Annotated in this window: 94 protein-coding genes, 3 pseudogenes and 1 other annotated feature; of the genes and pseudogenes, 23 read left to right on the forward strand and 74 right to left on the reverse strand. The window is 36.9% G+C overall.

Going from position 1 to position 94930, the window contains the following annotated elements:
- The 11 genes from ACVWXS_RS12195 to ACVWXS_RS12245 form a co-directional block, all read right to left on the reverse strand.
- Positions 1–856, reverse strand: an 856-nt coding sequence (locus ACVWXS_RS12195; RefSeq protein WP_456958401.1) for a hypothetical protein, incomplete at its 3' end; no start/stop codon positions are given.
- A 679-nt stretch (positions 857–1535) separates the two neighbouring features.
- A complete protein-coding gene (locus tag ACVWXS_RS12200) occupies positions 1536–2333 on the reverse strand; it encodes a CsxC family protein (RefSeq protein WP_456958402.1) in 798 nt (265 codons plus the stop codon).
- Between the two features lie 698 nt (positions 2334–3031).
- Positions 3032–3769, reverse strand: a complete 738-nt coding sequence (locus ACVWXS_RS12205) for a 16S rRNA (uracil(1498)-N(3))-methyltransferase (RefSeq protein WP_402990096.1) — start codon at positions 3767–3769, stop codon at positions 3032–3034.
- 81 nt (positions 3770–3850) lie between these two features.
- Positions 3851–4792 (reverse strand): 50S ribosomal protein L11 methyltransferase, encoded by a 942-nt coding sequence (prmA, locus tag ACVWXS_RS12210; protein ID WP_368635899.1) that lies wholly within the window; start codon positions 4790–4792, stop codon positions 3851–3853.
- 21 nt (positions 4793–4813) lie between these two features.
- Positions 4814–5932 (reverse strand): molecular chaperone DnaJ, encoded by a 1119-nt coding sequence (gene dnaJ / locus ACVWXS_RS12215; protein ID WP_374965885.1) that lies wholly within the window; start codon positions 5930–5932, stop codon positions 4814–4816.
- Between the two features lie 236 nt (positions 5933–6168).
- Entirely contained in the window at positions 6169–8007 is a 1839-nt protein-coding gene (gene dnaK / locus ACVWXS_RS12220; protein WP_368635897.1) for a molecular chaperone DnaK, read from the reverse strand.
- A 74-nt stretch (positions 8008–8081) separates the two neighbouring features.
- The gene (gene grpE / locus ACVWXS_RS12225) at positions 8082–8657 is read right to left on the reverse strand and encodes a nucleotide exchange factor GrpE (protein WP_368635896.1); all 576 of its coding nucleotides are present in this window, start codon (positions 8655–8657) and stop codon (positions 8082–8084) included.
- Between the two features lie 2 nt (positions 8658–8659).
- Complete coding sequence (gene hrcA / locus ACVWXS_RS12230) at positions 8660–9688, reverse strand: heat-inducible transcriptional repressor HrcA (protein WP_368635895.1); 1029 nt, start codon at positions 9686–9688, stop codon at positions 8660–8662.
- An 89-nt stretch (positions 9689–9777) separates the two neighbouring features.
- Positions 9778–10923, reverse strand: coding sequence for a radical SAM family heme chaperone HemW (hemW, locus tag ACVWXS_RS12235; RefSeq protein ID WP_456958403.1), 1146 nt, complete (start codon positions 10921–10923; stop codon positions 9778–9780).
- Between the two features lie 538 nt (positions 10924–11461).
- A complete protein-coding gene (chrA, locus tag ACVWXS_RS12240; RefSeq protein ID WP_456958404.1) occupies positions 11462–12622 on the reverse strand; it encodes a chromate efflux transporter in 1161 nt (386 codons plus the stop codon).
- A 265-nt stretch (positions 12623–12887) separates the two neighbouring features.
- The gene (locus ACVWXS_RS12245) at positions 12888–13730 is read right to left on the reverse strand and encodes a DUF4179 domain-containing protein (RefSeq protein ID WP_456958405.1); all 843 of its coding nucleotides are present in this window, start codon (positions 13728–13730) and stop codon (positions 12888–12890) included.
- A gap of 157 nt (positions 13731–13887) precedes the next feature.
- Here ACVWXS_RS12245 and ACVWXS_RS12250 point away from each other — a divergent pair, with 157 nt between their 5' ends.
- The gene (locus tag ACVWXS_RS12250) at positions 13888–14067 is read left to right on the forward strand and encodes a hypothetical protein (RefSeq protein WP_456958406.1); all 180 of its coding nucleotides are present in this window, start codon (positions 13888–13890) and stop codon (positions 14065–14067) included.
- A gap of 116 nt (positions 14068–14183) precedes the next feature.
- Here the strand turns inward: ACVWXS_RS12250 and ACVWXS_RS12255 are convergent, their stop codons facing one another.
- Positions 14184–15374: a DHH family phosphoesterase gene (locus ACVWXS_RS12255; protein WP_456958407.1), complete on the reverse strand. Its 1191-nt coding sequence runs from the start codon at positions 15372–15374 to the stop codon at positions 14184–14186.
- Positions 15375–15899: 525 nt separating this feature from the next.
- Here ACVWXS_RS12255 and ACVWXS_RS12260 point away from each other — a divergent pair.
- The gene (locus ACVWXS_RS12260) at positions 15900–17543 is read left to right on the forward strand and encodes a pyridoxal phosphate-dependent decarboxylase family protein (protein ID WP_374965878.1); all 1644 of its coding nucleotides are present in this window, start codon (positions 15900–15902) and stop codon (positions 17541–17543) included.
- Positions 17518–19224 carry a methyl-accepting chemotaxis protein gene (locus tag ACVWXS_RS12265; RefSeq protein ID WP_456958408.1) on the forward strand — a complete coding sequence of 569 codons (1707 nt, stop codon included), beginning with the start codon at positions 17518–17520 and terminating at the stop codon, positions 19222–19224. The genes ACVWXS_RS12260 and ACVWXS_RS12265 overlap by 26 nt, the downstream gene beginning before the upstream one ends.
- Positions 19225–19342: 118 nt before the next feature.
- Here ACVWXS_RS12265 and ACVWXS_RS12270 read toward each other — a convergent pair whose 3' ends face one another.
- The 4 genes and pseudogenes from ACVWXS_RS12270 to ACVWXS_RS12285 form a co-directional block, all read right to left on the reverse strand.
- Positions 19343–20008 carry an NAD-dependent epimerase/dehydratase family protein gene (locus ACVWXS_RS12270; RefSeq protein WP_456958409.1) on the reverse strand — a complete coding sequence of 222 codons (666 nt, stop codon included), beginning with the start codon at positions 20006–20008 and terminating at the stop codon, positions 19343–19345.
- A 471-nt stretch (positions 20009–20479) separates the two neighbouring features.
- Positions 20480–20908, reverse strand: a pseudogene (locus ACVWXS_RS12275) (RNA-guided endonuclease InsQ/TnpB family protein); the annotation flags it as partial.
- Positions 20909–21330: 422 nt separating this feature from the next.
- On the reverse strand, positions 21331–21759 hold the full coding sequence (locus ACVWXS_RS12280; protein ID WP_456958410.1) for a GatB/YqeY domain-containing protein: 429 nt from the start codon (positions 21757–21759) through the stop codon (positions 21331–21333).
- Between the two features lie 157 nt (positions 21760–21916).
- On the reverse strand, positions 21917–22252 hold the full coding sequence (locus ACVWXS_RS12285) for a hypothetical protein (protein ID WP_456958411.1): 336 nt from the start codon (positions 22250–22252) through the stop codon (positions 21917–21919).
- Positions 22253–22319: 67 nt separating this feature from the next.
- Here ACVWXS_RS12285 and ACVWXS_RS12290 point away from each other — a divergent pair, with 67 nt between their 5' ends.
- On the forward strand, positions 22320–22553 hold the full coding sequence (locus tag ACVWXS_RS12290; RefSeq protein ID WP_456958412.1) for a hypothetical protein: 234 nt from the start codon (positions 22320–22322) through the stop codon (positions 22551–22553).
- A 218-nt stretch (positions 22554–22771) separates the two neighbouring features.
- Here the strand turns inward: ACVWXS_RS12290 and ACVWXS_RS12295 are convergent, their stop codons facing one another.
- The 6 genes and pseudogenes from ACVWXS_RS12295 to ACVWXS_RS12320 all read right to left on the reverse strand — a co-directional run.
- The gene (locus ACVWXS_RS12295; protein ID WP_456958413.1) at positions 22772–23530 is read right to left on the reverse strand and encodes a formate/nitrite transporter family protein; all 759 of its coding nucleotides are present in this window, start codon (positions 23528–23530) and stop codon (positions 22772–22774) included.
- Between the two features lie 439 nt (positions 23531–23969).
- Entirely contained in the window at positions 23970–24971 is a 1002-nt protein-coding gene (locus ACVWXS_RS12300) for a zinc-dependent alcohol dehydrogenase family protein (protein WP_423473319.1), read from the reverse strand.
- 33 nt (positions 24972–25004) lie between these two features.
- Entirely contained in the window at positions 25005–25421 is a 417-nt protein-coding gene (locus ACVWXS_RS12305; protein WP_456958414.1) for a GNAT family N-acetyltransferase, read from the reverse strand.
- A 93-nt stretch (positions 25422–25514) separates the two neighbouring features.
- Positions 25515–26198, reverse strand: a complete 684-nt coding sequence (locus ACVWXS_RS12310) for a VOC family protein (RefSeq protein ID WP_456958415.1) — start codon at positions 26196–26198, stop codon at positions 25515–25517.
- Positions 26199–26320: 122 nt separating this feature from the next.
- Positions 26321–26659: a cupin domain-containing protein gene (locus ACVWXS_RS12315; protein ID WP_456958416.1), complete on the reverse strand. Its 339-nt coding sequence runs from the start codon at positions 26657–26659 to the stop codon at positions 26321–26323.
- A 288-nt stretch (positions 26660–26947) separates the two neighbouring features.
- Positions 26948–27028, reverse strand: a pseudogene (locus ACVWXS_RS12320) (YoaP domain-containing protein); the annotation flags it as partial.
- Positions 27029–27096: 68 nt separating this feature from the next.
- Between ACVWXS_RS12320 and ACVWXS_RS12325 the strand changes: the two are divergent.
- From ACVWXS_RS12325 to ACVWXS_RS12335, 3 genes are all read left to right on the forward strand, one after another.
- Positions 27097–27654 (forward strand): GNAT family N-acetyltransferase, encoded by a 558-nt coding sequence (locus ACVWXS_RS12325; protein ID WP_456958417.1) that lies wholly within the window; start codon positions 27097–27099, stop codon positions 27652–27654.
- Positions 27655–27657: 3 nt separating this feature from the next.
- Entirely contained in the window at positions 27658–28083 is a 426-nt protein-coding gene (locus ACVWXS_RS12330) for a GNAT family N-acetyltransferase (protein ID WP_427419612.1), read from the forward strand.
- Positions 28084–28447: 364 nt separating this feature from the next.
- Positions 28448–29482 (forward strand): ElyC/SanA/YdcF family protein, encoded by a 1035-nt coding sequence (locus ACVWXS_RS12335; RefSeq protein WP_456958418.1) that lies wholly within the window; start codon positions 28448–28450, stop codon positions 29480–29482.
- A 140-nt stretch (positions 29483–29622) separates the two neighbouring features.
- On the opposite strand, the gene ACVWXS_RS12340 is transcribed toward ACVWXS_RS12335, so the two are convergent.
- Complete coding sequence (locus tag ACVWXS_RS12340) at positions 29623–29901, reverse strand: hypothetical protein (RefSeq protein ID WP_456958419.1); 279 nt, start codon at positions 29899–29901, stop codon at positions 29623–29625.
- Between the two features lie 572 nt (positions 29902–30473).
- Here ACVWXS_RS12340 and ACVWXS_RS12345 point away from each other — a divergent pair.
- The 3 genes from ACVWXS_RS12345 (at position 30474) to ACVWXS_RS12355 (ending at position 31573) form a co-directional block, all read left to right on the forward strand.
- On the forward strand, positions 30474–30758 hold the full coding sequence (locus ACVWXS_RS12345) for a hypothetical protein (protein WP_368635880.1): 285 nt from the start codon (positions 30474–30476) through the stop codon (positions 30756–30758).
- Between the two features lie 165 nt (positions 30759–30923).
- Positions 30924–31076 carry a hypothetical protein gene (locus tag ACVWXS_RS12350; protein WP_456958420.1) on the forward strand — a complete coding sequence of 51 codons (153 nt, stop codon included), beginning with the start codon at positions 30924–30926 and terminating at the stop codon, positions 31074–31076.
- Complete coding sequence (locus ACVWXS_RS12355) at positions 31073–31573, forward strand: hypothetical protein (RefSeq protein ID WP_456958421.1); 501 nt, start codon at positions 31073–31075, stop codon at positions 31571–31573. Before ACVWXS_RS12350 ends, ACVWXS_RS12355 begins: the two co-directional genes overlap by 4 nt.
- A 588-nt stretch (positions 31574–32161) precedes the next feature.
- On the opposite strand, the gene ACVWXS_RS12360 is transcribed toward ACVWXS_RS12355, so the two are convergent.
- The gene (locus ACVWXS_RS12360; RefSeq protein ID WP_456958422.1) at positions 32162–32926 is read right to left on the reverse strand and encodes a hypothetical protein; all 765 of its coding nucleotides are present in this window, start codon (positions 32924–32926) and stop codon (positions 32162–32164) included.
- A gap of 362 nt (positions 32927–33288) precedes the next feature.
- Entirely contained in the window at positions 33289–33771 is a 483-nt protein-coding gene (locus ACVWXS_RS12365) for a hypothetical protein (RefSeq protein ID WP_456958423.1), read from the reverse strand.
- On the opposite strand from ACVWXS_RS12365, the gene ACVWXS_RS12370 reads away from it, so the two are divergent.
- Positions 33713–34216, forward strand: coding sequence for a tyrosine-type recombinase/integrase (locus ACVWXS_RS12370; RefSeq protein ID WP_456958454.1), 504 nt, complete (start codon positions 33713–33715; stop codon positions 34214–34216). The two genes, ACVWXS_RS12365 and ACVWXS_RS12370, sit on opposite strands and share 59 nt — an antisense overlap.
- A gap of 103 nt (positions 34217–34319) precedes the next feature.
- Here ACVWXS_RS12370 and lepA read toward each other — a convergent pair whose 3' ends face one another.
- The 5 genes from lepA to gpr form a co-directional block, all read right to left on the reverse strand.
- Positions 34320–36146, reverse strand: a complete 1827-nt coding sequence (lepA, locus tag ACVWXS_RS12375; RefSeq protein ID WP_368635878.1) for a translation elongation factor 4 — start codon at positions 36144–36146, stop codon at positions 34320–34322.
- 260 nt (positions 36147–36406) lie between these two features.
- Complete coding sequence (locus tag ACVWXS_RS12380) at positions 36407–38305, reverse strand: acyltransferase family protein (protein ID WP_456958424.1); 1899 nt, start codon at positions 38303–38305, stop codon at positions 36407–36409.
- Positions 38306–38340: 35 nt separating this feature from the next.
- Positions 38341–38505, reverse strand: coding sequence for a hypothetical protein (locus ACVWXS_RS12385; protein ID WP_456958425.1), 165 nt, complete (start codon positions 38503–38505; stop codon positions 38341–38343).
- Positions 38506–39238: 733 nt separating this feature from the next.
- Positions 39239–40087, reverse strand: coding sequence for a stage II sporulation protein P (gene spoIIP / locus ACVWXS_RS12390; RefSeq protein ID WP_402984825.1), 849 nt, complete (start codon positions 40085–40087; stop codon positions 39239–39241).
- Positions 40088–40140: 53 nt separating this feature from the next.
- Positions 40141–41157, reverse strand: coding sequence for a GPR endopeptidase (gene gpr / locus ACVWXS_RS12395; RefSeq protein WP_456958426.1), 1017 nt, complete (start codon positions 41155–41157; stop codon positions 40141–40143).
- 162 nt (positions 41158–41319) lie between these two features.
- On the opposite strand from gpr, the gene rpsT reads away from it, so the two are divergent.
- The gene (gene rpsT / locus ACVWXS_RS12400) at positions 41320–41568 is read left to right on the forward strand and encodes a 30S ribosomal protein S20 (protein ID WP_068983677.1); all 249 of its coding nucleotides are present in this window, start codon (positions 41320–41322) and stop codon (positions 41566–41568) included.
- 191 nt (positions 41569–41759) lie between these two features.
- Here the strand turns inward: rpsT and holA are convergent, their stop codons facing one another.
- Positions 41760–42770, reverse strand: coding sequence for a DNA polymerase III subunit delta (gene holA / locus ACVWXS_RS12405; protein WP_368635872.1), 1011 nt, complete (start codon positions 42768–42770; stop codon positions 41760–41762).
- Between the two features lie 164 nt (positions 42771–42934).
- Here holA and ACVWXS_RS12410 point away from each other — a divergent pair, with 164 nt between their 5' ends.
- On the forward strand, positions 42935–43072 hold the full coding sequence (locus ACVWXS_RS12410; RefSeq protein WP_368635871.1) for a YqzM family protein: 138 nt from the start codon (positions 42935–42937) through the stop codon (positions 43070–43072).
- Positions 43073–43102: 30 nt separating this feature from the next.
- Here ACVWXS_RS12410 and ACVWXS_RS12415 read toward each other — a convergent pair whose 3' ends face one another.
- From ACVWXS_RS12415 to ACVWXS_RS12425, 3 genes are all read right to left on the reverse strand, one after another.
- Positions 43103–45247 (reverse strand): DNA internalization-related competence protein ComEC/Rec2, encoded by a 2145-nt coding sequence (locus tag ACVWXS_RS12415; RefSeq protein WP_456958427.1) that lies wholly within the window; start codon positions 45245–45247, stop codon positions 43103–43105.
- Between the two features lie 143 nt (positions 45248–45390).
- Positions 45391–45960, reverse strand: coding sequence for a ComE operon protein 2 (locus tag ACVWXS_RS12420; RefSeq protein ID WP_402984818.1), 570 nt, complete (start codon positions 45958–45960; stop codon positions 45391–45393).
- A gap of 125 nt (positions 45961–46085) precedes the next feature.
- A complete protein-coding gene (locus tag ACVWXS_RS12425) occupies positions 46086–46733 on the reverse strand; it encodes a helix-hairpin-helix domain-containing protein (protein WP_456958428.1) in 648 nt (215 codons plus the stop codon).
- 336 nt (positions 46734–47069) lie between these two features.
- On the opposite strand from ACVWXS_RS12425, the gene ACVWXS_RS12430 reads away from it, so the two are divergent.
- Both ACVWXS_RS12430 and ACVWXS_RS12435 read left to right on the forward strand, forming a co-directional pair.
- Positions 47070–48365 (forward strand): methyltransferase domain-containing protein, encoded by a 1296-nt coding sequence (locus ACVWXS_RS12430; RefSeq protein ID WP_456958429.1) that lies wholly within the window; start codon positions 47070–47072, stop codon positions 48363–48365.
- Complete coding sequence (locus ACVWXS_RS12435) at positions 48362–50947, forward strand: polynucleotide kinase-phosphatase (protein WP_456958430.1); 2586 nt, start codon at positions 48362–48364, stop codon at positions 50945–50947. Before ACVWXS_RS12430 ends, ACVWXS_RS12435 begins: the two co-directional genes overlap by 4 nt.
- Positions 50948–51070: 123 nt before the next feature.
- Here the strand turns inward: ACVWXS_RS12435 and ACVWXS_RS12440 are convergent, their stop codons facing one another.
- From ACVWXS_RS12440 to ACVWXS_RS12480, 9 genes are read right to left on the reverse strand one after another with little or no spacing between them, the layout of a single operon-like run.
- Positions 51071–51811 (reverse strand): class I SAM-dependent DNA methyltransferase, encoded by a 741-nt coding sequence (locus ACVWXS_RS12440; RefSeq protein WP_456958431.1) that lies wholly within the window; start codon positions 51809–51811, stop codon positions 51071–51073.
- On the reverse strand, positions 51812–52156 hold the full coding sequence (gene rsfS / locus ACVWXS_RS12445; protein WP_368635863.1) for a ribosome silencing factor: 345 nt from the start codon (positions 52154–52156) through the stop codon (positions 51812–51814).
- Positions 52153–52725 (reverse strand): bis(5'-nucleosyl)-tetraphosphatase (symmetrical) YqeK, encoded by a 573-nt coding sequence (gene yqeK / locus ACVWXS_RS12450; RefSeq protein ID WP_456958432.1) that lies wholly within the window; start codon positions 52723–52725, stop codon positions 52153–52155. Before yqeK ends, rsfS begins: the two co-directional genes overlap by 4 nt.
- On the reverse strand, positions 52694–53284 hold the full coding sequence (locus ACVWXS_RS12455; RefSeq protein WP_427419837.1) for a nicotinate-nucleotide adenylyltransferase: 591 nt from the start codon (positions 53282–53284) through the stop codon (positions 52694–52696). The genes yqeK and ACVWXS_RS12455 overlap by 32 nt, the downstream gene beginning before the upstream one ends.
- Before the next feature lie 9 nt (positions 53285–53293).
- On the reverse strand, positions 53294–53596 hold the full coding sequence (yhbY, locus tag ACVWXS_RS12460; protein ID WP_456958433.1) for a ribosome assembly RNA-binding protein YhbY: 303 nt from the start codon (positions 53594–53596) through the stop codon (positions 53294–53296).
- Between the two features lie 5 nt (positions 53597–53601).
- On the reverse strand, positions 53602–54432 hold the full coding sequence (gene aroE / locus ACVWXS_RS12465; RefSeq protein WP_456958434.1) for a shikimate dehydrogenase: 831 nt from the start codon (positions 54430–54432) through the stop codon (positions 53602–53604).
- 28 nt (positions 54433–54460) lie between these two features.
- Entirely contained in the window at positions 54461–55564 is a 1104-nt protein-coding gene (gene yqeH, locus ACVWXS_RS12470; RefSeq protein ID WP_368635858.1) for a ribosome biogenesis GTPase YqeH, read from the reverse strand.
- Positions 55561–56085: a YqeG family HAD IIIA-type phosphatase gene (locus ACVWXS_RS12475; RefSeq protein ID WP_368635987.1), complete on the reverse strand. Its 525-nt coding sequence runs from the start codon at positions 56083–56085 to the stop codon at positions 55561–55563. Before ACVWXS_RS12475 ends, yqeH begins: the two co-directional genes overlap by 4 nt.
- Positions 56086–56118: 33 nt before the next feature.
- Positions 56119–56901, reverse strand: a complete 783-nt coding sequence (locus tag ACVWXS_RS12480) for a phosphatidylserine decarboxylase (RefSeq protein WP_423473239.1) — start codon at positions 56899–56901, stop codon at positions 56119–56121.
- Positions 56902–56995: 94 nt separating this feature from the next.
- Between ACVWXS_RS12480 and pssA the strand changes: the two genes are divergently transcribed.
- Together pssA and sigK are read left to right on the forward strand one after the other, a co-directional pair.
- Positions 56996–57538 (forward strand): CDP-diacylglycerol--serine O-phosphatidyltransferase, encoded by a 543-nt coding sequence (pssA, locus tag ACVWXS_RS12485; protein WP_083226923.1) that lies wholly within the window; start codon positions 56996–56998, stop codon positions 57536–57538.
- Between the two features lie 87 nt (positions 57539–57625).
- Positions 57626–58333 (forward strand): RNA polymerase sporulation sigma factor SigK, encoded by a 708-nt coding sequence (sigK, locus tag ACVWXS_RS12490; RefSeq protein ID WP_068983691.1) that lies wholly within the window; start codon positions 57626–57628, stop codon positions 58331–58333.
- A 60-nt stretch (positions 58334–58393) separates the two neighbouring features.
- Here the strand turns inward: sigK and ACVWXS_RS12495 are convergent, their stop codons facing one another.
- The 19 genes and pseudogenes from ACVWXS_RS12495 to hpaB form a co-directional block, all read right to left on the reverse strand.
- Positions 58394–58600: a hypothetical protein gene (locus ACVWXS_RS12495; RefSeq protein ID WP_456958435.1), complete on the reverse strand. Its 207-nt coding sequence runs from the start codon at positions 58598–58600 to the stop codon at positions 58394–58396.
- A gap of 587 nt (positions 58601–59187) precedes the next feature.
- A complete protein-coding gene (mtnN, locus tag ACVWXS_RS12500) occupies positions 59188–59880 on the reverse strand; it encodes a 5'-methylthioadenosine/S-adenosylhomocysteine nucleosidase (RefSeq protein WP_068983692.1) in 693 nt (230 codons plus the stop codon).
- Between the two features lie 61 nt (positions 59881–59941).
- A complete protein-coding gene (locus ACVWXS_RS12505) occupies positions 59942–60595 on the reverse strand; it encodes a YrrS family protein (RefSeq protein WP_374965842.1) in 654 nt (217 codons plus the stop codon).
- A gap of 213 nt (positions 60596–60808) precedes the next feature.
- Entirely contained in the window at positions 60809–61297 is a 489-nt protein-coding gene (gene greA, locus ACVWXS_RS12510) for a transcription elongation factor GreA (protein ID WP_068983694.1), read from the reverse strand.
- A gap of 186 nt (positions 61298–61483) precedes the next feature.
- Positions 61484–62122: a uridine kinase gene (udk, locus tag ACVWXS_RS12515; RefSeq protein ID WP_374965841.1), complete on the reverse strand. Its 639-nt coding sequence runs from the start codon at positions 62120–62122 to the stop codon at positions 61484–61486.
- Positions 62122–63402: a peptidase U32 family protein gene (locus ACVWXS_RS12520; RefSeq protein ID WP_423473235.1), complete on the reverse strand. Its 1281-nt coding sequence runs from the start codon at positions 63400–63402 to the stop codon at positions 62122–62124. The genes udk and ACVWXS_RS12520 overlap by 1 nt, the downstream gene beginning before the upstream one ends.
- A 14-nt stretch (positions 63403–63416) precedes the next feature.
- The gene (locus tag ACVWXS_RS12525; RefSeq protein ID WP_456958436.1) at positions 63417–64349 is read right to left on the reverse strand and encodes a peptidase U32 family protein; all 933 of its coding nucleotides are present in this window, start codon (positions 64347–64349) and stop codon (positions 63417–63419) included.
- A 5-nt stretch (positions 64350–64354) separates the two neighbouring features.
- Positions 64355–64987, reverse strand: a complete 633-nt coding sequence (locus ACVWXS_RS12530; protein ID WP_374965838.1) for an O-methyltransferase — start codon at positions 64985–64987, stop codon at positions 64355–64357.
- A 363-nt stretch (positions 64988–65350) separates the two neighbouring features.
- A complete protein-coding gene (locus ACVWXS_RS12535; RefSeq protein WP_456958437.1) occupies positions 65351–65533 on the reverse strand; it encodes a hypothetical protein in 183 nt (60 codons plus the stop codon).
- Between the two features lie 58 nt (positions 65534–65591).
- Complete coding sequence (gene mltG, locus ACVWXS_RS12540) at positions 65592–66719, reverse strand: endolytic transglycosylase MltG (RefSeq protein ID WP_374965837.1); 1128 nt, start codon at positions 66717–66719, stop codon at positions 65592–65594.
- A 127-nt stretch (positions 66720–66846) separates the two neighbouring features.
- Positions 66847–67167 carry a DUF1292 domain-containing protein gene (locus tag ACVWXS_RS12545; protein WP_456958438.1) on the reverse strand — a complete coding sequence of 107 codons (321 nt, stop codon included), beginning with the start codon at positions 67165–67167 and terminating at the stop codon, positions 66847–66849.
- Between the two features lie 437 nt (positions 67168–67604).
- Positions 67605–67718, reverse strand: a pseudogene (locus ACVWXS_RS12550) (zinc ribbon domain-containing protein); the annotation flags it as partial.
- 605 nt (positions 67719–68323) lie between these two features.
- Positions 68324–68578 carry a DUF1292 domain-containing protein gene (locus ACVWXS_RS12555; RefSeq protein ID WP_456958439.1) on the reverse strand — a complete coding sequence of 85 codons (255 nt, stop codon included), beginning with the start codon at positions 68576–68578 and terminating at the stop codon, positions 68324–68326.
- Positions 68579–68772: 194 nt separating this feature from the next.
- Positions 68773–69081 carry a DUF1292 domain-containing protein gene (locus tag ACVWXS_RS12560; RefSeq protein WP_368635849.1) on the reverse strand — a complete coding sequence of 103 codons (309 nt, stop codon included), beginning with the start codon at positions 69079–69081 and terminating at the stop codon, positions 68773–68775.
- 19 nt (positions 69082–69100) lie between these two features.
- The gene (ruvX, locus tag ACVWXS_RS12565; RefSeq protein WP_368635848.1) at positions 69101–69517 is read right to left on the reverse strand and encodes a Holliday junction resolvase RuvX; all 417 of its coding nucleotides are present in this window, start codon (positions 69515–69517) and stop codon (positions 69101–69103) included.
- Between the two features lie 2 nt (positions 69518–69519).
- Positions 69520–69786: an IreB family regulatory phosphoprotein gene (locus ACVWXS_RS12570; RefSeq protein ID WP_004226839.1), complete on the reverse strand. Its 267-nt coding sequence runs from the start codon at positions 69784–69786 to the stop codon at positions 69520–69522.
- A gap of 401 nt (positions 69787–70187) precedes the next feature.
- Positions 70188–72848, reverse strand: coding sequence for an alanine--tRNA ligase (gene alaS / locus ACVWXS_RS12575; protein WP_456958440.1), 2661 nt, complete (start codon positions 72846–72848; stop codon positions 70188–70190).
- A gap of 269 nt (positions 72849–73117) precedes the next feature.
- Positions 73118–73332: a binding site (T-box leader), on the reverse strand.
- A gap of 118 nt (positions 73333–73450) precedes the next feature.
- Positions 73451–73603, reverse strand: a complete 153-nt coding sequence (locus tag ACVWXS_RS12580; RefSeq protein ID WP_456958441.1) for a hypothetical protein — start codon at positions 73601–73603, stop codon at positions 73451–73453.
- Positions 73604–73928: 325 nt separating this feature from the next.
- A complete protein-coding gene (gene hpaB / locus ACVWXS_RS12585) occupies positions 73929–75365 on the reverse strand; it encodes a 4-hydroxyphenylacetate 3-monooxygenase, oxygenase component (protein ID WP_456958442.1) in 1437 nt (478 codons plus the stop codon).
- A gap of 346 nt (positions 75366–75711) precedes the next feature.
- On the opposite strand from hpaB, the gene ACVWXS_RS12590 reads away from it, so the two are divergent.
- The gene (locus tag ACVWXS_RS12590) at positions 75712–75900 is read left to right on the forward strand and encodes a hypothetical protein (RefSeq protein ID WP_368635844.1); all 189 of its coding nucleotides are present in this window, start codon (positions 75712–75714) and stop codon (positions 75898–75900) included.
- Between the two features lie 59 nt (positions 75901–75959).
- Here ACVWXS_RS12590 and ACVWXS_RS12595 read toward each other — a convergent pair whose 3' ends face one another.
- On the reverse strand, positions 75960–77657 hold the full coding sequence (locus tag ACVWXS_RS12595) for a polysaccharide deacetylase family protein (protein WP_456958443.1): 1698 nt from the start codon (positions 77655–77657) through the stop codon (positions 75960–75962).
- Positions 77658–77689: 32 nt separating this feature from the next.
- The gene (recD2, locus tag ACVWXS_RS12600) at positions 77690–80122 is read right to left on the reverse strand and encodes an SF1B family DNA helicase RecD2 (RefSeq protein ID WP_456958444.1); all 2433 of its coding nucleotides are present in this window, start codon (positions 80120–80122) and stop codon (positions 77690–77692) included.
- Between the two features lie 429 nt (positions 80123–80551).
- Here recD2 and hisA point away from each other — a divergent pair, with 429 nt between their 5' ends.
- From hisA to ACVWXS_RS12615, 3 genes are all read left to right on the forward strand, one after another.
- Complete coding sequence (gene hisA, locus ACVWXS_RS12605) at positions 80552–81319, forward strand: phosphoribosylformimino-5-aminoimidazole carboxamide ribotide isomerase (RefSeq protein ID WP_456958445.1); 768 nt, start codon at positions 80552–80554, stop codon at positions 81317–81319.
- A complete protein-coding gene (locus ACVWXS_RS12610; protein WP_456958446.1) occupies positions 81316–81603 on the forward strand; it encodes a hypothetical protein in 288 nt (95 codons plus the stop codon). Before hisA ends, ACVWXS_RS12610 begins: the two co-directional genes overlap by 4 nt.
- 163 nt (positions 81604–81766) lie before the next feature.
- Positions 81767–82507 (forward strand): GTP pyrophosphokinase family protein, encoded by a 741-nt coding sequence (locus tag ACVWXS_RS12615; RefSeq protein ID WP_368635839.1) that lies wholly within the window; start codon positions 81767–81769, stop codon positions 82505–82507.
- A 55-nt stretch (positions 82508–82562) separates the two neighbouring features.
- Here the strand turns inward: ACVWXS_RS12615 and ACVWXS_RS12620 are convergent, their stop codons facing one another.
- The 4 genes from ACVWXS_RS12620 to cymR all read right to left on the reverse strand — a co-directional run bounded on the left by ACVWXS_RS12620 (position 82563) and on the right by cymR (position 86147).
- Positions 82563–83222, reverse strand: a complete 660-nt coding sequence (locus tag ACVWXS_RS12620; protein ID WP_368635838.1) for a tetratricopeptide repeat protein — start codon at positions 83220–83222, stop codon at positions 82563–82565.
- 84 nt (positions 83223–83306) lie between these two features.
- Positions 83307–84431 carry a tRNA 2-thiouridine(34) synthase MnmA gene (gene mnmA, locus ACVWXS_RS12625; protein WP_456958447.1) on the reverse strand — a complete coding sequence of 375 codons (1125 nt, stop codon included), beginning with the start codon at positions 84429–84431 and terminating at the stop codon, positions 83307–83309.
- Between the two features lie 53 nt (positions 84432–84484).
- Complete coding sequence (locus tag ACVWXS_RS12630) at positions 84485–85633, reverse strand: cysteine desulfurase family protein (protein WP_456958448.1); 1149 nt, start codon at positions 85631–85633, stop codon at positions 84485–84487.
- A gap of 94 nt (positions 85634–85727) precedes the next feature.
- Positions 85728–86147, reverse strand: a complete 420-nt coding sequence (gene cymR / locus ACVWXS_RS12635; RefSeq protein ID WP_053484768.1) for a cysteine metabolism transcriptional regulator CymR — start codon at positions 86145–86147, stop codon at positions 85728–85730.
- Between the two features lie 194 nt (positions 86148–86341).
- On the opposite strand from cymR, the gene ACVWXS_RS12640 reads away from it, so the two are divergent.
- On the forward strand, positions 86342–87631 hold the full coding sequence (locus ACVWXS_RS12640) for a replication-associated recombination protein A (protein ID WP_223553583.1): 1290 nt from the start codon (positions 86342–86344) through the stop codon (positions 87629–87631).
- A gap of 272 nt (positions 87632–87903) precedes the next feature.
- Here ACVWXS_RS12640 and ACVWXS_RS12645 read toward each other — a convergent pair whose 3' ends face one another.
- The 5 genes from ACVWXS_RS12645 to ACVWXS_RS12665 all read right to left on the reverse strand — a co-directional run bounded on the left by ACVWXS_RS12645 (position 87904) and on the right by ACVWXS_RS12665 (position 92337).
- Positions 87904–88629, reverse strand: coding sequence for a hypothetical protein (locus tag ACVWXS_RS12645; RefSeq protein ID WP_456958449.1), 726 nt, complete (start codon positions 88627–88629; stop codon positions 87904–87906).
- Between the two features lie 311 nt (positions 88630–88940).
- On the reverse strand, positions 88941–89501 hold the full coding sequence (locus ACVWXS_RS12650) for a hypothetical protein (protein ID WP_423491156.1): 561 nt from the start codon (positions 89499–89501) through the stop codon (positions 88941–88943).
- Positions 89502–89673: 172 nt separating this feature from the next.
- Positions 89674–90060 carry a hypothetical protein gene (locus ACVWXS_RS12655; RefSeq protein ID WP_402984749.1) on the reverse strand — a complete coding sequence of 129 codons (387 nt, stop codon included), beginning with the start codon at positions 90058–90060 and terminating at the stop codon, positions 89674–89676.
- 342 nt (positions 90061–90402) lie between these two features.
- Positions 90403–91164, reverse strand: a complete 762-nt coding sequence (locus ACVWXS_RS12660; RefSeq protein ID WP_456958450.1) for a tRNA threonylcarbamoyladenosine dehydratase — start codon at positions 91162–91164, stop codon at positions 90403–90405.
- A gap of 294 nt (positions 91165–91458) precedes the next feature.
- Positions 91459–92337 carry a LysR family transcriptional regulator gene (locus ACVWXS_RS12665; RefSeq protein ID WP_456958451.1) on the reverse strand — a complete coding sequence of 293 codons (879 nt, stop codon included), beginning with the start codon at positions 92335–92337 and terminating at the stop codon, positions 91459–91461.
- 95 nt (positions 92338–92432) lie between these two features.
- Here ACVWXS_RS12665 and ACVWXS_RS12670 point away from each other — a divergent pair, with 95 nt between their 5' ends.
- Positions 92433–93593 (forward strand): MFS transporter, encoded by a 1161-nt coding sequence (locus ACVWXS_RS12670; protein WP_456958452.1) that lies wholly within the window; start codon positions 92433–92435, stop codon positions 93591–93593.
- Between the two features lie 81 nt (positions 93594–93674).
- Here ACVWXS_RS12670 and ACVWXS_RS12675 read toward each other — a convergent pair whose 3' ends face one another.
- Positions 93675–94676, reverse strand: a complete 1002-nt coding sequence (locus ACVWXS_RS12675; protein ID WP_456958453.1) for an N-acetylglucosamine kinase — start codon at positions 94674–94676, stop codon at positions 93675–93677.
- Positions 94677–94930: the final 254 nt, after the last annotated feature.

Genomic DNA, 94930 nt, shown 5'->3' on the forward strand with positions numbered 1-94930 from the left:
CTAAATCCTGTTCTTCTACAGGATTCGTTTCACCTACCTCTTCTGTTTTAAGAGGATCATTCATTCCATCCTCAATTTTATTTTCAGAGGCAATGGGCAGTTCACGAGTGGAATCTAGATGTGCTACTAAATCCTGTTCTTCTACAGGATTCGTTTCACCTACCTCTTCTGTTTTAAGAGGATCATTCATTCCATCCTCAATTTTATTTTCAGAGGCAATGAGCAGTTCACGAGTGAAATCTAGATGTGCTACTAAATCCTGTTCTTCTACAGGATTCGTTTCACCTACCTCTTCTGTTTTAAGAAGATCATCCATTTCATCCTCAATTTTAATTTCAGAAGGAAAGAGCAGTTCACGATTGGAATCTAGATGTGTTGCTAGACCCTGTTCTTCCATAGGATTGGTTCCTTCTGTCTCCTCTGTTTTAAGAAAATCATTCATTCCATCCTCAATTTTAATTTCAGAAGCAATGAACAGTTCTCGAGTGGAATCTAGATGTGTTGCTAGTTCCTGTTCTTCTACAGGATTCGTTCCTTCTGCCTCCTCTTTTTCAAGGAGATTATTCACTTCATCCTCAATTTTATTTTCAGAAGCAATGAGCAGTTCACGATTGGAATCTAGATGTACTGCAAGATTCGCTCCCTCTACAAGGCTGCTTTTATCTTCTTTTTCTATATCAAGGAGATCATTTACAAAATCGGAATCAGGAGAATTTAACATTTCACATGTAGAATTAAGTTCAGATGTATAATCTTGTCTTTTGGGAGGCTTAATTTGACTCTTACAAATGATGAAAACTTTTTGCTTAGAAGAAATTCCCTTCATCTCACTATAGTTAATCCATGGAGTTTTCATTAATTCACTCCTCGTAATAAAGTTTTAAGAAATAAAGTGCAACAGTTAATTCTTAAAATATTCCTACGCTTTTTTTCAACTAAGACATCTTCTTGATCGATTTTTCGTTTAGACTTTTGAGTTCTTCTAGGAAACATGATCAAAATTCGTTTTCTTCAAGAAAAACTCACATAATAACCCATTTTTATTGCTTTTACTAATGCCTAAAAACAAGCACTTTTCTATTTTTACCCGGAGATATGTAGATGTGTTTAGCTCATAAAGATGTCCATATTACGAATGTCAGCAAGTACAATTTAAACAACAAAATTATAAGCTACTTTTATTTTGAACTAAGTGTTGCACTTATCATTAAAACCATTTTATGCTTTACTTTTACTTTTGTCACAGAGCATTCCAAATCTTAGTAACAATTGAGAGGCACTGACATAGTAAAAAATTGTGCATTACTCCAAAATTCAGTCATCGAAAGAAAAGAAATTATTAGTAAGATTTTCAATATAAGAATATTATAATAAGGCAACGTGTAAGTGAATTCTAATCGTTATCTATAACAAAAAAGGCAGTTGAAAGTTCGATTCAACCGAGCTTTCAACTACCAAGTTAAATATTGAATTTTTTTCAGGGCCCCTTGAAATGCCCTTTTTTATCTCCGTTGCTCCTCTATAAAACTAAAGATTTAACAAGGATTAGAAGGAGGTTCAATAGATGGTGGAGTCAATCCTGAAAGATTAGGAGTTATTACAGAACCACCAGCATCAAGGCGGACTTGTTGAACTTGCACTACTTTCACAGTAAGATCTAGTACAATTTTTTCACGCAATGTGCAGAAAGTACCTTCAGGTCTTGCCATATTTGGTGAAAAATCAAGTTCAAAGAAGTTTGCAGCTACTAACTCGCCAAATGGTTGTTCATTGTATTTAACGAGATTTTGGAAGAATGCCTTATCCAATCGAGCATCCATTTGAGTTTTTTCATTTAGGAAGTTTACTTCGGCAAACTCGGAAATTCCTAAGATTGGAGTAGGGCCCCCAGGAGTTTCTGGGAAAGTAAGGTCTGCAAAACCGGAAAACGGAACATCGGCAATTCTATCTCGAAGTGCCCCATTACATTCTGCTGCAGCATACTCTATATTTTTGCGAATATGCCCTGCTACAAATAATTTAGCCCTTGTTACTCTAAAAAAGTCACTGTTATCAATACGTGCAAATCTAACCGGTACTAGTTTAATCTGATTTAGGAATACATTTTTTTTCACTCTTTTGATTTCAGTTGCTGCAGGAGTAAGCGTAATATCCGACTCCACAACTATTTGAAGTGTTGGTTCTGCAAGTACAACTGGTACTTTAATAATTGGACGCACAACTGGTGTAGCGACTACTCGAGTAACTTCACTAGTTAATGGTATTTGTTCAGTTGATCTTACTGGGCAAGGTAGGATTTGATCATTTGATTGATTATTTGATTGATTATTCAAAAAAAATCTCCTCATTTCATTTTGTATTTTTTGAGAGCTCTCCATACCAGAATATGCAGCAATTGAATCTATGAATAGACGTGTATACTAGTTTTTTATTTTTAAAAAAGGGATTTTTGAGCTGAGAGATAAAAATGAACACAAAATGCCAGGTACTCACCGTTGTCGGCACCTGGTCTAATTGTTACTATCAATTATTATAATTTTTTACTTGTGTTTTAAAGCTTTCCAATACTTGGTCCTTGCCTGATCGCTGGGACTTATCTTTTCCCATTTTATGCTTTTATTTATTTTCTCGTAGTGTAAAGACCGAATCCAAAACCTATACACAAAGCTATTATTGAAATTGTAATTGGTATTTTACCTATTTCAAACAAACGAATATTAGATATTTCAGGAAAAGAATTGGTATATAAGCCTGTAGCAATTAATGAAGATTTGAATCTATTCTACATTCACTAATTACACTTGTTATTAATTTATCCTATTCTAACTAGTTTTTTGTATTACAATGAAAAAGAGCCGATTCAAGTTTTTGAATCGGCTCACATTGTTAGGATTACTTATATTAGCAGTATTATGGTGATTTCTATCTCTTTAAAGCTTGTCACAACTGCATTTATACTCAATTATACTGACGTTTACTCTTGCACAGCTGAGTGTGTGAAAAGCCTCATTTGACAAGTTTAAAAGCTATCTCATTCAAATTCATAAGATATTGCAGACAGTGCATAAAGCGGCGCTGTTTCTGCTCGTAATATTCTGGGTCCTAAAGACATCGTTTGGGCACCAGCTTGAAGCAGAGCATCTGCTTCTTTCCTTGCTATGCCACCTTCTGGACCGAAGATAATAAGAATTGATTTCGACTTCTTCTCATGCACGTTTTTTAGCTTCTCCGCAAACCTTGTACGTAGTTCTGCTTTTGCATCCTCTTCATCTGCTATAAAAACTGCGTCGAAATTGCCCATTTGTTCTACTAGCTGTTTAAAAGAGATTGGTTCATAAATTTCAGGGATCTGTGTACGATGTGATTGTTCAGCTGCTTCTTTTGCAATTTTTTGCAAACGTTCTTGCTTTTTTGCGCCCTTCTTTTTATCCCATTTAACGATGGAACGCTCAGCTTCAAATGGCAGTAGGGCAAACATTCCAAGCTCTGTTGCCTTTTGTGTAATAAGCTCTAATTTATCGCCCTTGGGCAAACCACATGCCACGGTTACATGAACAGGTAACTCAGGAGAAGGAATCGTCTGTCCTATAGATTGGACAAGTACCTCTTCTTCTTCAAAGGCAGTAATTGTACAAATATGGGCGATATTTTGTGCAACTACCACGATTTTGTCGCCCTCTTTCATACGCATTACTCGTTCAATATGTCGTGCATCTTCTCCGCTAATACGCGCTTCCTCTATGGTCGTCTCAATAAAATAACGCTGCATGTTAAACACTCCTTTATAACAAGAAGAGAAAACGCCAAATCACAAGCACTCGGCTCACGATTTGGCGCTTCCTCAGTCAATTTATTGTGGACGACGGGCAATGATAGCTACCCAATCTTCCATTAGTAATACTTCTTCGATCACAAAGCCTGAAGCTTCTAGTGTTGCTTTTACATCATCACGTTTTGCGCCGATGATGCCTGAAGTGACATATAATCCGCCCGGTTTAACAATTGAAAATGCATCGTCAGTAAAGGACATAATAATTTCAGCTAAAATATTGGCTACAACGACATCTGCAGGTTCCTTTACTGTATCCAGTAAGTTCCCATGGAATACAGATACTTTATCATCAACTTTGTTTAACACAATATTTTCTTGCGCTGAACGTACAGCTACTTCATCTAAATCAAGCGCGTGTACGCTTTTAGCTCCTAATAAGGCTGCACCAATTGATAGAACACCTGACCCTGTTCCGATATCGATAACCGTATCTCCCTCTTTTACAACCTTCTCAAGCCCTTGTAAGCACATAACAGTTGTTGGGTGTGTTCCCGTACCAAAGGCCATACCAGGATCTAATTCAATTATTAATTCATCTGTTGATACTGGTGCATATTCTTCCCATGTTGGTACGATTGTAAAGCGTTCAGAAATTTTTACAGGATGATAGTATTGCTTCCACGCTGTTGCCCAGTCTTCTTCGTTTACTTCCACAATCGATACAACATTTTCACCAATATCGATATTGAAGTTCGTTAGATTTGTTATAGCCGCTTTAATTTCTTCGACTGTTTCATTTAAAAAACTAGATTCTGATAAGTAGGCCTTAACAATAACACCATCTTTCGGAAAATCCGCTTCATTTAGTGCATAAATCTCACCATATTGATCTTCACGTGGCTTAGCAAATTCAGCAGAATCCTCGATAACAACACCACTTGCCCCAGCTTCATGCAAAATATTTGAAATTGCTTCTACCGCTTCATTTTTTGTATGAATGGATAATTCTGACCACTTCACGTAGCTCTTCAGCTCCTCTAATTATTCACCTTGGAATTTTTTCTTAAATTTATCGAAAAGTGAGCTTCCTTGTTCTTCAGGAATATCGCCACTAATTTCCGCAAATTCACGTAGTATTTGTTTTTGTCTTTCTGTTAACTTTTCTGGCGTTACAACTTTTACTGTTACATATTGATTCCCTGTGCCATAGCCATGTACATTTTTGACACCTTTGTCTTTTAGACGGAATTGCGCACCTGACTGTGTCCCCGCTGGAATTCGTAATTTTACTTTCCCGTGAACAGTCGGAACTTCAATTTCATCACCAAGAGCTGCTTGAGGGAATGTCAGTCTCAGTTCGTAATAAATATCATCGCCATCACGTTCAAACTCTTGGTGTCCTTGAACGCGGAACATAATATATAAATCTCCTGCTGGCCCTCCATTTATACCTGGTTCACCTTGACCAGACACACGAATTTGCTGACCATCATCAACACCCGCTGGGATTGTTACTTTGATTTTCTTACGTTGTTGAACTTTTCCTTCGCCACGACAAGATGAACATTTTTCTTTAATGATTTTACCTGTACCTTGACATGTCGAACAAGCACGACGATTCATCATACGGCCGAATGGTGTATCCACTGCCTGATTCACTTGACCAGCACCTTTACATGTTGAACATGTTTCAGGGTTAGTTCCTGGTTTTGCACCAGAACCGTGGCAAGTATCACATACTTCATCTTTAGGAATTTCGATTTCTGTTTCTTTCCCGAAAATCGCTTCCTCAAATTTAATATTCATACGATATTGTAAGTCATCACCTTTGCGTGGTGCATTCGGGTCTTGTCGGCGACCGCCACCACCAAAGAACGAACTGAAAATATCCTCGAAGCCGCCAAAGCCGCCGCCTCCGAAGCCACCACCAAAGCCTGCATTTGGATCTTCGTGACCAAATTGATCATAGCGCGCCTTTTTTTGATCGTCACTTAATACTTCATAAGCTTCAGCGATTTCTTTGAATTTTTCATCTGCACCTGGCTCTTTATTAAGGTCAGGATGGTATTGTTTTGATAATTTACGGTAGGCTTTTTTAATTTCATCTTTAGAAGCCGATTTCGTTAAACCAAGCACCTCGTAGTAATCGCGTTTATCCATGATTCACACTCCGCTCTTTTTGCATAAAATCTATTGTATCATGCAGTTAAAAAAACTGCCTCTATTTTTATTGTTAAATATTCATTAAAAATGTTGCATATATGTTTTTTCACTTTTCTCGCAGTTAACATATGCAACTTAACGATTAAATGTTTGTAGGTTATACCTAATAATATAGAGAAAAGCCAAAGCCGCAAGCGGTCTTTGGCTTCTTCACTTAACTGTGTTACTTACTATTATTTATCGTCTTTTACTTCTTCAAAGTCAGCGTCAACGATATCGTCTTTTTTACCAGCGCCAGCATCTGCACCTGCATCGCCACCTTGAGCTGCTTGAGCAGCTGCTGCAGCTTGTTCATATACTTTCATTACTAATGGCTGTAATACGCCTTCTAGTTTTTCTTTAGCAGATTTAATGCCTTCTAATTCGCCAGCTTCTAACGCTTTTTTCAGTTCATCACGAGCATCTTCAACAGATTTTTTCTCGTCTTCTGAAATTTGTTCGCCTAAGTCAGCAATTGTTTTGTCAACTTGGAACACTAATTGGTCTGCTTCGTTGCGAAGATCAGCTTCTTCTTTACGTTTAGAATCTGCATCAGCATTTGCTTCAGCATCTTTTACCATACGTTCAATTTCTTCCTCTGATAAACCAGAATCAGACTGAATAACGATTGTTTGTTCTTTGTTAGTACCAAGGTCTTTCGCTTTAACAGATACGATACCATTTTTATCAATATCGAAAGTTACTTCGATTTGTGGTACACCACGTGGTGCTGGTGGAATATCCGATAATTGGAAGCGACCTAATGTTTTGTTGTCTGCTGCCATTGAACGTTCACCTTGCAGTACGTGAATATCTACTGCTGGTTGGTTGTCAGCTGCAGTTGAGAATACTTGTGATTTAGAAGTTGGGATCGTAGTGTTACGGTCAATTAATTTTGTGAATACGCCACCCATAGTTTCGATACCTAATGAAAGTGGAGTTACGTCAAGTAAAACTACGTCTTTTACATCACCAGTTAATACGCCGCCTTGAACAGCAGCACCCATTGCTACAACTTCGTCAGGGTTTACACCGCGGTGTGGCTCTTTATTAGTTTCTTTACGTACAGCTTCTTGTACAGCTGGAATACGAGTAGAACCACCAACTAAGATTACTTGGTCAAGTTCAGATGTTGATAGACCTGCATCAGATAATGCTTGACGTACTGGACCTACTGTACGGTTTACTAATGGTAATGTAATTTCGTCAAATTTTGCACGAGTTAAAGAAATTTCTAAGTGTAATGGACCCGCTTCACCAGCAGTGATGAATGGTAAAGAAATTTGAGTAGATGTTACACCAGATAAATCTTTTTTCGCTTTTTCAGCTGCATCTTTTAGACGTTGCATAGCCATTTTATCTTTTGAAAGGTCAATGCCATTTTCTTTTTTGAATTCTGCTACAAGATACTCGATGATAGCATCGTCGAAATCGTCCCCACCTAGTTTGTTATCACCAGCTGTTGCTAATACTTCAAATACTCCGTCACCTAATTCAAGAATAGATACGTCAAATGTACCACCACCAAGGTCAAATACTAATACTTTTTGATCTTGATCTTGTTTGTCTAAACCATAAGCAAGTGCAGCAGCTGTTGGTTCGTTGATAATACGCTCTACTTCTAGACCAGCGATTTTACCAGCGTCTTTTGTAGCTTGACGTTGAGCGTCATTGAAGTAAGCAGGTACTGTAATAACCGCTTTTGTTACTTTTTCACCTAAGTAATCTTCCGCATAACCTTTTAAGTATTGTAGAATCATTGCAGATACTTCTTGTGGAGTATATTCATTTTCTTCCACTTTAACTTTTTCAGATGTACCCATTTTAGATTTAATAGAAATAATTGTGTTAGGGTTTGTTACTGATTGACGTTTTGCTACTTCACCAACTTGACGTTCACCATTTTTAAATGCAACAACAGATGGTGTTGTACGGTTTCCTTCTGGGTTTGGAATTACTTTCGGTTCCCCACCTTCAAGTACAGAAACGCAAGAGTTTGTTGTTCCTAAGTCAATACCAATAATTTTGCTCATTAAAATTTCCTCCTATTAATTAAACGCAAAGGATGCGTTTTCTACTAAATGTAATTGACTAAATAGTGCTATGACTATTCGTTTACAGATACCATTGTTGGGCGTAATACACGATCCTTTAACATATAGCCTTTTTGAAGCTCGCGTAAGACAACACCCGTTTCTTTTTCACTATCTTGCTCCTGCATGACAGCTTGGTGAACATTTGGATCAAATTGCTCACCTTCTGCTTTAATAATTTGCAAGCCTTCCTTCTCAGTCGCTTCTATTAGAGAGCGGTACACCATTTCGATACCTTTTACGATAGAAGCAGTTTCTTCTGAAGTCGCTTCAACTTGTAAGGCACGCTCAAAATTATCGATAACCGGCAATAAATCTGAGAGTAAGCTCTGAGCACGGTACTTTTCAGCAGCCTCACGATCAAGTTGACTGCGACGACGTATATTATCGAAGTCAGCACGTAAGCGTAAATGACGATTTTCCTCATCGTCTAGCTTTGCTTGTAACTCAGCTAGCTTTGCTTCGTACTGTTCTTCGATTGTTAATTCAGTTTCTTGTCCTACTTCTACTTCATTTTCAGCATGTACATTCTTTTCTTCTTGTACAAGGTCTTTGTTTTCAGTTGTTTCCGTCACTTGAATCCTCCTCATTATCAATCACTACGGTTCTTCGTAAAGGCTAGTGTTAAATCCATGCGCATTACGTCTAGTAAAGCAACAACACGTTTATAATCCATACGTGTAGGACCAATAATTGCTATAGCTCCCTGCTGGTCTTCACCAATAGAATAAGTGGTCGTAATGACACTACAGTTTTCCATTTCTAACTGTTTATTTTCCGAGCCAATACGAATTTGAATGCCCGATTCATTGGGATGGAAGAGCGACTGCACTTGGCTAGTCGTTTCCATTAAGTCCAAAATCATTCGGACTTTATTTAAATCGTGGAATTCCGGTTGGTTGAACATATTTGTTTTACCACCATAGTAAATTTTACTTTCCGAATTATGCATCGTCGCTGTAACGAGAGCGTGAACAAAATCATCCGCTGATCGAACATGCTGCTGTAATACTGCTAGCACTTCAGCTTCGAGTTTTATATGAATATCCTCTAATGACACACCAACTAGGCGGTCATTTAAGATATTAACCATTTTCTCTAATTCAGAAGCGGTAAAATTAGGCGGTAAATTAAACATCCGATTTTCAACATGTCCGTTATTCGTTACGATAATCGCTACTGCTGTATCGCTAGAGAGTGGCACAATTGAAAATCGTTTAACACGATGTCGTTGAACATCAGGTCCTAAAAGAATCGATGTATACGATGTCAGCTCTGATAAAATATTGGCAGACTTTCGGATAATATGCTCCACTTCTACTAAACGATCGTTGAAAATTGATTGGATTTGCTGAATGTCCCTTGAATTAATGCCCTGTGGGTTCAACAAATGATCTACATAAAATCTATAACCCTTTTCCGAAGGCACTCGACCAGAGGAAGTGTGCGTTTTTTCTAAGAAGCCTAATTCCTCTAAATCCGCCATTTCATTTCGAATCGTGGCTGGACTAAATGTAATCTCTTGCTTTTTGGAGATTTGGCGAGAACCTACCGGCTGTGCAAACATAATAAAGTCGTCTACAATGGCTTGCAATATTTGTAATTGCCGATTTGTTAGCATGATTATCACCTCTGTTAGCACTCAATCAAGAGGAGTGCTAATACTATTAATAAGTTATCAAATCCCACATTTTATGTCAACGATATCGCTCAATCTTCTAGTAAAAATTGTTGAAATACTTCATTACCTACAAAACGACCTTTTCGCGTAAGACGAATTCCTTTTGGATCATCTTCCAAAAGACCTTCTGAAACTAGTTTTTCAATGACATGTCGGTAACGCACATGCATCGATTCCTTAAATTTTTCTTCATATATAGTGTGTGTAATTCCTTCTATTTTACGCAAACCTAAAAACATTTGCTCTTCTCGTTTCTCATTCTCAGTTACAACATGTTCATACATAATTGGTAGTTCCCCTGCATTCACTGTCTCCATATACTTTTTCAACGGTCCATGGTTTGAATAACGCACACCAGCTAGATATCCATGGGCACCAGCACCAAAGCCTGCATACTCATCGTTTTCCCAGTAAATTTTGTTATGTTTAGAACTGAAACCAGCTTGTGCAAAATTGCTAATTTCGTATTGTTGAAGTCCATGTGCCTCCATCTGGTTCATCAGCACATCATACATATCCGCTTCAAGATCTTCAGTCGGTAAATGTAGCTTACCTTTTGTGTATTGATTATAAAAAATCGTTTTTGGCTCCACGATTAGTGAATACGCTGAAAAATGTGGTAAATCAAGTGCAAATGCTTTTTCTAAGGTATCCTTCCATTGAGCCATCGTCTGCCCCGGCAAACCATACATTAAATCTAGACTAATATTTCTGAAACCAACCTTTTTAGCCAAGGCAATTGTTTCATAGACGTGCTTGTTGCTATGTGTACGACCAATTTTCTTTAACAACTCTTGATCAAAAGATTGCACACCCATACTTAAGCGATTTACACCACCATCAAACAATGCCCGCATTTTTGCCTCTGACAGCTCGTCCGGATTGGCCTCTGATGTAAATTCTGTCACACTGCTCATCGGAATATACGTACGAATAAGCTCAAGAAGTTTCACTAATTGTTGAGGCGATAAGGCTGTTGGTGTACCGCCTCCAAGAAATATCGTTTCGATTTGTTTAAAGCTCTCGGGATATTTTTTTGTAGCAAGCTCCATCTCCTTGCCCAGCGCTTCTATATATTCATCCACAGGTTGATTTTTAAAATAAAATTTATTGAAATCGCAATAGTTACAAATTTGATGACAAAAAGGAATATGAATGTAAACACCTCGTGCCATAGCTATCCCTTCTTTCTCGTTAAGTCTTTTTCCATTTCCTCATTATAAACAAACACTCAAGAGAACGCTATGAATCAAACCATTTAGAATGCCGAATCAATTATGCCTCGGCATAATTGCGTCCGGAATCGGCGGAGGCTTAACTCGTTACTAATGAGTAAATATGAACTTGATATTTAAATCAGCATAACTATAACCGTCGAGGAAATTACACTGAATTACGTAAAATAGATTCAAATGCACAAGTTTAACGAAGCGATAGCCCAATTACGCCAAGGTCACTGAATTTTTCGGCTATGTATTCCTTTGAAATTATTAATTTTTTTCAAATGAATAAGCGTATTCGATTGTTAAGGTCGAATACGCTTGTATGTTCGTTGGCAATAAGTTACTACTATCAAAGTGCTTTGATTGTGTAATAAAAATCTAATGTTTGAGACTGATTCATAATTTCAATAGCAAGCACTCGTGCACTAGTATCTCGACATTGAGCCTTTACGGAAGTAAGCTATTCGATGCAACTATAATTACATTGAGCTTAGTTAAAAATAACGCCTACTACAACACCTATTAGCACAAGTAAATAAGGTGGAATTCTCCAGCGTATTAAAAGCAATAAAAATACTGAAGCTATAAGTATGTCTAGTCCATTTTGAATTGTCTGCGTTACAATAGGATGAATAAAAGCAGCAGCTAAAATCCCAACAACCGCAGCATTTGCTCCAGCCATCGCCCCTCTTAATCCAACGATACGGTTAAGTGCAAGCCAAAAAGGCATTGCCCCCACTATTAGTAAAAAAGCCGGTAAAAAAATGGCTACTGTTGCTATGATGGCCCCTGGTACTCCAGCAATGACCATACCTATATAGGAGGCAAACGTAAATAATGGGCCAGGGACCGCCTGTGTCATTCCGTAGCCTGCTAAAAAATCCGAAGAACTCATTAATCCACTTTGAACAAACTGTGCCTCTAGTAAAGGCAACACGACATGACCTCCACCAAACACTAATGCACCTGATAGATAAAACTTTTCAATCATCGCAAACCATTCATATTGAATAAATGGGCTAGCAACTGGTAAACCAACAAGCAATATGACAAACAGCGCTAAAAAACATACACCAGTCGTTTTTGAAATAGGTATAACCGCTTCTTTTAAGCCATCCCTTTCAGCGGTTTTCTTAAAAAATTGATAGCCTATGACAGAAGCAACGAAAATAGCAGTTACCTGTGCAAGTGGATGCATCCATAAAAGCACCACTACAAGTGCTAACAAAGCGATTATAAAATGGCGAATACTAAGGATTAATTTTTTTGACATATCAAAAATAGCTTGTGCAACAATCGCAACCGCTACTAATTTTAAGCCGTGAACCCAACCCATCTCCAACTCAGTCCGTGTAGAAAAATAGGCAAATGCCATAAGCAGCAAAACTGACGGTAATGTAAAACCAAGAAATGACACAATACTACCAAAAATCCCGCCTCTTAATAAGCCGATACCCATCCCTACCTGGCTCGATGCTGGTCCGGGTAAAAATTGACTGAGTGCAACAAGCTGACTGTAGTCATGATCAGATAACCATTTACGCTTTTGAACATATTCATTTTGAAAATACCCTAAATGTGCAGTGGGACCCCCAAAGGATGTACAACCTAATTTAAGCGAAACTAAAAAAATTTCCCATAACCTACGCAATATCTTCAACTACTTTCCATATCATCTATATTTATATTACGCTGGGTAATCCTCCTCTTGGATTAAGATATTGTAAATTTTTTTAGGTATGTCGATTATCCATATTAATTAAAAGACTCTGATTTCTGCTACGGGCTACAATCAGTTAAAATAGGGATATATTAGCAAAATAGCAACAAAAAAATCCTTTTATCGCTCAATAGTAAACCTATTTTTTCCTAATCAACACGCCTGAAAGTTTTTAATTACGGTTAATCAAGGATAGTTATTTTTCCCTAATCTTAACAGCAGAACCGAGTTCACTTCCATCTACAGCAACAGGAATTAGCTCATAGCCCTTCCCCGTTAAATATACTGTATCGAGGCGAACACCCCACTTCGTATAATCTTCGTTTAAAGGATACGTAGTGTTAAAGTCCCAAGATTCCCCTGATGCTGATTGGATTTTAAAATGTATCGCTTCATTTAAAAGGCTATTCTCAGAATGAAAGTAAATCGTTGTTGATATTGGTGTAGAAATAACCTCCTCGATCGTTATCTCTTGACCATCTAATAGCTTCACTTTTTTCGCAACAGGGAAAGTCTTCCTATCTTCTTGTAATTGCTTTTGTGAAGCCTCCACTTGAAATTCCCACGGCTCGTCAATCTTTTTTTCTCCGTTCCAGTCGTTATAGCGAATATCTAAATTTAATATTTTGTCCTTTGGTAGTTCACTCAATTTCACACTACTATAGATAGTAAAAGTCTTATCGGATTGTGCGATGGACTGTCCTCCATTTCTAACCGTGAATTCTTTCCCATTCACAAAAACCTGTGGAAAGAGATAAATTTGATCATCAAAATGTACATCCTTTACTGGCTTAAAGGTAGCATTCAATAAGATCTGATTATCGTCAATTATTATTTCATTTAATGTTAAACGTCCGAGTTTATTTTCAGTAGTTTTACCAACAACTGTTTTGTAGGTTTCGAAATTCAATTCCTTATTAAACAAAAAATAAAAAACAAATACACAAGTAACTACCAATAAAAGCAAGACTACAATAAACCATGCTTTACGTCCTCGATTTTCCTTAGGCTGACCCTCGATTATCAAATCATTGGACATCATGTACACCTCATTTTAAGAAAGTATGTCTACACAAATGCTTTTTATTTATTGTAGTTTTCAGTTGAACATTATATAACCTCTAACAATGTCAAGGCATGACGGATTTCACTATGTATCTAAAGGAATAATTAATATTCCTTTAATGTGTTAACTCTTGGGCAAAAATGTCACTAGTGATAAAACAAAACTTCAACAAGATGTGTTTTTGCGCGAAAGCGAAGCGTCAGCAATAACATGCTTTTGTCTGTGCGAAAGCAACAACGCAAGCGAAGAAATCGGTTTGACGCTTGCTCACATGAAAGTATGGTCTGAAACAGAAATTACCCTCATTTAAAGTATTGCAACAACCACAAAGATTTCCTTGACCATTTTATTTTTCAACATGCTTTGTATGACATCTTAATAATTTCATTCACACAATAACACTATGAAAGGAATAATCTATATCCCTTACTCTTGATGTCGAATCTTTTTAGCCTCTTCCATTAAATAATCTACAAATACCTCATCTTTCACTAACCATGCTTGATAATTTCTTTTTAAAAACCATTCCGCTTCATAAAAGCTTGTAAAGATTTGATCTAATGGACGTTTATTTTTTTCAATTACCCAATCAAAATCACTTATTGAATATAGGAGGAAAATTTCTTCCTTGAGGTTTTTATACAATGTCCCAAAAGAAGAAAACCTTAAATTATAGCGATTTCGTTTCGCATCCTCTGGTATTGGTTCTATATGAAATGTTTGTGCCACGTACTGCTGATAAGCTTCATCTGTTAAAGAACAACCAGCCGCTTTTTGATGGCCGCCTCCTCCAAATTCTCCTGCAATTGCCGAAACATCTATATGATCATGAATCGTTCGAAAGGAAATCTTTTTGCCTCCCATATTTAAGATAGCTATAAAATCAAGGTGTGCATTTTCTTTTCCTAATTCATTACCAAGCTCGGAATGATAAGATTCTGCATAAACCACGCCTGTAAAGAACTCTCCCATAGCTGTTTGCACTAGTTCCCTTTTTTTCCGGCGGATGTAACGTTTTATTTTCTCTTCTTCCATGTTTAAAATTTTCTTTTCAAATTCATCAAAGTCAAACTGCTCACTTGATTTTAAACGTTCAAGCATTTTTTCTTCAAATTCCTCGATGGACACCAAATAAAAAAGAGTATTTAATCGATGTGCTTGGTGATTTTCATTCTTTTCCCATTCCCATGTATCGTATTGTCTAACTAACTCTACAAATTCTGTGATGGAATTCGTTTTTTCTATTAACCCCTGTGTGATAAGATACTGATAAAATAAGGATGTTGCTGATGTTAAATATCCGTTTTCATCTTCTACTAATACTTTACCCCATTCATACTCGTTCAAATGGTGAGCTGTTTTATGATGATCAAGCAGTTGAACATTGCCAGTTGCGTTATAATAATCATTCAATCTTTTTTCATTTTTCTCATTCGGAGATAAATCGGTAATAAATAAATAAGTATCTTGCTGGTTATTGTCTAAAAAGTACTCAATCTCTCGGTCAAGCGACGCAATTGAATTGTATCTTACTTTTACTTGATCATGAAAAGCTAGCTTGGCTAAAATTCCGCAACCTACGCCATCTAAATCATTATGTGATAGCAATTTATACATTTTTTCACCTCAATAAATAGTATGGTTTATCGTTGAAAAAATTATTGGTATGCGGAACAAGAAAAAACTTTATGTGATTTTGGAGAATGCTATTGCAATAATTCGAATAAAGCGACCATAGAACAGAATTTGCATCTATGCAGATTCTGTTTTGACTAAAGTAGTTCTCTCTCCAATAGTCATAAAGTATTAAAACTTTCACTTTATTGTTAAATCAAAAATTATTCAAGACATAGTATTTATCATTAAGTATTTATTTCTCCACAATGCTTAACAATCACTAATTTTTACAATAATTCTCTCATTATTGTCATAAAAACCCTCTTCAATACAACCTTTGTACAAATATCCTATTAGCAAACCTCCCTTTTCAATTAATTAGATTATTTAAAAATGTCGAAAATTAATTTTTCAAGAAAATATAAATTCATTTTCTGTTATAATATGTTATTATATTTTTAGCAAAACGACCTATTTTCACAAGATGAAAAATAGAGGAAATATGAACTATAAAGGATGATGAATATGAAAAAAATCCAACAATTATTCCAAAGCGAAGACGGAAATATCGAACAAAGAGAGAATTTTTTATCTCTGTTAGAGAAAATTGTTTCATCATTAGATGAGTTAAAGAATCCAAAAACAACAACTCTTGGACCGATGAAAGAGCGTTCTGACAATTTCTATAAAGAGCTAATGCAAGATAATCAAGTACCAACTTCAGGTGTAGGACTTGATCAGGTTGTGGATGGATTAACACAATTGATGCAAGGACATCCTTACCATACACGCAACTTTGTAACAAATGTTTTACCAATGGCCAGCATTCCTGGTATTTTAGGTCAATTTACAAGTGCCTTACTTAACGGTAACAATCTATGGGATGTATACGGACCAGCTGCCGCAGAATGTGAGGTAAAGGTTGTAGCAATGATGTCGAAGTTAGTTGGCTACGACTATACGCAAAGCTTTGGCTACACAACATGGGGAGGACAAGGGGCTGTTTTCAGTGGTCTACGTCTTGCTATCGCTAAACAATTCCCTAACGCAAAGGAAGATGGCGTACCAAATAATTTATATTGCTTCGCTTCAGAAAATGCGCATTACAGCTTATTAAAATCAATTGAAGCAGTGGGCATCGGTAGTAAACATTTAATTCGTGTTAAAGCTGGAAAAGATCATTCAATGGATATTGAAGACTTACAAGCTCGTATGACGGAGGTTATAGAAAACGGTGGCATCCCAGTGTATGTAGTTGCTACAACTGGTGCTACAGATCAATTTGCCATCGATGATGTACAAGCTATCAAAAACGTTACAACTAACCTTGAGCAAAAATATTCCTTAAAACCAATACATATTCATGCTGATTCAGCTTTAGGTGGTTTTTATGCCTTTTTCAATGATTATGATTTTAAGGCAAATCCACTTCAGTTCGAGTCTGATGTTTTACAAGGATTAGAACAAATTAAAGAACGTATGCAATATCTGCCTATTGCTGATAGCCTTTGCTTTGACTTCCAAAAGCTTGGTCAAACACCTTATTTGACTAGCTTATTCTTAATTAAAGAAGGGAAACATTTACAGCTGTTAGATATTGAGGACTTCGACACACCTTATGTAGGCAATCGAGGCTATGGTTCTTATCACACAGGCTATACATTAGAGTGCTCTCGTATGGGTAGTTCAATTGCTATTTACGCTGCATTACAGGCCTTTGGTAAAGAAGGCTACCAACAAATATTAGCGAATTATGTACGTGTGAATTTAGCGTTCCGTGCGCAATTAGCGGAAAAAACGCCTATGTTACAAGTAGTAAATGAATCTAATATCGGACCAGTCACAGCATTCCGTATGTATCCTGAAGGCTTTAATTGGAAATCTGAACAGTCTGGTAGCTATACACAAGATCAGATTGAGTATATTAATGGAATTAACGCTTCTTTATTTGAAATTATTGGTGAAGGTCGCGACGAAGTATTTTTCGGTGATACAACACGAGTTTGTACTGTTATCACTAGTGATACAAAACAACAAATGCCAGTCGCTGCTGCAAAATTCTTCTCTATTTCTCCTTATACTGAGACGGAGCATATTGGTGATATGATTCATTTCTTACAACAAAAGTTGAAAGTTTTGGAGGATGCTAAAGTTGAATATAGTAACTAAGCTAAAGAGTTCTTTACTCTATAAATATATTGCTAGCTTTACTATTCCAATTACTATTATTTCAATTTTATTTAGCGTCGTATTATTTATTGCGTCTAATCAAATTATCAATAATTTCGTTATTACACAATTTGAGTCATCTTTAGATGTTATTTCTAAAACTATTTTTGAAGATATAGACATAAACGACGTCAAAGCTGCAGATGACGGTGATAAGGATAAAAATGAAGAACTATTAAATCAATTAAATGAAACACTTAAAAAGTTTAATATTGAAAATGCCTACGTCCTTTCACGTGCAAATGGTAAGGAACATATTGTTGCATTAAGCAATGAAGATAATCAACAAGAGGACTATGTTTTTAGTAAAGAAATGCGTGAAGCGTTAGATTCTGAAACCGTTAAATTTAGTGGAATTTATAAAGATGAATACGGTATTCATAAATCGATTTTTATACCATTTAAAGATACTGATATGCTTTTTGGTATAGATATGGACGCTGCCTTCATTTCTAAACTTCAAACACAGGCTATTTGGATTTGTATCGTTATGACCTTAATTTTTGTGATATTTGGTGTTATCGTGGCTTATATCATTAGTAAAAGCATAATAAAACCAATTAAAAATATGACTGGTTATGTTAGTAAAGTGGCAAAAGGAGACTTAGCCGTGGAACCACTTCATATTCAGGGTTCTCATGAAATTGCACAGCTTTCTGAAGGCATTGAAAATATGACTGCAGACTTACGCTCGCTTATTCAGCAAATTGCTGAAAATGCTGAGCAAGTAGCTGCTATGTCTGAAGAGTTAACAGCAAGCTCTGAGCAAACAAGTGCATCTATTCAACAAATTACTTCTTCTATGCAAGAAGTAGCTGCGGGATCAGAAAAACAAACTTCCTCTATTGAAGAAGTAGAACATCATATTACAACAATCTCTACAAAGATGTCAGAAGTTGTAACGAGCGTTAATGATGTCACTACTAAGGCATTTAGTGCATCTTCTATTTCAGAGAAAGGTAATTCGACGATTCAAAATGCTACTGAAAAGATGGCTGTAACATCTGATGCAATTCAAGAAACTTCGGTAGTTGTGGAACGTTTAAGCACATACACAAATGAGATCGGTGACATCGTGACATTAATTAATGAAATTACTGATCAAACAAATTTACTTGCTTTAAATGCATCGATTGAAGCGGCTCGTGCTGGTGAGCATGGTAAAGGCTTCGCGGTTGTAGCTGATGAAGTTCGCAAACTCGCAGACCAATCGTTAGCAGCGACAAATAGTATTCGAACACGTATTGAAACGATTAAGGAAGAGTCTGCCCAAGCCGTAAAATCAATGGCAATAAGCAGTAATAATCTGGCTGAAAGCTCTACTACTTTTAATGCATCAGGTGAAGCTTTTAAAGAAATCAATGCACATATTACTGAACTCACTCAAGAAATGGATCAAGTTAATAACATCATTACTACAATGAACGAAGGCGTTAATAGCATTGCCATTTCTGTAGAGGAGGTTGGTGTAGTAGCCGTTCAAGCATCTGGAAACATTCAAAATGTAGCAGCTGCTTCTGAAGAACAATCAGCAAGTATTGAAGAGATTACTGCGTCGTCCAATAATTTAGCTGAGATGGCACAGCAACTTCGCAATATCATTCAAAAATTTCAGTTATAAGAAAAACTAAGCAATAATATTCTTCTTTCTGATCACAAAAATCCGCTATACTTTTTGTGGGTAAGTTTCTCCCAACAGAAGTCTATGCGGATTTTTGTTATGATTTTTAAAAGTACTTCTATTTTAATGCCCTCTTGTTCATCCATATAATCGTTTCTTCTAGCCCTACTCTATATGAAGTACGTGGTAACGTGCCTATTTCCTTTTCGTATTTTTCCCCGCTTAAAATGACCGGTTTTTCTGTTAAATACAATATTTCAACCACTTCTTTCATAGAAGGAGAAAATATTCCGATAAGACGAATCATCCCTTTAGAGACTGTACGAATACCTTTTTTGTAGCCTGTGATGTCACGTAAAATTTTTACTAGTTCTTCCCCTGTAATTGTATGAACAGCTGGCACGTTCCAATTCTGATTATATGTGTTATCTCGTAAAGCAAGCTCAACCATAGCCTTTGCCCCATCAACTGTATAAAGAAATTCCCTTTTCACCTGCATATTTCCTACAAAATTAGCTTTTTTACCTTGTGCAACGTTTTTTAACGTTTCATAGAGTATTGTATTCTCTGCATTCGGTCCATATAAATCAGGCAAATGAACGATTAACGATGGTATATTACTTTCCTTCAATTTATTTTCCATTGCTAAACGAATTTTCCCCTTCTTTGTCTGCGGTTCTTTTCTCGTCTCCTCTGTAATTCGGTTTGTGGATTGTCTTCCATATGCATAAATATTATCAACAAGCGCAATCTTTGCTCTTTGCTTTTCCGATACGAAAAACATATACATTTCTTAAAAAAATGTAGACATCTCTACTGTGACACAACTTATATCTTTTGACTTTCGTTTTTGTGTCTTCCTTATTCTCCGAGTCTGGTTTCGCCGAAGCTACTGCCATTTAGGTATGACTCTCCAAAGGCTTAAATTCCGCAGTATCGTTGCGTACACATCTAAGGCTTAGTTTCAGTTAAGTACCTTAGATTGAATAATTTTCCAAATTAATGGTTCTTCACCAAAACGTGTGGTTGATTTCCGTTCCGACTGGGCGCTTTGTTGCTGACGCTTCGCTTTCGCACAGAGCAGAGCTTCCTGGGGCGTCCGATGAGCCGCTTCACTCGCGTTGCTCGCTCCAGGGTCTCGGGCCTACACGATGTAGGTCACGAAGGCGTTATCACAGGACGTGATGCTCTTAGCCTTCGTTCCTCTTTCGCTGATCCCCAAGGAGTCACCCAGCCTCCACTCCAATCAACTTATTTACATAGTATATGTTTTAACAAATGTCATCCACAACTTTTGGTGATGAGCCAAATTAATGCTTACGTTCAAATCTCTATCCAGCTTTCATCAGCAAGAGCAGATATATAATCTGTCTTTCAATTTCAAATCGGTTTTGATTTGTCCACAACTAGAACAAGTTTTTGATGATGGAAACCATCTGTCGGCTTCAACAAATTCAATGCCATATTTTTCACACTTGGATTGAATTTGCCGTTTGTATTCATATAACTTTTGCCCAGCTACCGCCTTCGCCAGATGTTTATTTTTCATCATACCTTTTACATTTAAATGTTCCATTACAATACGAGATGGCTTGGTTTTCACAATCTCATTAGAACACTGGTGTAAATGACTTGTTCGAATGTCGTTAAGCCGCTTATAAAAATTACGGATTTCAGCGTTTAGCAATTTTTCCAATGGATATTAATTCCATGTGTACCACCTCTCTTTCACTAAGATAAAATACTTTACCCTATTTAGAGAGGTTGTTAACATTTTTATAGTTGTATATATTTTTCTTGTTCACACGAAGGCGCAACCCTTCATGCAGTCTTTCTCTCATGAGTAGACCTCTTATGCTTTCACATAAGCGCAGACTATATCTTCATCTTATCTTCTGATAAGAGCCACATTTTTCTTCCGCCATTCGCTTGCGGTTTTACTCTCCCTCAAGGAGATAGTCGTTGAACGTCTTCCTTGTCTCATTAGAGATTTAGCAATAGTTACTAAAAGAAAATTTACTTCTTGGATAATAGAAAGGTAAAAAGACGAATGTTAACTAAAACAATCGGATCACCTACATGGAAGGCGATCCGATTAAACTATAATTATGAAATTAAATTTTTCACAACTTTTGAGATAATAGCACCTTCTGCTTGACCAGTTAATAGAGGTTTTGCAATTTTCATCGCTTCCCCCATATTCATCCCTTTTACAACGCCAGCTGCCACAAGTTTTTCTACAATTTCTTCTTCAGATAATTGCTTTGGCAAAAATGATTTTAATAGTACTAATTTCGCTTCCTCTTTTTCAATTAAGTCAGCTCGTCCTGCATTTTGAGCACCCTCTAATGCCTGATTTGTTTGCTTAACCTCACGATTAACGATAGCAATTTCCTCTTCAGTCGATAAAGCTTCTCCCTTTTCCTTCTCAGCTAAATCTAGGGCAGATTTTAAAAGCGTTAGTACGCCTTTTGCTAATACGTCCTTTTCTTTCATTGCCTTTTTTAATTGTTCAAATACCTCTGTTTTTAACAATCTTTTCACTCCTTCTAGCCATTAATTTCAAATAATATTATACCATCAAATACACCTTAGCGTAATTGTGACTGTCGCTTTGCTTTCGCCACATAAGACATTTCTGAATAAAGAAAAAAACACCGTACCCCTATAGGGTACGGTAAGTTAACTTATACTATTTTGTTTGTTGAAGAACAGATACTTCCGCTTTTGTCTCTAATAAATCAAGTGATACAATTCCAACTTTTGAATCTAAAAAATCAATTTTTTTGCTTAAATTTTGTTCAACCTTATCTAACTTTACTTCCACTGCTTCGATTTTTTCATCTAATCTTCTTTCGACTGTATCGAGTTTCTCTTCTAATCTTCTTTCGACCGCTTCAATTTTCTCTTCTAAACTTCCTTTAACCTCTCCAATTTGTTGCTGAAGATCTAATTTCATTTCTTGCATTTGCTTAGAAAGCTCCAAAATTGCTTGAAGGATGGTATGTTGATTCACTTCTTGTTTCATGATCGTCTTCCTCCTCACTTTTATATAATCTATTAATCTATCTATTAAATTCACGAAATTAATTATATTGACATCCACCAGAGGCTTTAGGCCAACAGATGTTTTTTGTGCGAAAGCGAAGCGTCAGCAACATGGTTTTGTCTGTGCGAAAGCGAAGCGTCAGCAACATGACGTTGGTCACTCAGGCGTTTTCACAGGATGTGAAGCTCTTAGCTTAAGTACCTCTATTTCAGCGGATGTTTTTTGTACCGAAAGCGTAGCGACAGGTACAGATGTTTGGACATCTGCTGAAAGAAGTTAAAAAAGTAGAGTTACACATAAGTAACTCTACTTGTCATTCTATCTATGATTTATCTCAAAGTCAAAGTATTAATAGATGGGATTTGTCAAGTATCATCCGTTAATTTTACTTCAAATAATCTCATGATTTACCCTTTGTATGTAAAACTGCTATAACACATAATATGTTACTAATTCTCCTAATAAGTAAAGATACTAATTGCAAGAGTCATTCAAATATTACTCTTTTGCATTTACCCAATAGACAAAACCAATAACCGCTCCCCCAATAATATTACCTAGTGTTACAGGTAATAAATTTGAAAAGGCTCCAGCAAACGATACTAGTTCACCATGAGGTACTAAAAGAGCAAGTGAAAACAATGTCATATTTGCTATACAGTGCTCAAATCCGATTGTAACAAAAGGAAAAATACAGCAGAAAATCATCACTAATTTTCCAGTCTCTGTCTTTAATTTATAGGTACACCATACTGCCAAGCATACAAGTAAATTACATAAAATACCTCGACATAAAAGTTCAATGAAACTACCACTCATCTTAGCTGTAGCCAGTTTTTCAATGTAAGCTGCTGTGTCTCCTGCTGCTAGCCCCGAGTAAAAAAATAATGCGGCTGCTAAAAGAGAACCAAAGAAGTTTCCTATGTAACTAGACATCCAAATGCCTAACATTTCAAACGGAGATGATTTTTTTGATAGTGTACTAACCGTTAAAACTAAATTATCACCCGTAAATAAATTTGCCCCAGCCATCATGACCATACTAAGGGCCACACCAAATGCTAATCCTTGTACGATTTTCATACTTGGTACCCCAGCAGGACTCAATAAGCCTCCAATAGTAACGATGAGCAAAATGCCAAAGCCAATAAAAAGCCCTCCAAAAATTGCCTGCAGTAAATAATTCACAGGTCTATGCTTCATCATTCTAATTTTTGTTTCAGCTGTTAAACAAACAGTAGAAATTGTTTCTTTCATACTTTCATCTCCTAAAAAACATCAAACTAATTTATATCTCATTTTTAACGCTGATCACAAGTGGTCACCCGATTTTCACTCTAATCAACTTATAAACAAGAGTTTCATTTTATCAAATATTATCCCAAAATAATGGTTATTAGCAGATTTAAAGTAAATTGCATCAAATTAACATATATTCATGTATTTTAAAAGGGAGAGCGTACAAAAGTAGTAAGATATATAGTACGAAGGTTGTACTTTTTCAGATGTCCCAGAAATGGTAGCTACCTTTGAGGAAACAGATTGATAATAATGCCACCCAACTATTCATCAGCTAACAACTAGTCAAAACAAGTGCTAGAGATCGAATGACTACCCAAAGCTAAAAAAACGAAGGGTAAATTAGATTCCCCTTCGTTTCTCTATAGGCTATCAATAGCTTGATCCGTCCAAGGCTTTAACTTCTGCTGAAAGAAGTTAAAAAAATCTTCCCTTTAGTGGCTTTAGAAGATTCAACGACCGTTATCGCCTTTTTAATGTCTAACAAATCATAATAAGAATCAACTGCCATCATTTTTAACGCACCACTATTAACTAGATCGATTAAGTGATGAAATGTATCTTGCCATCTTTCAATCGAGACTTGCTTATTCCAATGACGTAAATGAAACATATTTGCCTTTACATTTGCCTCTTTAACGATACTTTGCCAATTCACTTGTACACCTGATAAAAGGCCAATTGCTAAAAAATTGCCTCCCGGTTTCAAACTGAAAGCAAGTTCATTGCCTGCTGCCCCTCCAACGGAATCAATAGCAGCATCAGCCCCTTTACCATTTGTTAGTTCCATTACTGTCTCATAGAGCGGTTCTATTGAGGTATTTATCACATAAGAAGCGCCAAGCTGAATTAAATCGTCAGTATGTCTATTATTTCTCGTGACCGCGATTAGTTGAAAACCTAACAATTTTGCAAGTTGAGCAAAAATATGTCCAATTGCGGACCCACAAGCATTCACTACTAATACATCATTTGGTCGCAATTGTAGTATGTCTGTACAAGTTACCCAAGCCGTCATTGGGTTAATATACATTTGGGCTGCGGTAAAATCATCTATTGAATCGGGAATGGGAATAGCAAATTCTGCGCTAGTCCTTACAATTTCCTGCCAAGTCCCTTCTCCTCGTAACGGTAATACACGCTTTCCAATAAGATTTTGAGAAACAAACGGGCCTACATCCTCTACAATCCCCACTCCTTCATAGCCAGGAATAGTTGGTAAAGAAATGCGATGAGCATACTTTCCCCATATTGGTATTAAATCAGAAGGATTAATAGGTCGTGCCAGCATTCGAACAAGAATTTCATGTTCTTGAGGAGGTTCAATCGTTTTATTTTCAAACTTCACAACGTCCTTAGGGCTTCCAAATTCATATAATTTAATGCATTTTGCTTTCAAACAACTGTAACTCCTTTATGATTAATAATATTTTTACAACTGCTCATAAAATAACATCATTCCTGGAGCATCGGGATCACGTACTTTGAATCCAAGTTTTTGATAAAAAGGTTGTTTACCCTTTGCACATGAAAGCTGAATCCATTTTATATTTTCTTTTTGACAATGCTCTAACAAGACCTCCATAACCATTGTGCCAACCCCTTTTCGTTGATAATCAGGGTGCACCATGACATCACAAATAAAGGTTTGATAAATGCCATCTGAAATAATTCTTCCATAGCCAATTAATGTCATATCATCATAAATAGAAGCGCTATACCAACTGTTAGAAATTGCTTGATATAGTTGATCATACGTATAAAGCCCTTTCGCATTCCAGCCTGTTGTTTGATGTAAAGTTTTATATGCCCCAATCGTTGGGTTTTCTTCACTAATTACGTACGTCATAAACATCACCCTTCCATTTTCGAATAAATATACAACAAACGTTTTTTTCATTCAATACAGAATCTATGATTTAATTAACTGATGACCATTTCTTTATAACTGCGAAATGGTAAAATCACCATTTTCCGTCATGCATAGCTGCAAGTTTTTATTGATTTCTATCTTAATAGGACTAACAATCGCTTTTTTATCAGAAAAATACCAAATACGTTCACTTGGTCCTAATAGCAAATTTGCACCATCCTCATAATTCCCCATAAACGTGAGAGCATCTGAACGAATTTCGTTATTATTCATTGGCGTTATACCGTATTCTTTTAAACTATTAGCTACTGAATCAATAGCATCTGACGTTAAATTCATTTCACCAATATTTAGTACATGTTCGGGTGAAAAAGAATCAGCATCTTGTTTTTGATTTACTTCCTGCCTTGAAATGAGCTCTATAATATTTCCTTCAGGATCATAAAAATAACATGAATGAGCCTTTAATCTGTCATAATATACTTCATCCTGTCCTTCTGAAAATAATAATTCCGCACGATCTTTTACCCATATTTTCCCTTGTTGAAATAAATTACATGGAATATTTAATGCAAAATGATATTGTTTTTTAACATAAGAAGGTATTTTTTCAAAAGTGATAATACTTTCACCAACAGCTATATCAACAAAATGATCCGTATTCGTTATTAATGTAAATCCTAAATGATTGCAGTAAAATTCCTTCATTTTATGAACATCATACGCGTATAGCTTCACTTTTGTAATCTTCATTGTATAGCATCTCCTTTACAATTTATTGTATTTACTATATCTACCAAAATAAATGAATACCTCATGCAAAAGAATGAAGATTATAATTTAAGCATTTCATCGAAAGAAAAACCGAAATTACTTTATGGTTGTAGACGATCGCCTCTACTATTTGGTTGTGAAATGACTAAAAACTCTACTTCTTCCTCTGAATCATTTCGCATTTGATGTGGTGTAAGATGCCGCACTTCAAGTCCTTCTTTCTTATGTAAGACAATGCGTTTTCCGTCAATATCAATTGTTGCTGTTCCAGATAGCGTAAAGAAAATTTGTTGTGCATGATGATGATAATGATTTACTTCTGCTGTTTTAGCGGGCATACGCTCATGAATGATACTGAGATCATTATTCTTAACTAAATGCCAACCATCACATTGATCTCCCCATATATAATGTTCAGTACACTGTTTGCTAATTTTCAAACCTAATGACCGCCTCCCCTCATTCTTCATTCATATGGATATTTACCCAACATTTGTATAAAATATAAATAAAGAATAGTAACTTTTAAAAATTTCACACAGTAAGGAGTGGGAACGATGAATATTAAAAAGCAATTGTTGGGCACTGCAATAGGCTATATGTTTGCAATATTAATCGCATACTTCTTTTTCGATTATTTTTCTTGGTCGTTTACTATAGGTTCTTTATTAGGTATTTGTTTATTTGCTCTAATTTTAAAGTCTTTGAAAAGGAGATAGATCCCCCACTCATAATGTATTCAATAACTTTTCAAACTTGTTTGCACTCATGATTTCATGTGTAATAAACTGACCATTGCAAAGCAGCCCAAAGGTAGTTCATAGGATAGGTGCATTCTGTGCTCATTCGTTGATAGGCATGAAAAGGAGGAAGACATTTGGAGAGAATTATTTTAAGACGCCCCCAACCAACAGACACTGAAGAGTTGCATACGTTTTTTTTACTCGTTATTGCCGATACATATGCAAAGGAAGGTCTTGCAGAGCTATATGACGAGCAAAAAAACGAATGGGAAATAAAAAAACATTATTTAAAATTAGATTGTGATAGCCAAGGTGAGGAACGATTTTTCTGGTTAGCCATTCATGCAGAAACAAAGAAAATTGTAGGAACAATAGAGTATGGTATCGCGAATGAATTGATTCAAAAAAACGTACAGGAAGATCTAACAGACTTTCCTGAGATTGGGACGGTTTTTGTGCACCCTAGCTATCAAAATCGAGGTATAGGAACGATGTTACTTCAACAAATGTTAACCACGCTAGAGAGTAAACATAGTAGAGGGTTTTGTTTAGATAGTGGTTATAAAAAGGCTCAATTGATTTGGCAGAAAAAATTTGGCAAGCCAGATTTTTTACTTGAGCATTATTGGGGTGAAAACAGTCACCATATGATTTGGAAGCAAACATTTCCAAATATAAAAGAGGAGGAATAATTTATGCAATACAAAATTTCACAAGCACTAGATGCAGGCAAAAAATCTTATATTAATAACAAGCTATATGAATATAATCTAAAGCATTTTCCAAATGATTTAAGGGGCAGATATCAAGAAATCAACTTATTTCTTATAGATGAAGAAGATCAAATCCGTGGTGGCATTCTGGGAGAAATTTGCTGGAATTGGTTAGAGATACATACACTTATGATTGATGAGAATCTTCGTGGATTAGGGTATGGGTCTAAATTATTGTTAGAAATTGAACAAATTGCTATAAATAACGATTGTGATTTCATAAAGGTAGATACTTTAAGTTTTCAGGCTTTAGATTTTTATCAAAATCACGGATATGAAATCTATGGTACATTGGACAATGTCGGAAGAGATTATAAGCATTACTATTTAAAAAAGGATCTTTCATAGGATTAGCAAATGTCCTCTATGCTTTGAACAAAAAATCAAGCTCTCGTCATGGTGCATGTAGCTATCCAAGTACTATGAAAACCTTATATAGATAAAAAATGCTATGTTAGGACAATTATTATCATTTAATTCTCTTACTATTCATCTTTCTATTTCCATAATTATTAATATTGTACCCTCACTGACTGAGTAAGTTAACATTCCACATATTTGTGGTCGAATTTTTCAACACATGTACTATTAACAATATTTTTTAAGAATTATGTAAGGTTTAAGTAAAAAGGACGTCATGTCACTAATTTAAGCTAACATGTAGGAGCTAAATCGAACAAACAATAATATATAGTCGAGGTGCATGACTTTTATGTATTTTGGAATCATTCCACTTATTCTATTTATTATTTTTCTTTTTTCTTACTTGAAAGATCCTAGAAAAATAATAAATGGCTTTTTATTTAATGCCTTTTTCTGTTCATTTCTTTTATTTTGTACGATTGCATCTTTAGCATCTGAAAATAATTATTTAAAACTCATAGTTCTTATTCCAATGATCGCTCTTTTCTTTATCATCCCTTTTGGAATCGTAGCTTTAATGTTTGGTCTATTTCTTAATGCAAGAGTTTTAATGAAAAGAGAAGGAAGAAGCTTTGCAAATTCTTTAACTTTAATTGTAGCTATCATGATTTTATTATTTATCCTAACCCCTATCATAAATCCAGCAAGTGTTTTATCTAATATGTTCCAACCTATATTTGGTGGAATATCGCTTATTATTTTTTATTTTTCGATCCATTTATCAAACTTCCTAACTGCTTATTTCCTATATCAATTTAATAGACCAAAGTATAACCAAGATTTTATCATCGTGCTAGGTAGTGGGTTAATTAACGATCAAGTACCACCTCTTCTAGCAAGTAGAATTAATAAAGCTATTAATTTTTATCAGAAACAAGCAGCCGTTACATCACCACCAACTATAATTTTCTCTGGTGGGCAAGGTTCCGATGAGAATCTTCCGGAAGCGGAGGCGATGCAAAAATACGCTGTTGAAAAAGGGATTCCTGTTGAGCATACTTTGCAGGAAAATCGTTCTGTAAACACCTATCAAAATATGTTATTTTCGAAACGGGTTATGGATACGTTAAAACCAGACGGTAAATACAACAGCATCTTTACAACGAATAATTTCCATCTTTTCCGTGCTGGCCTATACGCTAGACAAGCTGGTCTGAATAGCCAAGGAATCGGCTCAAAAACCGCATTTTATTATTGGCCAAATGCAATGGTTCGTGAATATGTTGCTATTGTTGTAATGGAACGGAAACGACATATGAAAGTTGTTGGAGTAATTCTTGGAATCTCTCTATTCCTTTCTTTATGTGGCTTATTATTCTTTTAACGATTATTAAGCTATCTTTTTTTAGAAGTGTAACAAATATTAATCAACAAAAGGGTACAGAATTGTAAATATTCTAGTACCCTTTTCATCATTCTACTAGTTGTTCATTTTGAGATTGTGTAGGATTAGGTGAAGAAAATTTAAGGTTCACCAATCCCCATTGCTAATAATAACAAATAAGAAAATGCCAAAAAAATTCCATTTCCAATAAGGCCAATAATCGTAAAAATAAGTTTCTTAGACATCAACCAAGAAAATATAGCAAATAAAATTCCTAAAATAGATAAAATACCATACGTATTGATAAGAAAATATATGTCAGTATTTGGTCCTCTTTGTATATAGAAAACAACAATACATACTATTACAAGTAATATAGATATGAAACCTAAAATGTTTCCTACTTTTCTTTTATTCAACTATAAATCCCCCTTTACTTATTTACCTTTTTAACTTAATGATCATAATCATACGTAGTAATAGTTTTTTAAAATAACCTACACTTTCAATTTAATAATACCTCATCCCACTTTCATTTGGATAAATTTTTCCATTTAAATTCAAATGGCTTCTCCAATCGTGCGTAAGATATCTAAAAACAATGGTGACATCTGAATCAATACATAGCCTAGTTCTGCATTCATGATTAATGACCAAGCTTTTTTCAGAATTACCTAGCTTGATGCGCCAACCATAATGACACTGGTAATAAGAAAACTAATAGCTACTAATATTTGAACAAGTGGATCTAAAGCAGTTGTCTATATTTCTAATGACTTATCAGCAATAACACCAGTCGGTTGAGCAATAGCATTAACGGGTATTGTGGACGGTATTTGCGCTATTTCTGGCTCACTACAAAATGAGTGACTTTTTTATATGTACATTTAATTCCCTATTTCCTAAAATGGAAATATAGAGGGAGGAATATACAAATGAAAAAATTAGTATTTATTGCTGCATTAGTATCAAGTATAGGTTCAAAATTCATATGAATAAATTTCGAGTAAGAAGATGGATAAAATTGCACCCAGAGCAAGAAATCTTAATTACAAGTGAACATTATAAACGCTTGGGTGATGTAGGATTACTAAAAATTATTATTGTAGGTTCATATACGGGTAAAATCATATCCTATGATCCACAATTATTTGAGATTATGCCACCTAGTCCTAATTTCGACCCCACTTCACTTTCAAAATTGTTTAGAGACTTCACACAATATTCTAGAGATCGTTTTTTGGATAATAAGAAAAAACCAACTCATTATATATAATTTGTAAGTAACCAAGTACTTACTAATTTTGAGCACCTGGTTTTAATTGTTTATCTGGCTAAAAAGTAATTCCTCCACTTGAGTTTTAAGTGCCTAATTAGCTTTCCTTAATACTAGGTCCTCAAGGTAAAGGGGCTAATCAAGGCAAACATGTTTTTCAAATCTATGGTGATAATGAGGGCGGATGTAGGTCGTGAAATGAACAGTGCTGCTACAAATTGGCATTACCATCTTGCCGAGGATCATTTCAAACATCACTATGAGGAAGTTGTTTTAAAACATAACACTTTACCAGCATGGGGGTCTCCGAAAAAGTGAATGAACATAAAGAAGTTTTTATTTTAAGCTATGGTTGTGATTTAGATCATAGTAATATTAATTTCTTAGTAAAAGAGCGATTGATGCCTTTCTCTCATTGGCACAATAAGAAATCACCTAATGAAACTGATATCTGCATTCAATATGAAGTTTTTGACGTTAATCGAAAAAAGCACAAACAACTCTATTACGGCCATAAATTTTATATTAATATAATAAGATTAGAGGCTTTTATGTATTCTCTTTCTAAACTTAAAGGGAATCATGTTTATGCTAACCCTCAAGTTAGAGGACATGCTTATGCTTTTATAGATAATATAGAGTATTCTGGACGTGTATATGAGTCATTAGAGGATGCTCAAATCTTAGTTTTTATTGATGAGGAATCGACAAATAATATTCCTTTAAGAGAGAAGTTGCCTTCTTTACGAAAAGAGTTACACTTTCTAAAAATGCCAATTCATAACTTTCGAAGAGAGCGATTTGTTAGTTGCTAAATGGATAAAAAGCATAATTATTGAAATAAAGTAATATCAAAATATCCAACACTTGCTTTGAGAGTTTGACTGTAATGTTATCCACATAAAAAAATGATCTAGTTCAGTTTTTATCTGTACTTAGATCATTTTTTATTTTTTTACAATATTTATTAATCTGAAGACGCGTGAATGCTATACTCGCCAAACATAAGTGTAATCATAGGTATCTAAAGTAAGCATAAATCAAACGGTATATCTATACAAATATATCAAAGAAAACCCTTTGTCATTAATGAATTACTTCGAATCATCCATTTTCAGAACAGCCATGAACGCTTCTTGAAGTATCATCGTATCTCAATAGATTTTTTTATATCATTTTATATCCGACAATCCTTTTAATATCATGGGATTGCCGATATTCTTTTATCCTATTTTATTTTTCCGTCATTGCTAATATATCACGTTTATTTGCTAAACACGGTGGCATGTAGGTGGCAAAAAAGCATTAAGACATCGACAAACATCCTATCCGCATGTCAATCAACCATAAAAAATAGCCCCCTTATCAAATAAATAAGAGGGCTTTATATAATTCTTAATCTATCACTTATCTCCAACTGGCTTTAGTGAATTCATTGGAAGATAAACATCATTATCGTGTCTTCCTTCTAATTCATCGGTTACATATATATAACCATTAATTTCATGATCATACCTTGAAAAAACAGTACTTCCCTTTTTCATAATTCTTTCAGTTTTAGATTCTTTTAATGGAACGCCCTTCCCCTCTTCATCTCTTGTTAGTTCATAACGTACACCTCTTTCTCTCGATATTGTCTCAGCGATTTTAAGGTCTGTACCAGGATACTCGTAACAAAATTCCTCACTACCATCACCACTTTCACAATACTGTAGTAGTTGTCCATTATTTGTATCCTTGAAATTAAAACTCCATGGTCCTTCTAGTTTGAAGTGAGATCCGTAATATAAGCCATCATTAATACCATCGCGAGTAATAACAATATAAGTTGGTTTGTTATAAAAAGATGAACGAATTTTTATTGGTACTTCTTTGAAAACTACCAAATCCGTTGCTTGTACGCGGTATTGCCCCATTTGATAGAATATTTTTTTATCATATTTTTCAATATCATACGTTCTAAAGAAGTTATTTCGCTTAACCACTAAAGATTCAAACGTACCATCTGAATTTTTCTTGTATACCTTAATGTCTTTTTTAAAGGTCATTTTCCCTGTTTGCCCTTTTACAACTTCTGCTCCATCATACATCACTTTTGCTTCTGATTTCGTTGGATTTACTACCGCAAATACAAACGCTGCTAGTAACACAATAAATAATTTTTTCATTATTCTCCCCCTACACAGTTTTATTTTAGAAAACATAATATCTTAGTATTATATACTAGTAATCTAATATTCTACCCACAAATGTTAAAAACCCAACAAAAATAGAGTGTTTTTCCATAACATTATTTCACCCATCTACCATTCTACCTAATTCTCTAAATTATATGGTCTATTACTAATTGATTGTGTGAGGCTATCTCTTTCCTTTAACCAGTTATAAAACGGTACTGGTCGTTCTCTATGCGCTTTGTCCTCCACAGATGATGAATTAATCGACTTACTATTTAAACGTTTTATTGCATTACTATAAGCCCCTACAAATATTGCTCTTAATGTACTTGTAATTAGTTAGTACACCTTCTTTAATATCCATAGCAAGGCATTGGTGCTGTATTGTTTGGTGCGAGCATTACGTATTGCTCTTGTTCACCAGATAACGTCATCGATAATTCGACTTTTAAATCCAATTCTTCATCACGTTCAATAAAAAATAAAACGCCTTTTGCGGATCCGGCTGGAGGTGTAATTTTGTACCTCGTCACTGAATGCAAAATAAGCGTTTTCACTTCATTTTTATTAAGTTTTATCGTCTTGCTCGTCTTAGCACTGTAGTTATCAATTACCTCAACAACAATCGTATTTTCTCCGACTTTTAGTTGAGCAAGTGAAACATCAAATTCCCACGCCCCACCTTGGCCACTGTAAATTTCAATAGCATTTCCATTGTTGATACGTCTTGTCACTTTAATACTTGAATTAGCATCTTGATCCGATGCTGTACCACTAATTTTAAATTTATCGGCATCAACTACACCAGATGGCACAACGGCATCAACGGATAACAATGGTGCTCGGAGATGGGTTGTAGGTCCATCAAAATCTAAATCAGGTTATCGAACAATTCCAGTTGGTAAAACCTTAATGGAAATATTGAAGAAAGCAAAAAAGAAACAAATTGAAAATCGATTAAAGTATGGTGAATTTTATCTTCAAGACTCAAAACATGATTTTGTTTGCAAAAAGGAAAATGGAGAACACTATACACCTGCTGTTATAAAGTATCAAACAAGAGAGTTAATTAAAAATAAATTAGGTATCGATTTCAACTACCATTCATTACGACATCCACACGCAACAATGTTGATTGAAAGTGGACAACCTATAAAAACTGTACAAAAAAGATTAGGACACAGCAGATCAGCAACAACTGAAGACCGCTATGTCCATTTAACTCAAAAGATGGCAAGAGATGCCGCCGATATTTTTGATTCCATCGCAAAAGATTTATAAATTGCAGGCACAATTTAAAAGCGGTGGCAAATCGGTGGCAACTTCCACCATACTAATATGAAAACATACAATTAAAATCCTTATAAACATTGTTATATCAACGTTACTTCGAATCATCCATCTTCAGAACAGCCATGAACGCTTCTTGTGGAACTTCGACTGAACCTACTTGTTTCATACGTTTCTTACCTTCTTTTTGTTTATCAAGAAGTTTTCGTTTACGAGAAATATCCCCACCGTAACATTTAGCTAATACGTTTTTACGCATGGCTTTAATTGTTGAGCGCGCCACAATTTTTTGTCCAACTGCTGCTTGAATTGGCACTTCGAATTGTTGGCGTGGGATTAATTCTTTTAATTTTTCTACGATGATTTTACCACGTTCGTACGCAAAGTCACGGTGTACGATAAAGCTTAGTGCATCGACTTGCTCGCCATTTAGTAAAATATCCATCTTCACTAGTTTTGAAGTCTGGTAACCAATAAGTTCGTAGTCGAATGATGCATAGCCCTTCGTATTTGATTTTAAATAATCAAAGAAATCATAAACGATTTCTGATAACGGCATTTCATAAATAATGCTGACACGTGATGTATCAATATAATCCATCGTCATGAAATTACCACGCTTCAATTGACAAAGCTCCATAACTGCCCCTACATAATCGTTCGGCACCATAATTGTTGCTTTGACATATGGCTCTTCCACTCGATCAATTTTTTGTGGATCAGGCATAAATGACGGGTTGTCAACCTTTATTGATGTATCATCCGTCATATGAACATTGTAAATAACGGAAGGTGCTGTTGTAATTAAATCAATGTTAAATTCACGCTCAATACGCTCTTGAATAATTTCCATATGTAGAAGCCCTAAGAAGCCACAACGGAAACCGAAGCCAAGCGCTTGTGATGTCTCTGGTTCATATTGTAATGCAGAGTCATTCAGCTCTAGCTTTTCTAACGCTTCACGTAAGTCATTATATTTTGCCGTATCGATTGGGTATAGTCCGCAATAAACCATTGGATTTAAACGGCGGTAACCTGCTAATGCTTCAGTCGCAGGGCGATTCGCAAATGTAACTGTATCCCCGACACGAGTATCACCAACGTTTTTAATGGACGCTGTTAAATAGCCTACGTCACCAACTGTTAATTCATCCTGTGGTACAACTTTTGGTGTATGTACCCCTACCTCAATAACTTCAAATTCTGCTCCAGTAGCCATCATACGAATTTTATCGCCTGGTTTTACTGTACCATTGATAATTCGAATGGAAATAATAACACCTTTGTAGGCATCATAGACAGAGTCAAAAATAAGGGCTTGTAGTGGTGCTTCTGGATCACCAGTTGGTGCAGGTACCTTCTCTACAATTTGCTCTAAAATATCTTCAATACCGATACCGGCCTTAGCAGAAGCTAGTACCGCTTCAGAAGCATCTAACCCGATTACGTCTTCAACTTCTTGACGTACACGTTCTGGATCTGCTGCTGGTAAATCGATTTTATTGATAACAGGTAAAATTTCTAGGTCGTTATCAAGCGCTAAATAAACGTTTGCTAGTGTTTGTGCTTCAATGCCTTGTGCTGCGTCGACAACTAAAATTGCGCCCTCACAAGCAGCTAAACTACGTGATACTTCATATGTGAAATCGACGTGTCCTGGTGTGTCGATTAAATGGAATGTATACACTTCGCCATTTTTAGCTTCATACTTTAATTGTACTGCATTTAATTTAATCGTTATGCCTCGCTCACGCTCTAAATCCATTGAGTCGAGGAGCTGTGCTTTCATTTCACGAGATGTTAATGACTTCGTTTGCTCTAAAATACGGTCAGCAAGCGTTGATTTCCCGTGGTCGATATGTGCAATAATAGAGAAATTTCGTATATTCTCTTGTCTTTTTAAACGTGCTTCTCGGTTCATCTTTTCCACTCCTAATTAAACTATAATGAATTATACTATGAACCTTATACAAACCACAACATTAGAACGGTATAAAGGCAGTCAAATCAATGGTTATTCTGATTGATGTGCCATTTCCTCTGCAAAAACATGATGAAAAGCGAAAAAGCGTTAGTAGCTAGAACTGAGAAAAATGCAAGAGGTTTTCCTTTATTCTTAACATAAAAATAGCCAGCTACACCTATAGTAAGGTGCATGCTGACTATTTTTTACATAATTAATTATTTATCTATCGATTGTTGAATAAGGTTCGTTAACGTCTCAATACCTTTTTGTTCTAAATGTACACCATCTGGAGCGAAATACTCTGGATGGTTAATAGCAGCCGAATGCCAATCAATCAATGTAATATTATCATGCTCTTGAGCTTTTTGTTGTAAAGAATAATTCACTTTACCTTCCCAAGAACGCGGTACCCGAGTATTTACTAAATAAATATCGGCATTGGAGAAAGCTGCAAGTAGTGCATCAATCTGATCACTCGAAAAATAACCATTTGTGCCAAGTTGAATAATAACTGCTTTATCTGGCTGATTAAAACTAGCATAATTTGGAGCCAGTTTGACGGCTTGTGAAACTTGGCGACCAACTTTTGCATCAATTGTAATGTTCGGATAGATCTGATGTAAGCTTGTAGCAATATCTATCATGACAGAATCTCCAATAGCCAATATTCCAGTATAAGATTCATTCATAGCGTTAGCAGTTGGATCATTTTCCTCCTGTTCAGGCTCTTTTATGTCCGGTTGAGCACTAGTTTCACCTTCCCCATCCTCAGCATTCGATGAATCACTTTCTGTTGTTTCTTTTTCCGTTACGGTATCATCTCGCTTTGCAGCTTGTTCAGCACCATTAATTTTAACTTCTGTTAGCTGGGATTCTTTTGATTCCTTTTGTTCTTCCCCTACAACTCCTGTGATTCCAGTCAAAAATACTAAAAGGAATAGAGGAATGAGCACTGTTGAAATTTTTCTAGTGAACGAATAGCTGCCCCATTTATTTTTATTAAATGCAAGGTACTGTCGATAATAGGAACGGAACCCTTCCTTACGTATAGGCATTTCGATAAAACGATACGATAATTCAGCAATTATCAAAATAAGAACTAGTTGTAAAGCAACTCGCCAGAAAACAGGATTACCTATTTCGTGGACTGGCGTACCTAACACGATAATCGGATAATGCCATAAATAAATTCCATACGATCTTGAACCAATCCAACGTAGAGGCTTCATAGAAAGCATTTTCCCTAAAAAGCTAATAGGATGACAAACACATGCTATTAATACAGCTGCATTCAAACAAAATAGGAACATACCACCTCTATATAAGAAAGTTTGATATTCATCTACAAAAATAATACTTAAAATGAAAATAGTAAAAGCAACAAGGCTTATAATATCTAGTTTCTTGGCATGCTCCATAGATAGTTTTTGTGACGATAATCTTTTCATCGGCCAAACGAGAGCTAGCCAACAGCCTATTAATAATTCAAAGCAACGCGTATCTGTCCCATAATATACACGACTTGGGTCAGCTCCTGGCTCATATAGTATGCCCATTAACGTAGCTGAACATAATGCACCGATAAATATGAAAATGGCTAATTTACCCTGTTTTTTAACAATATAAAGCCCAAGCATTAACAGAATCGGCCAAATAAGATAAAATTGTTCCTCAATAGCTAAAGACCATAAATTTTTTAAAGGTGAAGGGGATCCAAAACTATCAAAATAAGAAATTTCATGAAAAATGAACCACCAATTACTTGAGTAAAAAATAGAGGATATTGCATCTCCGCGCAACGTATTGAGAAGTTCCTGATGAAACAGGGTCGCCCAAGCGAATGAAGTAATAATCATTACGTACGCAGCAGGTAGTAAACGTCGAAATCGCCCAATCCAAAATTTCCCTAATCCTACTGTTAACTGATTTCCTTTTAAAGGTAAAATGGTAGAGGTTATTAAGTAACCTGATAAAACAAAAAAGATATCAACTCCTAGGAACCCACCACTGGCCCAGCTGAAGTTAAAATGATAAGCAATAACAGCTAGTACTGCTAAAGCTCGAATCCCATCAAGCCCCGGGATATAACGATGATTGAACGTCTTGCCTGACATAATATTCCTTCCTCTTCTTCCAATAATCTAGTTCATCACCATAACGTGTGGTTGATTTCCGTTCCGATTGAGCGCTTTGTTGCTGACGCTTCGCTTTCGCACAGAAAACATTTGTTGCTGCCGCTTCGCTTTCGCACAGAAAACATTTGTCGATGACGCGTAGAGCAGAGCTTCTTGGGGGCGCCCAGTCTCCACTCCAATCAACTTATATACAAGGCATACGATTTACAAATGTCATCCTCAACTTTTGGTGTGAGCCAATTATCTACAAATATTTTACATTTTTCACAGCACAAACTTTAGTATAAAGCCAAACATCGTCCCCTTTTAACTAACAATTCAGTGCACTCACTTTATGAATGACGGGTGAGTAACTATAAAAGTTTATATAAAATGATATCTTAGAAAATTTTTGTCCCTCTCAGACAGCTAATAGTTCAAGAGAAATAACTGGGTTCTCCACAACTAACACCCAATATTTCCCCAATCAATTCGCATGAATATTTTAAATCTTCCTTTGATAACATAAACAACACAATTAAGCTCTTCATATGTATAGTTGTACTTTATTCCATTTAAAATAATCGCTTATCTTTCCACATTCTTTCCGTCAAAAAAGCATCTCCAAAAATGGTAGATGCTTTAAAAGCGTGTTTCGCCTATTGCATATGCCGTTCAAAAACTTTTTCCAAATCAAATCTTTATAAACTGCCTTGAAAATTATAAGCCAAGAAATGAACAATTTAAAGGTCTAACAACTATTTTTTTCAAAAAAAATTCCTGGTAATTTTACTAACAATAGACATCATAATTCGAGATGACATTTGTAAAAAAAATGGGCAAAAAGATGGTCATCTTAAACAGTCCATCTTTTTGCCAATTCCACTATATAAATTATAGTAATCTTTTACTAGTTTTAAAATAAGAGACCTACTATTCTTGTTTTTCTGTAATAAAGGATTTTGCAATGGCTTTTCCTATTACGGCAATTGAACGATTCAATTCTTCTTCTGTATTATCAATTCCACCTAATTCGATTAAAATCATTTCTTTTGTTAGATCCTGATTATAGCGCCCATCTACATTGTCTCCACTTTTAGAGATAACACCTCTAGAGATCTTTGGCACAATTTCATTCATAGAAGCAGATAAACTTTCTGCATAAGCAGTATTCCAACGATAATTCTTATGCTCTGCACCTACGACAATGGCAATACGTGCATAGGATTCGTTGTTATGTGTGATCGTTGTTGTATTTTTCTTAGCAGCATCTCGATGCAAATCAATAACTAAGTCATAGGACTGCTCTTGTAAACGTTTTGATAAATAAGGACGCACAGTATTGTATGAATCCGGAAAACTTTTTCCCTTAAGTTTCAGTTCCTTCATAACATCAACCTCTAATACATCCGTCTGTATACCGTTCATGCTAAAATGCTTGGAAATTGCATCTTGTAAATTATAAATATTTGTTTTTTCATCATAATTGGCCGCTTTCCCGCTAACAGCTTTTACCATCGGTTGATATGATTCTTGTGAATGCGTAAATAATAATAATACTTTAAATGGATCTTTTGTCTCCTCTTTTGTCTCTTCTTTTGTCTCCTCGAGCACACTTTGTTCAGTTAAATTAGTAGCGGCATACACGACTGGTTGATCCTCTGGTTGTTTAATCGGAGTCGATGCTTGCTTGTTGAACGGAAGTTGCCCAGCAATGACAGGTAATACGAAGAAGAACAATAATAAACCAAATGACCACTGTAGTTTTTTTAGCAAAGTCACACCCTCCTCCCCTTATCGTATGGAGGGGATGTGCCTTTTAGAACGAAAAAAAATTACAGATTATTTGCCCATTTCATAAGCATAGATGATACGATTTTAGCATATTTATCTATCCAGTAATCTGCTTCCTTTGGCGTAACCATCAGCTGTGTATGCGAGCCTGCAAATGTTTCAGCAAACAATTGCTGACGTTCTTCTTTTGTCCAGGTAGCCCATTCACCGAAAATTGGTTGTATTAAAGACATATCAAGCTCTTTATTTATATCTGGTTGCCAAGATGATAATGACAATTTTGATGAAGGCTTGCTCCGTTCTGCAACTCGTGCCGCTAAAGAACGTAGCATGAACTCTACAGCATCTGCAATTAATACAGGTGCATCAACTACTGTCGGGATACCGATTGCGGTAACAGGAATGCCAAGCATCTCATATGAAATTTCCTTACGCTGATTTCCTACGCCTGAACCAGGATGTATCCCTGTATTCGTTAATTGAATTGTTTTACATAAACGATCACTAGCCCTTGTTGCAAGCGCATCTACAACAATAATTAATTTTGGCTGCAGTCGTTCAGCCAATGCCGCAACAAAATCACCAGTTTCATATCCTGTTTGTCCTGTTACACCAGGCGCATACATGACAAATTTTTCATCAATTACATCTAAACTATGCAAATGATCAATAAGATACGGTCCTATAGCATCGGGTGTAATGGTACGATTACCTAGACCAATAATTAAAATTTTGTCGTCCTCATTCCACGACATTGCTTCATGCATTTTATTAAAACTTACAAGCAACTCTTTCTCAAGCTGTTCAAATCCATCCGGATCATCAAGCGTCAAAGTAGGTACGGAAAGTGTAATGTACTGCCCTTCCTTCTTACCAATCTGCTTCTCACCTTCTGCATTAACGAGCACATCAGTGATTTTTACCCGACCAGTATTCCGATCTTCAATTTGGACACCACTTTTTTCTTCAAGCTTTTCCTTTTGCTCTTTCGTTTGATGTAAAACAACTTCTTCCGACTCATCAATTAAATCCGTACGTTGCCAATTTAAATTTTGCATACAGTTCACCTCAAAAGTAGTTTGTTCAAACTGTCAAGTAAATATTCTTTGCATTTATCTATTGCAATTTAGCCTAGCGTTTGTTAAAATGATTTTTGTTGTATTGACACAAGAAATCAATGAGAAGATATCATCTCGTACCTATTTTAGGAGGTGAAACATATGCCAAACATTAAATCTGCGATTAAACGCGTAAAAGTTAACGAAAAAGCTAACGCTGCTAACACTCAAGCTAAATCTGCAATGCGTACTACAGTGAAAAAAGCTGAAAACGCTGTTGCTGCTAATGCTGAGAACGCACAAGAACTTTTACAAGCAGCTTTCAAATCTTTAGATAAAGCAGCTTCAAAAGGACTTATTCACAAAAACGCGGCGGCTCGTAAAAAGTCTCGCCTTGCTAAAAAAGCATAATTGTTATAAAGGATCAGTATACTCTATTCAGAGTAGCTGATCTTTTTATTTTTCAAAGATCATTAATTATGACCTTAATTGCTGTGCTGCGCTATCGCACAACATGCGTCTTGATTTTGATTGTGCTAACTGTATAAAGATAAAGAGCTGCCCATATTGCTTAGGACAGCTCACCAAAAGTTGATTTCTTATTAAAATTGACGCAGTAAAAAGAGTTCTAAATAACGCTCACGATTGCCACCCGCTGTTTTCAGCTGTAAATCGACCTTTGCTAGCTGATACAACGCCTTCAGTAAACTTTCCTCTGATGGACGATTACGCTGCTCAACCATCAATTTGACACGATAAGGATGTACTTTTAAATTTTTGGCAATTTGCTGTGGATGGTAGCCTTTTTTTAATAAATAAAACACATTAGACATCGTACGAACATTGGATGCAAGCAATCCAACAAGCATGATGGGCTCTTGCTTTTGACGTAGTAAATCGTGATAAATAGACAATGCCCCTACTGAGTCATTCGCAAAATAAGCATTTAACATTTTAAAGGCATCCTGCTCCAATGTTTTTGCCACTAAATCCTCAACTAACGTAGCAGTAATCTCGCCTCCATCACCTAAATAGAGAGTTAGCTTCTCAATTTCCATTTGCAACTGTAACATATTCGGTCCAACCATTGCGACAAGCTGCTCAATCGCATTTTGCGTAATACTGTTACCCTCTGCTTTAACAACACTTTGAATCCAGACAGCTAAATCCTGCTCTTTGGGCGTTTCAGTTTGGACTAATAATGCATGCTCCTTCATTAGCTTTGTCACTTTTTTACGCTCGTCTAATTTCTCATAAGGTGCGATAAAAACGGTTACTGAAAAATCGGAAGGGTTCGCAAGCCATGCCTCAAGGCGTTTTACATCATGGTCGATTTTCTCTTTACCCTTTTCAGTTGCCTTTAAAAAAGATGCGTTTTTTGCAATGATCAGCTTCCGTTCAGAGAAAAAAGGAATTGTATCCGCTTCATCCATAACAACATCTACTGGCATTTCTTCTAAATCAAATGTTGACATTTCTATCTCTTCTTCAGGTCCTATAGCCTCTTTTAAACGTTTAACTGTTTCATCTATAAAATAGCTTTCCTCACCAACGAGTAAATAAACTGGTGAAAGCTCTCCTCTTTTGATATTATTCCAAACCGTTGAAATCATAATTTCCCCTCCATCTAGCAATACTACTAGTATACATGATTTGAATTCCTTTGTGACTTTGACCGAATTGTGTCGATTCCTTGCCACACGGCGAATTCTCCTTTTCGATATAGCTTTTATGAAAATGATGTCTTATAATAAATAACAGAATTGGAGGGATAACAATGAATCCATTTGAAGGAAAAAACATACAATGTCGCCGTAACGATGCAATCGATTCTGGAGTTGGTTTCGGTGTATCATTTGGAGCTTTCGCAATTATGTTTTTAGTCGCAATTATAGTAGAATTCGTAGCTAGATAATTATTAATGTACGATTGAAAAGGACCTTGCTCATTGGACAAGGTCTTTTTCAATTTGCACTGACCATGTTTCCCCCCGAATTCGCACCTCAATCGTGCCGTCTATTCCAGTTGTTAATGTCGGTAAATTACGACTGGCGAAACGCTCCACTACCTCATCATGCGGATGACGATAGCGATTATTGAGCCCTGCGCTGAAAATGGTTAATTCAGGCCGTAACAGCTCTACAAAAGGCTCAATACTTGATGTTTTACTGCCATGGTGTCCAGCCTTCAACAATGTCATATCCGCTAATTGTTTGTTGTAAAGATGAATAAGCTCCTGTTCACCATGCTCCTCTAAGTCACCCGTTAACAATGCTCGAAATGCCCCCTGTTGTAAATACAAAACAATTGAATCATTATTCCCCTCATAAACGGTCTCAAGGGGCCATAAATATTGAAAGCTTGTCTCTCCTATACGCCACGTTGTACCATGCATCTTTTCTTTCACTTGAACCATTCGCTTCTTCGCTTCCATTAGTAAATCTTGCATAATAGGTTTATCCATTGAACCAGGAGTGAGATGAATTTCATGCATATTAATCTCCTGCAAAATCTCCTCAGCTCCCTCTACATGATCAGCGTCTGCATGGGTGACGATAAAAATATCAATGTCTCGAATCCCTTTTCCTTTTAAAAACGGTACGACAACCTGTCTCCCAACCTCATACGGGCTTTCTGAAGTCTTCCATAGTTCCTGCTCAAAGCGCAGTAAGCCTCCTGAATCAATAACGTATACAGCCCTTCTAAACGGTAATTCAATAACTGTACAATCACCTTGACCAACGTTTAAAAACGTAAGCTTCGTTTCATTAAATAACATCGGCAAAAAATGAATACAGATTGCAGGAATGAAAATCACAACTGCAAATTTACCATAATGATTGATCTCTATAAAATAGAAGCCCACTAACACACTTATCAACGCCACGCAAATAAGCCAAATAGCAGGTCTTCCCGGCGACCACAGCTGAAAAGGCAATTCCTGGACATATAAAATGAATGTCGTAAGCCAAATACGAAGCGGCTCGTATCCAGCAAATAAAACCTTAGCTACTGGCATCGATATAATTGTTATGACAAACATAGCAATATTTAAGGGCAAAATAACAAAGGAAAACAGTGGTACGAAAATAATATTTGCCAAAAATGATGAAATAGAAATTTCATAAAAATGATGGAGTAATAATGGGTAAACAAGAAGCTGGCACACAAATGTAATGAAAAATGAACGGATTAACCAGTTCGTGGATCGTCTTAAAATGACGCCAGAATAGACAAGACTAACTGTTGCTAAATATGACAATTGAAAACCAATCTGATAAATGACACCTGGTTCTAGTAAGACAAAGCAAAGAAAGCTAATTGCTAAGGCATCATCAATCGATATTTGCCACCTAGCGTAACGCATCAGCATGATTAATTCTACGACAGATACTGCACGCCATACGGACGGAGCACCGCCAGCTAGCACTCCATAGATAGGTAAGATGATGAGTAAAACTATAGTCGCCATTTCCTTCCGTACGCCTATACGTAGAAGACCTTCAAAAAACAACCATGAGACAAGTGCCACATGCAGACCAGAGATAGCAAAGAGATGTGTGATGCCAAGCTTTTGATAGGCTCTTTGAAGCTCATGATCGACTTGATCCTGTGATCCTATTAGAAGTGCTTGTGCTTCTGCAACTAGTGACTCCGGGAATGTTGTTTCAATATGTTTTTTCATAGAGTGTCTCTGTTTAGCAAGAAACGAACGAATAGATTTTTTCTCTTCTATAAAGGTCCAGTTTGAAACTTCAAATATTCCTCTTGCACCTTTACTGATCAAATATTTTTCCATAGAAAATGCATACACATGTGCAGGTGGAAGAGGTGCTATAAGTTCTCCTTGAACAAGGTAGGTCCAGCCTGTTAATGAAGTATTTTCATAAAAGCTTTTTTCTTGTTCTGAGGAGAAAGTATATACGACATACAACTTCTCACCTGTTTCAGTTTTTACAAAACCTCGGAGTTTTTGACCATTTATTTTATATTCACTCGACCAAGTTATTTGGAATGTTGACGGTAGAGGGGAAGATTCCGTCAGTTGAAATGTAACAATGAAGAAATAGGAAAGAAATCCAATAACCATAACAAAAGCTGAAATTAAGCGTGTTTCACCTTTCAAGTTAAGCCATAACGCGAAAAGCAGAAGAATAGCGAGTAGCCAAGCTGACTTGTGTGCCGCTAATGAAGCTACAAGTACAGCTAGTGCTACGTAAACCCATTTATGCTTTAGAGCTTTTTGCCAAATAATGCACTCACCTTCTGTTCATATGGGAGCAATTTTTCTGCAGGCATACCACATTCACGAAGCTCGTTTAGCATGTCTATGTACAAGGCTAATTTGTCGTCGCTTAAAAAGTCGATTTTACGTTCATCAAATGGAACGTGAACTACCTCCACACCTGCTTTTTCAAATAATTCCTGGGCATAAGGATTATTTTTATAATCAGTGGCGTAATACACGCGTTCAATACCTGCTTGAATAATAGATTTCGTACATGGTAGACACGGGAAATGTGTAACATATAAGTCTGCACCTTTTGTAGGTGTACCATATTTAGCACATTGTAGAAGTGCATTCATCTCAGCATGCACTGTACGCACACAATGATTATCAACAACATAGCAACCTTTTTCAATACAATGTTCATCACCTGTAATTGAACCGTTATAGCCACCTGCAATAATTCGCTTATCCCGAACGACGGTTGCTCCTACTGCCAGTCTTGTACATGTACTACGTAATGCGAGTAAATGGCTTTGTGCCATGAAAAATTGATCCCAAGTAATTCGCTCCATATGACTACCTCCAAAAAAATTCGATTACAATTTTTTATTAACTGTACCTACATTGCAACAGTCAATTTTCTACTATAGTGTAGCCCTTTTTGAAAAGGGTCGTCAATATCACAAAACGTGCCGCCTCACTTTACTGTAATAGAATCTTTCAGTTTTTCATACGTCTTTTCGCCAATACCGGTCACTTTTTTTAGATCCTCAATAGTTTTAAAGCCTCCATTCTCCTCACGATAGGAGATAATACTTTGAGCCTTTGATGGACCAATACCTGGCAATGTCGTAAGTGCTGCTTCATCCGCTTTATTTAAATTGACCTTTTGATCCTCCATGCCATTATTGCCTTGTGAAGTACCGCTAGTAGGCATCGTCAACATATTAGAGGTGATTTCGTCTAGCTTTTCACCCTTTCTAGGAATATAAATAACCATTTCATCCTGAACTTTTTGGGCATGATTAATAAGTTGCGAATTAGCATCTTGCGTATAGCCACCTGCAAGCTGTACAGCATCTATAATTCGTTGGTCGGGCTGTAGCTCATAAACACCTGGATACAGTACAGCACCCTTTATATCAATAAATACCTGTTGTATGACCGCTTCATCTACAGGCTCTTGCATTTCTTGTTGTTCAATAGGTTGGATTGTTTCGATGAGCTCTTCTTGGGGAGGTGAAGAGTCAGATCTCGAAAAAAAGAAGTAACAAAGTCCACCGATTACAAGTATGCCGGGAAGCAACATACTTTTTTTGTACTTTTGCCATAAAGATTGGATCATTCTTAACATCCTTTCTTTGCAAAAGGTAATCATATGGAGTCTCCTTCATCTTACAATATCATTCTTACATTGAAAAGATAATTTATCTATTAAGACAAAAAGACATCCCTGGCCTTTACTTTTATGACACTGACATACTGATGTAAAATTATGCTATGCTTTGAATAATAGCCCATCACCATATCATGTGGTTGATCCCTCATGAGTCGCTCAGTCGGAACGAAGATCAACCTATATACATGGCATACGTTTTAACAAATGTCATCTACAACTTTTAGTGATGAGCCACAATAAATAAGACACATTATGCCTTTGTGTACTGAATGGAGGAAGAATATGCAGCTAACAATACAGGCAAAGGGAGAAAATGTGAAAGCTATCTCCTACTTACTATCAAAAAATCCGAATAATTTATATGAACGGCGTGTAAAAGATCATTTAGTTCGACTTGTCTATCACGAGCTTTCTGAAACAAGCCTTGCTGTGACAATATTTGTTACGCCAAATGCACTCGCACTTGTTCAAAATGACAACGCGCTTGATATTACACATTATATTAATGACCGTGAATTCGCCGCTAGTAGTATTTTTTTATCCCTAATCCGTTCTGCTTTAGGTACTGCGTTAAATGGTAGACCAAAAGAACAATACATAGAATGGGTAGCTCAAGCAAATTCATTTGAATTTGAATTCGGCCCAATCGCTACAGCTATGACAAATGAAGAGATACATGAATTGTTTCAGCCTCTTGGATACACTGTAAACATCGAGGCTTTGAATAAAAAACATCGTGCCCGTTTTCTAACATTATCAGCGGACATTACGCTCCAACGAGCACTACAACATCTTTTTGTACTCATCCCTGTTTTAGATGATTATAAGCATTACTTTATCGATGAGTTGGAAGTTGATAAACTCAAGCGGTACGGAGAAGGCTGGTTAGATACACATCCAATGAAGGAGTATATTTATAAAAAAGCCCTTCGCTTCTCCCATTTACATAATGGTACTACTACGATACAAAATACAACACGTTCACTCAATACATTACGCTACGAAAAAATTGTTGAAACGATTAAAGCTCTACCTCAAAAATCAACTATTGTTGATCTTGGTTCTGGTGAAGGAAAGCCTTCAAGTTTACTTGCCTACGTTAAAGGAATTGACGAGCTGCTTGCGGTTGAACCTAGTGAAGTTGCAATGAAAAAGGCGATAAAACGTTTTGAAACATTAGAGAAAGCATACGTAATACCAAAACCTACATGGGGCTCCCTTTTCTATTATGATGCACGATTACAGCATAAGGATGTCATCGTTTTATGTGAAGTCATTGAACATATTGATGAGGAACGACTTCCTAAAATAATGTCATTACTATTATCTCAATATAGTCCTCAAACATTAATCGTGACAACACCTAATGCTGAATACAATGCTGTATACGAATTAGATGAAATGCGGCACGATGACCACCGCTTTGAATGGACACGTAGTCAATTTCAAAAATGGTGTCATATAATGAATAGCCATGAACAATATGAGCTTTTATTTACAGGCATCGGTAATGAACATAATCTTTATGGACAACCTACCCAAATGTGCATCTTTACAAAAAAGGAGGTAAGTGTATGAACATCACAGTTCCACGCACAGGGATTGTTCTGCTAATTGGTCCATCCAATAGTGGGAAATCTACGCTTTTACAACATTGGGTTAATGTAGGTATGCTTTCTCCTTCTGAAATCATTAGCTCTGATAGTTATCGCACACTTGTTGCTGATACAAAATATATTGATTTTCAAAACTATTCAAAGGAAGTAGCAGATTTATTGTATGATGAATATTTCGCTATCTCTGCACAAGCCTTCGCTGTTATGGAACGCGTCTTAGAGGCTAGATGCACATTAAATAAGTGTACATTAGTCGACGCTACTCATTTACAATCAGAAGAACGTCAAAAATACATCTTGCTTGGGAAGAAACTACATGTTCCTGTAAGTGCGATCGTATTGGATGTTCCTCTTGAAGAATTGTTACGACGAGATACTTTACGCCAAGATCCAAGAGGAAGTAAACGTATCAAACAACAGGCACGCCTATTGAAAACAGAAAAACGATTGATTAAAAAAGAGGCATTTACTAAAACCTATATGGTGAAAGAAACAGAGGAGCTAACACTATCAAGACAGGAGTCATCATTACACTTAGATGTAGATGCTGGGCTAGATGTTATTGGAGATATCCACGCTTGCTTTGATGAATTTATCGAATTACTGGGTAAGTTAGGCTACGAAGAAAACAAGGAAGGTTACTATATTCATCCACTAGGTCGGCGTTTTGTTTCAGTTGGTGATATTATGAGCCGAGGACCAAAATCTATTGAAACGATGGCCTTTTTTGAACGTCATATAGAGCGCGGACTTGCCTATATGACCGATAGTAATCATGGCTGGAAAATCGCTCGTTGGCTAGATGGACGTAAAGTAACGCTACATCATGGAGATGAGCTAGTTGAAGCTGAATTTATCGATTATGAAAATGTTTATGGGGTGGAGCAAACAAAAGAATTTAAAGCTCGTCTCGCAAAATGTTTACTGGCTGCTCCGTCTCACTATATTTTAATGAACAACGGCATTTCTTCCGCTGTTGTTACACACGCTGGTATCCGTGACCGTTATATAGGCAAACAATCGGCAAGAATTTCTGATTTTTGTCGTTATGGTGATGTACTGGGACAAGATCCATCCGGAAAACCTATTCGTAATGATTGGTTTACAGAGCATCAATCATCACAGCTTATTATTTGGGGACATGATCCTAAATTACGTCCCTTAAAGCAAAATAATACGCTGAATATTGACCAAGGAGTTGTTTTTGGTGGTCAGCTAACTGCCTTTCGTTATCCTGAAAAGATCATTGAGTTTGTGAACGCTTATAAAAACTATGCAGGTATTGAACGGAATCCTCTACTTGAAGCGAAAGCTCAACGTTTTGATTCGCCAAATATCGGTGCATTTTTAGAAGGTTTCACAGTGGAAACTGCATACTTTGGCAATGTACAAATTGGTGGTGCTTATGCAAAGGCAGCCATAGACAATGTTTCTCATTATGCATTGCCATTAGAGCAGCTCGTTTATATTCCACCAACAATGAGCCCAACTCCTCAAACATCTGCTTTAGGGGACACATTAGAGCATCCTACAGAGGCATTTGCCTATTATCAAAAGCATGGTGTCCATACAATGATTGCCGAGAAGAAACATATGGGCAGTCGTGCTGTACTGCTGCTGTTTAAAGATTCACTCATTGCAAAGGAATATATCGATACAGAAACACTTGGCATTATGACATCTAGAACAGGAAGACGTTTTTTCGATCAAGAGACAGAGCAAAAAATTCTTCAACAACTTCATTGTGAATTAATGGAGAAAAACTATTTCGAACAGTTTAATACAAATTTCGTACTACTTGATGCCGAAATTTTACCTTGGAACTTAAAAGCGCAGCAGCTAATCGATCAGCAATATGCACATGTAGCTGATCAAGCATTAATGGACCGTACAAAGCTTATGGAGAAACTACGTGACACAGCACATATCGATGTTTCAGAATGGCTTCAGGAGTATAAGGGGTTACTTGAAAATGCACAACGATTTTCAACTGTTTTTCAAAACTATTGTTGGGATGTCCAGGATACTTCATCTATTCAAATTGCCCCCTTCCATGTATTAGCACATAGTTCAGAAACTTTTTTCCATAAACCACATACATGGCATATGGAAATGAATCGACTGTTTGCAAAAAATTCAGCGCTATTCATTGAAACAGAATTTAAGGTAATTACAGATGAAGCTTCTGAACAGGAAGCCATTACATGGTGGGAGGAAATGACTGCAGCTGGTCATGAGGGAATTGTTATTAAACCTGAAACCTTTGTAACCAACTATCAGGGAAAACTACTTCAGCCTGCTATCAAAGTACGCGGACGTGAATATTTGCGTATCATCTATGGTATGGACTACTTACAGACTTCAAATTTAACGAAGCTAAAAGAACGCAATCCAAATAAAAAAATGAAGCATGCATTGCGTGAATTCGCACTCGGACTGGAAGGGATAGAACGTTTTGTAAAAGGTGAATCGACTGCTCGTATTCATGAATGTGTACTCGGCACACTAGCACTCGAAAGTGACCCTGTCGATCCTAGACTTTAGTAAACATAGCTCTACATCCATAGTTAAGGTAACGCACAATGTGAAGTAGCGCCAACAAGAGAAACTACGACGATAAAAAGCAAAAACAGCTTGTTAGTTTTATTCTACTAACAAGCTGTTTTACTATTTCACCGCACGGATAAAAATGCGTTCACTTTCGTATTCAGGGGCTTCATCTGTAAAATCTGCCGTTACTTCCACATGTGTAAAGCCAATTGCACGAAGCCATGTCATATATTGCTCAATTGAGAATGTGCGCTGGATATGCTCCTCATCAAAGCGTTCATACAGCTCACTCACAGCATCTCGCACATAAAACGTCATTTGATGAACAACGGAATGGTCAAAATCGCCGGGTTCCGTATGCCATACATAGCTAATGTCGCCATCATCATAAGTAAATGGTCCATCTAAAAAAATATCATTCATTTTAAATAACGAATGCACGTCAAAAAACAATTGACCTCCATCACGTAATGCGTCAAAAATACGTTGTAACGTTGAATAAACCGCCTTTTCCTCCACTACATAATTCAGTGAATCAATAGCAATCGTTACAACGTCAAGTGCCTCAAAGCCTTCTAATTCATCCATTGACATACAATAGAGCGGAACTTGTAAATCAGCCTCAGCAAAGCGCTCAGCGGCAATTGAGAGCATATCTTCAGATAAATCAATTCCACTCACCTTATAACCAGCCTGCGCAAACAACAGGCCAAGTACACCTGTACCACAACCGATATCTAAAAGATTTGGGAATTGACTGCTTGGTGCATGCTGCAAAACCCATTCCACATAAAGACTGTAAGGAATATCCGTTTGTAGCTCATCATACACGTGTGCAAATCGTTCGTAACTACTCACTTAAGCCTCAGGCATGTCTAGTTGCGGTGCGTCACCCCATAGACGTTCAAGGTTATAATAAGCACGTTCATCTTTATGGAATACATGCGCTACAACATCTCCAAGGTCTACAAGAACCCAGCGTGCGCCATCGAAGCCTTCTACACGACGAATTTCATACCCCTCTTTTACTGCTACCTCTTGTAATTCACGCGCAATTGCTTGCACTTGGCGATCTGAATTACCATGAGAAATAATAAAGTAATCCGCTAAAAGTGAAATTCCCTGCATATTTAAAACGACAATATCCTCACCGTGTTTGTCGTCAATTGCTTTGTAAGCTGCTTGTAATAAAGTTGAAGTCATCCTTCACTTTCCTCTCTTTTCATCGTATCGTTATAACATTCTATGGATAATGGATAAATTGGCTGCTTTGTGTCAATTAAAAATGCCAATGTATGGCGCACACAAGCACTCATCGCTTTATCCAAATCTTTCATTGCTTTTTTTCGCAGACGCTCAACCCCATCAAATTTACGATTTGGTTCAATCATATCTGCAACAAAAATAATTTTTTCTAAACGACTCATACCCACGCGTCCTGTTGTATGAAAACGAATTGCATTTAACGTATCCTCATCTGTAATGTCAAATTCACTTGCTACAATATATGCACCTACTGGACCATGCAGTAATTCACTGCCCCAGCCGATTAGTCGAGCATCTAATTTTTCATCACGGACGATTTGCTCCATCCACTCAATATCTGCATATTTCGCAATATCGTGAAGAATGGCTGATGTCTCAGCTTTTTTTTCGTCCTCACCATATAATTTTGCTAGCTCAATGGCGGTTTCCATTACGCCAATGGTATGAATATAGCGTTTCTCTGGCATGCGTGGCTTAATCGCCGCTAAGTACTGTTCGCGTTCCATAAAGACCTTCCTCTCGTATGAACGTCTCTACCGCTTCAGGCAGTAAAAAAGTAACCGTTCCTCCAGTGGCCAGGCGTTCACGAATCAGTGTGGACGATAGATCGATTTGGGGAGCTTCCACCATTAGTATAGGATACTCTGTGAAGGCCTCTGTTCCTGGACGCTTTACTCCTACAAATTGCACAAGCTTCACTAATTCATCAATACAGTACCATGTATGAAGCGAATCAATCATGTCGCCTCCAATGATAAAGTAAAATTTCACATTAGGTTCTCTTATACACATCGAAGTAAGCGTCTTATAAGAATAGGATACGCCACCCTTCTCTACCTCATACGACTCCACAGAAAAATGCGGATATGGACTTATTGCATGCTTTACCATTTCAAGGCGCTCCACGTCACTAGCATCATGACGTGCAAACTTATGTGGTGGTAACGCATTTGGCATAAAGCGAACTTCATCTAAATCCAAGGCATGAAGTACTTCATTAGCCATCATTAAATGTCCATTATGGGGTGGATTAAATGTGCCTCCCAATAAACCGACCTTTTTCATCGTCTCACCTTATTTCGCTGCTTTTGGTAATACAATCTTTTTATGATTACGTGATTCTTTATATAAAACAACTGTCAGACCAATTAATTGAACGAGCTCCGCATGAGTACTCTTTGCAAGTGCCTCTGCCACTTCATGCTTGTCCTCCTCACAGTTATCTAAAATACGTACCTTAATCAGCTCTCGTACTTCTAATGCTTCTCGAATTTGCTTTGTCATCTCGTCATTAACGCCGCCTTTTCCTACTTGGAAAATCGGTGTTAAGTGATGTGCTTCCGCACGTAAAAAACGTTTTTGTTTACCTGTTAACATAAAAATTAATATCCTCCTAATTGCACCTTCAGATGCGCAATCATTGAATTTGTATTTGGGTATTCACTAAGCCAATGCTCAAAAGCAATTGCTCCTTGGTGAACGAACATTCCAAGACCCGTAACGACGGTTGCTCCTTTTTCTTCAGCCGCTTGTAGAAAAGGCGTCATTAATGGATTATACACAATATCGGCCACAATTGCGCCTTTTGCAAGTCTTTCTAATGAAAATGGCATTGAAAAATTGCCCGTAGCAAGTCCAGCCGATGTCATTTGCACTAAAATGCCGAAATCAGTTAATGTTTCCTCAGCCTCTGTTAAAGAAATAGCAGTACCTATACCCATTTCATCGACAATGGCTTGTGCATTTGCCACTGTACGGTTGGCAATGGTTAAATTTGTATAACCTTGCTGCTGCATGGCAAATGCAATACCACGAGCAGCACCGCCCGCACCAATAAGAAGAACTGGCTTATTTTTATGTGACTTACCAACTGCTTCTTCTAGCGAGCGAACAAAACCAACACCGTCTGTATTGTAGCCTTTTAATTTTCCTTCTTTTGTTCGGACAACCGTATTGACAGCTCCCATTTTTTCTGCCAACTCATCTAACTCATCTAAATAGGGAATGATTGCTGTTTTATGTGGGATTGTAATGTTCCAGCCACTTGCACCTAAAGTTTTCAAGCCCGCAACTGCCGACTCTAGGTTTTCAGAAGATACATGCACAGGAATATAAGTAGCATCTATCGACATTTCCTCAAACCAAGCATTATGCATGGCTGGTGATTTTGAATGCTCAATTGGATCTCCAATAACCGCAAACCATTTCTTCATTTTCTTCCCTCTTCTCTACTAGTACATCCTAAATAAGTGATGGGCGAATTGAAACTTGTACACCTTTTGGCGCGTAAGCTGCTACAACTACATTTTCATGCTGCACTGTAATCCATCCAAGACCAGAGAATACAACGTCTGTTTTTGCTTCTTTGATGGAGAACTCATGACGCACTAATGGTGGTAGCTGTTCAATAAATTCAGCAGTTGGAGGTGCAAGTAATTCACCCTTATGCTCTGCATATAACGTATCTGCCTTCTCAAGCTTTGTACGATGAATCGGTAAGTCATTTGCCACATGTACAGTAAATGCCGATCGATCTCCTTGAATAAAATCAAAACGTGCAAGGGCGCCAATAAATAGCGTTTGTCCAGCATTTTGCTGATAAACTTTTGGCTTTATTTCTTTTTTAGGCATAATATATTTTAATTCGCTAGCGTCAATATGGTGTGCCATCTGATGATGATTAATTATTCCTGGTGTGTCATATAATGCACTACCATCATCTAATGGAATTTCAATCATATCTAAAGTTGTACCTGGGAAATGAGAAGTTGTAATAACCTCACCTTCACCTGTAGCCTGCTTGATAATACGATTAATGAACGTGGATTTCCCAACATTTGTACAACCTACAACGTAAACATTTTGTCCATTACGGTACTCATCAATGGCTTCCATCGCTTCAGCCATTCCTTTACCTTTATGGGCACTCACTAAAAGTACATCGACAGGTTGTAGACCAAGAGCCTTTGCTTCACGTTTTAGCCAATTAATTACTTTTTTCGGTTTCACAGATTTCGGTAATAAATCGGCTTTATTCGCTATTAATAACACTGGATTTTTACCAACGAAGCGGTGAAGTCCTGGTAACCAGCTCCCATTGAAATCAAAAATATCAACAATTTTTACGATTAGGCCTTGCTGTGTTCCAAGACCGTTTAATATGCGTAAAAAGTCATCATCTGTTAATGACACTGGTTGAATTTCATTATAATTTTTCAAACGGAAGCAACGTTGGCAAATGACCACGTCTTTTTCTAATGATGATGGGGGTGCATACCCAACTGCTGTTTTATCTTCTGTTTGAATTGTTGTACCACAGCCAATACAATTTGGCATTTCGTTCATTCTTTTTCCTCCCAAGTAATGATTCCTTTTCGTTCTAAATCACTGAACACACGACGTTCAATGAATCGATTAAATTTTGTTACGAATCCATCTGATTGCGCAACTGGTTTTACTAGTACCGTATGCAAGCCTAAGCGATTTGCTCCCATTACATCCGTTAGTAATTGGTCACCTACCATTACTACTTCGTGTGGTCGTAGACCCAATTGAATAATTGCACTATAAAAGGCATTACGAAATGGCTTTTTAGCTTTATGAATATACGGGATTCCTAGTGGCTCGGCAAAATGCTTTACACGCGCTTCATTGTTATTCGACGCAATAATAACACGAATACCTGACTCTTTCATAATACGAAGCCAAATAATAAGCTCTTCTGTTGCATCTGCACGGTCCCATTCTACAAGCGTATTATCTAAATCCGTAATGATTCCTTTAATGCCTAAGTCTTGAAGCTTTTCCGGTGTAATTTCAAAAATACTCGTCACAAATTCATCTGGTAATAAAAAATTATACAAAATAGCGACCCCTAATCTAAATGTATTATTCGACCATTATAGCATATTTGCGAAGGCTTCACCCATTCGAATTGGGCTTCCTTGCACAACATTATCCGTAAATTTAATTGCATCCTTTTCAAATAGCATGACTACTGTTGAGCCGAATGAAAAATATCCGACTTCATCACCCTTACGCCACTGAGTTGTAGTATTAGTGAGTACGATCGAGTTAACAAATGTAGCCCCAACTTTAATAAACGCTACCTGCTGATCATTTGCCACTTTCAGCTCCGTCACTGAACGATAATTGTGTGAAATTGGTTTTTTACCGTATGAAAGACCTAGCTGATTAACCGGGTATGATTTTTGACCAAGCGTATATTGTCTTAGTACTCTCCCATCAATCGGGCTATGAATACGGTGATAATCTGCAGGACTCAAGTAAAACACGATAAAATGGCCATCTGCATAGTGCGCAGCACGTTCTGAATTACCAAGTAAATCTTGTAATGCATAAGGCTTACCCTTTACAAGAAACGTCATATCCCATTCAATCCGTCCAAATGATTCCACTTTCGCATCCACTGGACTTACATAGGTAGTAGGATTTTGTTCAATTGGACGTGCAGTTTCTAAAAGCTCTCTTGTAAAAAAGTCATGTAAACTTGAAAATTGTTGTCGTTTTTTTGAAACCTCTTCAAGGTTAATATCGTATACCTTCATATAACTAGGGATCATACGTTTACTCCACTTTGCTTTTGCAATGCTTTGCAAAAGATGGGAGGATTGCTTGCCATTTGTTAATTCAATCAAGCGTTGATATAGTTTTTCTTTCATAAAACAAAACCCCTATCGATTAATTTAGACTGTCAATTTTTTCGCATTCGAAGTATAATGGTACAATATCTTAAGTGCAAAGGAGTGATCCCCCTTGTTTCTATATCACAAGTTGGTGGATACCACGGTTAAGAAAATGAAATCGCAAGCAGCAAACTTCATTACAATCAGTAATATGTCCTTTGGTGGCGCGGCCATAATGGCTACACTACATGAATATTATAGCTACAGCGTCTTGTTTATCTTTATCGCAGCCCTTCTTGATCGCTATGACGGGAAGGTAGCTAGAGCCCTCGGACAAGTGTCTGATTTAGGTAAACAATTAGACTCTATGAGTGATATTATATCATTTGGTGTGGCACCTGCATTATTAATGTACAAAGTTGTTTTAGTCGACTTCGGTTTTGTCGGCATGACGATGACTGTACTGTATATCGTCTGTGGTGCAATGCGATTAGCTCGCTTCAATATTAGTGAAGCAAACGGCTACTTCACAGGGTTACCAATAACAGCGGCAGGTACGCTCTTAACTTTAACGTATTTCGCATCTAATACGTTCCACCCAGCGTTTTATCTTTTCCTATTCCCAATACTAGCATTACTAATGATTAGTACAATCACGTTAAAAAAAGTGTAACAGCGCATTTGCTGTTGCACTTTTTTTCATTTAACGCAGCTTCTTAACATATACTGTCGAAAAATGGGGAAAGGATGAAATCATTCAATGAGCGGAATTTTTACATCTATGTTGCAGTTATGGCTTGAGATCCCTGCGTTACTTGGCTATTTAAAGGGGCAAACATTCCATAAACCCTTTTCAAAAGAAGAGGAAGCTGCTTGTATTGAACGATTTTTAGGCGGTGATGAGCAAGCGCGTCTTGATTTAATTGAGCGCAATATGCGACTCGTTGCACACGTTGTAAAAAAATTTCACCCGAAACACGAACAACTAGACGACTATATTTCCATTGGTACTATAGGACTTATGAAAGCCGTAGAAAGTTACACTCCTGACAAAAAAACACGCCTTGCCACTTACGCTGCCCGCTGTATCGAAAATGAAATTTTAATGCATCTGCGTACTCAGAAAAAAGTGCAAAAAGATGTTTCTTTATTCGAGCCAATTGGTACAGATAAAGATGGTAACGCCTTACAGATCCGTGATCTCTTACAATGTGATGAAGAGAGCGCAACAGAAAAAATTGAACATAAAGAACATGTTGCACAACTATATCATTATTTGCATATGCTCGACGATCGTGAACTCGAAATAGTAACCCTTCGCTATGGTTTAAACCAACATGATGCCCTTACTCAAAAAGAAATCGCTGCTCGTTTAAATATTTCTCGTAGCTATGTTTCTCGCATTGAAAAGCGGGCACTTATTAAACTCTATCAATTATATAAACGAGACCAAAAGTCTACTGAGTAATATATTGTAAATTGATAATTGAAAAATTTCAATGGATCCTTAACATTAACATACCATGAATCACGCATTTTTTGTTACAAAAGGAAGATCTTCACCATAACGTGTGGTTGATTTCCGTTCCGACTGGGCGCTTTGCCGCTGACGCTTCGCTTTCGCGCAGAGCAGAGCTTCCTGGGGGCGTCCGATGAGCCGCTTCACTCGCGGAGCTCGCTCCAGGGTCTCATCTGTGACGCTGATCCCCAAGGAGTCGCCCAGTCTCCACTCCAATCAACTTATATACAAAGCATACGTCTTAAAAAATGTCACCCACAACTTTTGGTGATGAACCCAAAAGGATCTAAAGAAAGAATTCTTATCCATCGAAAGCTTTAGATAAATTATGTATACAGCATAGTGAATACTATTCATTTTTCTTTTATTTGACGCACAAAATAGCAATTACCTTAATCCCACTAACTTTTTTAAAAGATAAACATAGTTGATGATGAACCAATGAAGCTATAAAAAAAGCTCCCTTGCGACCTTGAATGTCGCAAAGGAGCGTTTCCCTCAATGAAATTCTACAGATTCTGAAAGTTCTGCTGAAATAAGTGTACCGAGTAACGTCGTTATAATGACTACTCCTGCTGTTAATAATAGCATCATGAATGCCTCCCATCCAAATATGAAGAGATTTAATTAATAACAGTTTAGCATTAGCAAGACTTTTTAACTGTGATTTTTCTCACACTACAGATCACTCATTTTGACCATTCTGTGTACTTTATCCCTATTAACGGGCAGTAAAAGTACGATTGGTGAAAACTACTAATCAGCGAGTTGGTAAAAAACTCCCCACTAATTATAGTTTTACTTTATAGCGTTTCAATAGCTTTTAATACTATTTGCGTCGAATGCTTTGCAGCTACTGGTAAAAACTCATCAAAGCTAATATTCGATTCTTTCCCAGCAATATCTGATAAAGCACGAATAACAACAAACGGAGTACCAAATTGATAGCATACTTGTGCAACAGCTGCTGCTTCCATCTCAACTGCCTTCATTTGTGGGAAGTGTTGACGGACTGCTTCTACGCGAACAGGATCATTCATAAAAGCATCTCCTGAGCAAATTAAACCAATACCAAATTGGTGCTCCCCAACAGCCTTCACTGCCTCTTCAGCCACTTTCATAAGTCTTTCATCTGATTTGTAAGCTGCTGGCATACCAGCCATCTGACCAATCTCATAACCGAAAATCGTAACATCTACATCATGATGGCGGACTTCATCTGAAATAACAACCGCGCCTACTTCAAGTGTTTCGTCATAACCTCCGGCAGAGCCCGTATTAATGACTACATCAGGCTTAAATTCATGTAATAGAATGGTAGTTGACATCGCAGCGTTCACTTTACCAATACCACTTTTTAATAAAACTACATCTTTCCCTTCATAAGTTCCAGTTGTATATTCACTGCCTGCGATTGTTGTGCTTTTTGCATTGTCTAATGCTGCTCGTAAAAGCTCTACTTCTTCTTCCATTGCGCCGATTACTGCAATTTTCATGTCTCTGTTACTTCCCTTCATTGTTTAACTCTATTAAAAATACTCAATCGAGTTATTTTCGTCAATAGGCGCCATTTAATGTATTTAGTTGCTCGAGTTTCACTGGTAACCAGCCCTCATTGTCAACCCACTCCATGTTGACGCGATACATTTTTGTCTTATCATTCGTTGAAACCGTCGCTACGGCCGTATTAGCACTGCCGTTATTTTGAATACGCCAAATAATCATATTGTCCTTTTCTATGCCTGTAACAGCTGTAACTGTTGCAACCTTTTCAGCCCAGTCAACTGATGTATCATCGTAAGAAGACACGTGCTGACCTGTTTGGGTTGTAGGCGTTGGCTTCCAATCTTTATTTGTTATAACCTTGTCAACAATTGGGTTATCTGATGTAGTTTCAATAGCAGCGTCCTTTTCAGATGATGGCTGTTCTTCTTTAGGCTCTTCTTTTGTAGATTCATTATCTTTTACTGAAACATCATTATTTTCCTCTTTAGAAGGCTTTTCTTTCCCATCTCCATCATCGTTCTTTTGCTCTTGCGCTGGCTCGTCTTTCACGGCAGTTCCTACATCATCCTGCCATTTAAACACGTATGTTGCAGTTATAATAATCAATATCACGACAATACCAATTAAAACATTCAAAAGTTTATCTAGCTTTTTATTACGAGATGGCTGCAAATGACGACTGCTTCTAGTTTGTCGTTCACTCATGAATTCTCCCCCTCTCTAGCCAATATTCTATCAAGTTCAACGGGACTTGCAAAATAATTGTGCTCATGTATTTAATCAAAGATAAAATACATGCTCTCTTGACGTTCATTTCAATGGATTGTGTCCCTTGATGTTAAAACTTTCATAAAAGATGAAATTAAGATAAAAGCAGCTAGCTCTCCTTAAAAAGATAAGCTAACTGCTTGTACAAAATTATTTGATTGAAATAATTTTAACTTTCATTTCGCCACCAGGTGTTTGTACGACAACCTCTTCGCCTTCAGCACGACCTAGCAAGCCTTTAGCAATTGGTGATTCATTAGAAATACGGAATTCCATCGGATCTGCCTCAGCCGAACCAACAATCGTATACGATTCCTCATCCGTTGATGGTTTACCATTAATAATTTCTACAAATGTAACCGTTTTCCCTAGTGAAACTACACTGTTGTCTGTTTCATCCTCAGAAATAATAACTGCGTTACGAATCATTGATTTTAATGTAGAAATACGACCTTCTAAAAAGGCTTGTTCTTCTTTAGCTGAATCATACTCAGCGTTTTCAGAAAGATCTCCGAAGTCGCGAGCGATTTTAATACGTTCAACAATTTCTTTACGTGTTTCTGTTTCTAATTTTACTAATTCTTCTTCTAATTTTCTTTTACCTTCAGCTGTCATTGGGTATTGTTTTTCGTTTGCCAAAGTCCTTCACTCCTTATTTCATCAATACAAAAACATAAAACTCGACCAAATGCCATGTGTGATGCATTTAATCGAATTTTATTGTTTTTAATCGGTTTCAAAATTCTCTTTGACCTAATAGTATGCATGCTTTTCAAAAATATGCAATGATACGCATGTAAATATTGTCAATACCACTCTATCTTATTACAATACGTTGTCAGTTTCAAGAATAGTTTTAATTTTCGTGACCATCAAATCAATTGCAACTTCATTATCCCCACCCTCAGGGATAATAATATCAGCATAACGTTTCGTCGGCTCAATAAATAAGTTATGCATTGGACGCACTGCCGATAAATATTGTTCGATTACAGAATCTGTTGTACGTCCACGTTCTTTTATATCACGCATAATACGACGAATAATACGTAAATCTGAGTCCGTATCTACAAATAATTTAATGTCCATTAAATCACGTAAATCTGCATCCTCTAACACTAAAATACCTTCTAGTATAATAACATCTACAGGTTCTACATGAACAACTTCTTCTGCTCTTGTATGCTGTACATAATCATAAACAGGCTTGTCAATTGGTTGACGCACCAATAATTTTTTTATGTGCTCAATTAACAAATCATTATCAAACGCTAACGGATGGTCATAGTTTGTACCTAAACGCTCCTCAAACGTTAAATGACTTTGATCTTTATAGTAAAAATCTTGTTCAATTACAACTACTGAATGATCACGGAAAACATCATAAATAGCACGGGTCACACTCGTTTTTCCTGAGCATGAGCCACCAGCGATTCCGATGACGACTGGACGCTTCACTGCCATTAATTATTCTCCTTTCGCATCATGTTATGCGGTTTTAATAGTGTGTCGCATTTAAATTTAATAATTTGTAGTGGATGACGGGCAGCATCTAAGCTATTGCCATCTTCATCCCAAATTTCACCCATTGTAAAACGGAAATTTTCGATTTCTGGTCCAAAGAATTCTACCTCATCGCCAGGTTTAAAATAGTTACGTTGTTGCATTGTCACAATTTTCGTTTCTGGGTCATGTTCTAAAATAAGTCCAGCAAACTCATACGTCGTTTTACGGCCGTGTACACCAAACATTTGCTCCTCGTGGCCTGGTGCATCGTGGAAGAATGCTTCAGCCGTATCACGGTTAGCACATTTATCTAGTTCCTCAAGCCATTCACGTTTAATCTTGAAATTGTCAGGGTCAGCACAATAAGCATCAATCACTTTACGGTACACTGAAACAACTGTAGCAACATAGTGAATGGACTTCATACGCCCCTCTACTTTCAATGAATCAATACCAAGTTCAATCATATGTGGAATGGCTTCAATTAGCTTTAAGTCTTTTGGACTCATCGCAAAAGGTGCGTGATTATCATCGAAAAGTGCCTTTTCTTCATCACCTTCTAACTCATACAAATCATAGTCCCAGCGACAAGATTGACAGCAACCACCACGGTTAGAGTCACGAGCAGTCATGTGATTTGAAAGTACACAGCGACCAGAATAAGCGATACACATTGCTCCATGAACAAATGCTTCAATTTCAATATCGACTTTTTCCTTCATCAGCTTCATTTCTTCTCCGCCAACTTCGCGGGCCAACACTACACGATGTAAACCTTCTTCTTTCCAATACTGTACTGCCTTCCAGTTTGATAAAGATTGCTGTGTAGATAGGTGAATTTCAAGCTTCGGTGCAGCTGTACGGCATGTTTCGATGATCAAAGGGTCCGCTACAATAATGCCTGTAACACCAGCAGATTCAATATCTTTTAAGTATTGCTCTAAGCCGTCCATATTTTCATTGTGGGCGAAAATATTTGTCGTCACATAGATTTTTGCACCGTATTTATTGGCGAATTCAACACCTTCGCGCATTTCTTCAATTGAGAAGTTATCTGCGTTTGAACGTAGACCGAACTCTCGTCCACCAATAAATACAGCATCTGCACCGTAATGAACGGCAACTTTTAATTTTTCTAAACTACCCGCAGGGGCAAGTAGCTCTGGTTTTTTTGTAATGACACGTTTACCGTCGACAATCTCACGGATTTTGTCATTTTGTTCTAATGCTAATGCCATGTTCTTGCCACCTCCTAGTAAACTGTTTCCTTGAAGATAAAGCCAGTATCAAGAGGTCTGATGGCAGGCTGAATGTCTTCAATTTTTGCTAATAAATCATCTTTAATATCTTCATATGCATCTTCTGATTCGTCAAAATATGTGTCAATTGCTTGACGATAAGCTTCTGTAACTGTGATTACATATTCTGGTGTTTGAAGGACACCCTCAATTTTCAATGCATCAATGCCACCTTCGAATAATTCGCCAAGCTCATCAATAATGCACATATCGTTTGGACTGAAAATATGCGTACCGTTAACATCCTCATAAATTGGATATTTATTATTACGTTCATCATCATGAAGGAACATATTGCGATTTTCCTTACGATTCTCAATTTCCATTACTTTATCCTGATATAAGAAATAATGGCCTAGTAATGCACGTTTTGATTGGAACATACATGTAATCCCATGTACTTGAACTTCAATCTCTACTTCCGCATTTTCTTTAATTTCAAGCACTTCATCTAAAGAAAGTTCACGAGCAAGTACTGCGCGAGTTGCTCCGCGTTTCCCCCAATAATTTACCGTAAACCAGTTTGTTGCAATCGTTTCCGGACTCCAGTGTAACGGTATTGTTACACCTTGATCACGACGAATGATTACTACTGCTGGATCACCGTAAATTAAACGGTCAACGCCAATACGTTGCATTTCTTTTAAATACTCGGCAAGTGCATCCAATTTTTCATTATGGAATAATGCATTTACCGCAACATAAACTTTTTTACCCGCTGCATGAATCAGCTTTGTAGCTTCTTCCACTTCACTAACAGAAAATTCTCCTGCTAGGCGAAGACCAAATTGTTGTTCACCCATGACAAAAGCATCTGCTCCAGCCTGTAAAAGTGCTTTTACATGGTCCACTGATTGCGGTGTAACAAGCAATTCAGGTTTTTTCATAATAGTCACCTCTTCAAACATAGTAATAAACCATCACCGACTGGTAAAAATGCACTTGTATAATCAGGGTGCTCCATAATCCATTCGGTAAAGTTTTTTAAATTGCGAATCATTGTACGCTTGCGACGCGGTACATCTTTTAAATCCAAATCTGATAAGCCATGCATATACATATTATCGATATACAGAACTCCACCAGATTTTACAAGAGGTGCATACTTTTCAAAAAAGCGTTGATATTGTCCTTTTGCAGCATCAATGAACACCGCATCGAATGTTGTATGAATGGCCTCATCGTTCACCTCTAAGGCATCTCCTTCAATGGCCGTAATACGATCTGATACTGTAGAACGTTCAATATAGGCCTTCGCTCTCGCAACACGCTCTGGATCTCGCTCGATTGTAACGATCTGCACATTCGGTAAAGCCTCCGCCATTCTTATTGCAGAATAACCAATTGCTGTACCAATCTCTAAAATTTTCGACGGATTTTGAATACGTAGCAGTTGGTTTAGTGCATCAATGCCTGCAAGTTGCATAATCGGCACATGATTCTCCTCCGCAAATGCTTCCATTTCTAAAAGCAAATCATTACGTGGTTGAATAAATGATTGTATATATGCATCTGATAATTCCATTTTTAAGTTCACCCTCATATCAATTATGCCTCGGCATAACTGCGTCCAGAATCGGCTTTGTTCTTGCACAAAGCCGATTCCGTGACATCCGCCAGAGGCTTCATCATGTAGCACCAAAAAGAAAAAGACCAAACGCGATGTCTTGGTACTTCGTCATATAAAAATGAGCAATTGTTTTTTATCAGCTCAAAACAATTGCCACCACGTATATTATCCCGCATTAACGGACTGCTTGAATTATTCCATGCGGATTGATTAAAAATCACATTTTATAATAGCACGAAAATAGAAGGAAAGCTATTTTTCTTTCCTTCTATCCACATTATTGCTATATATTTTTTAACGATTTCAATTATCCCTCAGCTAATTGCGTCTGGAATCGGCTGAAAAATAACTTAAACTCTCATTCATGTCATCCCCTATAAAGATGGAGAACTTCTGTAACTGACGTTTCACTTTCGTTACAAAAAACATCTGTAACTGACGTTTCACTTTCGTTACAAAAAACATCTGTAACTGACGTTTCACTTTCGTTACAAAAAACATCTGTAACTGTCGTTGCACTTTCGTTACGTAAACATTTGCTGAAAGAAGTTAAAAGTAATTACTCTGCCTTACGCAAGTATTTTTCTACTTTCTGTAAATGTTCATCATATGTTTTCGAGAAGTGGTTGACACCTTGTTTATCCGCTAAGAAGTAGAGGTAATCTGTTTTACTTGGATTTAGCGTTGCTTCAATTGAAGATTTTCCAGCACCCGCAATCGGTCCAGGTGGTAAGCCTTTATTTTTATAAGTATTGTAGACGTTATCTACTTCTAAATCTTTGTACATCACACGATCTTTATGAGAGCCAAGTGCATATAAAACGGTTGGGTCTGTTTGTAGTGGCATCCCTTGATCTATACGGTTATAGAATACGCTCGCAATCGTTTCTCGATCTGTTTGGGCAGTAGCTTCTTCTTCCAGTAATGAAGCAAATGTTAACAATTGATGTACGGATATTTTCTTTTCAGCTAAAACATCGCTGTAACTCTTCACAAGCTTGTCCATAGCCCCTACCATTTCGTCTACAATTGATTCTAATGAAGGTTTTTCTTCAAAGTAAGAATAAGTTGCAGGGAATAAATAGCCCTCTAAATCATAGCGAATATTATCAGCTAAAACTGCATCTGTCACAAGCTCAGGGTATTTAGCCTTCATTTTTTGAACAAATTCATCGCTTGTTACTAGGTCCATAAATTCTTTTTGAGTGTATGGCGTTTTCTTTTCCACGATATTACCAATTTGTTCAAGTGTTAAACCTTCAGGAATTGTCATTGTAAATACTGGCTTACGGTAGACTTTTCCAGTTTTTAAACTCTCTATGATCTCATCAAATGTCATCGCCTGTGTCAAATCATATTTCCCGGCTTGGAACTGGGATTCATTTTTAAACTTAGCGTAGTATTTAAAAACACGAGCATCTTTAATAATGCCCTCTTTTTCTAGTAAAGTCGAAATAGAGCCTAAGCCTGAGCCAATTGGTACTTCAACTGCTATTGTTTTAGTAGCATCCGGATCCACTGGTTTTAAGGCACTCTTTACATAATTATAGCCAAATAAACCGATGACCCCTAATAGTAGAACAATAGAAATTGCAACAATAGCAACTATTTTTCTCACAATTTTTACCTCTGATTTTCTTTCTTCCATTTTTGAAAACATTTCTTGTTTTTTTGAACCGTTATTCACGGGTTTCCCCCCTATCACTTCATTATCATACTAGAAATCAACTATAACGACAAACAGAAATAGATAATTCAGTAAAAATAGCACACATAAAAAACTCTGAGTAGCAATTTACTACTCAGAGTTTTAATTATAAATCATTTAAGATATCTTCAACAAATTCCCATTCTTCATCTGTTTCAATTGGTAATAATTCTTCAATCGTTCCGTCATTTCCAGCTACATATTGGGCAGCAAAAGTATCTCGTTCCTCCATTGGCTCGTCCGTTGCCAAAACATATAGTACATAGGATTTACCAAATTGTTCTGATGAAAATGTATGAATAACCTCGCATACCTGATCTGTTCCATCTTCATCTGTTACTGTAATTAACTGTGGCCCCTCTTCAAATTCATCTAGAAGTGTTAGGACTACCTCATTAATCATTTCCGATACGAAAAATATATACATTCTAAAAAAATGTAGACATCTCTACTGTGACACAACTTATATCTTTTGACTTTCGTTTTGTGTCTTCCTTATTCACCGAGCCTGGTTTCGCTGAAGCTACTGCCATTTTGTATGACTCTCCAAAGGCTTAAATTCCGCAGTATCGTTGCGTACACATCTAAGGCTTAGTTTTTAGATCAATTATGCCTCGGCATCATTGCGTCCGGAATCGGCTTTGTGCTTAGGCCTGCACGAGGGCCGACACGATGTCGGTCATTTCGGTAATGCCACAGGACGTGGCGTTTTTACCGATGCAGGTCAGTTAGCCGTTATCGCATGGATGCGATGATCTTAGGCTAACATCCCCTAAGAACTCCTTTCCGATTCCTTGACATCAACCGGAGGCTTTAACTTCTTTCAGCGGATGTTTAGACACCTGCTGAAAGAAGTTAAGCTCCTTAGATTGAATAATTTGCTAAGTTAATGCTTGCGTTCAAATCTCTATCCAACTTTAATCCGCAAGAGCAGATAAATAATCTGTCTTTCAGTCTCAAATCGGATTTGATTTGTCCACAACCAGAACAAGCTTAGCAAATTTCCCAATGGACATTAATTCCATGTGCACCACCTCTCTTTCACTAAGATAAAATACTTTACCCTATTTAGAGAGGTTGTTAACATTTTTATTTTTGTATATATTTTTCTTGTTCACACAAAGGCGCAACCCTTCATGCAGTCTTTCTTTCACAAGTAGACCTCTTATGCTTTCACATAAGCGCAGACTATATCTTCATCTTATCTTCTGATAAGAGCCACATTTTTCTTCCGCCATTCGCTTGCGGTTTTACTCTCCCTCAAGGAGATAGTCGTTGAACGTCTTCCTTGTCTCATTAGAGATTTAGGAGTTCGCTGCTAAACATCCATTGCCAAAGCACTTAGCGCTACCGTTTTCCGTTGTCACGATGATCCTTTACGGACACTGAGTAATTTTTTTCAGCTTATGCCATCCTTGTTGTTTTTTCTGCTTTCGCACCGTTACGTCTGCCGTTTCCAGCTCCGCTTTGGTCACAAGGCTTTAGGAGTTAAAAGCAATTAACGTGGAGTTCGCACCAATCGCTTGATACGAAGGGTATTCTGTTATAAATCTATGCTTCTATACAGGTTTGTATAGTTTTGTCTAAATTTTCTGCAACAGTTTAGTTACCCACTCCGCCTCTGTTTCAACAGGCTGTAAATTTGTCATTTCCCCATTGTTATCATCATAATCGAATGTCATAGCAGAAATGTCTCCAGGAATTTCATTACCCTCTTCGTCGATTAACGAAAACAATACATATGATTTTTCTTCTGCATCAAAGGTGAAGACAACACGGCATTTTTGCTCCTTGCCATTCTCTCCAATGATCAGAAATTCTTGCGTTTCCTCGTTCATGTAATCTCCTCCTTAATTAGGCTTAATTATCTTTCAAACTTTAGTAGGAGCCCTTAAATATTCAGTATCTTCCGGTGATACTGAAACTATCTCAACATAGACTCGTCTTCCTCATAGCTTCATTCTTCCTAAAGTAAAAAAGGAACAAGGAGTGCTTGTTGCCATCCTTGTTCCACACTTATAAAGAACGATGATTATTCTTCGTTTTCATCCTCTAAAGCGTTTAATACGTCTTCTACCATATCCCATTCTGCTTCTGTTTCGATTGGTGTTAATTCACCATCTTCACCATTTTCAGATGGTACAAATGAAGATACGAAGATTTCTACTGAGCCATCTTCATCTTCTTCTGCGCCTATCATAGAGTAAAATACGTATGATTTACCAAATTCAGCTGATTCATGTACGTGAATCACTTCACAAAGCTGTTCATTTCCGTTCTCGTCAATCACTGTAATGTGTTGTACGTGTAGTTCTTCTTCATGGTTATGTTCTTGTGCCATGTGCTTGTCACCTCATCAATTAATTTTTGCTATCCAAGTAGCCTTGTAAAATCATCACAGCAGCCATTTTATCTATGACTTGCTTACGCTTTTTGCGACTTACGTCCGCTTCGATTAGCATACGTTCGGCAGCCATCGTTGTTAAACGTTCATCCCAAAGCTTGACCGGTAGTGAAAATGTTTCTTCTAAAAGCTTTTTATAGTTTTCAGAAGCCTCTCCACGTGGTCCCACCGTATTATTCATGTTTTTAGGGTATCCTACAACAAATTCTGTTATAGAGTACTCCTTCACTAGCTCGGCTATACGCTCAATGCCGAACTCGCCATTAGCTTCATCAATTTTTACGGTTTCAATACCTTGGGCCGTCCACCCTAGAGCATCACTTACAGCAACGCCCACAGTTTTAGACCCAACGTCTAACCCCATAATTCTCATTTCTAGTCCTCGTTATTCTTTTTAATATAAAACTTAACAAGCTCTTCTAGAATTTCGTCACGCTCAAGCTTGCGAATTAAATTACGAGCATCCTGATGGCGAGGAATATACGCCGGATCACCAGAAAGTAAATAACCGACAATCTGATTGATAGGGTTATATCCCTTTTCCTCTAATGAAGAATGTACTTTCAACATTACCTGCTTGACTTCCTGTTCCATTGATTCTTCTGGAAAATTAAATTTCATCGTTTGATCAAATGAACTCATGACCAGCACCTCGCTTTCAGAAATAAGGAGATGTGCAAAAAGCTCATCTCCAATTTCTCTTTATTATAACATGTTTTGGCGTATTATCAATTATGCCCCGGCATAATTGCGTCCGGAATCGGCTTTGTGTTTAGGCCTGCACGAGGGCCGACACGATGTCGGTCATTTCGGTAATGCCACAGGACGTGGCGTTTTTACCGATGCAGGTCAGTTAGCCGTTATCGCATGGATGCGATGATCTTAGGCTAACATCCCCTAAGAACTCCTTTTCCGATTCCGCGACATCCGCCGGAGGATTTAGGCCAGCACGATGCTGGTCACTCAGGCGTTTTCACAGGATGTGAAGTTCTTAGCCTGAGTTCCTCTATTTCAGCGGGTGTTTGGACACCCGCTGAAAGAAGTTAAATGGATTTAACATAATCATACACAGAAAGTAGTGCTTCATCAAGTTTTGATGCTTCTTTTGCACCTGCCATCGCCATATCTGGACGACCGCCACCTTTACCACCACATGCCTCTGCTACCATTTTTACGATATTTCCTGCATGGTAATTGCCACCAACTAAATCTTTCGTTACCCCAGCGCAAAGCATAACTTTGTCGCCATCGACAGCACCTAAAACAATAACGGCTTTAGGCATTTTAACCTTCAAGTCATCCATCATTTGACGCAGTTGATTATTGTCCTTCGCCTCAACTTTAGTAGAAAGAACTGTTACATCACCAAAAGTCTGAGCAGCGTCTACAATAGCACCAGCTTGAGCATTAGCGATTTTTTGTGATAACGCCTCATTTTCACGTTGTAATTCTTTGTAGTCAGCTTGTAACGCCTGTACTTTTGTCACAATATCTTTTGAATTTGCTTTTAATAAAGCTGCTGCATCGTTTAATAAAGCTTCTTCTTCTTTTACTGCTTCATATGCAACTTTACCTGTAACAGCCTCGATACGACGAGTACCTGCACCGATACCACCTTCTGAAACAATTTTGAAGAAGCCAATTTCAGAAGAACGTTTTACGTGAAGACCACCGCAAAGCTCAATAGAATAGTCACCAATTGAAACAACGCGAACGACATCGCCATATTTCTCACCGAATAATGCCATTGCCCCCATAGCTTTCGCTTCATCGATGCCTTTTTCTTCAATTAGGACCTCTATATCATCCCACACTTTTTCATTTACGATACGTTCAATTTGTTGTAATTCCTCTTTTGTCACTTGACCGAAGTGAGAGAAGTCGAAACGTAAACGATCAGGTCCTACATATGAACCTGCTTGATTTACATGGTCGCCCAGCACGTCTTTTAATGCACGCTGCATAATATGTGTAGCTGTATGGTTTTTAATAATTAAATTACGTTCATCACGGTTCACTACTGCCTTCACCGCATCTTCAACATTCATTTCGCCAGATTCTACAAGTACTGTATGAAGAGGTTGACCATTAGGTGCTTTTTGTACATCTTTTACAATAGCAGTAAAGCTATCATTTGAGATAACACCGCTATCCGCAATTTGACCACCCATTTCAGCATAGAATGGTGTTTTAGCTAAAACAACTAGTGCTTCTTGCCCTTCAGATGCTACCTTTGATACTTGACCATTGACAATGATCGCCGCAATTTCTGTGTTTGTCGTCAATGTATCATAGCCTACAAATTCACTTGCAACAGTCAGGTTGGCTAGTACTTCATTTTGTACTTGCATAGAATCTACATCTTGACGAGCTGCACGTGCGCGTTCACGTTGTTCTTCCATCGCTACCTCAAAGCCTTCATGATCTACCTTCATGCCTACTTCTTCTGCATACTCTTCTGTTAATTCAATTGGGAAACCGTAAGTATCATATAAACGGAATGCATCTGCACCTGGAATATAGTCATGTCCAGCTGCTTTTTGGGCTTCTACTACTTCGTTAAAGATTGCAAGACCTCCGTCTAATGTTTCATGGAAGCGAAGTTCTTCATTTTTAATAACACGTTGAATAAATTCACATTTTTCCGTTACCTCTGGGTAGAAATCATTCATAATTTCACCAACAGTTGGTACTAATTCAAACATAAATGGTTTTTCAATGCCAATTTGTTTTGCATAACGCACAGCACGACGTAATAAACGACGTAATACATAACCACGACCTTCATTTGAAGGAAGCGCGCCATCACCAATAGCAAACGCCACTGTACGGATATGGTCCGCGATAACTTTAAATGGTGTATTAACATCTTCTTCTGAACCAAAGATTTCACTTAACGCTACTTCACCTGGACGTTTGTACTTACGATTTGCAAACTGTTCGATTTTTTCAATAATAGGCATGAATAAATCAGTATCAAAGTTAGTTGGCACATTTTGGATAACTGATACAATACGCTCTAGACCCATACCTGTATCAATGTTTTGCTTTGGAAGTGGCGTATATGTGCCATCAGGATTATGGTTGAATTGAGAGAACACTAAGTTCCAAATTTCAAGATAGCGTTCATTTTCACCACCTGGATACATTTCTGGATCATTTTCATCTGAACCGTATTCTTCCCCACGGTCATAGAAAATTTCTGAGTTAGGACCAGATGGACCTTCACCAATATCCCAGAAGTTCCCCTCTAGTCGGATTAAACGTTCTTCAGGAATACCAATTTCGTTATGCCAAACATCATATGCTTCTTGATCTTCAGGATGGATAGTAATAGATAAAAGCTCTGGATCAAAGCCCATCCATTTTTTATCCGTTAAGAACTCCCAAGCGTAATGAATAGCTTCTTTTTTGAAGTAATCCCCAATTGAGAAGTTTCCTAACATTTCAAAGAACGTATGGTGGCGAGCTGTTTTACCTACGTTTTCAATATCATTTGTACGAATTGATTTTTGAGCATTTGTAATGCGTGGATTTTCAGGAATAATACGACCATCAAAATATGGTTTAAGTGTCGCTACACCTGAGTTGATCCAAAGTAATGATGGGTCATTAATTGGCACAAGTGGTGCTGATGGTTCATGGTGATGACCTTTTTCTTTAAAGAATTCTAAATACATGCGGCGAATTTCTACTGCTTTCATATGAAAAGTTCCTCCCTATATGTTTTGTAAAATCACGATTTGAATCCACAAATCAATTTCGCCTTGGCGTAATTGCGTCCGGATTTTGAATTGTGCACGCACAATTCATTCCTTCGAAAATCCGTGACATCCGCCGGGGGCATTATCTTCATTCAGTAGGTGTTTGGTACACCCATTGAAAAGGAACCTCAACCGCATTGAATCTCCTCTCCTTCAGAAGTGAGAGTCATTTGCTGAATGAAGATAAACAAAAAAAGCCCTCATCCCATAAAAGGGACGAGGACTTGTAATTGATCTCGCGGTACCACCCTAGTTGTAAGTAATAGTATACTTACCTCTTTAGCACTTGTAACGTCAGTGAACGGCAGTGATTAACTGCACTCTGGAGTAGCTTTCTGAATTTGCTATTGTGAGGATTTTTTCAGCCTAGAAATCCCTTTCTTTTACACGCACAAATACGTACTTGTTCCATCATCGTTTTTTACTATTTTCTAACGAGAATTATAAAAAAAATATTTTCTTCTGTCAATTGCCACTATAATTGCTAATCGTAACTAATCAACCAATTTTTGAAATAAACCCACATCCCCCAAGAAATACGACTAAAAAAATAAACTAATGGTCATTGTCACAATTAAGGAATCTTGGTATATAAATGGTACATCCATTCCGAAAAAGCTTGTAATCACTGTTAATTGCAACATAATAGATGAAATTACTGTTAATAGATTATGCCAGGTGTGTTGATTAACCATTTTTTATCCATCCTAATTCATTAGAAGGCACTGATTTCCGCTGCGGGCGGGAGTCGAGTAGCCCTACGCTACAATCAGTTGAAAATGGGAATATATTTCAAAATAGCAACAAAAAAAATCTTTTTTTCACTCAATAATAAATCTATTTTTCCTAATCAACACGACTGAGATTAAGCTTTTCTATCGATTCACCATTCATAATTGAAAAATACTGTAGTTATATGCATACAAAGCAGCCCGTGACAAATCCTCCGCATATGCAAAATAAAGAAACCGTCAAATAGAAAAAGAATACTAAAATTTTTAAACGATTTCTTTTTCAAAGCTAATTATCATTTTTTAAAAAGGTTTCCACTCTATTAACTAGTGATTCCCTATCATAAGTTTTATAAAGTACAGTTGCTACACGAACTGGGTCACCAAAGAAAAAGCGCTCATACAGTGTTTGTCTTGTACCAAAGCTACTCATCGTTAAATCCCAAGCTAAGCGGAATTTTTTGACGCGCGCCTCTCCACCCTCCTGAGAAGACTGTAAATAATGTTCAAGATCACCATCATCCGCTGCAAATGCTTTTTCACTCGGAATGGACATTAACCCACTCGCACCAAGTAACTGAATTATTTCTGTGAAGGTCGGATATACTTTAGGGAAAATCTGAATAGCTACTAGTAATGTTGGATGATCAGGTCTGATAAAGCCAAAAACATCTTTTTTTGCCTCAATCTCAGACTTTAACAGTAAAGCCTTCATCGTTTCAAGTGACACAATAATATCAACAACTTTTTGCTGCACATGTTGGTAATCGCCGATACTGATTGTATCAACAATTGACTGTACAACACCTAAGACAAATTCTGTTTTGGCAATTTGACGTGAAAGAACTTGATGTAAACCATATGTTTGAAATCCACTTACGTTCATAAAGCTATTGGCAACTTCTACATTCCCATAATAAAAAACGCGTTCCCATGGGACAACAACATTATCAAATACTACAATTGCGTCCATTTCCTCGAAACGACTACTTAATGGATGGTCAAAAACCGATTCCCCTCCAACAAATGACTGTCTACATAAAAACTTTAAACCTTTCGTATTACTTGGTATCGAGAAACCAAAGCCTTTTCCTTCATCATAGCCATTCGTTGATAAAACAAGGAGTTCATCTGTAATTCCTCCCTGCGTCGCAAGTAGTCTTGCCCCTTTAATTACTAATCCCTCATTTGTATTATCTACAATTTTAGCGGCAATTGTAACTTCTTCATCCTCAAAATAAAATCGGTTGCGATTTACTTGTGGCTCTATAAATGTATGTGTCATTGTCAAATCATTCTCACGTGCATACTCATAAAAATTCAGTAAATGGTTAGGAAAACAGTTTGGCTTATCTTTTAAAAAATCTGCTGCTGATGCTAAAGCCATTAATGTTGTATTCATGTAATCAGGACTTCTCCCCATAAAACCATGAGTGGATAATGCCCATTCCCGTGCTGCATTACGCCTTTTCACAAGATCTTCGACTGTCGCCACTTGAAGGAAAGACATACCTACACGCTTATTGCTTGCTGGCGACACATATGTCATTTTCTCAAGCAATTCCTTTTCATTTTGTAAATCAAAAAGCCTTGCTTGACTCTTCATAACTCCCTTAAATGCAGGATGCTCCGACACCTTCCCTGTGACAACTTTCCCATCAATATAAATATACGTTTGTAAAGCGTCAATACGATCAATATATTGCTGTCCTGTAATTACTGGCATGAAAGTCACCCCTAAACGTTACAAATATTTTTTACTCATTTAGTATATGAAATTGCCTAATATTAGGTTCCGCCATAGACAACTGTACTATAGCAAATCCTTAAATCAACCAAACTGTACTACTTTATAAATACAGCTAGGAACCCTCCTTCATTGCACAATTTTTCAGTTATTTTAGATAAAAACGGTTTCAATTAGCACTTTTCTCACGAGTTCGATTTTATGTCACATTCATGAAAAAGTCTTCTTCGACTAGTACAGAATTGCTAGATTTTTCATATACGTAGGTGTAAGATAGCTTCGTAACCAAAACAAGTACATCTTTTTATTAAAGGAGAACATATATATGAATCATCAAATCATCTCGTACGTAGCGAAAATGGAAGCTGCTTTAATGAATAAAATGGAAGATCATACTGAAGAAAATCTTTTATTTTCTATTGCTTCAGAAATGATTGCTAAAGAAAAGGATCAATTTAAAAATGTTTGCCAAGCATATGAAGTCGTTAAACATCACCTAGTTGGCATCCACTAATCAAAATAGGTATAATCAAGAAAAAACCCGATCAATTCAAATTGATCGGGTTTTTTCTTTTATTGCGCATATGGTAGAACCATCTTTTGGAATTGCTCAAATGTTGTTGTTTGATTACTGGACAAGCGTTTAATTTGATACACATCATCGTACGGATTGTTATAGCCAAGCGCCGTTGAAAACGCCATTGTGAATCCCGCTTCCTTTACCGCATTAGTGATGTTGGCATTATATTGCCCAAACGGATAAGCAAAAGCCTTTGCCTCAGGAATATATGTTAAACTGCGCTGTAAATCCTGAGCAACCTCATGATATGGAATCAGAAGCATTTTGCCTTTATTCCCCACTAAATCGTGTAAATTGTAAGTGTGTGATCCATACGTATAGACATCTTGCATATTTGTCATATCCTGACGTGAAAGTGACTGTAAATCATTATAATTAAATATTTGGTCATCTTTAGAATTTTCATTGCGGTACGTAATTAAAAACTGTGTAGCTTTAAAGCCATTTTCTTTGAGCACCGGATATGCATATTCACGTGTCGATAATAAACCATCATCAAAAGTCAAAACAATTGAATAAGCAGGTAATGTAATTTCATCGCGCATGAAACGTAATAATTCGTCCGCACTAACAGTTTCATAGTTCATACTTTTCAAATACTGCATTTCTTTCGTAAATTGAACATCTGTCATTGTAGTACTTACATTTTTAAAACGTCCAAGCTCATCCTCTTTTAGAAAATGATGATACATCATTACTGGGACACCGCGATCTAGCGCTACTTTAGAGCTATGGATATATCCTTCACGGCCACCAAGCACCGTTACGTACCAACTACCTTCTTTGCGCAAAATCGGATAACGGCGATTTAAATCTAGCTTGGCAAATGGCTGTAACGTTTTTGCTGTGTAGTCATAAATCTCACTGTTTGCAGAAATAGGGATAAGATACTCATTTTTCATGGCATTGTCCTTCCCCATATTTTTATAAGCAGGAGTATTTATAAATTTCACTTTTGATTTTTCTGCATAAATATATGATTTCCCCCAACGGAATTTTACATATTTTGGATCTATCGCATCTACAACCTCTAGCTGTTGCCCTTTCATCAACGTAGCAATAGCCATTGGTTTTTCACGGCGGAAATCATAAAGAGTTACGTTTTCTAAAGCCTCGATGTACCCATTTTGCTTACTAGGTGGCGGAGTTGGTTTTTCATTAGGCTTTGTTGGCTTTTCGGGCTTTGTATTGATTGGATCCTGGCTTTTTTCTTCTTTAACAAATTTACTATGTACAAATCCTAATCGTCCATTTACAGCAATACCATACCAATTCCCCATTCTACTATAAATAGGAAAACGCACCCCTTCTGCCAATGTTGCAAATTGCACTAGCTCATCACCTGTATTATCATAAATTGGTGCATCACTTGTAGCGACAATATAATCCTTTATCTTTACACTTGTTGGGACTGTATTTTTATAAGTTGTTACTGGTACAACCGTTGTGTAACGTTTATCAACATAACCGTAATAACCACCCCAACGAATTTGCCACCAATTAGCTCCGTAATCTTTTGTTACTTCAAAAGTTTGCTCTGCTGATAATGTCCCCACCGGTACTAGTGAGCCTGAACGATTATCAAAGACAGTTGCTTCCTCATTCACTTGGATGACGGTATTTTTTGCATATGCTTTTTCTGCAAAAGGTAATAGCATCATGAATAGAAGCAATAATAATATGCGTTTCACTATATTCACCTCATAAAAATTTTCATCAACATTTACTCATCTAAATAATCATACGGCGAGATACCATCCATTCCAATCAAAGGATGGATATATGGTTCCGTTTCGACCGTTAGTTTACTATCAATGGATGGTTTTTCTTTCTGTAAATCGTCTTTCAAAGGAATCGTTTCATCTTCTGCAACTTCCTCTGCTATATTCATTGGATTGAGTCTTGCACGTAAGGACGTAAAGCGCTGTAAATCATCCGTACGTTGTAAGCCATCTGCTAGCACATCTGACTCACCACATAAAATCAAGAAATTTTTCGCACGCGTAATACCTGTATATAATAAATTACGACGCAACATTTTAGAATAGCCTCGTACAACTGGCATAATAACTGTTTGAAACTCAGAGCCTTGCGATTTATGAATAGAACAACAATAAGCAAGTGTCAATTGATTGAGATCACTACGCTGATAAGTTACTTCTATACCATCGAATGACACAACAAGCAAATCTTGTTTCTCAATTGTTTCCTTAGCCTTGATAATACCGATGACTTCCCCCATATCACCATTAAAAACATTGCTTTCAGGTTGATTGACAAGCTGTAAGACTTTATCCTTTATGCGATATGTGACATCACCAAAGACAAGCTCTTTTCTAGTACCAGTATCATTTGGATTAATTAGCTCCTGAATCATTTTATTTAAATTGTCTATTCCTGCTGGACCTTTGTACATTGGTGCTAACACTTGGATATTACGAATTTCTTGACCTTTCGCAACCGCACTTTTCACAACCTGTGTAACAACGCTTGCTACTTGATCTGAGGAGGCTTTAATAAATGAACGGTCAGAGGTTTTTACAGTTAAATCATTAGTGATCTGACCACGTTTAATTTGATGAGCAAGTTCAATAATTGTTGAGCCCTCTGCTTGTCGATAAACTTCCGTTAATTCCACAGTAGGTATTTGCTTGGAAGCTAACAAATCCTTTAATACCTGCCCTGGACCTACTGGTGGGAGCTGATCCTGATCGCCAACAAATACAACTTGTACATCCTCATGTAAGGATTTTAATAATTGATGTGCAAGCCAAGTATCGACCATTGACATTTCGTCTACAATAATGAGTTTTCCTGTAACCTCACGTTCAGTTTCTTCTTCTTTTTCCTGACCGGTAAAGCCTAGCAGTCGATGAATTGTCATTGCTGGAAGTTCTGTTGATTCCGATAAACGCTTGGCAGCACGTCCTGTTGGAGCACATAAAATAATCGGAAATGGCTCTTCTTTTTGTGCGTATTCCTTCGGGTTTAATGATAGTCCGTGTAACTTTGCATACACTTCTACTACACCCCGAACAACAGTTGTTTTACCAGTACCAGGACCACCAGTTAAAATCATAACAGCTGAATTTAAAGCTTGCTCAATAGCATTCGCTTGTGTTTCAGCATATGTGACATTGAGCATCTCTTCTGTTTCACCAATCGCTTTACGTATTTCGTCTTTGCTAAAATGTTCAGCCTTATTGTTACGTTCGATTAAAGCTAATATTTTTGATGCAATTCCGACTTCTGAGAAATATAGAGATGGTAAATATAATCTCGTCTCTTCCCCACAAATTTTACTTTCCTCACGCAATTCGATGCAAGCTTTAGAAATGGTCTCAAAAGGAATTTCTTCTCGTTGGCTTTGCTCAAGAATATCTTTTACTTGCGGTAAAACATGTTCTGCATCTAAATACACATGCCCATCCGATAAAGCTGCTATATTTAGAGTATGTAAAATCGCCGCCTTAATACGGTCTGGATGATTGCCAGTAATCCCTAATTTTGCACCTAGCTCGTCGGCACGAAAGAAACCCACACCCTCTACATCCTCAATAAGGCGGTATGGATTTTCAGTTAATAATTCAACTGCCTCTGTTCGATATGTTTGGTAAATTTTCATGCCGAGCTGTGGTCCGAAACCCCATTCATTAAGTTGAATCATCACTCGTTCTAAGCCTAGATTTTGTTCAATTGTACGATGGATAACCTCTTTTTTTTCAGCAGATAATCGAGGTACAGCATCAAGCGCATTTGGATCCTCTAAAATAAGACGTAACGCATTCGCCCCTAGCTTTTCTACGATTGTTTCAGCAGTTTTTTTTCCGATCCCAACAAACAAATCACTCGATAAGTAATGAATAATCCCTTGCTCTGTTGCCGGCACTTCTTTTGTAAACGTCTCAATTTGAAATTGTACACCATATTTTGGATGTTGTTTCATTATACCTGTAAAACGATATTGTTCATCCATTTGTAACGGTGGGAAATATCCAACAACAATTATTTCCTTATCCTCATACTGTAAGTTGGTCTCTTGAATTTTCACACGAACTATCGAATACATATTTTGTGCATTATGAAAGATAGAGACGATTGGACGTCCGAGTATAAAAAATTTATTTAGTTCAAATAAATCAAGATTCTCTGCCATTTACGATTCGTCCTTTCGTGTTCATTTCAATCATTATATTTTACCACAGCATAACGAGAAAAAACGTGTAAAAAGACAATTCACTATATTTTAATCAAGTATGCCTCGGCATAATTGCGTACGGGGTCGGCCAGAGGCTTTAGGTCAACACGACGTTGGTCACTCAGGCGTTCACAGGATGTGAAGCTTTAGCCTAAGTTCCTATATTTCATCAAATGTCTTTTGTACCGAAAGCGTAGCGACAGGTACAGATGTTTGATTATCCGATTAAGGGGCGGCAGACCTCTGTTAGCTGACATTTTGCATTAGCTATCAGACTATTCGCTGAATGAAGTTGACATTATTTTGACAAATGACATTTCGCCGCTATTATCAGCCTTTCCATGCTATGATATAGATAATTTGTTGCACGGAAGGATTGTGAAGCTATTGGAATTTAGACCTTGCATCGATTTACACGATGGCAAAGTAAAACAAATTGTTGGCAGCACACTTGGTCATACGGATCAAGAAGTCATCGAAAACTTTATTTCAAATCATGACTCTAGTTATTATGCAAAAATGTTTGCCAAAGATCATTTAACAGGTGGTCACGTCATTATGCTAGGTGATGGAAACGAAGAAGCCGCATTAGCAGCACTAGCAGCATATCCTCAAGGTTTACAGGTTGGTGGCGGCATTACGACGGAAAATGCAAAAAAGTATATTGATGCGGGCGCTTCCCACGTTATTGTCACTTCATTTATATTCTATAATGGTAAGCTCCATTTAGATCGACTAAAGCAATTAGTACAGACTATCGGTAAAGAGCATCTTGTTATCGATTTAAGCTGCCGTATGCGCGATGGAAAGTGGTTTGTTGTTACTGATAAATGGACAAAGTTTAGTGATTTTGAAGTAAATGCTGAGTCTATTGCCTATATCGAAAATTTCTGTGACGAACTACTTATTCACGCTGTTGATGTAGAAGGAAAAAAAGGCGGTATGCAGGAAAGCTTAGTGCACGATCTAGCCGCTTGGACAACAATTCCAACAACATATGCTGGTGGCGTCCGTTCTTTAGACGACTTAAAGAAATTTAAAAAAATCGCAAATGGTAAGCTTCATGTTACAATTGGTAGCGCTCTTTCAATTTTCGGTGGAGACTTGCCGTATTCAGATGTAGTAAACTATTGCAAAAAAGGCGGGGTATTGTGAAATTAATATATAAAGATTTTGTATTTCCTTTTCAAGAAACAAATTTAGAGCGTATTTTATATGGTAAATATTTCAAGGTGAATACAAAGGATGATTCACTATCGTTGCATATACAGCTAGATAATGAACAAATGCTGCTTGAGTTTTCAAAATCTTTAAAGGCAACATGCGGCTTCCTACGAGATCAAGAAACAGAAGCGTATATTGGTACTTATATCGATTTACAAATATTTGTGGATGAATTTAATAAACGATACAACTTAAATGCTGAAATTATCGTTTAATACCTAAGGGGACTAAAAATCCCCTTTTTTAGTTGAAACAAGAATACTACACATAGTTTAGAGCACATATTTCTATTTAGTAGCTATTTTTGCTATTATTAATGACATCACAACAAGAGAATTTCATTAATGTTACTTGGTAAAAGAAAGGATTTAATGAAGTATGAAAAATGAACTCGAAGCAACCACTTTAAAAAACCTACAAGCAGAATTAAAACGTTTCTTTTTATCCTATAGATTTGCCTTACAAGAAATTGAAACGAAAATAAATATTTTACAAGAAGAGTTTAAGTTAATTCATGAATATAACCCAATAGAACATATATCAACTCGAGTAAAATCACCAAAAAGTATATTGTTGAAGATCAAGAAAAAGAACCTTGAGCCTTCTGTCGAAGCGATTCGTGAAAACATTCGTGATATTGCAGGTGTGCGAATCACATGCTCCTTTGTAGAGGATATTTATAAAGTGAGTGAGATGCTACAGGCACAAAATGATATTGAAGTTGTGGATGTAAAGGATTATATTAAATTCCCAAAGGAAAACGGCTATCAAAGCTTGCATCTTATAATAAAAATCCCAATTTTCATGTCCGACCGTGTAGAGAATGTGTACACCGAAATTCAAATCCGTACAATCGCAATGGACTTCTGGGCTAGTCTTGAACATAAAATCTATTACAAATACAACAAGGAAGTACCTGAACATATCCGTTTGGAATTGAAAGAAGCTGCTCTTCAAGCAGCAGAACTGGATCGAAAAATGGAACGACTTAATGAAGAAATAAATATTTTAAAAGCGAACGAAGCAGAGTCGTCATTAGATGCAATGCCTATTGTACAATTAGCACAATATTTATCTCAACTACCACTTGATTATTCTTCTAAGGATGATCAAGACTAAACTAACGAAATAAAAGGATGCCGAAGTTTTCGGCATCCTTTTTTTATGATTTATTTTAGTTAAATCTCTGTGCAATCATATCATAAATATAACGCGCTTGGTCGTATTCTGGCTGTAATGTAAAGGCTTGTTTCAAGTGGTACATGGCATCTTTTGATTGTTCAGTGGACACCGCATAAAGTACACCTAAATTATAATGTGCATCTGCGTTATTCCAATCCTGCTCGATTAAATAGTCTAATTCTTTCTTACCCTCTTCAAACATTTCTAACGCACATAGCACAATTGCATATGCTAAACGAATTTGTGTGTCTTCTGGGGCAAGCTCTGAAGCTCGTTGTAAATATGGCAGTGCAAGCTTCGGATTTTCCATTCGCTCAAAGCATTTGCCCATCATATAATAGACATCTGCGCCTTCAATGTTATGCTTTAACGCTTGCTCATAAAGCTTTACTGCCTCCGCATATCGTTCCGCATTATAATATAAATTTGCTAAGCCATAATAAGCTGTTGCTGCTGTTTCATCAACAGTGATTGCTTTTTGAAAGAAACGCTCTGCACGTTCAGTATCCTCCAACACCGCTAAGAGATTTCCAAAATTCACATAACCAATTGCGTTTTCAGGCTCTGCTTCAATTGCTTGTGTAAAAAGTTGTGCAGCATCCTCATAACGCTTTTCTTGAAATGCTTGTATGCCCTGCTCGTTAAAATTCATTGTTTTTGTTCACCTCTATGTAGCGAAAGACTGCCTAAATTCTATACACCTTAGGAAAGGCTGTATAAGCAGTCTTTTCGCGAATTATCCTACATATGTTAGTTTTTCATTGTTTTTAAAGACTTCGTCGATTGTACCGCCACCTAAACATTCTTCACCATCATATAATACAACAGCTTGTCCAGGTGTGATTGCACGTACTGGTTCAGCAAACGTAATATGTGTACGTCCATCTTCTAAAATTTCTACTTCCACTGGTGTATCTGTTTGACGATAACGGAATTTTGCTGTGCATGAAAATTTCCCGGGCAATTTTTTTGTCGAAGTATAGTTCATTTTCACAGCAGTTAATGAAGTAGAATATAATGACTCATGATGGAAACCTTGTCCAACAAGTAACACATTGCGTTCCAAATCTTTCCCTAGCACGAACCAAGGCTCACCATCTCCACCAATTCCAAGACCGTGACGTTGACCAAGTGTATAGTACATTAATCCGTCATGCTGGCCCATTACAACGCCATCCATCGTCTCCATCTTACCAGGTTGCGCAGGTAAATATTGACCTAGGAATTCTTTGAAATTACGCTCTCCAATAAAGCAAATTCCTGTTGAATCCTTTTTCTTAGCTGTAGCTAATCCAGCTTCCTCCGCAATTTTACGGACTTCCTTTTTCTCAATATGTCCAATTGGGAACATTACATGCGACAATTGTTCCTGTGATAATTGGTTTAAGAAATACGTTTGATCTTTATTATTGTCAATGCCTCGAAGCATTTTAACTTCGCCATCTCCACTACGATCAACTCGAGCATAGTGACCAGTCGCTAAATAATCAGCTCCAAGATTCATCGCATGCTCTAAAAATGCTTTAAACTTAATTTCCTTATTACACATAACATCAGGATTTGGCGTACGTCCTGCTTTATATTCTTCTAAAAAGTATGTGAAAACCTTATCCCAATATTGCTTTTCAAAATTTACCGCATAGTATGGAATCCCGATTTGATTACATACTTTAATAACATCATCATAGTCTTCTGTAGCTGTACAAACGCCATTTTCGTCTGTATCATCCCAGTTCTTCATAAAGATCCCGATTACTTCATATCCTTGTTGTTTTAGCAAATATGCAGCAACCGAAGAATCTACCCCACCCGACATGCCGACAACAACACGAATTTGAGAGGGGTCACGTGTTTCTTTCATTATGGTCACCTTTTCTTTATTTAAATTCCATTAAATATACAATTTTTAGCAAATCATTTTTTCGCTAGTCTTTTCACGATTGCTGCTGTTTTTTCAGCCGCATGTTGTACATCAGTTTCCGTTAAATCTTGACCGAAGCTAAAGCGGATAGAGTTACGTAATTCCTCTGTCCCTTGTCCAAACATCGCAACTAAAACGTGTGATGGATCAATGGAGCCAGCAGTGCACGCTGAACCACTTGAAACGCAAATACCTGCCATATCAAGATTCACTAGAAATGACTCTACTTCCATACCAGAAAAACTTATATTTAAAACGTGTGGAAGTGTATTTTCTAAATCTCCATTTACATGAAATGCTAGCTTTTCCTGCATGAACACATCAAGCATAATTTGCTTAAAGCGATTGTATAGCGCACGCTTCTCTTCGCGCAACTCGTTTGCAATTCGCACCGCAGTCGCAAAGCCAATCACTGCAGGTACATTTTCAGTACCAGCACGGCGCTTTTTCTCATGCGCTCCACCTAATGCATAACTAGTGAATGGTGTTCCTGCCTTTTGGTAAAGGAAGCCAATTCCCTTAGGACCATTAATTTTATGTGCGGAAACACTTAGTAAATCAACATGTAAATCAGTAACATTAATTGACTCTAAGCCATATGCCTGAACTGCATCCGTATGGAAAGTAGCCGTATGTTCACGTAATAAGTCACCAATTTCAGCAATCGGTTGAATCGTACCAACTTCATTATTACCATACATAATCGTTACTAAAATCGTATCCTTACGTAATGCATTGCGCACATCTTCTACAGATACACGTCCCTTTTCATCAACTGGCAAATATGTCACATCAAAGCCATCCCGTTCAAGCTTCTCACACGTATGTAACACTGCGTGATGTTCAATTTGTGTGGTAATTATGTGCTTTCCTTCAGCAGCACGTGCATATACAGTGCCAAAAATAGCCGTATTATCCGCCTCGGTTCCGCCACTTGTTATAATAATTTCCCCAGGTTGAGCACCAATTGATTTGGCTAATTCTTCACGAGCATCATCTAAATATTTGCGCGCCTCTCGACCTGCCCCATGAATACTTGAAGCATTTCCATAAACCTTTTGCATTGCGGTAGTCATAGCTTCTATTACTTGGTCATTCATTGGTGAAGACGCTGCATGATCGAGATAAATATATGAATTCATGTTGAAAACTCCTTTGTACGAAAAGCGCTAAAGATCCGTTTCCCTGCCACACGACATTGCGTTGACTTAGGAAGCGGTGCTTTAGCCTAAACTTTTAAATGTAGAACATATAGCCTTCCGCTACATTTTCCTCAGTATATTGTGCTAAATCCTCGATTGTCGTTGTATCCAATACATTTTTCACAGCATCGCGAATGCGGAGCCACAACTCTCGCTGAGGTGCTTCTTCATTTTCAATTCCTTCTACTGGTTGAATTGGACCCTCTAACACACTAATAACATTAGCCGCTGAAATTTCACTTGGTGGATTCGCTAACATATATCCACCATATGCACCGCGTACACTTTTCACTAAGCCTGAATTACGTAATGGTGATACTAATTGCTCTAAGTATGCTTCAGAAAGCTCCTTTTCAGCAGCAATTTTGCGTAATGGAATAGGTCCTTCTCCATAATGCTTTGCTAGTTCAATCATAATCGTTAGCCCATAACGGCCCTTTGTAGAAATTTTCATTTTATCACCCTCAAATAGTCTAGTCAAAAATACTACAAACAGTATATCATAATCTCCTCTTGAAGAACTCGGAAATACTCTTGGGAGGTTATGATATACTATTAATTGCGCTTTGGTATAGTTAGGCAAAATACTATTATCGCTTCATTTTAGCGCAAAAAATCATTGAAAACTGTTGAAAGGGGAAATTATTCATGCAAAATGAACCACTCGCTTATCGCATGCGTCCTTTAACCCTTGATGAAGTTGTTGGACACCAAGATTTTATCGGTCCTACTACTGCTCTTTATAAAATGATTCAAAATGAACATATTCCATCTATGCTACTATACGGTGAGCCAGGTATTGGTAAAACGTCAATAGCGAATGCCATAGCAGGAAGCTCGAAGCTCCCCTTTTTCGCACTTAATGCTACTCGTGCTGGTAAAAAGGACGTTGAGGATATTGTTCAGGAAGCACGAATCTCAGGGAAAGTCCTACTTTTTTTGGATGAAATTCATCGTTTTAATAAATTACAGCAGGATACTTTGTTGCCACATGTTGAAAATGGCTCAATCGTATTAATTGGGGCAACAACAGAAAATCCGTACCATGATGTAAATCCCGCTATCCGCTCGCGTTGCGGAGAAATATATCAACTAAAACGTTTAACGAAAGAAAATTTAATCGAGCTTATTAGAAAAGCACTTTCTGATGAAAAACGTGGGCTGGGTAAACATCATTTTGTATTAACAGATGATCAAATTGATCAAATTGCTGGAGCCGCTAATGGTGATGCACGGAAAGCATTGACTTTGCTTGAATCGATTTATTATGCAAGTGATGAAGTTGACGGTCAAACAATTGCAGCTGATCATATCATTAAGCATCTTATCGGTAGAATTGGTGTTTACGGTGATAAAAAAGGGTCTCATTTTTATAATTTACTGTCTGCATTGCAAAAATCTGTTCGTGGAAGTGATACGAATGCAGCATTGTATTACTTAGCACATTTATTGGAAACAGGTGATCTAGTAGCTGTCAGCAGACGCTTACTTGTTATGGCTTATGAGGATATAGGCCTTGCCAATCCTGATGTAGGTCCGCATATGCTTGCAGCCGTACAAGCTGCAGAGCGTTTAGGGTTACCCGAGGCACGAATTCCGCTTGCAGGTGCTGTTATTGAAATGTGTCTTGCATCTAAATCCAATTCTGCAATAGCAGCTATTGATGCCGCAATTGCCAGCATTCATGATGGTAAAACAGGCGATATTCCACATCATTTACGCGATGCTCATTATGAAGGGGCAAAAGATTTAGGTCATACAGGCTATCAATATCCCCACAACAGCCCGATTGGAACATTCGGAGGCTGGGTTGACCAGCAATATTTGCCCAATGAGCTTGTCGGTACAGAATTTTACAAGCCTGTCATTGCAGGTGAAGAAAAACGAATGGCCGGAATCTACGAAAAGCTAAAATCTTTTCATAAAGATAAAAAATAATATCGCTACAAGTTTAGAATACTGGAAAACATACGATTTTGATTTTCATGAAAATAAGGCACTTCAAATTTTAAACAAGAAGCGCCTTATTTTTAATTAATTACTATATCTCTTACTGTTTAACGCATATCTCATCGATTTAATTAATTCCCCATAAAGTGAAACGTTAACCCGTGGGGGTTTCTCCATCTACCATTGATTATAGTCTTCACCAATCGGGCTTTTATGGGCAGTTAATATGGGATAAAAAAACAGGATAGACTGCTAGGCAATCATCCTGTAAAGGTTGCTTTATTCGTTGTATACCGCTTACTGTAAAAGAGGTTCAATGCCTCTTCCACATTTCTCATCGATGGTAACTTAGTCGTTTCTCTCTCATCTGTTTCATTTTCTTTATCATATAAATAATTAACAAAATTGTAGGTTTGATTGAGTAGACTAGCAAATTCCTCGGGATTCTCCCGTACTTCAAAGCGAATTGTTTTAACAGCTATTGCTTGGCCAATCGATTGCTCCCTCGATGGCGAGGTTTGATCATCATCATCATCTACTTTATCATCTGTTGCTCTGTATAATACTTTTAATGCCTCATAAACTTCCTTGTTATCACTAAATCGTTCCTTTATCCACTGCAAGATAAATTGTAATAGGACAACGGCATAAATAAGTGACAGCCATTCATCTTCAAAAGCTTTTTTCGACAAATGTTTAAAGTTTTCCGCTTGTGTCACGTGCTCGAATATGATTAAACGAATTGGATATAGGAGCGCATGTCCACTGTTGATATATAATTTTTCTTGATCTTTATACATTGCCAACCAAAAATCCCTTACGATCGAGATAGATTTTCTTGTCGAGAAAGCTAATGGACATTGGATAAGCCCCTGTTCAAGTGTTGGTTGTATAAGCCGAAGAAATAAAAGTTCTTCATCCTCACTTACTAATAAAAGTGGTTTTTCTAAGTTCGACAAATCAATATCGTTACCGTTTATTAACACTGCACAGCCTCCTTCCTACAAACCTTACACATAGTTTTCAATTTTTAACTATATTTCGACAAAAAATTATAAATCCCTTTTAAGAAAAAAGTCCTTTTTTCATTTCCTTACAACAAAATTTTGACACTACCTCGACTCTCATTCATGATATTCTAATAAAATCCAAAAAAAAAATCTGCAAAACTTTAAGAAATGGAAACCCAACCACCCCCTCATCAAGCCCGAGCGCTGTAAGGAATGGAGGATAAACCGCAAAAAGTAAGCAGATTCTAGACTGTTATTCTATTTTCAAGAAAATGATGATTAATCAATTATCCCGTAATTTCATTATCAACAAATAATTTAAATTGTTGCAAACATTGTTTGACCGCACCTTTTTGTTCAAGTACTGCATGTCGTAATGATGTTATTTTCTCTTCATCCTCTACGACTTCACTATAAAGCGAAAAAATTTCCAATAACAATTGTTCATTCTCTTCCTGTTCAATGCTAGGTAAAGAAAGGGCAGCAACCGTTAATAATTGTTCAACTTTCTCAGGTGTTTTTTGTAGCTCATTGGATGAATAATAAGTTGATGACGCTAAAAAATAGCAGAGCTTTGCACAACAATCTATAAACAAATGCCAATAAGTATTACTACTCGGTATTTCACCCGCTCTTTCAGTAATATACGCTTTATAAAATGTTGTAACTTGCGTATATAACGGATCTAGTTCCCTCATAGCCTTCTGATAATTATTAGATGTATCCAAATAGTCAAATACAATATCACTCATTTTCTCTTGAAGCTTTACAATATCTAAATGATCACGAATTACTTGAATTTTCATTTTACCACTCTCCGATGTTGTCATTTGTTTTCTAAACGTCATTCCTACTCCCCTAAGTAGTCCTGTACATTCCAAACAAACCAATCTAGTATCTATTAGAATTATTAAAATTATAGCAATAAACTAAATAAAGAAGTGGTCACTTGAACAAAATAAGGCAATTTCGTGAATTAATAGCATTTTGAGCACCGCAAGGCGAACAATTTTGGTAGAATTACGTCCTTTGTACATAATCGTCAAATAAAGATTGCTCTTTCGTTCGATCAACAATTTCTACAATACTTCCTTGCGAATATTTTTTTATTCTTTTTTGTGGTATATAAAAATAAGCATTGTTTGTAATTAACCAGTCACTAAGCGTTAGTTCACTGCCTGGCAGTTGATTTGTCAATATACGTTTATGACGAAGTATATCCGCCATTTTGTAAAAACCATCTGACAGTTCATAAGCAGAAACATCAAAATTAAAAATAGGGCTAACAACCTGTCCAACATCAAAAATGTGTATCGTATGTCCTTCCTCATCAATAGCTAATTCCACTGTGCCAATTTCATCGAATAGGTTTAAACCCCTATATTCCATTTGATAGATTTGCTCCATTATTAAATGTCTCCTTTTATAGGTTCTACATTAAATGTTAGAGGGGGGCACAAAAGTTGTAGACCCCTTCTTCACGACGTTCCTATTGTAACATAGAAAAAGCAGCTGTCTCCAAAGCCACTTGAGACAGCTACTACTATAAAATGGCACATCACCATAACGTGGGCTGGAGGGCAGCAACACGTGTTTTTGTGCGAAAGCGAAGCGGCAGCAATCGAATTTTCTAGGATTTCTTCGCTTTTTAATTGTTATCGAGGAATTATTTAAGTTTATCGATAACAATTTTGAATTTATCGCCTAACTTTTTATATTTATCGACATAACAGATTTTTCAAAGTTGTATTAACCTTGTACACGTGTAATTTTTACATCTTTTAAGATTGTGTTCACTACCCAGCTTGCAGCAATTAAGCCTGCCACTGATGGAACAAAAGCGTTGGAAGATGGCGGCATTTTTGCTTTACGGATGGCTGCATCTGGTTTTCCGACATGCTCAACGACATCTGGACGAACTACGATAGGGCTCTCATCTGAGAATACAACCGTTACACCTTTATGAATACCATCTTTACGTAGTTTCGTACGAATTACTTTTGCTAATGGATCTGTATGTGTTTTAGAAATATCCGCAATTTTAAAACGAGTAGGATCCATTTTATTGGCTGCACCCATACTAGATATGATTGGAATATTACGCTTTAGACATTCCTTCATCAAATGAATTTTATACATCACTGTATCACTCGCATCAATGACATAATCTATGCCTTGTGCGAAAAATCCCTCATATGTTTCCTCTGTGTAAAACATATGCATATCGATCACTTCACATTCAGGGTTAATGTCAGCAATACGCTCCTTCATAACACCTGACTTTGATTTACCGACCGTTGAAAGATAAGCCACTAATTGGCGATTTACATTGGTAATATCTACATTATCTTTATCAACCAAAATAATGCGGCCAATACCACTTCGAGCACATGCCTCAGCAGCAAATGAGCCTACACCGCCTACACCAAGAATGGCTACCGTTGTATTTTTTAATTTTTCGAGTCCCTCTGTTCCTATCGCGAGCTCGTTACGAGAAAATTGATGTAACATTCTTACACTCTCCGTCTATTGAATTTTTTATCCCGCTTTAACGGGCAGTAAAAGCCCTATTGGTGAAGACTAATAATCAGCAGTGGATGAAGACTCCCTCTGATTAAAATTTCACTTTATTAGTAAACCAAGTTATATACTAAGATAAAATCAAACCTATCTTACATTTTATCATGATATTCATCAAGTAAAAATTATAACATGTAATCTTAATAAAACACTTTAGTCTCTAAAAGCCGATTTCTTACTAATAGGAGATCTGACTTTGTTTATTATTGACGATAAGGAATACTATCATTTTTTACTATTAAAAATCCTCTTCGCAATTGTAATAAATTCTTTAACTGCTGGAGGTGCATCATCTACAGCGGGACAAGCTAATGATACATTACGCCAATTCGTTATACTCAAGCTTCTAATTTGTAAATGTTGCTGTGTTTTTAAAAACAATTCAGGACCAATAGTAACGCCGAGCCCTTCCTGCACCATGTTGGCTATTGTATTACAATCATGTACTTCAAAACGAATAGGAGGTTTTATATTTCCTAATTCAAATAACTCTTTAATATGCCATTGATACATACCCGTTGGCATAATAAAAGGTTCATTTTGTAACTCCCGAATATTTACAATTTCATGTTGACTAAATCTATGACTAAAAGGAAATGCCACAACCATTTTATCCTTGATAAGAGGAATTATTTCAAATGTTGTAGTTGAGTCTATTTCAACCACAAAGCCTATATCTACAATTCCGGTATGTAACCATTCGGTAATTTCTTCATAAGACCCTTCATAAAATTTGAATTCTATCTTTGAATATTTTTTCTGAAATTCAGCAAGTATTCTGGGTAATAGACATGAAGAAGCACTTGCAAAAGTACCTAATCGAATTGTTCCTATTTCTAAATCTCTTGTTAAGGCAATTTCCTGATTGATATTTTCCAAACGTTTTAATATTTCTCTAGTATGAACGAGTGTTTTTTGACCTATTTCAGTAAGTGTAATCCCCTTTTTTCGATCACGATTAATTAAAATAACTCCCCATTCCGATTCTAGACTAGCCATGGCATGACTTACCGCGGATTGTGTCATATTTAATTGTTCAGAAGCTTTCGTAAAGCTTCCAAACTCAGCAATTTTACTAAATATTTCAAAACGAGTCATTGTCATGAGTGTTTACTCATCTCCTTAATTAAAAATATCAATTTTACTCATAATAGCATGTTAGATAAAATGATAACAACTTTTAAAAAGGAGTGAAAATATTGAAACATTATGTCATATATTTATTAGCATTAGGTGCCTTTTTAACAGGTACAGCTGAATTTGTCGTATCAGGAATATTAGAAATAATTTCCTCAGATTTAGATGTATCTATTTCAGTTGCTGGTCAACTAATAACCATTTATTCCTTATCCTATGCTATTGGAGCACTTATTCTAGTAATAATCACATCAAATTTTGCTAGAAAAAAAGTACTGATTTCTTCCTTGATTATTTTTTTAATTGGAAATATTATTGCTTTTTTCAGCTTTAATTACGTTATATTGATGCTGTCTCGGGTGATGATGGCAATAAGTGGAGGTTTATTTATTGTTGTGGCTACAAACTACGCTTCCAACCTCGCTAAGCCTGGAAAGCGAGGGAGTGCTATGGCAATGGTAATTACAGGGTTCACAATTTCGTTAGCACTTGGAGTACCAATTGGAACATTTATTGCAGCACATATAGATTGGCATAACATTTTCCTTATTTTAGGGGTTATCACATTATTTAATATCATTTTACTTACTAAATATCTACCTAAATTAGATGGGGAAACGCCAATGCCCATTAAGGAACAATTACTACTTTTAAAAGATAAAAGATTACTTAGTGGGCTATTTATAACCGTATTTTGGATTCTCGGCTATACATTTGTTTTTGCTTATATTTCTCCTATTTTGAGTTCGTATGCAGATTTTTCCATAGAAATGATAAGTATATCTCTTTTGATTCTAGGTGTTTCTGCGTTTATTGGCTCTCGTTTTGGTGGCTATGCTGTTGATAGGTGGGGATTTTCTCGTACGATATATTTAAGTCTTGTCATACATTCTACAGCTTTATTTGTTTTAACATTTACTATTTTCTCAACCATAGGAACATTCATAACAATTATAATTTGGGCAACGGCAGCATGGACAACTACCCCAGCTAAACAATATTATCTGACTTCTTTAAAACCACAATCCTCAGAAATTATTATAAGTTTCGATACAACCATTATGAACATTGGTATGACTTTAGGAGCTGGATTAGGTGGATTAGTAATAGAATATTCAAGTGTTTTCAATTTAATATGGCTTGGGGGCTTAATGGTATTAGCAGCATTAATAATGTCAGTTTATTCATTTAAATTCAATAAAGACAAACAAAGTTCATATTAATTTTAAAACCAACAAGAATCCATTTTGTCATTTTTCAAAATAGATTCTTGTTCTAGGTTCCTATATTTCAAGTAGCATTCGTTATTTCCACCGTTCATAATTTCTCTTAAAATCCTCTACAAACTCTGAAGCAAGTTGAACATCTACTTGCTTCAAAGCAGCAATTACTGCCCCACCGATTGGTTGTAAAACCGGTGTCATAAATTTCATTGGCAGCCCATCAGCTTTTGCGAGTTGCTGTAACTGAGGTATTATGAAAGCTTCATTATTAAAAACGCCACCTCCTAATACAACAGGTACATCCCCTTGCTCCCAAGCCATACAAGAGTAACATGCTTTAATTGCCACATAATATTTCTTATAAGCATCTTCAATAATGCTAATAGCAACCTTATCTCCCTTTTCAGCCACATCAAACACATATTTACTTAATGGCGCAATTACTGTCCGAGGATGCTCCTCTCCATAAATACACTCTATTAATTGCGGTACATTTTCCACAGAAAAATACCTCAATACAACATCTGTCAATGCTGTCGAGTCTCCTCTTCCATCATAGCTTTGAAAAATAGCTTTCAGTACCTGAACCCCTAGATCATAGCCACTGCCCTCATCATCAAAAAGATAACCCCAGCCCCCTACTCGATGAAAATGTTGCTCACTATCATACCCCATTGTAATGGCACCCGTCCCTGCAATTTGCACAATGCCTTCCTTCCCTAGTGTGCCTGCGTAAAGTGCTATTAAGGCATCATTATCAACAACAATAGCTGCTGTTTTATCGACATACTGACGTACTATCGATTCTACAACTTCTTCTGCCTGTAGCTCCTTTACCCCAGCCATACCAGCAAAACAACTATCTATTGCTGCAAATACTTGTGGATGTTGTTGTTGTAAATTCTGTAGTATATCGTGAATCGTTGACTTAAAATAATGAACATCCATTGCTGTTGGGTTACTCCGAGTCGTTTCTACTTTGGCATAAATATTGCCAAGCTCATCACAAATCACTGCAGACGTTTTCGTTCCACCACCGTCAATCGCTAATACATACATATCTCTTTGCTCCTTTCTTTTCAATCCATTTCACCCTGTCTTATTTGTAGTTGTTGCTACAGAAAATATTGGTAAATCAAGATTAAAAAGGTTCATCATCAAAAGTTGTGGATGACTTTTGTTAAAACGTCTACTATGCAAATAAGTTGATTGGAGTGGAGGCTGGGCGACTCCTTGGGGATCAGCGAATAGAGGAACGAAGGCTAAAATCATCACGTCCTGTGATAACGCCTTCGTGACCAACATCGTGTTGCCCCGAGACCCTGCAGCGAAGCGAA

The organism is Lysinibacillus sp. TE18511 (assembly GCF_054062295.1).

What these genes read in the sequence shown, in the direction of transcription:
- ACVWXS_RS12665 (WP_456958451.1), bottom strand. Translation starts at nt 92,337, where the DNA reads ATGACAATGACTCGTTTTGAAATATTTAGTAAAATTGCTGAGTTTGGA.
- ruvX (WP_368635848.1), bottom strand. Translation starts at nt 69,517, where the DNA reads ATGAGAATTATGGGGTTAGACGTTGGGTCTAAAACTGTGGGCGTTGCT.
- ACVWXS_RS12545 (WP_456958438.1), bottom strand. Translation starts at nt 67,167, where the DNA reads ATGTATATATTTTTCGTATCGGAAATGATTAATGAGGTAGTCCTAACA.
- cymR (WP_053484768.1), bottom strand. Translation starts at nt 86,147, where the DNA reads ATGAAAATTTCTACAAAGGGCCGTTATGGGCTAACGATTATGATTGAA.
- ACVWXS_RS12330 (WP_427419612.1), top strand. Translation starts at nt 27,658, where the DNA reads ATGCAATACAAAATTTCACAAGCACTAGATGCAGGCAAAAAATCTTAT.
- ACVWXS_RS12335 (WP_456958418.1), top strand. Translation starts at nt 28,448, where the DNA reads ATGTATTTTGGAATCATTCCACTTATTCTATTTATTATTTTTCTTTTT.
- ACVWXS_RS12580 (WP_456958441.1), bottom strand. Translation starts at nt 73,603, where the DNA reads ATGGTTAATCAACACACCTGGCATAATCTATTAACAGTAATTTCATCT.
- ACVWXS_RS12425 (WP_456958428.1), bottom strand. Translation starts at nt 46,733, where the DNA reads ATGATCCAATCTTTATGGCAAAAGTACAAAAAAAGTATGTTGCTTCCC.
- ACVWXS_RS12265 (WP_456958408.1), top strand. Translation starts at nt 17,518, where the DNA reads ATGCTAAAGTTGAATATAGTAACTAAGCTAAAGAGTTCTTTACTCTAT.
- lepA (WP_368635878.1), bottom strand. Translation starts at nt 36,146, where the DNA reads ATGAACCGAGAAGCACGTTTAAAAAGACAAGAGAATATACGAAATTTC.
- ACVWXS_RS12245 (WP_456958405.1), bottom strand. Translation starts at nt 13,730, where the DNA reads ATGTCCAATGATTTGATAATCGAGGGTCAGCCTAAGGAAAATCGAGGA.
- hpaB (WP_456958442.1), bottom strand. Translation starts at nt 75,365, where the DNA reads ATGCCAGTAATTACAGGACAGCAATATATTGATCGTATTGACGCTTTA.
- yqeH (WP_368635858.1), bottom strand. Translation starts at nt 55,564, where the DNA reads ATGAACGAAATGCCAAATTGTATTGGCTGTGGTACAACAATTCAAACA.
- gpr (WP_456958426.1), bottom strand. Translation starts at nt 41,157, where the DNA reads ATGCAAAATTTAAATTGGCAACGTACGGATTTAATTGATGAGTCGGAA.
- ACVWXS_RS12505 (WP_374965842.1), bottom strand. Translation starts at nt 60,595, where the DNA reads ATGAGTGAACGACAAACTAGAAGCAGTCGTCATTTGCAGCCATCTCGT.
- ACVWXS_RS12380 (WP_456958424.1), bottom strand. Translation starts at nt 38,305, where the DNA reads ATGTCAGGCAAGACGTTCAATCATCGTTATATCCCGGGGCTTGATGGG.
- ACVWXS_RS12660 (WP_456958450.1), bottom strand. Translation starts at nt 91,164, where the DNA reads ATGTTACATCAATTTTCTCGTAACGAGCTCGCGATAGGAACAGAGGGA.
- ACVWXS_RS12295 (WP_456958413.1), bottom strand. Translation starts at nt 23,530, where the DNA reads ATGAAAGAAACAATTTCTACTGTTTGTTTAACAGCTGAAACAAAAATT.
- ACVWXS_RS12520 (WP_423473235.1), bottom strand. Translation starts at nt 63,402, where the DNA reads ATGGCATTAGCATTAGAACAAAATGACAAAATCCGTGAGATTGTCGAC.
- dnaK (WP_368635897.1), bottom strand. Translation starts at nt 8,007, where the DNA reads ATGAGCAAAATTATTGGTATTGACTTAGGAACAACAAACTCTTGCGTT.
- ACVWXS_RS12415 (WP_456958427.1), bottom strand. Translation starts at nt 45,247, where the DNA reads ATGGTTATTGGATTTCTTTCCTATTTCTTCATTGTTACATTTCAACTG.
- ACVWXS_RS12205 (WP_402990096.1), bottom strand. Translation starts at nt 3,769, where the DNA reads ATGCAGCGTTATTTTATTGAGACGACCATAGAGGAAGCGCGTATTAGC.
- ACVWXS_RS12630 (WP_456958448.1), bottom strand. Translation starts at nt 85,633, where the DNA reads ATGAATTCATATATTTATCTCGATCATGCAGCGTCTTCACCAATGAAT.
- ACVWXS_RS12555 (WP_456958439.1), bottom strand. Translation starts at nt 68,578, where the DNA reads ATGAACGAGGAAACGCAAGAATTTCTGATCATTGGAGAGAATGGCAAG.
- udk (WP_374965841.1), bottom strand. Translation starts at nt 62,122, where the DNA reads ATGGCAGTGAAGCGTCCAGTCGTCATCGGAATCGCTGGTGGCTCATGC.
- yhbY (WP_456958433.1), bottom strand. Translation starts at nt 53,596, where the DNA reads ATGTTAACAGGTAAACAAAAACGTTTTTTACGTGCGGAAGCACATCAC.
- mnmA (WP_456958447.1), bottom strand. Translation starts at nt 84,431, where the DNA reads ATGAAAGAAACACGTGACCCCTCTCAAATTCGTGTTGTTGTCGGCATG.
- ACVWXS_RS12435 (WP_456958430.1), top strand. Translation starts at nt 48,362, where the DNA reads ATGAACATCACAGTTCCACGCACAGGGATTGTTCTGCTAATTGGTCCA.
- ACVWXS_RS12640 (WP_223553583.1), top strand. Translation starts at nt 86,342, where the DNA reads ATGCAAAATGAACCACTCGCTTATCGCATGCGTCCTTTAACCCTTGAT.
- ACVWXS_RS12480 (WP_423473239.1), bottom strand. Translation starts at nt 56,901, where the DNA reads ATGAAAGAAAAACTATATCAACGCTTGATTGAATTAACAAATGGCAAG.
- recD2 (WP_456958444.1), bottom strand. Translation starts at nt 80,122, where the DNA reads ATGGCAGAGAATCTTGATTTATTTGAACTAAATAAATTTTTTATACTC.
- ACVWXS_RS12570 (WP_004226839.1), bottom strand. Translation starts at nt 69,786, where the DNA reads ATGAGTTCATTTGATCAAACGATGAAATTTAATTTTCCAGAAGAATCA.
- ACVWXS_RS12525 (WP_456958436.1), bottom strand. Translation starts at nt 64,349, where the DNA reads ATGAAAAAACCTGAATTGCTTGTTACACCGCAATCAGTGGACCATGTA.
- sigK (WP_068983691.1), top strand. Translation starts at nt 57,626, where the DNA reads ATGAGCGGAATTTTTACATCTATGTTGCAGTTATGGCTTGAGATCCCT.
- hrcA (WP_368635895.1), bottom strand. Translation starts at nt 9,688, where the DNA reads ATGCTAACAAATCGGCAATTACAAATATTGCAAGCCATTGTAGACGAC.
- ACVWXS_RS12310 (WP_456958415.1), bottom strand. Translation starts at nt 26,198, where the DNA reads ATGAAGATTACAAAAGTGAAGCTATACGCGTATGATGTTCATAAAATG.
- ACVWXS_RS12590 (WP_368635844.1), top strand. Translation starts at nt 75,712, where the DNA reads ATGAATCATCAAATCATCTCGTACGTAGCGAAAATGGAAGCTGCTTTA.
- ACVWXS_RS12420 (WP_402984818.1), bottom strand. Translation starts at nt 45,960, where the DNA reads ATGGAGCGAATTACTTGGGATCAATTTTTCATGGCACAAAGCCATTTA.
- ACVWXS_RS12455 (WP_427419837.1), bottom strand. Translation starts at nt 53,284, where the DNA reads ATGAAAAAGGTCGGTTTATTGGGAGGCACATTTAATCCACCCCATAAT.
- ACVWXS_RS12430 (WP_456958429.1), top strand. Translation starts at nt 47,070, where the DNA reads ATGCAGCTAACAATACAGGCAAAGGGAGAAAATGTGAAAGCTATCTCC.
- ACVWXS_RS12410 (WP_368635871.1), top strand. Translation starts at nt 42,935, where the DNA reads ATGAATCCATTTGAAGGAAAAAACATACAATGTCGCCGTAACGATGCA.
- ACVWXS_RS12615 (WP_368635839.1), top strand. Translation starts at nt 81,767, where the DNA reads ATGAAAAATGAACTCGAAGCAACCACTTTAAAAAACCTACAAGCAGAA.
- holA (WP_368635872.1), bottom strand. Translation starts at nt 42,770, where the DNA reads ATGATTTCAACGGTTTGGAATAATATCAAAAGAGGAGAGCTTTCACCA.
- ACVWXS_RS12305 (WP_456958414.1), bottom strand. Translation starts at nt 25,421, where the DNA reads ATGACGTACGTAATTAGTGAAGAAAACCCAACGATTGGGGCATATAAA.
- aroE (WP_456958434.1), bottom strand. Translation starts at nt 54,432, where the DNA reads ATGAAGAAATGGTTTGCGGTTATTGGAGATCCAATTGAGCATTCAAAA.
- hemW (WP_456958403.1), bottom strand. Translation starts at nt 10,923, where the DNA reads ATGGCACGAGGTGTTTACATTCATATTCCTTTTTGTCATCAAATTTGT.
- ACVWXS_RS12650 (WP_423491156.1), bottom strand. Translation starts at nt 89,501, where the DNA reads ATGACGTTTAGAAAACAAATGACAACATCGGAGAGTGGTAAAATGAAA.
- alaS (WP_456958440.1), bottom strand. Translation starts at nt 72,848, where the DNA reads ATGAAAGCAGTAGAAATTCGCCGCATGTATTTAGAATTCTTTAAAGAA.
- grpE (WP_368635896.1), bottom strand. Translation starts at nt 8,657, where the DNA reads ATGAGGAGGATTCAAGTGACGGAAACAACTGAAAACAAAGACCTTGTA.
- ACVWXS_RS12620 (WP_368635838.1), bottom strand. Translation starts at nt 83,222, where the DNA reads ATGAATTTTAACGAGCAGGGCATACAAGCATTTCAAGAAAAGCGTTAT.
- dnaJ (WP_374965885.1), bottom strand. Translation starts at nt 5,932, where the DNA reads ATGGATAAACGCGATTACTACGAGGTGCTTGGTTTAACGAAATCGGCT.
- ACVWXS_RS12285 (WP_456958411.1), bottom strand. Translation starts at nt 22,252, where the DNA reads ATGAAACAAGAAGTGAATCAACATACCATCCTTCAAGCAATTTTGGAG.
- ACVWXS_RS12360 (WP_456958422.1), bottom strand. Translation starts at nt 32,926, where the DNA reads ATGAAAAAATTATTTATTGTGTTACTAGCAGCGTTTGTATTTGCGGTA.
- rpsT (WP_068983677.1), top strand. Translation starts at nt 41,320, where the DNA reads ATGCCAAACATTAAATCTGCGATTAAACGCGTAAAAGTTAACGAAAAA.
- ACVWXS_RS12260 (WP_374965878.1), top strand. Translation starts at nt 15,900, where the DNA reads ATGAAAAAAATCCAACAATTATTCCAAAGCGAAGACGGAAATATCGAA.
- ACVWXS_RS12655 (WP_402984749.1), bottom strand. Translation starts at nt 90,060, where the DNA reads ATGGAGCAAATCTATCAAATGGAATATAGGGGTTTAAACCTATTCGAT.
- ACVWXS_RS12350 (WP_456958420.1), top strand. Translation starts at nt 30,924, where the DNA reads ATGGTGATAATGAGGGCGGATGTAGGTCGTGAAATGAACAGTGCTGCT.
- ACVWXS_RS12535 (WP_456958437.1), bottom strand. Translation starts at nt 65,533, where the DNA reads ATGTTTTTTGTAACGAAAGTGAAACGTCAGTTACAGATGTTTTTTGTA.
- ACVWXS_RS12255 (WP_456958407.1), bottom strand. Translation starts at nt 15,374, where the DNA reads ATGTATAAATTGCTATCACATAATGATTTAGATGGCGTAGGTTGCGGA.
- ACVWXS_RS12345 (WP_368635880.1), top strand. Translation starts at nt 30,474, where the DNA reads ATGAATAAATTTCGAGTAAGAAGATGGATAAAATTGCACCCAGAGCAA.
- ACVWXS_RS12530 (WP_374965838.1), bottom strand. Translation starts at nt 64,987, where the DNA reads ATGGAATTATCAGATGCATATATACAATCATTTATTCAACCACGTAAT.
- yqeK (WP_456958432.1), bottom strand. Translation starts at nt 52,725, where the DNA reads ATGGAACGCGAACAGTACTTAGCGGCGATTAAGCCACGCATGCCAGAG.
- mtnN (WP_068983692.1), bottom strand. Translation starts at nt 59,880, where the DNA reads ATGAAAATTGCAGTAATCGGCGCAATGGAAGAAGAAGTAGAGCTTTTA.
- ACVWXS_RS12560 (WP_368635849.1), bottom strand. Translation starts at nt 69,081, where the DNA reads ATGGCACAAGAACATAACCATGAAGAAGAACTACACGTACAACACATT.
- rsfS (WP_368635863.1), bottom strand. Translation starts at nt 52,156, where the DNA reads ATGACTTCAACTTTATTACAAGCAGCTTACAAAGCAATTGACGACAAA.
- ACVWXS_RS12270 (WP_456958409.1), bottom strand. Translation starts at nt 20,008, where the DNA reads ATGTTTTTCGTATCGGAAAAGCAAAGAGCAAAGATTGCGCTTGTTGAT.